Here is a 113,336-nt window from a genome sequence, read left to right on the forward strand (position 1 = left end):
GCCGACGTCATCGCCAAAGTGCCCGCCATCGAATCCGCCCTCGGCACCCGCCCCGGCGCCGTCCGCGTCGAACAAGACCCCGCCCACGCCGGCCGCTGCACCATGCGCGTGCTCGCCATCGACCCACACGCCGGCGCCATCCCCTGGCCCGGCCCCACCACACGAACCCTGGCCGACCCCATCGAACTCGGCGTCTTCGAAGACGCCACACCCGTCCGCATCCCACTGCTACGCCGACACGCCCTCATCGGCGGCACCACCGACTCCGGCAAGAGCGGCGTCCTCAACGTCATCCTCGGCAACCTCGCCGCCTGCGACGACGTCGTGCTCTGGGGCATCGACCTCAAAGGCGGCATGGAACTCCGACCCTGGGCACCCTGCCTCGCCAGACTCGCCACCACGCCCGACGAAGCGACTCAACTGCTCGCCGACGCCGTCAGCGTGCTCGACGCCCGCGCGCACGCCTCCAGCCACGACAACACCCGCGTCTGGGAGCCCAGCCCTAAAGCTCCCGCGCTAGTGATCGTCATCGACGAGTACGCCGAACTCGCCGACACTGCACCAGCCGCCATCAACCACGCCGAATCCATCGCCCGACGCGGACGAGCCGTCGCCGTCGACCTGCTCGCCGCCACCCAACGCCCGACGCAGAAGGCCATGGGCGGGGGAGCGCTGCGCTCCCAGATGAGCGTCCGCGTCTGCCTCCGTGTTCGTGAACGCCGCGACGTCGACCTCATCCTCGACAAAGGCATGCTCACCACCGGCTGGCACGCCCACACCCTCGACGCACCCGGCAAGTTCTACGTCCTCGCCGACGGACACAACCAACCCCGCCGCGCCCGCGCCTACCTCGTCACCGACAATGACGTACGCAAAACCGCAGCCCGCTACGCCGACCAACGCCCCGACCTCGACCCGCTATCACGGGCAGCAATCGGCCAACAGCCGCGCGCCCTGGAAGCGCCTACCCCGGCCGTCACCGACCCCGAAAAACTGCTCGTGACCGCGCTTGAACAAGCACCCGACGCCGGCGCCACCATCCGCGAACTCATCACCGCGACCGGCATGCGGCGCACCTGGATCTACGACCGCCTCCAAGCCCTCGCCGCCACCGGCCGCGCTCACCAAGTCACCCGCGGACGCTGGCGAACCTGACCCGATCCGTCCGCGCGGACGTCCGTCCGCTCGCGCGCGTCTGCGCAGATCAGCGCCCGGACGGACGAGCGGACGGACGATCAGGAGGTCAGCGGGTAGCGGCGGTAGCAGTCCTCGGGGCCGCCGAAGGTGAAGCCGTTCTCGTCGAGCGCGTTGTAGATCGTGAGCCAGGCAGGCGGTGCGTCCAGCCCGATGGCGACGCTGCCGTTGGCCATGTCAGCCGCTCCGCCGGCCCATTCGAGCAGTTCAACATGATCCAGCTTCCGACCAGCCAGTTCTGCGAGTTGCGGCGTGGGCTCAGGACGCCACGCCAGCGCGAAGAAGAAATCCTGGTCCCAGCCGTCATCCTCGATCGAGCGGGTGGGGTCGACAGCGTTCCAGGTGATGCAGAGATCGTCGAACTTCTGGTGGTCGATGCTGACCATCTCGTCACCGAAGTCCAGTAACACAGGAGCATCGGTGAACCACTCATCGGCGCTCAGATCCCAGACCACCCAAACATGCCGCAGAGTCCGGCCCGCCAACCGTGCGAGCCGCTCGCCATGAACAGCGGTGATGCTGTCCCGGCCGTTGAGCCAGTGCGGCTCGTAGTCCTGAATGCCGAAGCGAGTCATGATCCGAAGTCTGACGAGAGGAACGGTGGCAAGCACCCGGTTTATCAGCGCGTAGTGAGAGGAGGCCCAAACGATCACCATGCAGACAGCCAATGAAGAGGGGAGAAATCGCAGCATACGAACCTGCAAGACGATCGAAATCGAGAACGGGCAGCTCAAGACGTCCCTAGACGTCCCACTGTCGGAAGCGGCCGCAGATGTGCTGTGGCGCATCATCGACCGCGCCCGGCAGACTCGCCGACCATGAGGTTCGCCTTCTATGGACGAGTGTCGACCGAAGACCAACAGGATCCGCAAGCCTCCAAGGCGTGGCAGCTCTCCCGCGCCCGCAGCCTGATCGAACCGGCTGGCGGCGAGGTCGTCGCCGAGTTCTTCGACATCGGGCTTTCCCGCTCGCTGCCATGGAAGCGCCGCCCCGAAGCGCTCCGCCTCCTCGACGCGATCAAGGGCCCCGATCGAGATTTCGCCGCCGTCGTCATCGGCGAGCCGCAACGCGCCTTCTACGGCAGTCAGTTCGGCATGACCTTTCCCGTCTTCGTGCACTACGGCGTCGGTCTGTGGGTGCCCGAGGTCGGCGGCGCGATTGACCCCGGCTCCGACGCCCACGATCTCGTCATGGCGCTCTACGGTGGCATGAGCAAGGGCGAACGCAACCGCATCAAGATCCGCGTCCGGTCCGCCATGAAAGCGCAAACCGAGCTGGAAGGCCGCTACCTCGGCGGCCGGCCGCCCTACGGCTACCGCCTCGCCGACGCCGGCCCGCACCCCAACCCCGCCAAAGCCGCCGAAGGCAAACGACTCCACAAGCTCGACCCCGACCCGGTCACCGCGCCGGTCGTGAGGCGCATCTTCAGCGAATACCTGGCCGGGCGCGGCATAACGTCCATCGCGCGTGGTCTCACGCACGACGGCATCGCGTGCCCGTCCGCCTACGACCGCGCGCGTAACCCGCACCGCAACACGCAGGCCTGGGAGACCACCGCCGTCCGCGCCATCTTGCAGAACCCCCGCTACACCGGCCACCAGGTCTGGAACCGCGCACGCACCGACGAAGTCCTCCTCGACGTCGAGGACGTCGCTCTCGGTCACGAGAGCCGCCACCGCTGGAACGACCCCAGCCAGTGGGTGTGGTCGCAGACCGAGTCACACACGCCATTGATCAGCAGAGACGTCTACGAGCGTGCCCAGCAGACCGTCAAAGCGCGCGGCACCGTCGGCGACGCGGGCAAGGCGCGACGCCGCAGCCGCCACCCGTACCTCTTTCGCGGCCTGCTGCGGTGCGGCCTGTGCGGACGCGTCATGGACGGCAGCGTCAACCACGGGCGCATCTACTACCGGTGCAAGGCAACCCGCGACTACGTCCGCCAACACGGCATCGAGCACCCGCCGGTGCTCTACCTTCGGCAGGAGTCCATCGCTGAGCCGGTAGACCAATTCCTCAGCGAGGAACTCGGCCGGAGCAGACTCACCGAGACACTCCACCGGATCGCCGACGCCAGCCACCGCGCGGCACTCGCCGAACACCACCAGACTGACGATGTCCCAACACTCCAGAACACCATCGACGACTGCGACACCAAGATCGCTCGCTACCGTGCCACCCTCGACGCCGGAGGAGACCCGGCACTCGTCGCCAGCTGGATCACCGAGACGACGGCGATCAAGAAGGCTGCACAGGCACGGCTCGGCCTCACCGAAGCGCCGCCCGAGCGAATGAGCGAAGAACAGATCGCCGCGATCGTGGCCGCCCTCGGCGGACTCCTCGGCGTGCTGCGAAAGGCCAGCGAGCACGACCGCGCAGAGATCTACTCTCGGATCGGCCTGGAGATGACCTACCGCCCTGGCACTCAAACGGTGCTCGCGGAGGTGCGGTCGAAAGAGATCGACCGTGTACCTGTGTGGTGTCCGAGGGGGGACTTGAACCCCCACGCCCTATACGGGCACTAGCACCTCAAGCTAGCGCGTCTGCCATTCCGCCACCCGGACCTGCTCATACAGCCTACCGGAGCGTTCACGCCGCCCCGTACCGCCGTACAGACCAGAACTGTACACGCCCCCTTCACCCGCCCAAACCCGGGGTCAGCACCAGACATTCCACCCCATACACCCCACCCGAACTAGCGGCCGCACCCCGGAACCAGGCAGCATGGCGGGCGTGTCCGAACCCTCCCCGTTGACGCCCGCCCTGCAGCGTGCCCAGACCCTCATCGCCGCTGGTGATCTCGGGGGTGCGGTGGTGCTGCTGGAGCGGGCCGTCGAGCTGGGCCGGGAGAACCTGGGGGAGGACCACCATGACGTGCTCACCGCTCAGCGGGACCTGGCCGGTGTTCTCCTGCGGATCGATGAGCCGGTCAACGCGCGGCGGGCGCTCGAGGAGGCTTACGCGGCCGGGCATCTGCGGCTGGGTGACACCGATCCGCTGATGGTGCTGATCTCCCACGACCTGGGCCTGGTCGCCGATGAGCTGGGCAACCGGCATGAGGCGCGCAAGGCGTTCGGCCGAGTTGCGGAGCACGGGCCGGCGGCACTCGGGGTGCAACATCCGGCAGTCGCCCGGGCGCGGGCTTTTCTCGGTCAAGAGCAGTCAGATGTACGCGGAGAAGCACCCCCGCCGCAACCGGCCCAACCCACCACGCCGGCGCCGGTCGAGCAGCGCTGGGACCCGCCGACGAGGCCGGTCGAAGCCGACCCGATGAACGCACCCACCGCGCCGGTCGAGCAGCGCTGGGACCCGCCCACACCCGCCGCGCCGGTCGAGCCGACCTGGGACCCGCCGACGAAGCCCGTCGAAACCGACCCGATGAACGCACCCACCGGTGCCTTCCCCACCCTCCAGCCGACCGACCAGAGCCCGTGGAGCGCCCCTCCGGGCCAGGCCGTCCCCACCCAGACCCGCCGCAATCAGGAGCCGCCACCCCCACCCGGCAACCCCTGGACGGACCACGGCGCCACCGTCCAGCCCCCACCCCCCACGATGACCCCCTGGTCAGCCGACACCGTCGACGACGACCGCCACAGCCGCAACACCCCCGGCGGCGTCACCATCTGGAACGGCGCACCACCGCCCGCCGCGCCCCCGCCCAGCATCATCCCGGCAGCGAGCGTCGCTCACGCGTACCCCGTCGATAAAGCCCCGGAGAGCGGGCGCCGCCGCGGCATGGCCCTCTTCGCCGTGATCGCGGCGACCCTCAGTGCTGTTGTCGCGGTGGCGGCGCTGGTGTTCGTCCTGGCGGATCGGACCGGGACGCCCGGGACCGCACCAGCGGGTGAGACCGATGTGCCAACTCAGGAGGCGATCCCGCCGGGTGACATCAGCCTCACCGACGAGGGGACAGCCGTCGAGGTGCGGTGGACCGACCCCGCCGGCGGCACGGTTCCGTTCATGGTCACGATGGCGCGGCCGGGGGAGACGCTGAGGCCGGTTTCCTCGGTCGGACCTGGGGAGACGTCGTTCCGGATGGGTGGGCTCAGCAAGCGGCTGGACTACTGCTTCGCCGTGGTGGCCGTGTATGCCACGGACAACTTCAAGACGTCGGATCAAGTCTGCACCGAGCGAGGGTGACGCGGGACGGCCGGGTATCGACGTATGCCTCCCTTTCCCTATGATGGCTCGGTTCCTGGCGGGGTGTGACGAGAGGATCACGGTAGTGAGCAGCTCAGACGGCACCAAGACGCGCCGTGGTCACCTGGTCACTCTCGGCGTGGTTCTCGTGCTGGCGGCCGGGCTCGGGCTGACGGTGCGGGGGCTCGGGGCGGCCGATGAGGCGCTCGCGAGTTTCGACGCCGCGTCCTGGGTGTGGAGCCGGGAGAAGGGTGAGATCGCCCGGCTCAACGGCGTCGCGGCCAAGGTCGACACGCGGGTGGACGTGGGGCCGGCGCGCGGGCACGAGCTGGAGGTCAGCCAGAGCGACCGGTTCGTGCTGCTGCGCGACGTGCACACCGGCGCGATCGGCACCATGGACCTCGCCGACCTGCAGGCGTTCTGGAACGCGCAGTCCGAGCCGGGCCGGGGGATCAGCGTGGCGCTGCACGAGGCCGCCGCGTTCATCGTGGACGCGGTGCGCGGCAAGGTGCAGCAGGTCGACCCGAAGACGCTGACCTCACTCGGTGAGCCGCTCAGCTTCCCGCCCGGCATCACCGGCGGCACCTTCGACGGCAAGGGGCGGCTGTGGGTCGCCTCGCCGAGCGAGGGCACCGCCACCGCGATCGCCCCGGCGGCGCCGGCCGCGGACGGTGGGGCGCAGAGCGCGCCGCAGCGCGAGCGCACCGAGTCGGTCGCGGAGCCCAGCCACGACCTGGCCCTGACCACTCTGGACGACGGCGCCGCCGTGCTGGACCGCACCACGAACATGTTCACCCGCCTCGGCGCGAGCCGGAGCACCATCGAGCTTCCGCTCTCCGGCCCGGGGATCCTGCCGCCGCACACCGACGGCCGGACCGTCGCGGTGACCGTCCCGGGGGACCGCAAGGTCTACGCGGTCGACGAGACCGGTGTGCGCACCGAGGTGACCGTGCCCGGCGACACCGAGCTTCCGGCCGCCGTGGCCTGGGAGGGCTATCTCTACGTCGCCGACGGCGACCGGGTGCACGTCTTCGACCGCACCGGCAAGGCCCAGGAGCAGATCGGCATCGCGCGGCCGGGCGGCTCCCTGGAGCTGGAGGTGCGGGAGAACTACCTGTTCATCAACGCACCCGGCGCGCAGACCGCGCGGGTCGTCGACAACACCCACACCGTTCGGGTCGTCGACAAGTACGCCAACGACGTCCTCGGCGGCGACCCGCCGGCCACCGAGAACACGCCGCCCCCGCCGCCGAAGCGCAAGCCGCCGAAGCCGCAGGTCAAGGAGCCCGGCGCGCCCCGCAACGTGCGCGCCGCAGCCGGTAACGCCGAGGCGCGCGTCACCTGGCAGGCGGCTGCCGACAACGGTGCCGCGATCTCGAAGTACGTGGTGTCCGGCGCGGGGCGCACCTTCCAGGTCGGCGCCGAGCAGCGGTCGCTCGTGGTGGACGGGCTGACCAACGGCGAGACGTACGAGTTCGCCGTACACGCCGTCAACCGCAAGGGCGACGGGCCGGCCAAGTCCAGCAACCCGGTCCGGCCCACCTCCGAGGTCCCGGACGCGCCCGCCGCGCCGGTCGCCGAGGCCAAGCCGGACGGCACCGTGACGGTCACCTGGCCGGCGGCGAACGGGCAGGGCCACGACATCACCCGCTACACCGTCACCGCGGTCTCCGAGGGCGGCGCCGCACCGATCGGCGACGCCACCGAGACGTCGCTGACCATCGCGGACGGCAAGTTGGAGTACGGCAAGCAGTACGCGTTCACCGTCGTGGCCGTCAACGACATCGGTGCCGGCTCGCAGGCGTCCCCGGTCAGCAACAGCGTGGTGCCGTTCGCCAAGCCGGGCCGCCCGGACAGCGTCGCCGCCGAGACCGTGCAGAACCAGGCCGGTGCCGTCCAGGTCACCTGGACCGCCGCCGCCGACAACGGCCGGCCCGTCACGAAGTACGTGGTGACCGCCGCCGGCAAGGCCACCGACGTCACCGACGGAACCGCTGTCGTGCTGACCGGCCTCGGCAACGGCGCGAGCGTGCCCGTCGAGGTCGCGGCGGTCAACGAGGCCGGCACCGGCGAGGCGGCCACCGCGACAGCGCGGACCGTGGCGGCACCGACCGTTACCGTCACCGCGGTGAACCCGACGTTCAACACGGCGACCGTCACGTTCGCGGTGGGCAACGGCGGCGGCGAGACCACCTGCACCCTGGCGGTCTCCGACGGCGGCAAGGGCTCGTCCGGCAGCTGCAGCAGCCTCGGCGCGACCGGGCTCAAGCCGAGCACCAGCTACACGTTCACGGTCAGCGCCAAGAACGCGGCGGGCACCACCACGAAGACGTCGACCAAGACGACCGACGCCCTCTACGGGACCGCCACCTGCATCAACGGCTCCACCGGCGACCAGCGGACGTACTGCAACGCCGACGTCGACGGCCGCAACGGCAACGAGATCTTCAAGGTCACCCGGCAGGTCGACGCCCAGCAGGCCGGCTGGGTCAAGAACGGGACGAAGCTGAAGGCGTTCTGCAAGGCGAGCGGCGACGAGGTCTACGCGTTCGTCTACAACAACGACAAGCGCAGCACGACGTGGATCCAGGTGGACTACGAGGGTAAGACCTACATCCCGTGGGCCTGGTTCAACCTGGACGGCGGCGACGACCTGGGAGATCTGCCGGCGTGCTGAACCCCGCACACGTACAGGGCTTCGCCCAGGTCACCGAGAAGCTCGCGTCCCGGATCGGCTCGGTCGTGCTCGGCAAGCCCGAGGTGATCCGGCTCGCGCTCACCGCCATGTTCGCCGAGGGGCACGTGCTGCTCGAGGACGTGCCCGGCGTCGGCAAGACCACCCTGGCGCGGGCGATCGCCGCGTCGATCCACGGGCAGTGGCGGCGCATCCAGTTCACCCCGGACCTGCTGCCCTCCGACGTCTCCGGCGTGACCATCTTCAACCAGGCCAGCCGGGGCTTCGAGTTCCACCCCGGGCCGGTCTTCGCGAACATCGTGATCGCCGACGAGATCAACCGGGCCTCGCCGAAGACCCAGTCGGCGCTGCTGGAGGTGATGGAGGAGCGGCGGGTCACCGTCGACGGCGTGCCGCACCCGGTCCCGCAGCCGTTCCTGGTCGTCGCCACCCAGAACCCGGTCGAGATGGACGGCACCTACCGCCTGCCCGAGGCACAGCTGGACCGGTTCCTGGTCAAGCTGTCCGTGGGATACCCGGACGAGCAGGTGGAGATCGAGGTGCTGCGCGGGGCCGCCGGGCGGTCGCCGGACACCCTCGAGCCGGTCACCGACACGGCCACGATCGGTGAGATGGTGCGGATGGCGCAGGCCGTGCACGTCGCGGACCCGCTCTACACGTACGCCGTCCGGCTCGCCGCCGCCACCCGCAACCACCCGCAGGTACGCGTCGGCGTCAGCCCCCGTGGCGTGATCGCGCTGACCCGGGCGGCCGGCGCGTACGCGCTGATCCACGGCCGTGGCTACGTGCTTCCGGAGGACTTCAAGGACCTGATCACGCCGGTGTTCGCGCACCGCGTGCTGCTCTCGGCGGACGCGCAACTGCGAGGTGTGACACCGGCGGACGTCCTCGCCGATGCGGTGCGGTCGGTTCCCGTACCCTTGCCTGCGACGCCGTGACCGCGCGCGGCATCGCCCTGCTTGCCGCCGGCGTGGTCCTGCTCGTCACCGGTTTCCGCTTCGGCTATCCCGACCTGGCACTTCTCGGTGCCGCAGCCGGTCTCGCCGTCGCTGTCGCCGCCGGATTCGCCGCCTGGCGCCCCCGCCTCGGCGTCGAACGCGTCGCCGAGCCGGACCGGGTCGCCCGCGGCGAACCGGCCGCCATCACCCTCACCATCCGCAACAGCAGCCGCGTGCGGGCCGCCACCCTGATCGCCGTCGACCGCTGCGGAGGCTCAACCGTCGACGTGCCGCTGCTCAGGCTGCGTCCCGGCCGCGACACCAGCACCGAGTACCCGGTGCCCACCCACCGCCGCGGCCTGGTCCCGATCGGCCCGCTCGGCGTCACCCGCCGCGACCCGCTCGGGCTGCTGACGATGACCCGCACCTACGGCGGCACCACGATCGTCCGCGTGCACCCGCGCGTGCACCTGCTGCGCGCCGTCCCGGCCGGGCTAACCCGCAGCCTCGACGGCGGCGCGGACAAGGTCCCGCACGGCACGATCACGTTCGACTCGCTGCGCGACTACGTCCCCGGCGACGAGCTGCGGCGCATCCACTGGCGCAGCAGCGCCAAGGTCGGTGAGCTGATGGTCCGCGAACAGCTGGACACCGCCGAACCGACGCTGCTCGTGCTGCTCGACGACCGGGCCGTGGCGCATCCCGGCGACGGTGAGACGTTCGAGCACGCCTGCGAGGCGGCGGCATCGATCGTGACCGCGGCCGCCCGGGAGGCGCTGCCGGTCAGCCTGCACCTGGTCTCGGCTGTCTCCGAGGGCCCGTTCCTCGACGTCCTCACCGAGGTCACGCTCGGGGAGGGCGATCTGGAGGCGACGCTGCGGCGGCTGCGGTCGCAGCGGCTCGGCGACACGCTGATCTTCCTGACCGGGCCGGGCGGGCGGGACGACATCGGCGCGGTCAGTGCGCTGCGCGGTGCGTACCCGATCGTCATCGCCGGTCTCTTCGGCGACCGCGACGCCGCGCCGGAGTCCAGCGCCGACCGCATCATCGTCATCGAGGCGGCCGACGGCAGCGAGTTCGCCGCGGCCTGGGACGGGGTCCGGGGATGGTGACCCGTCTCCGGGCGGCTGTCGTACCCCTCGCCCTCACCGGTCTCCTGCTGCTGGCCGGCGTCGTGCTCGGCCGGATCTACTCCGACGACATGCTCCTGCGGCTGGTCGCGGGCGCCGCCGCCGGTTCGGTCGGTGCCGGCGTCGCGACCCGCCGCCTGCCGTCCTGGACCGCCGCCCCGATCAGCGCGCTCCTGCTCGCCGGCTGGACCCTGCTCGCCCTGCACCTCGCCGCACCCGCCGGCCTCACCGCCGCCGTTCTGCGCGACGCCCTCGCCAACGGCATCCCCCGCCTGCTCACCGCCATGATCCCGGTCGAGTCCACCCCCGACACGGTGGTCGCGCCGGTCGTCGCGGTCTGGCTCACCGGTCTCGCCGCCACCGAGGTCGCCGTGCGCAGCCGCCGCGTCCTGCTCGGCTGCCTGCCGCCGGTCCTGCTCTACGCCGCCGCGCTCTACGTCGTCGGTCCCAACGCTTCGTCCGCGACCGTGCCGACGCTCGCCTTCGCCGCGCTGGTGATGGCGGCGCTTCTCGCGGGTTCTCCGGCCTCGCCTGCGGCTTCGGCACTGCCGGCCAAGGTCCGGGTCCATGCGCTGGGTGCGGCCGCCGCCGGCATGGTGGCCCTTCTCGGCGTGGTGGCACTGGCCGGGCCGTGGGTCGGGAGCCAGGTCTCCGCGACGCCGGTCGACCCCAGACGGTACGTGGAACCGCCGCGCGTCGACAGCCTCGACGAGAGTCCCCTGAACCGGATCTCCGGATGGGCGCTGGCACCCGAACAGCCGCTTCTGGAGTACCGGCCCGGCGCGGGACCCGCCAAGGGCGTCCGGCTGCGCCTCGCGGTCCTTCCCGACTACGACGGGGTCACCTGGCGGGTCGGCGGCGTCTACCGCAACGCCGGCCGGGTCCTGCCCTCGCCACCGGAGCTGCCCGGAGCGGCCGTCACCTCGCAACAGCAGGACATCACGATCACCGGGCTGACGGGGCGGCTGCTGCCCGCGATCCCGGCGCCGTCCACCGTGTCCGGCGCGCGGGTCGCCTACGACGCGGACACCGGCACGCTGATCCGTCCCGAAGGGCTCAGCTCCGGGCTGCGCTACACGGCCACGTCCCGGGTGCAGACACCCGATCTCAACCTGCTGCCCACCGCGGACGCGCCGTCCGGCGACACGGTGGTGCGTTTCCTGACGGTCGGCCCCGGCGTACCGGAACAGATCCAGCGCCTCGCCGAACACCTCTCCGACGGCAACGGCGGCGCCTACGACCGGGCGATCGCGATCGAGGAGTTCCTGGCGGAGCACTACAAGACGGTGGCGGACGCGCCGAGCGGTCACGCCTATCCGAACATCGCCCACTTCCTGTTCGGCCGGACCGAGCAGGGCGGGCGGGTGGGCACGTCGGAGCAGTTCGCGGCCGCGTACGCCCTCCTCGCCCGCCTCACCGGCCTGCCCAGCCGTATCGTCGTCGGCTTCACCGCACCCGCCGGGGGCGGCGCCGTCACCGGCCGCGACGCCCTCGCCTGGCCCGAGGTCCTCTTCGACGGCCTCGGCTGGGTCGCCTTCGACCCGATGCCCAAGAGCGACGACCCCCGGCCGGTGGAGGAGGACTTCGCCCCCAAACCGACCACCCCACCGCCGGCGCCGTCCGAGCCGCCCCCGACCGCCGACGCCCCGTCGGCCGGGCCGTCGTCGACGGCCCTCGCCGCGCCGCCTGCCGAAGGGCCGTCCGGTGTCGTCGTCGCCGGCGGGGTCTCGGGTTCGGTGGTGCTGCTGGGAGCGGCCGGGGCTCTTGTGGTGGTCTCCCTGCGCCGGGGGCAGCGCCGCCGGAGGCTTTCCGCGGGCACGCCGGGGGAGCGGGTCACCGGGGCGTGGCGGGAGCTGACCGACGCGCTGCGCCTTGCCGGCCGTCCCGTGCCGGCGCATCTGTCGGCGACGGAGGCCGCGGAACATGCCCTCACGCCGCCCTCGGCACCGCCTCGCCGCGCCGGTCTGCTGAGGCGGGCCGCGCCGGCCGGGCTCTCCTCGCGCGTCGCCACGTCTGCCCCCGGTGGTGCCTCGTCTGGGCCGCCGCCCGGCGCGGCCCAGCCTTCCTCCTCCACACCGCCGGACACCGAACCGCTGCTGCCGGACTCCGCATCACCGCGGCCGGACACTGAATCACCGCTGCGGGACGCTGAATCACCGCTGCGGGACGCTGAACCACCGCTGCCGCCGCTGGACGGCCTGGTTGCCGCGATCAACACCGCTGGGTTCGCGCCCGGCGCCGTCACCCCTGACGAGGCCGCCCGCGCCGCCGCCCAGGTGATCGCCTACTCCTCGGCCCTGCGCCGGCGGCGCTCACGCCTCGCTCGCCTGTGGTGGAGCATCCGTCCCGGCCCTCTGCGCTGGCACAATTGAGGTGTTGATCTGACTTTCTACAGTGGACTCGTGCAGCCGTACCCGCCCCAGCCGCCGGAGCCCTCCTTCTTCGAGCAGGAGATCGCCGGCATTCCGGTCTACGTCCATCTCATCGCCGTGGTCGTGACGGGTGGTCTCTACCTCGTCTTCATGCCTTTCGTCCTCCTCTTCAGCTGGATCGGGGACCAGACCGACCGGGCTGTCAGCCGGGTTGTCGACCCGTTGCTGGACCGGGTCCTCAAGGCGGCGCTGGTCATCCTCGCCGTGCCGGCCTACCTCGTCTTCCAGCTCGTGAAATTGATCTACCGCCGCTACGCCGGGCGGGCGAGCCGATCCGGCGGTCGCTGATCAGGCGGGCACGTCGACCAGGACCTTGCCGACCGCGCCGTTCTCCACCGCCGCGTGAGCCTCAGCGGTGCGCTCGAGCGGGAACCGCACCAGCGGCAACCCGTGCTCCTCGCCGACCGGCAGCGCGCCCGCCGCCACCGCCGCGGCCACGTCCTCGGCGGCTGCGGCGAGCGCGTCCGCACCGACCGTGTAGAGAACCAGGAACTGGAAGCGGGTGTTCAGCATCATGTTCTGGCGGACGTCGAGGGCGACCGGTTTGCCGCCGTCGTTCGCGTACGTCGAAATGGTTCCTCTGGTGCGAAGCACCGCCAGGTCAAGAGCGAGATTGGCACCCAGCGCGACCTCGGCGACGATGTCGGTGCCGTCCGGGGCGATCGCACGGATCGACGCCGCCGGATCCCCCTCCCGATAGTTGATCACGTGGTGGGCGCCCGCGGCTGTCGCGAGCCGGGCCTTCGACGGGCCGCTGATCGTGGTGATCACCGTGGCGCCCGCCCACCGCGCGAGCTGGATCGCCGCGTGCCCGACCGCTCCGGCGCCGCCCGCGACCAGCACGATCCTGCCGTCGAGGGCGCCCGGCCGCAGCCGCCGGGGCCCGTCCTCCGCGACCGTGAGCGCCCGGTGCGCGGTGAGCGCGGGCACCCCGAGTGAGGCGCCCAGGTCGAAGCTCGCCGCGTCGGGCAGCGGCACGGCCTGCGCGGCCGGCACGACGGTGAACTCGGCGGCCGTCCCGGTCGGGCGCCCGGCCGCCGCCATGAACACCCAGACGCGCTGACCGACCCGGCCCGAATCGACGCCCTCGCCGACCGCGTCGATCGTGCCCGCGCCGTCGAGATGCGGGACGACCTCGGCGAACTGCTTCGGGTTGGTGGCGCCCGACCGGGTCTTCCAGTCCGTGGGGTTGACGCCGGACACGGCGACGCGGACGCGGACCTCGCCCTGACCGGGAGCCGGCACCGCACGGTCGGCGAGTTCGAGAACGTCGGTGCCGCCGGTGTCGCGGTAGATGATGGCCTTCATCCTTCGCACGGTAGCCCCGTCAGCTCTTCGTCTCGATCTCGGCGCGCATGTCGGGAAAGTCGCCCTTCACATCAACCGTGGTCTCGTAGAAGTACAGGAACATACCGACACTGCCCTCGTCGGCCCAGCCGCAGATCGCCACGTCCTCCTTGCCGACGACGGTGTCGCCGCACTGCGCCACCCCGCCGAGCGATCCGGTGCTGGCGGGGGAGACGCCGGTGAGCTGGCTCTCGCCGCTGAACGACTGGAACACCGTGTCGAGCATCCGCTGCGGGTCGTCGATGTCGACCTCGGCGGCGAGCGCGGCGATCATCTTCTTGTCCTCCAGGGACCCGTAGACGGCCCCGAACGCGTTCGCCGCCCCGGGATAGCCCTCCAGCTCCTTCTCCAGGTCCGTGGTGAGCGACTCCAGCTCCTTGGCCTCGATCTTGTCGTGGCCGTTCAGGGTGGTGGGCTCGCTGACAGTGATCCGGTCCCTGGCATCCTGCTCGTTCTCGCCGATCAGGTAGAGGACGGTCCCGCCGCCGATGAGCACGACCAGCGCGATCGCCACCGACAGCAGCGTGATCGCCACGGTCCGCGAATGATTGGGCGGCGGCGGGGGCGGCGGATAGAACGGCTGCGTGTACTGCGGCGTCTGATAAGGATCGACGGGCGGCGGAAGGTAGGACATCGACGCTCCAGTGATCGAACTGTCGACGGATACTACCTACCGCCTATGACATCGCCGCCCGCCAGCGTGTCAGCTCCTCCCGGGTGGCACGCGTATCGGGATGATCCGTACTCAGCACCCGCAACTGGTCGGCGAGCAGGTCCTCCAGCTCCGCCACGGCCTTCTCCGGGTCGCCGGCCGCGCCCCGCCACTGTGCCAGGAACCGCCGCGTGGTCATCGTGTCCAGGCTGTCCGGCGCCTGCACGAGCAGCCAGTCCGCCAGCAGCTCCGCATAGGCGGCGACCGCACCCGCCGGGTCACCGGCGACGCCCACCCAGTGCGCCAGTTCCTGCCGTATCGCCAGCACCCGCCGGTGGTGCGGGCCGAGCACCGGCGTCTTCTCGGCGAGCAGCTTCTCCAGGTCGGCGACGGCTGCGGCGGCCTTCCCGTCTCGGCCACGCCAGTGCGCAAGCTGGACACGGACATGCATGTCCATCTGTGCGGCCTCATCCGCCGGCAGGCGTTTGCTGTCAAAAAGCAATTTTTCGTACGCGACGACAGCACCGCCGCTGTCACCGAGCTCACCCCGCAGGTGTGCCAGCTGATGCACGTTGTAGAGAGTGAACTGCTTGTAGCGCCCAAGACCCACCGCGCTGTCGGCGACCAGGCTCTCCATCTCCGTCGCCGCCTCCTCGACCCGCCCCGCCTTGTACCAGGCGGTCGCCAGGTTGTGCCGGATGGAGAGCATGTCCTGCCACCCCACGCCGGCCGACCGCATCGCGTCCGCGTACGCCGCCTCGATCACGGCCACCGCCCCCGCCTGGTCCCCGGCCCGGCCGAGCGCCGCCGACAGAGTCTGGCGGATGGCCAGCGTGTACAGGTGCTCCGGCCCGAGACGCCGTCCCGCCTCGGCCGCCAGCTCCGTCAGGTAGTCGGCCGCCGCCCGCGCCTGCCCGACCCCCAACAGGATGTCCGCGGCGACCACCAGAACGGCATGCGGTCCCTTCGCGCCGGACCACAGTTCCTCCGGAGCGGCCTCGGTCAGCGCCCGGATGTTCGCGAAGAACGCCTGCCCGACCACGGGCACCTGCCGGGCGCTCTCCCACGCCTCGGCCAGCGCGTCGGCGGCGACACGCACCACCTGAGCCAGTTCCCCGGACGGTACGCCCTCCCGGGTCGCCCGCTGGACCAGCGCGTGCACGCGTACGGTGTGGCCGTCCGGATCGTGCGCGGCGAGGCTGAGCAGATGCAGACGGCGCGTCGTGTCACGGGTCGCCGCCGCGGTGACCGGCTCGGCCGCGAGCCGCCGGATCGTCCACCGGGTGATGCGCCGATTGATCCGTGCCATGAGTCGCTGGGACCGCGTCATGGGTTCGCGCGTATTGAGCCACAGGGCTTGGCGCAGCGCGTCGGAGCCGAGCCCGAAGCCGCTGTCCACGAGTCGCTCCGCGGTCAGCCAGCTGGTTACCATCGGCGTCTGCAGCAGTTCCTCGGGGACGCCGTTCGAGTCCAGGACGCTGGCCAGCGTCAGCACGCGCCGGGCGACTCCGGGGTGCGGCGTACGGTCGGCCAGCTCCACCGACAGCGACCAGGTCGCCGCGAGTGCCCGGTCCTGGTCGTCCGGCAGCGTCGCCGGCCGTAGATCGTCCAGGCGCACCTCGCGGTCGGCCAGCAGTGCCCGATAGGCGCCGCAGCTGATCTCCTGGTCGAGCAGGAACGCGGCGGCCTGCGCGAGTGCGAGCGGCAGATGACCCAGGGCGCCGGCCAGCCCGGCGGCGTCGTCGGCCAGGACCGGGCGGGCGGTCAGGCGCTCAGTGAGGTACGCGACGGACTGCTCCGCCGTGAACAGCCCGACATCGACCACCGTCCGCCCGGCTCCGGTGAGCGCGTCGTCCAGCCGCCGCGTGGTGACGACCGTGCGGCCGCCGCCCGCCTGCCGTGGCTCGTCACCCGGTCGTGGTGGCGTGCTGCCCGGTCGTGGTGGCGTGTTGCCCGGTCGTGGTGGCGTGTTGGCTGTTTGTGGTGGCCACAGCCCTCGCAGGTCCGCCGGGTCGGTGACGTCGTCGAGCACCACCAGCCAGCGCCGCTCGGTCGAGGCCAGCCACGCCAGCAGCCGGCCGGCCGCCTGATCCTGGTCGGTCACGTCGATGTGCAGGACCTCGGCGGCGGCCTGCGCGTACCCGGCCAGCACCGCCTGCCGGGACGACGCGCTCACCCAGACGAGCAGGTCGATCCGGCCCTGCGACCAGGCCCGCTCGGCGAGCTCGGTGGCGAGCTGGGTCTTGCCCGTACCGCCCAGCCCGGACAGCACCAGAGCCGGCCCGTCCGGCAGCGGACGGTCCTGGTAGCAGTCGACCCTCAGTGGCACCACACCGACCCGGTGCGGCCAGGTGACGACCGGCGGCGCGCTGACGTGCACGGGCCCGTGGAACGTGCCCCGCAGGCCGAGATTGACACCGGGAGACGGGTCGGTGGTTCCGCCGCGGACGACCGACCCTGGTCCGTCCCCGGTCAGGAAGGGGGGAGCGGCGCCTGGAACGTCACCGGCGCGTGGAACTCGCCGACCGCCCCGTGGTTGGTACCGACGACGAACGTGCTGCCGGTCCCGGCCCCGATCCCGGTCGCGCCCCCGGTCCCGGTGCCGGTCGCGGGCCCGAGCAGGGCCAGCAGCCGGCGGGCCGCGTCGAGCACCTGCTCGTCGGCGACCGCGCCGGACTCGACGAGGTCCGCACCGACCTCCTCGGCGATCGCGGCCGGATCGGCGCCCGATTCCAGCTCCTGCAGGGCTTCCTCGGCGTTCCGCCCGGCCAGCAGCGCCGTGAGCCGCTCCCGCAGGGCCCCGTACGCATCTCGGATCGCCGCGCTGGTCGTGTCTGTGAGCCCAGCCGTCGCCCCGGCAGCCAGCGCCGCCGTGATCAGCTCGATACCGTCCACTGCCGTCCGATCTCTCGTCGAGGACCGCCCATTGTGGTGGATCGACGCTCCCGCGCCCAACCCCCGCCAGGGAGACCCGCTCTGGCGGATTCCCGACACCGCGCGCATCGCTCTCAAACGAGAGCACTGCTCTTGACGACATGGACCGCAGTGATGTTCACTGTTCTCAAGCGAGAGCACTGCTCACATTTCCGGAGGAGAGACGATGCGTTACCTGGCTCCCAAGCGCACCACCAACGCGTTCAACGAGGCCGCGAAGTGGCTCACCGCCCGCGGTATCAGCCTGCTGGGCAGCCGGGTCCTGGCGGTCCGCGGCCGCACGAGCGGCGAGGTCCGCACAACGGTCGTCAACCTCTTCACGTACGAGGGCGAGCGCTACCTCCTCGCCCCTCGCGGCCACACCCAGTGGGTCCGCAACCTGCGCGCCGCGGGCGAGGGCGAGCTGCGCCTCGGCCGCCGCACCGAGCCGTTCACCGCCATCGAGATGCCGGACGCCGTCAAGGAGCCCCTGATCCGTCTCTACCTGCGCAAATGGGCCTGGGAAACCGGCGCGTTCTTCGACGGCCTCAAAGCCGACTCCCCCCGAGCCGACATCATGGACGCCGCCCCCGGCCTACCCGTCTTCCGCATCGCCCCACACCCAGCCTGACGTCTCGATTGTGTGTGGATTTCGGGTGCGGAGCGGGGCTGAAGTTCACACACGGGTCACCTCCCGGAGCCGCGCGGTCAGGAAGCGGCGTTCCGGCTCACCGGGCGCCACCTCGATCGCCCGCCGGTAGTCCGCCGCCGCCTCCGCACGCCGGCCGACCCGGCGCAGCAGATCCGCCCGCGTCGCGTGCAGCAGGTGATAACCCTCCAGCCGCCCGTCCGCCACGATCTCCTCCACCAACGGCAACGCCGCCTCCGGCCCCGACGCCATGCTCACCGCCACCGCCCGGTTCAACTCCACGACCGGCCCCGGCGCCACCCGCACCAGATGCCCGTAGAGCCCGACGATCTCCGCCCAATCCGTGGACGAAGCCGTATGACACGCCGCGATCGCCGCCTGCAACTGAAACGGTCCCGCCCGGCCCCGGCGCAGCGCACGCTCACACAACTCCGACCCTTCAGCGATCAGCGAAAGATCCCACAGCGACCGATCCTGATCCTCCAGAACCACCAGGTCACCCGACGCGTCGAAGCGGCTCGCCCGGCGCGCGTCCTGCAGCAGCATCAGCGCCAGTAGGCCCACCGCCTCCGGCTCGTCCGGCATGAGGGCCACGACCAACCGTCCGAGACGGATCGCCTCCCGGCATAGCATGGCCTTCTCCGGCGCGCCGTATCCGGAGTTGAAGACCAGGTACAGCACGTGCAGCAGCGCCGGCACCCGCTCCGGCAGCAGGTGCGCGGCCGGGACCCGGAACGGGATGCCCGCGTTCTTGATGCGCTGCTTGGCACGGAACAGCCGCTGGCCCATGGTCTTCTCCGGCACCAGGAACGCCCGTGCGATCTCCGCGGTGTCAAGACCAGCGAGGGTACGCAGAATCAGCGCGACCTGCGCCTCCGTGCTGAGCGCCGGGTGGCAGCAGGTGAACATCAGCTCGAGGCGCTCGTCCGGGATCTCGCTGTCCGACACGTACGGCACCGGCTCCACGCCGATCAACTCCCGCAGCTTCGCCTGCTCGGCCGTCGCCCGGCGGATCCGGTCGATCGCGCGGTTCCGCGCCGCCGTGGTCAGCCAGGCGAGCGGCTGGTCGGGCACGCCGGACTCCGGCCACTTGCGGACCGCCGCCGCGAAGGCGTCCTGCGCGCACTCCTCGGCGAGGTCCCAGTCCCGGGTGAACCGGATCATCGCGGCGACGATCCGGCTCCACCCCTGCGCGTACACCTCCGCGAGGACCTCGCTGACCTGGGAACTCACTCCTGGTCGAACGGCCAGAACGGGCGCAGCTCGATCACGCCGCCCCACGCCATCGGGTGCCGCGACGCCACCTCGATCGCCTCGTCCAGGTCCGCGCACTCGAGCACGTCGAAGCCGGCGATCACGTCCTTGGTCTCCACGTACGGCCCGTCGGTCAGCAGCACCTCGCCCCCGCGCACCCGCACCGTCGTGGCGTCGGCCGCGGGCCGCACCCGATCACCGATCAGCCGGATCCCCTTGCCGTCGGTCTCCGCGACCCAGTCCTCGACGTTCGGCGCGCCCTCGTCCTGCCCGGGCGTGAAGTCGGGGTCCGTGCAGACCAGCATCAGATAACGCATGTGAAGGGCTCCCATCTCGGTTCGTCGATCATCTTCGCAGTCATGACGAACGGGGATCCGCCTCTACTACCGCCGCGGAGAAAGAAATTTCAGATCGCCATCGCGGGGGGATGCGGGGCGTGGCTGGGCCGCGACTCGTACTCCCGCCATGCCGCGGTCATCCTCCGGACCGCCTCGGTGAGGTCGGCGGGGGAGGCGAGGAAGTGCAGGCGCAGGTGGCTGTCGCAGGTGCGGTCCGGTGCCAGGCCCGCGCCGGGCAGCACCGCGACACCGTGCCGGAGAGCCTGCTGGGCGTAGGACTGGGCGTCGCCGTGCGGCAGGCGCACCCACAGCGTCTGGCCGCCGGGGACCGCGGGCACCTCCCAGGACGGCAGGTGGCGGGCCAGTTCCGCGCGCAGGTGGTCGTGCCGGGCCAGGCGTTCGGCGGCGCCGCGGCGCAGGAGCGGGTCGAGGTGGGGGAGCAGTTCGGCGGCGGCCAGCTGGGCGGGGATGTTGCCGCCGAGGTCGAGCACGGTGCGCATGCGGGCCAGGCGGGCGACCAGCGGCGCCGGCGCGCGGAGCCAGCCGACCCGCAGACCGCCCCACACGAGCTTGCTCAGCGAGCCGATGGTGATCACCGAGTCGTCGTGCAGGGCGAGCGGCGGCGGCGCGGGCTGACCGGGAAAGCCCAGGTCGGCTAGGACCTCGTCGTCGATCAGCGGCACGCCTGCCTGAGTGGCTGTGGTGACGAGGCGCTGCCTGGCTGAGCCGGGGAGCACGGTTCCGGTCGGATTGTGAAAACTGCTTATAGCGTACGCAAGAACTGCTCTTTCCTTGGCAATCGCTCTCGCGAACCCACTGAGGGTGACCGGCACCGTGCGCAGCACCGCTCCCTCCTCGCGGAACGCCTCCAGCGCGCCGAAGTATGTCGGCGCCTGCACGAGCACCCGGTCGCCGGGCCGGATCAACGCTCTGGCCAGCAAAGTCAGAGCCTGCTGGCCGCCCGTCGTGATCAGGATCCGATCGGGGGCGGTGGGTAGTCCGCGCGCCGTGTACCGCTCCGCGACAGCCTCACGCAGCGTGACATGGCCCATGGGGTGATAGCCGATGTCGCCGGTGATGCCCGCCAGCCGCGGCAGTGCGCCGGCGTAGGCCTCCACGAGCTCCGGCGGCGGCGCGTCCGGCGCGGCACACGCCAGCATGATCACGCCGTCCCGGGGTTCGAGCAGGTGAAGAAACGCCGGAACCTCCGTCGTCGTCCGCGAGGACGCGGGTGGCGGCCCTGCGACGCGGGTGCCGCTGCCCTGGCGCCGCACGATCCGGCCCTCACCGCAGAGCATGTCGTAGGCGGCGACCACCGTGCTCCGGCCGACCGCGAGTGCGGCGGCGAGCGCCCGATCCGGCGGCAGGGGCGCGCCCGGCGGCAGCTCGCCCTCGTCGATCAGCGTGCGGATCCGTCCCGCGAGCAGCAGATACAGCGCGCCGCGCCCGGACGACCAGCGTCCCAGGCGCTCGACAAGACCGATTGGCTCCATCGGCAGACCAATCTAGCGGCATTGGACCTGCCCCGCGAGAGGTCCCGGGCGCACGATGAGGCATGACCGATTTCGCGCCGAGTGCCATGACGGCCCTGATCGACGAGCACGCCCGGTACGACCTCGCGGAGAGCACCTGCCCGCCGGTCTCCCTCAGCGACCTCGCGGATCCGGCCGAGCTGGCCGGGCTGCGACTCGGGTACGGAACCACCCGCGGCGGCGCCTCGCTGCGGGAGACGATCGCCACCGGTGTGGGAGTGGCCGCCGACCAGGTACTCGTCACGGTCGGCGGTATCGCGGGGATGTTCCTGCTCGCCCAGGCAGTCTGCGGTCCCGGCGACCGCGTGGTGCTGGTGACCCCGTGTTTCCCGCCGGCCCTGACCGTTCCTGAGGGGCTCGGCGCGAGGATCGACGTGGTGCGCGCGTCCTTCGACGACGGTTACCGCCTGCCGCTGGAGGGAATCGTGGCGGCGCTCGGCCCCCGTACCCGTCTGGTCTCCCTCGCCTCGCCGCAGAACCCCTCCGGAGTGCGCTACACCGAGGCTGAACTGCGCGAACTTCTCGCCGCGATGCACCAGCGCGCACCGCAGGCGGTGATCCTGGTGGACGAGACATACCGGGAGTCGACCTATGGCGACGCCGCACTCCCCGCGTCGGCAGCCCCGCTGTCACCGAACGTGGTGACATGCTCGTCGGTGTCGAAGGCTCACGGCGCGCCCGGCCTGCGCCTCGGATGGCTCACCGTGACCGATCCCGCCCTCTACACGCGACTCCGTGAGGCGAAGTTCGTCACCACGATCGCCTGCTCGAATGTGGACGAATTCCTCGCCGAACGGGTCCTGCGCCGCAGCTCGGCACTGCTCCCGCCGCGCGCCGCCTTCCTCGCGGACCGGCTGGCCGAGCTGCGCGAATGGGCTTCCGGGCAGGCGGTCGATCTCGTGGTGCCGGACGGCGGGCCGCTGTGCTGTGTGCGGTTGCGGCCCGAGGTCGACGTGGAGGCCTTTTACGCGAGGCTGGCGGCGGCCGAGACGCGTGTCGCGCCCGGGCCGTGGTTCGGTGAGACAGAACGAACGTTCCGTCTCGGCCTCGGCCACCTGCCGGCGGCCGAGTTCGCCGAGGCCTTGGAGCGGCTGGCGAGCGCGATCGTGCCGCGGCGGGTGCGGGTCGGTCTCGGGCCGTGAGACGGATCTCCGCGTAGGGTTGAGGCGCGTCCACGCAGGACCGCCGACCCGGAGGGCATCATCGACGACCTGCCGGGCAGCGAGATGGCGCGGGCCGGGCGCGAGGGCGAGACCCTGGAGATCGTGGCTAGGTCGGCGCGTGGCGAGGAGCTCACGTTCCAGCGGACGCTTTCCGACGAGGCGACCAGGAATGCGTACGATGACCGGCTCGTCGCCCTTGAGGCAGAGTGCCGTGGAGTGTTCCTCAGATGATCACGGCGAGTAGCGCGAGCAGTGCCGGGACCGTCTGCACGAACAGGATCCGCCGGCTCGCCGTCGCCGCCCCGTAGGCACCCGCGACCGCCACGCAGACCAGGAAGAACACCTTCACCCCGAGGTCGTCGGCGAACAGCCCCCAGAACAGGCCCGCCGCCAGGAAACCGTTGTAGAGCCCCTGGTTCGCGGCGAGCACCTTCGTCTGCTCGGCGAACTCCGGCGAGAGGCCGAACGCGGCACGCCCCCGCGGCGACGTCCACAGGAACATCTCCAGCACCAGGATGTAGACGTGGATCAGCGCGACGAGCGCGACCAGGGCGTTCCCGAGGAAGATCACCGCGACAGGTTAGCGCTTGAGGTCGTGCTTGCGGTGCGTGACCTTCTCCACGACCGTTGCCGGGACCAGTCGGCGCAGGGCGAAGACGAACGGGGCGTTGCTGCCCACCGCGTACCGTTGCCGTGGTTTTTCGGCCCCGATCGCCGTGACGATGGTGGCGGCGACCCGCTCGGCGCTCACCCCGGCCTTCTCGTTGCGGTCCAGAGCCGCCAGCATCCGCTCGAACTCGGGGCGGTGCGGCGAGTCCGGCGCGATGTACTTGGTGCGCCGCTCGCTGATCCCCGTGCTGATCGAGCCGGGTTCGACCGTGGTGAGCCACACCCCGTAGGGCGAATACTCGTGCCGGGCGCCGTTGCTGAACCCTTTCAGCGCGGCTTTCGAGGCCACATAGGACGATCGGTACGCCAGCGGGAACGACGCGAGCATCGAGCCGATCATCACGACCCTGCCGTACCCGCGCTCCCGCATCCCCGGCAGCGCCAGCTGAGCGAGCCGGACCGCGCCGAAGACGTTGACCTGGAACAGCCGCCGCAGCGCCTCCGCCGGCAGCTCCTCGAACGGCCCCGACTGGCTCTCGCCGGCGTTGTTGACCAGGATGTCGACGTGTTGCAGGGTGCTGCCCAGGTCCTCGATCGACGCGTCGTCGGCGAGGTCGAGCGGCAGGAACTCCACCCCCGGCACCTGCTGCCCCTCGGGTCTGCGGCTCGTGCCCAGAACCCGGTAACCCCGGGCGACCAGCGCCGTCGCGGTCGCCTTGCCGATGCCGGACGAGGCCCCGGTGACCAGGGCGGTGCGCTTCATCGCAGCACCATACCGATCATCGCCGGCGGCGAACCAGCCGAACGCCCTGATTGATCAGCACGCCCACGCCGGTGTTGACGACGGCCAGCAACGCCGCCCCCAGCATCCCGAACCCGAGGTCCATGACCCCGGTGACCCAGAGAATCAGCGGCCACCCGACGGCAGCACCGACCAGCGCACGCCGCCACCAGTAACCCGCCAGCATGCCGAAGACGATCAGGATCGGAATCATCAGGAGCCCCCCAACGCTCCCGCGAATTGTATGCACCCGCTCGCGTGAATTTCCAAGGTCCTCATCGAAGGGCGCGACCTGCGCAAACGTGGGCACTACGCCGTTGCGGAGGGGACGTTGTTCCGAATTGTGTTGAACCGGGCGGCGCCCGCGGCCCGTATCGAACCCCGACCGGGCACATCGACGTTCGACGACGAGGAGTGAGCATGAGGGCGCGTTCCTACCGGCGCAACCAGAGTGGCAGCAGTCGGCGGAAGACGATCGGCGCGGTGGCGATCGCGGGTGTCTTGCTGGCGACCGGTATCACCGGCGTGCAGCTGGCGTCGGCCGGCACCGAGGCCAAGGCCCAGGATGTGATCAACGTCGACGGGCAGCAGTTCGACGTCTCCCAGTGCGCGGACCTCCAGATCAACGGCGGCGCCGTGATCTGTGACGGCGAGGAGCTCGCACCGGTCGAGGAGCAGGCGCCGGGCGACGCGGCGGCGGCCTCGGCGCAGGCACTGGAACTGGCGTGCGACCAGTTCGCGGCGGACATCGCCGCTGCCGAGGGCGGCGCGGGCGAGGAGGCCGGCCAGGAGGAGGAGGCCGGCGCCGAGGAGGGCGCGGCCGGTGAAGAGGGCGCCGCTGGTGAAGAGGGCGCTGCTGGTGAGGAAGGCGCCGCCGGCGAGAAGCAGAGCCCGGCTGAGAAGAAGGCGGCGCGCAAGGCCCTCGCCAAGAAGTGGGCCAAGACGCTGAAGAAGGCCGAGAAGGCCGAGAAGCCCGGTAAGGGCGAGGGCGCGGCCGGCGAGGAAGGCGCGGCCGAGGAGGAGGCCGGTGCGGGTGAGGAAGGTGCCGCCGGTGCCGCTGACGCCGCCGCGGCCGCTGTGATCTCCGCGCAGACCAGCCTGCTCCAGTCCTGCCTGGCCCTGGCCGACGCCAAGGCCGCCCTGGCCGCGGCCGGCGGCGACGCCGGTGCCGGCGAGGACGCGGGCGCTGGTGAAGAGGCCGGCGCTGGTGAGGATGCGGGTGCCGAGGAGGCCGGCCAGGAGGAAGAGGCCGGCGCCGAGGAAGCCGCCACCACCCGGAAGTAACCGTCGCGAGCCGGGTGCCAGGCAAGGGAACGCCGGGCACCCGGCCCGACGGCTACCGGAATGCGGTCTGGACACGTCGACGACCATGGCGATCGGTGGCGCTGCCGGCGTCCGCCTGTGTTCTCCCGTTCTACGTGCCTGAGGTCGGCCAGCCTGTAGTCCGGCCCCGGGCATGTCGCGCCGCACCGCGGAATCTGGCTGCTGCCCTGACCGCCGTGAGTCTCCGCGTTCACGTGGCTGTGGGGCCACCCACGACCGGGACGTGAAACTCAACGACCGCGTAGCGCAGGTAAGACCGGGACTCATCCAGGCCCCGCGCGGCGAAGCGGCAACCACCCAGACGCTGTGTGTGTTCCACACGCGGTGTGGAGGGATTCAGGGCGGAGAGGATGTCAGAGCGCGGCCAGGATTGCGGAGGCCGGCAGCAGCCTGACCCCGATCGCGGCCATGTCGGCCAGCCTCTCCGGAGTCGCCTGGGACACCGCGTCCTCGGCCAGCACCGCCCGGAAGTCCCGCTCGCTGGCGTCGAACAGAGTCGCCCGCGGACAGTTCGGCAGGTTGCACCCCGCGACCACCACGGTGTCCACCCCGCGTTCGCGCAGCCAGTCCTCCAGCCCGGTGCGGAAGAACGCTGACCACCGCGGCTTGAAGAGCACGATCTCGTCTTTCCCGATCTCCTGCGGCACACCGCTGAGAAGCAGGCCGGCGTCGAGCTCCAGTGGCTCGCCCGCATCGGTGGCCAGCCCGGCGATCACTGCCGAGCCCGGTGTTCCCGGTGCGACCGCCTGGCCGCCGGCCTCCACGAAGGCCCGCCGTGGCGGATCCACGTCGGCCGAGCCGGGCTGGTACAGCCGCACGATGTGCACGATTGGCCGCCTCGCCGCGCGGAACCCCTCGGCCAGCCGCGCCACTCCCGGTACGACCTCGTCGGTCCCCGGCACCGGCAGCGCCCCGCCACCGGTGAAGTCGACCTGCATGTCGATGACCACCAGGGCGGACGCCGCCCAGTGCGGTTCGGTGTAATCCGCGGCAGACATGTGCCCATCATGCCCGGCGGGCATTGCTCACGTCGTCCGTGTCCGTCCGCTCCGACGGCGCAGCCGCCGGATCATCGTGAAGGGAGTCGCTGCGCGAGCCCTCCCCCGGCGCCGCATGGCGAGGGCGGTGGCCCCGGTTCGTCCAGCGCCGCCGTACCCTGTCAGCCCATTGTCGCGACTCCCAGGTGATCTGCTGCCGCCTCCGGCGACGCAGCGGGCCCAGGCCCTTGAACAGCCAACGCAGGGCGATCGGGCCCAGAACGGTGAGCGCCAGCACCGGCCCCAGGGGGGTGAGACCGATTTCCGCGATGCCTTCGAACACGACGAGGGCGGCGATGACGGTCGCCAGTCTGCTCAGTGAGTAGCTGCCGAACCGCCGCCACCGCGACCACGACGATGACGGGGGCGGCTTGGTGCCGTTGAGAAGCGCTCGGAAGACGCGCCCCGAGAAGGCCGTGATGACCGCGAGACACAGAGGGAGCGCCACCAGTGCGATCAGCGCGGCGAACGCGGCCGGCCGGTCACCGACCTCGCCGAGCACGTCCGGGGCGAACCACTCCGTCACCCGGAACGTCAGGTAGAGCTCGGCGAATTCGGTGCCGAGGACGACGAACGGCAAACCGATCAGTTGCCATTGGACAAGCCGACGGTCTCCGCGCCTCATGACGGTCAGTGTCGATGCCGTGTGCAACCTGTTGACCTGTCCGGCTACAGTGGATCTCATGGACGACAACAAGGACGCCCAGCTCGTGGAACTCGCCTCACCCAGCGAGGTCGGTCTGTTCGCCCTGGCTCTCGGCGCTGTCGTCGCCTGGGGCCGCAAGGTGTTCAGGCGGGGCTAACGGACGCCGGTAACGAATTTCGGTCATCGCGGCGCCCCGGGTCTCGTCGACCCGGGCCCCGCCGTCCACCGTCCAGCCGCCGGCTTCGTAAAAGCGCCGCGCCCGCTCGTTGGTGTCCAGCGTCCACAGGACGGCCTCGGTGAAACCGGCCGCCGTCAGATGGTCCAGCGCGAACGCCATCAGTTCCCGCCCGAGGCCCTGACCCCAGCGCTCCGGTGCCAGGTAGATCGCATGGATCTCACCGACGTCGTCGTGACCGGACATGGTGAGGAAGCCGGCCAGGCCGCCGTCGTCCAGCACCCAGATCCCGGCGGGTGGCCGCAGGTCGCGGATCCACTCGCGCCAGCCGGGCACCCGCTGCGCCGGGTCCAGCCCGTCCAGGTATTCCTGTGGCATGAGCCCGCGGTAGGCCGCCTGCCACGTGCGGACGTGCAGGGCCGCCAGCGCCGGGGCGTCGGCGTCAGTCGCGGGGCGGATCATGCCGGTAGACCGAGACGTGTGAACGCGACGACGCCGTGAACGGTGCACCGCTCCAGTCCGCGTGCCGCGATTCGAGGGTGAAGCCCGCCAGCTGTCCCATCAGGTCCAGTTCGGCCGGCCAGATGTAGCGGTGCGGACTCCGGAACAGCTGCGCCGTGGACCCGGATCCGAAGTGGAAGTGATGGGACACGACATGCTGCTGAAGCGTGTCGTAGGTGTCCAGCGCGATGTATCCCGGCGAGTTCTCCCACACCGTTGCCGACCGGCCCGGCGGCAGCTGGCGCAGCTCCGGCACCCACAACTCGATCACGAAGCACCCGCCGGGGGAGAGGTGCCGCGCCGCGTTCCGGAAGCATTCCACCTGCTCCGCCTGCGTCTGCAGGTTCGAAATCGTGTTGTACACCAGGTACACCAGAGAGAACGTTCGTTCTACAAGAGCCGTCGACATGTCCCCCACGACGACCGGGATCCGCTCCGGCCCCGCCTTGGTCCGCAACTGCTCGATCATCGGCCCGCTCAGCTCGATCCCGCTGACCGGCACCCCGCGTTCACTGAGCGGCACCGCCACCCGTCCCGTCCCGATCGCGAACTCGAGCGCCCGGCCCCCGTCCGCGAGCTCGGCCAGTCTGGCGACGGCCGGCTCCAGCACCTCCGGCGCGAACATCCCGGTGCCGGGAGTGTCGTACCTCTGTGCGGTGTCCCTGTCCCAGATCTCCTCCTGGCGCATGCCCTCCAACCTGGTCGCCCGCCGGGGTGACGTCCACTGATTTATCAGCGAACCGGCAGCATTCATACAGGTCAGGCTGGACAGTGCCGCGTACCGTTGAATTCCGCAGGTTCAGCAGAGCAAGGAGATCGCGTGAGCGGCTTCATGAAGCGCATGGTTCTCTCGATGGTCGCGTCGAAGCTTTCCCGCATGTCGCAGAAGCGCCACAACCCGGCCGTCGACGGCCTTCTCCGCGAGGTCAACCACCGGATCGCCCGCAGCCAGGGCTACGGCCACCACCCCGGCGCCTACGGGCATCCCGGCGCTTACGGCCACCCCGGCGCCTACGGCCACCACGGTCATTACCGGCACCACGGCCACTACCGCCATCACGGTCACTACCGCCGCCGGTGGTTCTGACCTGAGGCGTCCCCACCTCACTGGCGCTCCAGGCGCAGACTAGGGGTGAGTGAGGGGGGACGATCGATGACCGCGATTGCGATCTCCGGCCTGACCAAGACCTTCGGCCGGACCACAGCACTGGACGGGCTCGACCTGACCGTCGAGGAGGGGGAGGTCCACGGCTTCCTCGGTCCCAACGGCAGCGGCAAGACGACCACCATCCGGGTCCTGCTCGGGCTGCTGCGCGCCGACGCGGGCAAGGTCGAGCTGCTCGGTGGTGATCCCTGGGCGGACGCGGTGGCACTGCACCGCCGTTTGGCGTACGTGCCGGGCGACGTGATCCTCTGGCCCGGTGTCACCGGCGGCGAGGTGATCGACGTGCTGGGCCGGCTGCGCGGTGGCCTGGATCGCAAGCGCCGCGACGAGCTGCTCGAACGGTTCGATCTGGACCCGTCGAAGAAGGCCCGCGCCTATTCGAAGGGCAACCGGCAGAAGGTCGCGCTGATCGCCGCACTCGCCTCCGACGCCGAGCTGCTGCTGCTCGACGAGCCGACCAGCGGTCTCGACCCGCTGATGGAGTCGGAGTTCCAGCGGTGCGTGCAGCAGCTCAAGCGGGACGGCCGGACGGTGCTGCTGTCCAGCCACATCCTGGCCGAGGTGGAGGCGCTCTGTGACCGGGTGAGCATCATCCGGCTGGGCCGCACTGTCGAGTCGGGGACGCTCACCGAGCTGCGGCACCTGACGCGGACCTCGATCTCGGTGGAGACCGCCGCCCCGGTGACCGGCATCGACGGCCTGCCCGGCGTGCACGATGCCGTCCTCAACGAGCACCACGCCCGGTTCGACGTGGACAGTCAGGGCCTGGAGCCGGTCATGAAGCGGCTGGCGGCTCTCGGCGTGCGCAGCATCACCAGCACGCCGCCGACGCTGGAGGAGATGTTCCTGCGGCACTACGGCGACGAGTCATGATCGGGACCCTGCTCCGGTTCAGCCTGCGCCGGGAGCGGATCGGGCTGCCGCTGTGGATCGGCGGGGCTGCTCTGCTTTTCCTTGTCCAATCAACACAGAGCCAGAATTTGTACGGTGACCCGGAGCAGCTCGCGAAACTCCGCGCCACGCTCGGCGGCAACACCGCTGTCGTCGCGATGAGCGGCCCCCTGGAGTTGCTCGACACCATCGGCGGCGAGATCGTGTTCGAGATCTTCGCGTTCATCGCGATCGTGATCGCCCTGATGAACATGTTCCTGGTCGGGCGGCACACCCGCGGCGACGAGGAGGCCGGCCGTGCCGAGCTGATCCGGTCCGCCCGGGTCGGCCGCCGCGAGCCCGTCTACTCGGCTCTGGCCCTGGCCGCGCTCGCCGACCTCGTGGTCGCCGCGGTGATCTTCGCGGTCGCCGCCGGCACCGGGCTGCCGGTCACCGGATCGCTGCTGGTCGCCACCGCGCTGTTCGGGATCGGGCTGCTGTTCGCGGCGCTCACCGCGGTCGCCGCGCAGGTCTTCGAGCATGTCCGCGGCGTCTACGGCGCGGTCGGCCTGGTGATCGGCGCGGCGTACATGCTGCGGGCCGCCGGCGACGCCGGCACCACGGCCTTGAGCTGGGCGTCGCCGATCGGGTGGGGCCAGCGCACTTTTCCGTACGTGCAGGACCGCTGGTGGCCGGTGCTGCTCATGCTCGGCGCCGCCGTCCTGGCGACCGTGGTCGCGCTCGTGGCCCTCGACCGCCGCGACTTCGGTGCCGGCCTGGTCCGCTCCCGTCCCGGCAGCCCGGTCGCGTCCCGCCTGCTCGGCACGCCGGTCGGGCTGGCCTGGCGACTGCAGCGCGGCGCGGTGTTCGGCTGGACCCTCGGTGTCGGCATGCTCGGCGCGGCGTACGGCTCCCTCGGCGACAGCATCGAGCAGTACATCGTCGACAACCCCGAGGTCGCCGAGTTCCTCCCCGGCGGAGCGTCCGACATCGTCGACTCCTACCTCGCGCTCACGCTGACCATGGGCGCCCTGCTCGCCGCCGCCTTCGGGGTCGCCTCGGTCCTGCGAGCCCGCTCCGAGGAGACCGCCGGCCGCGCCGAACCGATCCTGGCCACCGGCGTCCACCGCGACGCCTACCTCGGCAGCCACCTCAACGTCGCCCTGGCCGGCAGCGCCCTCGTCCTGCTCGCCGCCGGCTTCTTCGAGGGCCTGTCGTACGGCCTGACCGTCGGCGACCCCGGCCAGGCCCTCCGGATGCTCGGCGTCGCCCTCGTCTACCTGCCCGCGGTCTGGGCCGTCGTGTCCGTGGCCGTGCTGGCCATCGGCTGGTGGGCCCGCGCCGCCGCGATCGCCGGGTGGGCCGCCCTCGGCTACTGCGCGGTGGTCGAACTGTTCGCCGACTCGTTCAACCTCCCCGACTGGTCCCAGCAGCTCTCACCCTTCGTCCACCTGCCCGCCGCCCCGCTCGAAACAGTCACCGCCGCACCCCTCGCCACGGTCGGCGCCGTGGTCCTCGCCCTGGTCCTGACAGGTTTCGCCGGCTTCCGCCGCCGAGACCTGGGCTACTGACCGCGCTCGCGCGACAACCGGCTGGAGGCGATCGTCACTGTCGTGAAATCGGTGGGTTAGGCTTGGCTCGTCGCGGCATCCGCGTTGAAGATCTGCGGTAATTAGTCCGGTTTGAAAGAGCACGAGGAGAAACCGATGACCGAGGCCGCCGGCGCTGCCGATCCCGCCGCCGACACCGAGGCGGAGTCCGAGGAGCAGCCTCAGCCCTTCCAGAACCGGGCGGCTCGCCGGTCCAAGGGCAAGGGGACAGCCACTCACACCGGGGGTTCCGCGGGCCGCATTCAGGGCCGTTCCGGCACGGTGCAGAGCCCTCGCCAGTACGGCAACCGCCGAAGCGGCTGAGAGCCTCGACGCGCTCCCCGGCAGCCCGCGTTGACTGCCGGGGATGGCGAACTCGTCAGCGGCCGGCGGGCAGCTCGGCGCCGTCCTTGGCGTAGGCCGTGAGATCGGTCAGCTCAGCCGGAGGCCGGCCCTGGGCGAAATCGAACCAGAAGATCTGCGCCTTGTCCGACTTGCCGAACCCGGTCCATGCAGAACGACGCGCTTCGACGATCTCGCCGTTGGCGGCGTCGCGAGCGGTGATCCTGGCAGCGTCACCGACGTAGTAACCGAACGTGGGTGTGGTGCGGCCCTGTTGCACCCGTCCCGCTCGCACAGCGTGGAAGCCGGGCGCCATCCGGCCGGAGCCCGAATCGCTGCTCACGATCTCGGCGGTGAAATCGTCGATGGTGCCGCTCCTCGTGTGCCCGAGGACCAGGCTGAACGTTTTGTCCAGGTCATCCGGGTCGGTCGTCTCGACGTACAGAATCCATTGCCGGCCGTCGAGCCGCTGGCCGGTCTCGACGACTGCGCCGAGGACTCCGGGGGCCGACGAATTGCCGGTCGACGGCACCGGCATGGACGGGCCCGCCACCGGGGTTCCGGCATAGGAGCCGCCCGGACCCGCCAGCTGGCTGCCGCCGGCGAGCAGGGCGGCCACCGCCAGGGTGGAGGCGCTGACGACCGCGAACCTGCGACGGCGGCGCATCCGCGCGCCGCCGGCCATCACGATCGCGAGGTCCACCGGTACGGGCTCGAAGTCCGGCGGCGAGTGCATGGCGTCCTTGAGATCTTCCAGGTGCGTCACAGTGCTACCCCTGCTTCCGTTTCGGTTCGCATCGGCGGGACGACGCCGGCCGTGATGCGTAATTTCGCCAGAGCCCGGGAGTTGAGGCTCTTCACCGTGCCCGCTGACAGGTTGAGTTCGCGGGCCACCTCGGCCTCACTGGCGTCGAAGAAGTGCCGCAGCACGATCACCGCCCGTTCGCGCGGTGACAGAGCCTGCAGCGCGCCGATCAGCCAGCGCCGCTTCGCCACGACGTCCGCGACGTCCTGCGGCACCTGCTGCTCCGGCATGATCTCCGTCGCGTACTCCCGCATCGGGCGGCGCCACTGATCAGTGACCAGGTTCGTGAGCACCGTACGGGCGTACGCATAGGGATCCTGGTGCCTGACCCGGCCCCAAGCGGCGTACACCCGCACCAGGGCGGCCTGAGCAGCCTCTTCGGCCTGATGCCGATCGCCGGTCAGCAGGTACGCCGCACGTTGCAGACGAGGCGAACTCGCCTGGGCGAACGCGATGAACTCCTCGTCACCGCGCGCCATTCGAAGCCTCTCTCCGTTTCATGAGCACGAAGACGAGTGAACACCCGGTTTGGTTGCACCGCTCCCGGCCGTATGGCCTCACCCGAGTCATCTCAGGGGCAGACCGGGTCCTTCAGTCACGAGTCTGACAGCGGCCGGCGCAGGAACCCGTGCGAGTCTCAACTATGGCGACCCGAGCCTTGCGTAGCCGGCGAGCAGACAGGTTGCCGCGCCTCGGCCGAGCGGCACGTCGCGGCTCCGGACGCAACGAGATGCCCCACGGCTGGGAGGTGCGATATCCGGCGTTGATGACGCTGATCGCCTCGTTGCTCGGCGCCGTCGTCGGCGGCGCGGCGACCGCGTTGACGTCCTACCAGGCCACGTCGACGAGTCGGCACCTTCAAGAAGCGGATTTTGAACAGAGGCGCCTGGACGAGCAAAGGGTGAAGAGAACGGAGGCGTATCAGGCGTACCTCAAGTCCGCAGACGAAGAAATTGCGGAGATCCAGACCATTTTGTCGTGCATGGGGCCTTGCGCATTCCATCTCCAAACCGAACAACAGATCGCCGCACTTGCACCGGAATGTGGTAGACGTTCCTCCGCCAGGCTCATCAGCCTCGGAAGAAATCTGTCAAGGTCTACTGACGCCCTGTTCATCTATGGCAGTCCAGCGGCCCAGGTGTTCTCAAGAACCCTGAATGCGAATCTCGGCACCATCGAGGCGTGGGCAATCGGTCTCACGCCGGCCGACATCGCGTTGGAGCGATTCGGCGACATCGGAACCATGTTCGCACAGGTTGGAAAAGCGATAGAAAAGGCTCGTGACAACTTCCGAAAGACGATGTGCGAAGAACTCAATCCAGTTGAGAAGGCCGGTTGTTAGAGCGCGGTGATCCGAGAGCTCGTGGGCACCGGCGACACGCGTCAGCGCGCGAGCAGGGCCTCCACGCGGCCGGAGATGCCGCGCAGATGCGGGCGGCGCACGCCGTCGACCAGCGCGTTGGCGGAGCAGGGGCCGTGGCGCAGCAGCATCTCCGCGTACCGGGACTCCGGGTCGACCCGGTCTCCCCGGGGACCGGTTGTCTGGTCGGCGTAGGTGAGGGCGTCGGCCATCAGGCTTCGCTCGTCCGGGAAGAGGGCCAGTTCGGCGGCGAAGCCCTTGACCTCGGCCACGAACTTGGCGCCCGAGTGGTTCGCGACCAGGCCGGCGATGCGGGACGGCCAGCCTTCGTCCACGACGTGGACTGCGCCGTCCAGGGGATGGAAGCCGGTCAGGGCGATCGGCGCCGCGTAGCCGATGTCGTGCAGCCAGGCCGCGGAGACCAGGACGTCCGGGTCGAGGCCCAGGCGGCCGGCGAGGCGGGCGGCCTGTTCGGCGACGCCGATCGTGTGCTTCCACCGGTCGCCCATGTCGGCCAGCAGGGATTCGGCGATCGTCTGCGCGGCGTCGGCGCGGGTGGTCAGCAGGCCGGTCATGGGCGAAATCATGTGCCGACCGGGTGAACAGCGGGCTAACGAAGAGTGGCAGCAGCGCGAACTCGGTCGAGGGCGAAACCGGTGACGGCCAGCCAGAGGCCGGCGGCGGCCAGGATCACTCCGGTCCAGGACGGAGCGAGGTACCCGTACCCCATCGAAATGACCAGACCTCCGAGCGCCGCACCCAGGCTGTTGGCCACGTTCATCGCGGACTGGTTGACCGCGGCGCCCATGAGCTGGGCCTCGGGTGCCACCGTGATCAGCCGGGCCTGCAGCGCGGGGCCGAGGAAGATGCTGGTCGCGCCGACCAGGAAAGCTCCGGCGAACAGGCCGGGCACGGTGCTCGCGGTCATCGCGAACAGCACGCAGGAGACGATCATGCCGGCGAAGCCGAACACGGTGGCGCGGCGCAGGTCGCGGTCGGCGAAGGCGCCGCCGAGGGCGTTGCCGACGGTCATGCCGAGGCCGAAGACGGCGAGGACCCACGGTACGGCGCCGGAGGACAGGCCGGTCACCTCGGTTGTCACCGGCGCGATGTAGCTGTTGACGGCGAAGAAGCCGGCGAAACCGACCGCGGCGGTGGCGGCCACGAGCCACACCTGGGGGCGGCGCAGGGCGCGCAGCTCGGCCATGGGTGAGCCGCCCTCGGCGGCGGGCGCGTCCGGCACCGACACGGCGACCGCGAGGAGGGTGAGCACGAAGGCGCCGGCGATGACCAGGTAAGCGACGCGCCAGCCGGCGGTCTGCCCGAGGTGGGTGATCAGTGGGACGCCGGCGACGTTGGAGAGCGTCAGCCCGCCCAGCACCACGGCGTAGCCGCGCGCCTCGCGTCCCGGTCCCATCAGGGAGGCGGCGAGCAGGCCGGCCGCGCCGAAGTAGGCGCCGTGCGGCAGCGCCGCGACGAACCGGCCGGCCACGACGAGGCCGAAGGTGGGTGCCAGCGCGGAGGCGACGGTGCCGCCCGCGAAGAGCACCAGCAGCCAGAGGACCAGCCGCTTGCGCGGCATCCGGGCGGAGACCACGGCGATCAGGGGCGCGCCTGCGACAACACCGAGAGCGTACGCGGTGATCAGCCAACCGGCCTGAGCGACGGTGTCCTCGGGTGATCGGGCCCAGCCGAGTGGCAGCAGATCGCGGGCCATGTCCGGCAGCAGTCCCATCGCCACGAACTCGGTCAGGCCGATCGCCACACCGCCCAGGGCCAGGGAGAACAGGGCGACCCAGCGCTGCCGCGACGTCAGATGATCCACTTCTGGAAATCTACCGGCTGCCCGTTCGGCTGATCAGTATCGGCTGAACGGCCCTGGCCGCGCTCCCACACTTTTGCTTCCCTCGATGGGCTCCCAATGCCTTAAGAGGTCTGAATATGAATGCAACGCCCAAGACCGGGCGTCACCGGCTCCACCCCCGCCGGCTCTTCAGATATCGGAAACGGCTACTCGGAGCGCTCGTCGTGGCACTCTGCGTCGCCCCGCTCGCCCTGGTGAACGGGAACGCGACGGCCGCCACCGCTCTGCCGCCGCAGCCCGGCAACTTCAAGGGGTACGCCTTCGACGCCTGCACCGCGCCTTCCAGCGCGACCATGCAGGCGTGGCTCCAGTCGCCGTTCCGGGCCGTCGGCATCTACTTCGGTGGCATCGGCCGCGGCTGCACCCAGGCCAACCTGACGGCCGACTGGGTCAAGGAGCAGATCGGCCGCGGCTGGCGGCTCGTCCCGATCTACGTGGGACCGCAGGCGACCTGCACGACGACCACGAAGAAGCACCTGATCGACAATGCCAACGCGGCCGCGCAGGGCCGGGCAACCGCCGACGACGCGGTGACCCAGGCCAAGAAGCTGGGCCTGTCGCCGGAGAGCGTGCTGATCTACGACATGGAGGCGTACCGCACCGACGACGCCACCTGCCGCAACGGCGTGCTGAACTTCATGAGTGCGTGGAGCGCGCGGCTGCACGACCACGGTTACTTCTCCGGCTACTACAGCAGCGTCTCCTCCGGCATCGCTGACCAGGTGGCGGTCTACAACAAGGCCGGCTACGTGCGGCCGGACTACGTGGACTTCGCCCGCTGGGACGAGGTGGTCACGCTCGACGACAAGGTGATCCCGGCCGGGTACTGGGCGCCGCAGCGCCGGATGAAGCAGTACATGGGCGCGCACAAGGAGACCTGGGGCGGGGCGACGATCAACATCGACAGCAACTACGTCGATTTCGTACGGCTGCCGGGCGCCAAGCTCGCCGACTGGAACCGCAACGGGTGGTCGGACGTGCTGGCGCGTACCAAGAGCACCGGCAACGTCTTCTCGTACCCGGGCAACGGCACGACGATCTCGGAGGCCGGCCGCAGCAAGGTCACGGGCTATTTCGCGGGTATGAACGCGATCGTGCGGATGGACCTCAACCGGGACGGCTTCACCGACGTGATCGCCCGGACCACCGGCGGGAAGGTCTACTTCTACCCCGGCAAGAGCAACGGGACGCTGGGCGCGCGCAAGGTGCTCTACAACAACTTCAAGCACATGCGGGAGCTGACCGCGATCGGCGACTTCAACAAGGACGGCTACCCGGACCTGCTGGCGTCGCAGACGAACAACGGCAACGTCTATCTGTATCCCGGAAAGGCCGGTGCGAAGTTCGGCGCCCGCAAGGCGCTCGCCTACGGCAACTGGAACGGCCGCAGCGAGTTCACCGGCGCCGGCGACTACAACCGGGACGGGTTCCAGGACCTGGTCATCAAGATCAACAGCTCCGGGAACATGTACCTGTACCCCGGCAAGTCCGGCGGCTTCAAGTCCCCGATCAAGCTGATCAACGGCAAGGGCCTGCGGGACTGGACCGGGATCGGCGACTTCGACCGGGACGGGTACACGGATCTGGTCGCGGTACAGGCGTCGACCGGTTACCTGATGCTGTTCAAGGGCACGGGCAAGGCGCTGAAGGCGGGCGTCCGGGTCGCGTCGGGCTACGCCGGGCGTACACCTCTGTTCTGATCCTCGTTCTGAGGCCCGCCGTCGCTCAGCCGACGGCGGGCCTCGTCGAGAGTCCTGGCGGCATTGCGGTAGCGCCCCGCGTAGGTGTCCGGTGCGGCGGCGGCGAGTTCGCCGAAGTAGCGCACCCCCTCCTCGGCCGCCGCGACGACCTCCTCGGTGACCAGCCCGGTCATCATCGCCACGTGACCGGCGCTCCACAGAGCCACAGCGAGCTCCGGCAGGTGGGCGGTCCGGTCGATCTCGACCAGTTCTCGGTGCAGGCCGATCGCCCGCCGGCTGGCGGCGAGCGCCTCGTCCCGCAGACCGTTCCCGGCCAGGACCGCCGCGTGGGCGTTCATCGTGCCCGCCAGTTCGGACAGGTAACCGTCCCGCCCGCCCTCGACCACCTCCTCCCACAGGCCGACGGCCTCCTGGCTGAAGGTCAGCGCCTCGGCCCACCGCGGCTGCCCCGCCAGAAGCACGGCGTGCCTGCGCAACGCAGCGGCCAGATAGACGAGATGGGCTTCCCTGTCGTGTTCGGCCAACTCTCGGTACTGCCGCACCAGATCCTCACTGACCGGCAGAGCCTCGCTCGCCCGGGACTCCTCCACCAGCCGGTAGGTATGGACGGAGGACCAGAGGGCGCGGACGCCGGGCGGCGCGTCGCCGGGCAGGCCATCAATGATGCGGGTCGTCAGTGCCAGGCCGAGCGCCCCGAACTCGGCCGATGGATAAGGCACCCGCCCGTACATCTTTCGCGCCCACTCGTCGTCGATGTCAGCGCTGCCGAACAGCCGCACCGCGACCGGAGTGAAGACTCCTGGGAACTGCAGGCCCACCTCGACCACCGTCTCGACCATCCGGGGCAGGTCGGCGCGCATCGCGGTCTCGATCAGCGCGTCAGCGCCCGGCTCGTGCACCCGCGCCCGGCCGAGCAAGGTCAGCACCCGCACGGCCTGCCCGGCGCTCAGCCCGGTGAGTACCCGCGTCTGATCCTCTGCCGAGAGGGAGACCAGAACCCGCACCGCCAGCGCCTCGGCCAGCAGGTCGGGCTGCACCACTCCCAGCGCCGAGCCCGGTGCGGCCGGATACAGGCCGGACAGCCACCGCGCGAACTCGTCGAGCCGCGACGCGGGCGCGTCCCGCAACGACGGCGCCCGCCGCACGATCTGCGCGATCTCCGCAGTGGTGTCCGCACCGGTCAGCGTGGCGATCCCGACGACCTGCCGCAGTGTCTCACCGCCGGTCAGTCCCGCGGTCCTCGCGGTGTGTGACCAGTACCGTCGTTCGTGGCCCAGCACCTCGCCGAGCACGTCGTAGTCGCCCTGCCGGTGCGCCCCGTCGAGCACCGCGACCAGCGCGTCGGCGTGCAGTCGCAGCACGGGCGTCTCCGGTGGCCACTCGCGGGCCGCCTCGACGACCGGGACCGGCCGGCCGAGTCTCGCCGCGAAGGCGGCCGCCGCCTCGGCCACGACGGCGCGTGCGTCGTGAACGTCGTCGACCTTCGCCGGAACCTCGACCACCGCGTCCGGCGCGGAGGTCAGCGCGTCGACCAGGTGGGCCTGGCGAGGGTACGCGTCCGACAGCGACTCCCACCAGGATCCGGCCGCCCTGGCCAGCAGAAGCACCCGCACGTGGTCCGCCTGCTGTGCGGCGCACAGAAGCTCGGCGAGCGCGGCCCGGTCGCGCGCCTCGGCGTAGTCGAGGATCAGCAGTGAGCGGGGCACGATCAGTGCCGCTGTCTCGGCCTCCGACTGCAGGCTGATCCACTCGCAGCGCACGTCCTGTGGCAGGCGTGACACGAGCTCCTGGGCCAGCCGGGTCTTGCCGATCCCGCCGGCGCCCACGAGCATTCGCACGGGCCGGGCCCTCGGGTCGTTGAACCACGACTCCAGGCTGATCAGCAGCCAGCCCCGCCCGAAGAACGGGACGACCTGGCGGTCCGGCCGCAGCAGCCATGTCACCGACTCCGGGAGTTCGGCCACCCGTACCCTCGAAAGCCTGCCCGCCTGGGCCTGCCGCCGCTCCCAGGCCTGGGCCAACCGCTCGGTCGCGGTCGGCCCGAACGCACCCACCGCACCGGCGACCGCGGCCGCGACCACCGTCCAGCCCTGTTTGTCGTCCGCCAGGGCCGCCCACGCCGCCAAACCGGCGACCAGAGTGGGCACGCCGACCCACAGCCCGTAGCGGCGCACCTCCATGCTCCACACCGTAGCGCTGGGACGGTGGGAGTTCCGGGCGCGATCCGCGCCCGGAACCCACTCAGCGTGCGGCGCGGAGGGTGTCGCGCAGGGTGAAGTAGGCGGGCTTGCGGGTGAAGTCCTCCCACATGATCGTGGCCGCGCCCTCGGCCGGGAAGAACACCGGCACCCAGCTGTACTTGTCGGTGGCTCCCCAGACGGTGAACGAGTTGCAGTCGTCGACGGACAGGCACGCGTCCAGGACCGTCTTGTAGTACCGGGCCTGCGTCTGCAGCTGCTCGGCGGTGGGCACGCCACTCTCCGGCAGGTCCATCCGCACGTCGAGCTCGGTGATCGCCGTCTTGAGCCCGAGGTCGTCGAAGCGCTGCAGGACCGCGCCGAGCTGGTCCGGAGCGCCGTAACGCATGCTCAGGTGGGCCTGGGAGGCGAAGCCGTGCAGCGGCACCCGGGCGGCCAGCAGTTCCTTGGCGAGCGCCTCGTACGCGTCCACCTTGGCACCCGGCCAGTCCACGCCGTAGTCGTTGAGGAACAGCTGCGCCCTCGGGTCGGCCTGGTGCGCCCAGCGGAACGCGTCGGCGACGATGCCCGGCCCGAGCTCACGGATGAAGATGTTCTCCTGCCGGTACGCGCCGTTGCCGTCCAGGATCTCGTTCGCCACGTCCCACTGGTGGATCTTTCCGCGGTAGTGGCCGACCACGGTGAGGATGTGGCTCTTCAGGATCTGGCGCAGCTCGGCCTTGGTGAACGTGCCCTCGTTGAGCCAGGCCGGGTTCTGGCTGTGCCACAGCAGCGTGTGCCCGCGCACGACCTGGCCGTTGCGCTGGGCGAACTTCACGATGTCGTCGGCCGGGCCGAAGTTGTAGCGGTGGCGCTCGGGGTGGATGAACTCCCACTTCATCTGGTTCTCCGGCGACAGTGAGCTGAACTCGCGCGCCAGGACCTTCCGGTACGGCTTGTCGTTGGGGAACGGGTCGGGATAGGGCTGGTCGACGTGGTGACCACCGCCGGCGACCGCGGAGCCGATCCGCAAGTCTCGGGGTCCGGCGTTGCGGAGCGAGTAGTCGTGGCCACCATGGGCCTGGGCCGGTGGTGGCGCTATCGCGAGAAAACTGAGGGTGGCGAGGACGGCCACGGTTTTTCGCACGGTGAACTCCTTCGAGGGTTTCGTGCGTAACTTTCGAACTCCCATCGTAAGTTATGGGCACCGACTGACAACCGTCAATGGCAGCCGTCGGGCAAAGTGAAAACCACCGCGGTGCCGCCGCCCGGGTTGTCCTCGATGCGGATCGTCCCGCCGTGCCGGTCGACGATGCGCAGGCAGCTGGACAGGCCGATGCCGTGCCCGGCGGCCGGCGCGTCGTCGAGCCGGGTGAACATGTCGAAGACCCGCTGCCGCTGCTCGGCCGGGATGCCCACGCCGTTGTCGGCGACCGTCACGGCCCAGCACGTCCCCTCGGGCACCGCGGTCACGGTGATCCGGCACGGCCGGTCCGGGTGCCGGTACTTGACCGCGTTCGCGATCAGGTTCTGCAGCAGCTGCCGGGTCAGCACCGGGTCACAGGAGACCGCCGGCAGCGGTGCCGGCACCGCCACCTCGGCCTTCGCGTTCTCGATCGCCGCGTGCAGGTCGGCCAGGACCTGCTCGGCGATGTCGTTGAGGTCGGCCGGGACCAGGCGTACCGGGGCGCTGCCGGCCTGTGCGTACCCGAGCAGCGACCGGATCAGGTCCCGCATCCGGGTCACCGCGCGGTTCGCGGCGTCCACCCACCGGCGGGTCTCGTCGGTGGCCACGTCCTCGATCAGCTCCAGGTAGCCGCCGACCGCGCCGAGCGGCGCGACCAGGTCGTGGCTCACCGCGCCGGCGAAGTTCGCCAGGTCCGCGTTGGAGCGCCGCAGATCCTCGTTGGCGGCGGCCAGCTCACGCCGGGCCCGCTCGATGGCCCGCTGCTGGGCCCGGTCGACGGTGACGTCGGTCATCGCCACCACCGCGCCCATGCAGCGGCCGTCCGGGCCGATCAGCGCACGGCCGCTGCAGCTGACGTGCACCTGCTCGCCGCCGGGCCGCTTGATGATGATCTCGACGTCGCTGACCGAGCCCTCGTGCAGGGCGCGCAACAGCGGGATCCGGTCGGTGGCCAGCGGGGTCCGGCCGTCGGTCTCGAACAGGGAGTAGTGGCTCGAGAAGTCCCGCGGGTCGACCGTCGGGTCCGCGTTCAGGCCGTGCCAGTCCCGGGCGGCCCGGTTGAACAGGGTGAGCCGCCCGTCCTCGTCGGCCGCCACCACGCCGACGTCGATCGTCTCGAGAAGGGTGTCGGTCCACTGCTGGCGTGCCTCGGACACCGCGGCGATCTCCCGGTTGAGCCGGGCCTGCCGCCGCCGCTCGAACAGCGCCAGGATGATCTCGGCCAGGTCCTTGAGCCGGGCGATCTGGTCCTCGTCGAGGGTGCCCGGCAGGCTGTGGAAGACGCAGAGCGAGCCCAGCGCGTGCCCGTCCGGGGTGATCAGCGGCGCCGAGGCGTAGAACCGCACGTCGGCGAGCAACCCGGTGACCCACGGGTTGTCGCGGTAGACCGGGTCGAGGCTGGCGTCCGGCACCCAGGTGAACTCGCCGGTCTCGAAGCGGATCGCGCACATCGAGTCGGAGCGGGCCGAGTCGCCGCCCTCGAAACCCACGGTGGTGAGCTGGCACTGCCGGTTCTCGTCGATCAGGTTCAGCGTGGCGGTGGGCACGCCGGCGACGGCCGCGGCCACCCGGACCACAGCCTCCAGCTCGTCGCCGGCGGGCGAGTCGAGCAGGCGGTACTCGTGCAGGGCGGCAAGCCGCAGCCGTTCGTGCTCCCTCACCGACTCGACGAGATCCACCCCTGACCTATCGGCAGCGTCACCCGTCATCTGACCCGCCCGGGCGGGGCAGCGTGAAGACGACAGTCACGCCCCCGTCCGCGTTCTCCTCCATCCGGATCGCGCCGCCGTGCCGCTCGACGATGCGCACGCAGCTGGACAGGCCGATACCCGGCCCCTTCCCCAGGCGCGGGTCACGCTGGGTGAACATCTCGAACACCCGGTCCCGCTCGGCGGCGGGCACACCGACGCCGTTGTCCGCGATCCGCACGGTGTCGCCGTCGGCGGTCACGGTGATCAGGCACGGCCGGGTCGCGCACCGGAACTTCACCGAGTTCGCGATCAGACTCTGCAGCAGCTGGCGGACCAGCACCGGGTCACACCACAGCTCCGGCAGGGCGGAGGGCACGCTGACGCGCGCACCCGCGGTCTCGATCTCCGTGCGCAGGTCCAGCACGACGTGGTCGATCAAAGACTTCAGGGGTACGCGCATGCGCACCACCGGTGCACTGCCGGCGCGGGCGTAGCCGAGCAGCGCGTCGATCAGGTCCCGCATCCTGGTGACCGCGCGACCGGCCGCGTCGACCCACTGCACCGGGCCGTCGCCGTCCAGGTCCTCGACGATGAACTCCAGATAGCCGCTCACCGCCGCGAGCGGGGCGACCAGGTCGTGGCTGACCGCGCCGGCGAAGTTGGTGAGGTCGGTGTTCGAGCGCAGCAACTCGGTGTTCGCGGCGGCCAGTCGCTCCCTGGCCTCCTCGATGAGCCGCCGCCGGGTGTAGTCGCTGGTGACGTCGTGCAGGGCCACGACCGCGCCGAGAACGGCGCCGTCGGGGCTGTGCAGGGCGCGGGCGTTGGCGCGCAGGCGTACCGGCTCGCGGCCGGGTGGCCGGACCACCACCTCGCGGCCGATCACCGGCTCACCGCCGCGCAGGACCAGGTTGAGCGGGACGTCGTCCTCCGGGACGGGGGTAAGGCCGTCGCGCTCGTACAGCCGGTAGCGGGCGGACACGTTCTCGGCGGGCGCGGCCTGATCGATTCCCGGGTCGTGGCGTTCCCGGGCGGCCCGGTTGTACATGGTGAGGTGGCCGGAGGCGTCCACGGCGATCACGGCGACGTCGAGGGTCTCCAGGACCGTCTCGGTCCATTCCTTGCGGGCCCGGACCTCGGCGGCCAGTTCGGCGGTGAGCCGGGCATGGCGGCGGCGCTCGAAGAACGCGATCACGATCCGGGCCAGGTCCTCGAGGCGGCTCATCTGCTCGGCGCTCAGCTCCCGCGGCACCGAGTCGTAGACGCAGAGGGTGCCGAGCACGTACCCACCGGGCGTGATCAGCGGGGCGGAGGCGTAGAAGACGACGTGACCGAGCACGCCGGTGACCCACGGGTTGGCCCGGTAGTCCGGATCGAGGCGGGCGTCGGGCAGGTGGACGAACCGGCCCTCGTCGAGGCGGACCGCGCACATCGCGTCGGACCGGTCGCAGTCCCGGCCGGGGAAGCCGACCGTGGTGAGCTGGCACTGGCGGTTCGCGTCGATCAGGTTGAGCGAGGCCGTGCGCACCCCGGCGACGGCGGCCGCGATCCGGACCACCGCCTGCAGTTCCGCCTGCGGCGGGGTGTCGAGAACCTGGTACGCGTGCAGCACGGCAAGCCGCCGCTGCTCGTGCTCCACCGTGGTCCTCACCTGGTACCCATCGGCAACCGGGCCGCACCCCTTACTCCCCGCGGGGCCGGATCACCTGTCCGGCCGCCGCGATGATGCGGAAGGTGCCGGTGGGGCTGCCGCCCCCGTATCCGGCAGCCCCGGCCGCCCCCCGCCTGATCGACGCTAGGGCACCGGGGGCGGTGGCGGGAGCACATTCGGCGTGGGCCGAATAGCTACTGTGGATTCATGCTGCGCTATGCGCTGGAACCCGCGGATCTGCTGGCCGTGCGCTTCGAGTCGCGCCCCGGCCCGCTGGACGACGCGAGCGGGGCGAGCCGGGCCCTGCGGCAGCGCCCGTCGGTCCTGCTGGCGCAGTGGCGCCGGGAGGTGCTGCCGCGCCTGCCCCAGTCGGCGGCTGTCGCGCTGATGCTGACGCCACCGGCCGGTGTCACGTTCGGCTTCGGCGCGCCGCTCGGCCACCACCTCGAGGACGGCCTGGAGGCGGTGCTGGCCACCCCGCGTGAGCAGCTCCTCGACGAGTCCCGCCACTTCGTCGCCTCGCACGGCGCCCTTCCGGGCGCGCTCCGCCGGCTCCCGGACGGCGATCCGGAGACGTTGCGGCAGGTGACGACGGGACTGCGGGCGATGTACGAGGCAGCCATCGCACCGTACGAGTCCTGCCTCAACCTGATCCGCGACGCCGACGTGGCCCTGCGCGCCCTGCACGCCGCCCGCGAGGGCCTGCGGTCGGCGATCGGCCACCTGCACCGCACGGTCCGCCTCAACGGCATGGTCCTCGAGATCGACCGCCCGTTCGAGCAGACGGTCCGCTCGTCCGGCCTCGGCATCGTGCTCATCCCGTCCCCGTGGGTGTACGACGAGGTCCGCTTCGTGGCCGACCCGTCGTCCCCGCTGACCGTGGTGTACCCGACCCGGCTGCCGGTGCGGATCGACCCCGGCCCGGAGCGGTCGCTGGGCCGCCTCCTCGGCGGGACGAGGGCGCGGCTGCTGGCGGCACTGTCGGACGAGTCCGGGCCGGGTACCCAGGAGCTGGCCCGGGAGCTCGGGATCAGTTCGGCGACGGCGTCAGAGCACCTGGGCATCCTCCGCGCCGCGCGGCTGATCTCCACGCACCGGGGACGCAACGGCGCCGTGCACCGGCTGACCGCCACAGGCAAACAGCTCCTGGGACTGAACCTCTGACCACTCCAGGCGGAGGCTGAGAGAAACCTGGACGGCTTGGTTACCCCGAGTTGACGCGCTCATCGGTATCAATCTCGCATGACACGACGCACAGGAATTGCCGCCGGGATCGGGGCGCTCGTCATGGCGGCCGGGGCAGGGCTCATCGCTCTTCCTCTGCCCGCTGCGGCCGGAGCGAGCGCGGCGCCGGTAACGGTGACGTGGAGCGACTGCGTGGCCTACTCGGACGAGACCCTCGAAGCGATGGGCGTCTCTCCGGAAGAGCTACCCAGGATCCGGGCGTTGCTCGCCCGGACCGACTGCGGCACCGTGCGGGTGCCGCTCGATTACCATCGCCCCAACGGGACGAAGATCACGGTCGCGATCAGCCGGATCAGGGCCGCCGACCAGCAGCACAAGCGGGGCAGCGTGGCGGTCAACCCGGGTGGGCCGGGCGGCAGCGGTTATCTGATGCCGCACGACCTGGTGATGAGCAGCCCGCAGTTCGAGGCGCTCGCCGAGACCTACGACCTGATCGGGTTCGACCCGCGCGGTGTCGGCTACAGCACCCGGGCATCGTGCCCGCGTCCGGGTGACGACGTCCGGCCGCCCGAGATTCCGGCCGGGCCGCTCACCGAGCAGACCGCCAAGAAGATCTACGACTTCCAGGTTCTGCAGAATCAGACCTGCTGGCAGAGCGACCCGGCCTTCCTGGGGCAGCTCACGACCGCCAACGTCGCCCGCGACCTGGAGCAGGTGCGCAAGGCGCTCGGAGAGCGGAAACTCAGCTACTTCGGTGTCTCATGGGGCACGATCCTCGGCCAGGTCTACCGCAGCCTCTACCCGCAGTCGGTGGGCCGGATGTGGCTGGACAGCGTGGTCGGCCCGACCGCGAACCGGCTCGACTCGCGCTTCCACGACGTGACCGCCGCCGATGAGGGCAAGATTCCGCGCTGGGCGGCCTGGGCCGCGCAGCGGGACGCCGCGTACCATCTCGGCGACACCGTCAAAGAGGTGGTCGCCCTGGTCAAGCAGCTGAAGGCGAAGCTGGACGCGGCGCCGATCGTGTTCAGCGACCTCGACCAGCCGATCGACGGGAACCTGGCCGCCTTCCTGGCCGTCGCGCCCAGCCCGCTGTGGGCGGAGTCCACGCCCGGGCTGGCGGCACTGACGACGGCGAAGACCGGCGAACCCGTGCCGGACGCGCTCCGCCCGATCCTCATCGGCGGCGACGGGCCGCAGGAGCCCACCGAACCGCCCGCGGACCTTCCCGAGCGCTTCAACGACGTCGCCGGCCGGGCGATCCTGTGCAACGACGACACCAGCCCGCACGACTTCCCCACCTTCTGGAAAACGTACGGGAGCCGGCAGCGCGAGTTCCCGATCACCGCGAGCCTGGCACCCTTCACCCAGATGTGCGCCGGCTGGCCGATCCCCACGAGGGAACCGTTCCAGCTGCGCAAGTCGAACGGCTCACTGCAACTGTCCGGCCACCGGTGGGAGAGCCCGACGCCGTTCGCGTGGATCGCTCAGGCGCAGGCGAAGGTCGGCGGCACCGCGTTCACGGTCGAGGACGACATCCACGGCTCGGTCGCGCGGGTGCCGGAGTGCACCGAGCACCTCGAGGCGTACTTCCTGACCGGCCGCCCCGACTCCGGCGGCTGCACCGGCGTGACGCCGCCCACCGATCTCACGTCGACCACCACACTCACCACCGAACCGGCGCCGGCCGGCACCGCCTGGGCACCCTCCGGCACCCGCTGGACCTGGCCCAGGAACTGATCCGTCCCGCCGCGGTCGCCGCCCGTCTCCGGGCGGCCACCGCGGCCTGTGCTCAGCACCCGGACGTCAGCCGCTGCACCGCGTCCATCACTCTGTTCACCACCGTGTCCACCGGCTCGGACGCGTCGATGATCACGGCTCCGCAGCCTTCGAGGATCGCGGCCATCCGGGGATTCCAGTCCAGGGCCGCCGCCAGCTCCTCAGGATGCTGCCCGAAAGTATTCGTCGTACGGGTCGCGAGCCGGTGCCGGAGCGTGTCGTCGTCGATCACCAGGCCCACTGTCACATCGAGGAGATCGCGGATCTCCGCCTCGTTCTCCGCCGACCCGCACAGGAACGCGATCCCCGGACGCGACTCCTCGGCGAGAGCCTCCACGCGCTCCCGGTCGATGACCCACCCGTACCGATGCAGCCACCCTTCCGGAACCGGATCCGGGGGATTCGCCACGGCCTCGCCACCGACTCGGTCGATCCAGTGGCAGAAGCCGTCCTCGTCAGCGTCCACCGCGACGTGCCCGGAAGCCCGCAACATCGCGCACACCGTCGACTTGCCGGTCCCGGAGTTGCCCGTCAGCCACACCAGCGTCACGTGGTCAGCCCCGGTCCTTCCAGGCGAGCAGATTGACGACCAACCGCGTCGAATCCCTTTCCACAACATCGATGTACGCGACACTCCGGTCCGACAGGAGGCAGGCGGCCGTCGTGATCGGGACGGTGGCCTGCGCGTGGGTCGTGGAGCGGAACGGGCCGCGGCAGGTCTCGTAGGACGTGTATTTCGACGAGCCGCCGTCGCCCGCCTTCCGTGTGGAGATGCCGTCGCCGACGGTGAGCCCCTCGTCGGTGAACATCACGTCGGTGAAGGTGCCTCCACTACCCGCTTCGCAGGCTGCCAGGTCGACGCCCATGCCGGCGCTGAGGGCGAACCGGATGTCAGCGCACTCCCGCACCACGGGCCTCGGAGTGGGCGAGGGCGACGAGACGGACTTCTCCGCCGTGGAAGCCGTGGAACCCTTGGAAGCCTTGGCGGCCTTGGCTCTCGGTGCCGGGGCGACGGCCGGGGGAGTAGCGGCCGGGACGCCGGCGTGTGTGCTCGCGGCCGCGCCCGGCACCGGATTCAGGGGCGCGACGGATTCCGCGGTGGAGGCGGCCTGCGGCTGCCGCCAGACCTGCCAGGTCAGGACCAGAAGGGCCGCTCCGGCGGCGTACGCAAGAAATCGCCACGCCCCCTCGCGCTTGTTGTTCTCGACATTGACCTCGATGGCGCTGCTGTTGGCGACGCCGCCTGTGGCGGCCTCGGCGTTGCCGGAGTGAGAGACAGACGGCCCGGATGCGTTCGTCACCGTTGCGCCTCGAATCGGACGCTGCTGCTGGCGATCGAGCCACGCCCCTCAGCCCTGGCGTTGCCGGACCGCGCAATGTGCACCCCCGCGCTGTCCCCGGCGATCCGGATGCTGCTGCCGGCCTCGCCGCCCCGGGTCGCAGTGGCGTCACCAGAGCCTTCCACCCGCCTCTCCGCCGCACCTGCGGGCCGCGCAAACAGATAGGGCGCCCCCAGTGCCGCCAGCGCGAGAACGGCCGCGATGCTGCTCGCCCGCTTGTCCGCCTCCTCGATCCCGACCGCGGCGAGATAGGCCGCCAACCCGGCGACGATCAGACCGAAGGCGCCACGCCCGGCCCAGATCCGCCGCCCGTTCCTGCTTGACATCGCTGTTGCACCCTTCGCGACGAGAATTGACGGTCGCGGGCGTCGCTGCTGACTCAGAGTGTTCAACCAGCGCCCGCCGCTCCGGTTTTTGATTACGGAGCGTTGCGGGGGTAAGCATGGGGGCACCAGCTCATGATCGGAACACCCACGTGAGTGTCTTTCGAGGACAAGAATCCGACAGCGCTCCGGTTGAACCCTGTGGGTTCGTCGACTCGACATTCGTCCGGATCGGTCGGCGCGGGATGGTCTTTGCGTGCGGGGCGCTGCCAGGCACGGTTTTATGTTCTTAGGCCACAGTCGAAGGACAGGGGGAGCCTTGAACCGACGGTTCATATGGATATATGGCATCATTTCCGTCCTGGTGTCTGCGGCCATCGGAGTGGTCACGAATGAGATCACCGAAGAATTCACCTGGTCACTCGCCGGCGCCTTCGTCGTCCTCCTGCTCGGTGCCATCGCGGCAAGCGTGTGGAACGGCATCGCCTCGCAAGGCGCGAACCGACCCGAATCTCCGCAGCCGGCACGGCCTGGGCCGCAGCGCGGGAGCCCCACAGATGCCCGGGACTTTCCGGCGGCCGTTGATGAACATGACATCGAGCTGATCAGCGAGGCGCCGCCTCCGGTGCCCAGGTTGAGTAACCCTGCGCCCCGAGCCGGCCTCTTCGACGTCGTTCTGACGTCAATCGCACAAAACGATAGAAAGACGGCCGTCGGTGTGGTTCGGGATGTTACGGGCCTGGGCGGCATGGAGGCTTTCCAGATCACCAAGCGGCTACCGACCACATTGGCTCGCGGGCTGGACGGCGACACCGCTGACAAAATGGTGGACCTACTACATGGCCTCAGTCTCGAGGCGCACGAACTGCCGTCATCTCTCGACGCTGACGAAAGGCACCTCGCGGATGACGGACGGCTGTACGACGTAGTGCTGCATCAAGCCGACCGGAAGAAAATCACCAGCCTGCAGTTGGTGGCGAAGGCGGGCAGGCTGGACGCGGCCGCAGCCACGGACGTCCTGAACAATCTGCCGCAGATAATTCAACTGAACGTGGATCGTTCGACTGCCGAAAGAACGATCATGGAATTTCTTTCGGTCGGCGCCGAAGTTCAACTTGTGCTTGCCCGGACATGGGCAGAAGCGAGAATTATCCGACCCGCGCAGCCCCGGTGAATCGGCTACATGATGCCCGCTCACTCCGGCGAAACTGTGCCCGTCGTCCGGGCGTGGATACGACGCCGGAGCCGCTGCCCGTGCGGCGGCCTTTGAGCGTGTCTTCACCGAGGCAGGACACCGACGTCGTTACTGTGCCCTGGTGGGTATGTCCTCGCACCTGGCCGGCCTCCGGGCCCGAATCGGCCACGAACTGATCCTGCTGCCGTCCGTGTCGGTCATCGTCACCGACGACGACGCGCGCCTCATGCTCGTGCGTCACGCCGGCTCCGAGGACGGGTGGGCGATCCCCGGCGGCGCGGTGGAGATCGGCGAGTCCCCGGCCGACGCGGCCGTGCGGGAGATCCGGGAGGAGACCGGAGGCCAGATCGATCAGCTGCGCCTGCTGGACGTTCTCGGCGGCGCCGACTTCGAGGTGACCTACCCCAACGGTGACCAGGTCGCCTACGTCACCGCCGTCTATCAGGCGAGACTCGCCGGCGGGACGCCGGCTCCCGATCAGGAGGAGATCAGCGAACTGGGCTGGTTCGCTCCGTCGGCGCTCCCCGATCTCAACCGATTCACCCGGGCCACCCTGAACAGGATCAGAGCAGTGCGTATTCAACCATCGACGCCGCGGTAGCAGCCGCCTGCCAGGCGAGCAACGTGGCCACGGCGGCGGCTACGACGATGACGAGCCTCTTGACGGTACGCATGTCCGGCCTCCCTCGACATCAGCGGCATCACCAGCCGCCCGTCCACCCATCCTGGCCGCTCGTCGAGCCCGCCACAATGGACGGTTCGGAAACTGTCATACCCCTCTGGCACTCTCCGAGCCATGACCGAGCGACGTGTGGCAGTGGTGACCGGTGCGAGCCGAGGCGTCGGCAAGGGCATCGCGCTGGCACTCGGTGCCGCCGGCCACGTCGTCTATGTGACCGGCCGCTCCACCGGCGATCACGTCACCTTCCCGGCCGTCGGTGGCACCGTCGAGCAGACCGCTCAGGCGGTGACCGCGGCCGGCGGCGTCGGCGTGGCGGTGCCCTGCGACCACACCGACGACGACCAGACCGCGGCGCTAATCGAACGGGTGCGGACCGAGCAGGGCGGCCTGGACCTGCTGGTCAACAACGTCTGGGGCGGCTATGCCGCCTACCATGAAGATCGCCACGCGGACATGGAGGGCTCGTTCTGGGAGCAGCCGTTGCGCGTGTGGGACGACATGTTCACTTCGGGGGTACGCGCTCACTACGCAACCACCGCCCTAGCCGTCCCGATCCTCCGCCCCGGCGCCCTGGTCGTGACCGTCTCGTTCTTCCCCGGCAGCTACCTCAACGGCGCCGACCAGGTCGCCTACAGCGTCGCCAAGGCAGCCGACGACCGCATGGTCGCGGTGACCGCCGCCCAGCTGGCCCAACGCGACATCACCGCCGTGGCGCTCTATCCCGGCCTCGTCCGCACCGAGGGCGTCATGCGAGCGGCTGACTTCTTCGACCTGTCCAACTCGGAGTCCCCACAGTTCGCCGGCCGAGCCGTCGCCGCCCTCGCCGCCGACCCCCACGTGCGCCGCCACACCGGCCGCTGCCTGGTCGCCGCCGAGCTGGCCTCCGAATACGACTTCACCGACATCGACGGCTCCCGCCCCTCCTCGATCCGCCCCGAGTTCGCCGCGGCGAGCACGCCCGACGGGCTGGCGGCGAGCCCGCCCGATGTTGCGGCGCCCGGTGTTGCGGCGGCGAGCGCGCCCGATGTTGCGGCGGTGAGCGCGCCCGGTGTTGCGGCACCCGGTGTTGCGGCGCCCGTGCGCGCGGGGGCCGATGGGATGCCGGGCGCTGGAGGCGGGCGATGAAGTGTCACGGGACGGCGGACAGAGGAGCGTGCGCCTGGATGCCATGATCGATAGACTCGACCCCGCCTGACCCCGGACAGGACGACGACATGGCCGCATGGAACCGCCTCGGAAAGGCCGGGATCGCCGTGGCCATGGTCCTGGTGCTTGTCGTGATCGGACTGGTGGGCTTCTCGGTCACCCGCGACCGGGCGGATTCGCTGCCGCCCCTCCCGGCCGTGCCGTCCGCGACGCCCCGGGACCTGAGCACCCCGATCTCGGTGCAGGTGATCAAGCGAATCGGCGAATCTGCGTGCAAACCCGGTGACGGCGGCGTGCCCGGCCCCGGCAACGGCGGCGACTGGTGCTACTTCCTCGACGAGGGCTTCGTGGTGACCCGGGCCAACCTCGTCGACCTCTACGAGGACATGGACGGCGAACTCGCCGTGACAGTCCGGCTCCAGCCCGCGGACCGCGAACCCTTCGCCGCGTGGTCCGCCCAGGCCGTCGGCAACCAGATCGCCATCCGAGTCGCGGACCGCGTCCTGGAGGCGCCGCACGTGGAGACCCCTCTCAGCGGCGACTCCGTCGACTTCTCCACCCTCAGCGAAGCCGAGACCCGGGATCTGTACCGCCAGTTGTGGGAGTAACGGCGCCAAGCGAGACCAGCTGTGCGAGAGCGGCGCCGAGCGAGACCCGCTGTGGCAGAGCGGCGCCGAGCGAGACCAGCTGTGGGAGAGCGGCGCCAGGCGAGACCCGGGGCCGGCCAACGGCGAGGGCGCTGCTCACCCCGCGGTGAGCGACCTGAGGAACCCGGTCAGCGCGTCGTGATAGGGCCGCAAGGTTCGCAGGTCGACGTACTCCTTGGGTCCGTGCTGCCCGTCCCCGCCCGGCCCGAAGATCACCGCGTTGACGCCACGCGCGGAGTAGAACCGGCCGTCCGCCGAGCCGTGCTTGCGCAGCAGTGACCCGTCGAAGCCCACCGACTCGGCGGCCTCCTGCAGAAGTCGCACCTCCCGGCACGACGGGTCGGCGTGGTGCGGCGCCCCCATCGCGTCGAGGTGGACCGACACGCCCGGCCCCGCGATCTCACCGAGCCGATCGAACAGGTCGGCGTCGGAGGGGACGAACCGGATGTCGAGCCAGGCGGTCGCCGACGACGGCACCACGTTGAAGGCGGTGTTCCCCGTCTCGATCTTCGCCACGTTGACCGTTGTCGACCACACCTCCTCGGACGGCACCGGGAACCGCTCCATCAGACGCCGGACCGCTTCCAGGATCGTGAGCAGCGCGTTCGAGCCCAGCCACGGATATGCCGCATGCGCCGTGCGCCCCGTCGCGGTCAGCCGGACCTGCATGATCCCCTTGGACTCCGCCACGACCCGCAGGTTGCTCTGCTCGCCGATGACGACGAAGTCCGCGGTGACGCCCTGAGCGACCTGGTGCCCGGTCCCGTCGAAGCCGCCCACCTCCTCGTCGGTGACCAGCTGCAGCGCGAGAGGGTAGGGCAGCTTCGGCGCGAGGGAGCGGAACACCGCGGCCATGACCAGGGCGGCGCATTTCATGTCGTGGGCACCCCGGCCGTAGAGCAGGTCACCCTCGCGCCGGGCGGCGAACTGCGACGCCTCACCCGGCACCACGTCCAGGTGCGCGTTGAGGACGACCCGCGGCGACGGAGGGCCGATCAGCACGCTGGGCTTGCCGCCCGACGAGAACCGGCGCACCGGGAACCCCGGCCCCACCAGCCCGACCACGAGATCCAGGGCCCGCTGCAGATCGTCCGGGCGATCCGCGGTGGAACGAATCCCGATCAGCTCCACCGCCGCATCGACAAGTTCCTCCATCGGACCGAAGCTACAGCGGTTTCTTCTCTCCCGCCTCGACCGCGACCGGCAGCCGATTCCCGGCCGGCGGCAGCGGGCACGTCGCGAACTCCGTGTACGCGCACGGCAGGTTCGTGGCCCGGTTGAAGTCCAGCACCACGGCTCCGTCCGGAGCCGGGGGTGCGATGAACAGGCTGCGGTTCGCCGCGTACGTCGTCAGCCCCGACGTCTCGTCCGTGAACAGCACGAACAGCGACCCCGGCGCCCCGCCGTTGAACGCGATCAGCGAGTGCTCCTGCCCGCCGACCTCGAAGACCACCCGCCCCGGCGACTCGTAGACGTGCTCGATCCCCTCCGCCACCGACCCCACCGGCGTAGGCACCGGAACATCAAAAGCTACGAAATATCCGGAAACAACCCACTTTTCGGTGGCGGCATATGCGGGCGTCCCAGGGTAGGCCGCAAGCACCGGACTGGACGGATCCCGCGGCCGAACAACGTCATACCCGCCCCGCCGCGCGATCTCGATCTTCGTGCGAGAGCCGGCGTCCACGGTGATGTCACCACGCTCAGGAATCGGCGGGAACTGATGGGTGCCGGTGACCACCACCCCGTCGGCAACGAGCTGCTCACCGGAACCGAGCGCAACCGTCACCCGGTCGTCGACACTGCTCCACAACCCGGGCGCCCCGTCGAAACGCCGCGGCGAGGCATCCAGCCAATGCAGTCCGGTGATCGAGAGGAACCCGTGCGGGGAAGCGCGCCGCTGCTCGTGGCCGGCGTGCCACTCCTCCCACTCTTCCTGGAACCGAGAAGTCATGATCTCGACGATAAACCCTACTTGTTGCATGGGAAATACGGCTCTGCTACTGTCCTGGCTCAGGTCATGAGTGCCAGCACACAGCCCCGGCTTGCTGGCCGGCAACCCTTCCGTCTCGCGATGGGGTGCCCCGGGTGAGGACCGGGCCGTGTCGACCGACGCGGCAAGCGCGAGCACCGGAGACGCCATGAATCTCGACATCGTCGGCGACGATCTGAAGGTCACCCTCTCGCACGGTGAGGTCGTCCGTTTCGCCCACCTCGACTACGCGGCGTCGGCGCCGTGCGTGCGTGCCGCGGCGGACGCGGTCCAAGACTTGCTGCCGCGCTACGGCTCCGTTCATCGGGGCACAGGGGTACGAGCAAACGCCTCCACCCTCGCCTACGAGCTCGCTCGCGACGTGGTGGCCGAGTTCGTGGGTGCCGGTGAGGAACACGAGATCGTCTTCACCCGCAACACCACCGACGCGCTCAACCTGCTCGCCCGCTCCCTGCCGCCGGGCACCACCACGATCCTGTTCGACGGCGAGCACCACGCCAACCTGCTGCCCTGGCCGAACCAGCTGCGTCTGCCGACCCCGTCGTCGCCGCAGGAGGCGATCGCGGCACTCCACCAGGCGCTGAAAACGACGCGGCAGGCGGTCGTCACGATCACCGGCGCGAGCAACGTCACCGGCGAGGTCTGGCCGATCCGCGAGCTGGCCGACGTCGCGCACGCTTACGGCGTACGCATGATTGTCGATGCCGCTCAGCTGGCGCCGCACCACCCGGTCTCCCTCACCGAGCTGGGCGCCGACTACCTGGCCTTTTCCGGTCACAAGCTGTACGCCCCGTTCGGTGCCGGTGTCCTCGCCGGTCGCGCCGACTGGCTGGACGCCGCACCGCCCCACCTGGCCGGAGGCGGCGCCAGTGCCGTCGTCGGTGACCGCCCCGGCGAGATCACCTGGGCCACCGGACCGGCCCGTCACGAGGGCGGCACCCCCAACCTGCTCGGCGCCGTCGCCCTCGCCGCCGTCTGCGAGGCGCTCGCCACCGCCGACCGCGACGCCCTGCTCGCACACGAGGAGACCCTGCTCGCCCGGCTCCGCGACGGCCTGGCCACGGTTCCGGGCGCGACCGAGGTGAGCGTTTTCGGACCCGGCCACCCGCGCGTCGGCATCGTCTCGATCGCTCTGGACGGGCGCGACCCGGCGGAGATCGCCGGCGTCCTCGGCCGTGATCACGGCGTGGGAGTGCGGGCCGGCCAGTTCTGCGCCCACCCCCTGGTTCGCCGGCTGACCGATTCCGCCCAGACCGGGACGTGCGGTGCGGGAACGCCCGGCCTGCTGCGCGCCAGCTTCGGCCTCGGCAGCACCGCGGACGACGTGGACCGGCTGCTCGCCGGGCTGCGCGCGGCACTTCGCACCTGAGCCGCTACCCGGGAGATCCTGACCCGATCGGGCCGCGGGCCGATCCTGCTGGACGTGGTGACGTGGATGGCACGGCTCCGCGACCGGCTACCGGCCGGCGGCGGGCTGCGTGACGAGGACTGGGCGGGCCGGCATCGGCTGCTGACGGTGCTTCTCGCCGTGGTCATGGTCATCCTGACCGTCTTCGGGGCGTTGCAGGGCGACGAGGCGGCGTACGCGCTGCTGCTGACCGACGGCCTGGTGCTGCCGGCCCTGGCGGCCGCGGTCCGGCTGCGCAACCGGCGGCTGCGCTCGGTGAGCGTGGCCCTCGGGTTCACCGTGGCCTGCGGCGGCTTCGTCGCGCTCTGCGGCGGCCTCACCGAGTCGCACTTCAGCTTCTTCATCGTGGTGGCCGCGCTCGCGCTCTACCGCGACTGGGCCCCGTTCGGCGCGTTCCTGGTCGCCACCACCCTGCACCACGGCGTCTTCGGCACGCTGGTCAGCGACCACACCTACGACCACAACTCGGCCATGGCCCACCCGCTGGTCTGGGCCCTGCTGCACGGCGCCGCGGTGCTGTTCGCCGCCGGTTTCCAGGTGATCCAGTGGGGCCTCACCGAGGCCGAGGAGAAGCGCGCGCAGGAGAACCTGCAGGAGAGCCAGGCCCAGCTCAGCGTCGCCTTCGACGAGACGCCGGTGCCGATGGCCATGATCGCCCCGGACGGTCTGCTGCTGCGCACCAACGCCGCCTACCGGGAGTGGCTGGGGCTGCCGCACGAGCTGCCGGCCGGCTTCACGGTCCAGCAGCTGCCGATCGTCCCGGTCGACAACGAGGGCGCGGACCTGCTGCACACGCTCACCGAGTACACCGAGCCGGTCACGCTGACCCGCCAGTACCGGCGCGCCGCCGACGGCTCGCTCATGTGGGTGCAGATCCACAGCACCGGCCTCTACGACCGGCGCGGCCGCCTCCAGCTGATCTTCGTGCACTGCCTGGACGTCACGGCGACCCGTGACCACGAGGCCGAACTGCGCCGCCAGGTGCGCCACGACTCGCTCACCGGGCTGCTGTCGCGCAAGGCCTTCGAGAACGACCTGGCGCTGCTGCTGTCGGAGAACCCGGAGCCGGTCAGCGTCATCTACCTGGACGTCGACCGGTTCAAGTCGATCAACGACGGTTCGGGGCACACCACCGGGGACGACGTGTTGCGCGCGCTCGCCGTACGCCTGACCCAGGTCGTCCCGGCCGGCGCCCTGATCGCCCGGCTCGGCGGCGACGAGTTCGTCGTCGCCCTGCCCGGCCCGGCCGGCACCGGCCTGCGGGTCGGCAACAGCATCCTCGCCGCCCTGGCCGAGCCCCTGCGTTTCGGCGACGGTGAGCTGCCCGTCTCCGTCAGCCTCGGTGTCACCACCGCGTTCGGCGACGCCTCCACGGACGACGTCGTGCTCGCCGCCGACACCGCCATGTACGCCGCCAAGCGCGGCGGCGGCAACCGCCTGCAGGTCTTCACCGACGACCTGCGGGTGCCGGTGCAGGAGCGGATCGCCGCCGAGGCCCGCCTGCGCCGCGCGCTCGCCGACGACCCGCGCCGCAGCCTGCCGCTCTGGTTCCAGCCGGTGGTCTCCACCGTCACCGGCCAGATCGTCGGCGCCGAGGCCCTGGTCCGGATGCGTTCCCCCGAGGGCGACATCCTTGGCCCCGGCCAGTTCATCGGCGCCGCCGAGGAGACCGGCCTGATCGTCCCGCTCGGCGAGCACGTGCTGCGCTCCGCCGTCGACCACCTGCTGCACTGGTCGGACCGGCTCGGCTACGTCTCGGTCAACGTCAGCCCCCGCCAGCTCGCCGAGCCGGAGTTCGTGCCGATGGTGGCCGGGATCCTCGCCGCCCTGCCGTACTTCGACCCGTCCCGCCTGGTCCTGGAGATCACCGAGACCGCGCTGCTGTCGTCCACGGTCGACGTCAGCGAGCGGCTCGCCGCGCTCAAGCAACTCGGCGTACGGATCGCCCTCGACGACTTCGGCACCGGATACAGCTCGCTGACCTGGCTCAAGTCGCTGCCCGCCGACATCGTGAAGCTGGACCGCTCGTTCGTGGCCGGTCTCGCCGACGACCCGCGCAAGTCCTCGATCATCTCGGCGGTGCTGTGGCTGGCCCGCTCACTGGGCATGTCCACGATCGCCGAGGGCGTCGAGGAGTTCGCCGACTGGTCAGCGCTGCAGGCGGCCGGCTGCCCGGCCGTGCAGGGCTACTTCTTCAGCAAGCCGCTGCCCGGCGCGGAGTTCGACCGGATGCTGCGCGACGGCAAGATGATCATCTCCTCCGGGGGAGTTCACCTGAACGAAACCACCGGGACGGTCCTGGCCGGTTAGAGTCCGGCCATCCTCGAAAACGTTGATCCCTTCATCGGCACCGCGGCAACCGATCTCCCCAGAGCTCACGGTCTCGCCGCCACCTGGTGGTGGCCGAAGCCTCAGGTGGGCAACACCCACCCGGGCGCCACCTCGCCCCTCGGCATGGTCTCCGCCTGTGCGTACTCGGGTGCCTATCCGACCGGTTACGGCCGGTACGCCAAGAACACCGAGGGTGTGCCGGAGGAGATGTTCCCCCGGCTGCAGGCCTCCGGGTTCACCCACTTCCAGCAGTCCGGCACGGGCGCGATCCGCAAGTACTACAACTATGTGCGGGTCACCCCGATGGTGCAGCCCCTCGACGACCTCGGGCAGTCATGGCCGCTCGAGGACGAGCGGGCCGAGGCCGGCTACTACGCGGCCAACCTGGACACCGGGGTGCGCTGCGAGATCACCGTGGGGGAGAAGGTCGCGGTGCACCGCTTCACCTTCCCCGACCACCAGAGCGCCCGGGTCGTGATCGACCTGTCCTGCGGCGGCCTCGGCATCGACCTGGGCCGGACCGTCCCGCTGCGCGCCCAGGCCGAGAGCATGGGGCACGGCCGGGCGCAGGGCACGGTGGTCATGGAGGGCGTACCGCTCTCGGTCTACCTCGAGGTGGACAGCCCGAACTGGCGGCAGATGCTCTGGTACGACCGGCGGCTGATCCCCGGCGGTACCCGGCTCGACTTCGACAGCATCCGGAACACCACGCTGCGCCCGTTCGGCATGATCTTCATGGGCCCGGTGCGGGCCGGGGAGACCATCGAGGTCCGGCTCGGCTTCTCGCTGCGCGGCTGCGACCAGGCCCGGGCGAACCTGGAACGCGAGTGCGGCGTCGGGCAGGGGACCGCGTTCGAGCACGTACGCGGGCGCACCCAGTCCCGCTGGCGCGACTACCTGAGCCGGGTCCAGGTGGACGGCGGCACCCCCGCGCGACGCACGGTCATGGCGACCGCGATGTACCACTCGCTGATCAAGCCGTGCATCGCCGACGACGAGAGCCCGTTCTGGCCCAACTCCGGCCCGTACGCCTTCGACATCTGCACCATGTGGGACATCTACAAGACGCAGTTGCCGCTGCTCTCGGCGATCGCGCCGGGCCGTTTCGGCGACCTGCTCGAATCGCTGATCCGGGTGTGCGAGGAGGAGGGCAACTTCCCGATCGGCTACCGGATGGCCCGCGGCGCCGACCGGTTCTTCCGCCAGGCCAGCGCGCTCGCGCACACCGCACTCGCCGACGCGCACGCGCTGAACCGGCCGGGCATCGACTGGACCTGGGCGCTCGTGCACATGGTGGACGATCTGCGCCGCCTGTACGGCGAGGACTTCTGGGAGCACGGCGTCGTGCATCCGATCACGCACACGCTGGATCTCGCGTACGCGCACCACTGCACCGCCCAGCTGGCCCGCGCCCTCAACGACCACCGCCTCGCCGCCGATCTGGAACGCCGCAGCCGCGACTGGGTGAACGCGTTCGACCCGGCCACCGGACTGCTGCGAGACTCGGAGTTCTACGAGGGCGGCAAGTGGAACTACTCGTTCCGGCTGCTGCACGACATGGCCTCCCGGATCGACCTGGCCGGAGGCGACGACGCGTTCCTCGGCCGGCTCGACCGGTTCTTCGGCTACGGCGCCGAACCGGTGAAGCAGCCCGGCCGGTGCCCGCAGCCCGAGGAGATGGCCGCCGGGTACGCCCTCAACCGTTTCGAAGGCCTGAACAACGAACCCGACATGGAGGCACCCTGGGCATACCACTACGCGGGACGTCCCGACCGTACGGCCGAGGTCGTGCACGCCGCACTGACCTGGCAGTTCGGCACGGGGCCGGGCGGGCTCCCGGGCAACGACGACTCCGGCGGGCTCAGCGCCTGGTACGTGTGGGCGTCGCTCGGCCTGTTCCCGGTCGCCGGGCAGAACCTGTTCCTGGTCAATGCGCCGGCCTTCGCCAACGCGTCGCTGCAGGTCGAGGGCGGTGAGTTCATCATCGAGACCAGCGGCCACCGGGAGACCCCGATCGGCGTCGACGGCGTCGACCGTACGCCGGCCCCCCAGTACGTTCAGTCCGCCACCCTCAACGGCAGGCCGCTGAACACCACACACCTCAACGCGGCCGACGTCCATAACGGCGGGCGGCTGCATCTGCGGCTCGGTCCCGAACCCTCCACCTGGGGTCACACCTCCCGGCCGCCTTCCCTCTCACACCCCCACCCGAAGGAAGTCCGATGAGCCGACCGACCCGCCGTCTCGTCATCGCGGTACGCGCCGACCCGGTCATCTGCGGTCATTCCGGTGAGGCCCGCAACCTCGCCGAGGTGGCGCTGACCCGGGGCTTCGACGATGTCCGGTTGCTCACCTGGCCGATTCCCGCCCTGCAGGCCGCCGGCCTGCCGCTCAAACCCCTCGACCGGCTGCTCCCGTACAGCCCCGGCATCACCGTGGAGCGGCCCGAGGCGGTCGGCGACTACCGGGTCCCGGACGGCCGTCACCTGGCCGGGCTCACCGGCCGCCTGGTCGAGCTGCTCGCCGAGCCGGTGCCCACCGTCTGCCTCTCCATGTACCTGGTGCCGCACACCCAGGTGATCAACGACGCGGTCACCGCGGCCCGCGCCGCCGGATTCGCACCGCAGGTGCGCACGATCGCCAAGGCGGTCGGCTCGGACGTCACCAACGTGATCCGCTCCTGCCTGCGCGAGGGCCGCTTCGGCGCCGCGACCGTGCTGCTCACGACGTTCCTCGCCAGTGACGAGGTGGTCGCGGTCTCCGAGTACACCCGCGACGAGATCATCGCCTCGGCTCTCGAGGTGGACGCGAACTGCGGCACCAGTTTCGCCGAGGAGTGCCGGCGCCGGGTCACCGTCAGTTACCCGCCGATCGACTCGTCGGCGTTCCTCGATCTCGACCCCGCCGCGGTGGACGCCGCCCTGGCCAAGCGTGGCCTGGAACGCGACAAGTACATCCTGTTCCTCTCGCGGGTGGCCCGGGCCAAGGGGATCTACGACCTGGTCATCGCGTACGGGCAGATGCGCTGCCGGGACGACGTGAAGCTGGTGGTCGCCGGCACCGGCCCGGCCCTTGAACACGTGCGGGCGATGGCCAAGGAGGACGACCGGATCGTCTTCCTCAGCGATGTGGACGACGACGAGAAGCCGCTGCTCATGGCGGGCTGTGCGGCGTACGCCCTGCCCACCAAGCCGGAGCCGGACTTCGTGGAGACCTTCGGCATCGCGCTCGCCGAGAAGGCGCTGGCCGGGGGAGGGCCGATCATCACCACGCTGACCGGCGGCACCGGCGAGGCGGTGGGCGACGCCGCGGTCATCGTCGAGGCGGGCGACATCGGCGCCCTGGCCGACGCGATCGACCGGGTGGTCCTGGACATGAGCGGCGAGGAGCGCAAGGACCTGGAGAAACGCGCGCGGGCGCATGCGATGGCTTTCGACCGCGGCGCGGTCTTCGACCAACTTCTGCCTTCATAGCGTACGGGAGAAGCGGCCGCCCCCGGGTCCTCCGAGGACGGCCGCCTCACCCCCGTCAGATCTTGCCGTCGTCGACGAGCTTCTGCAGGCTCGCGTAACCCTCGTTGACGCCGACCTCCATGCCGCTCTTCAGCCACGCGTCGCGCCCCTCGAAGCTGTTGGTGAGCGACTCGGCGTGCAGCCGGGTCCGGCCGTCGCCGAGGTCCTCGAACCAGATCGTCTCCAGCGAGACACCCTCGGGCATGCCCTCCCAGGTGAACGTCTGCACGATCTTGTTCTCGCCGACCTCGTGGAAGCAGCCGTGGAACGCGAACTCGTCGCCACCGCGCGCCGCGATGTAGCGCCAGCTCCCACCGGTCCGCGCGTCCCAATAATCGATCTTGTTCTCGAGCGAGTCCGGCCCGATCCACAGCTTGAACAGGTCGGGATCGGTGTGTGCCCGCATGAGCTGTTCCGGGGTCGCGGTGAAGTCGCGGGTGATCCGGATGGCCGGCACCTTGGGGTCGGCGGCAATGGTGGCTTCGGTGATCTCGGTCATTTCGGCTGCTCTCCTCGTTCGTCGTTGCGCTTCTTCTCGTCGTCTCTCATGCCGGCCAGCAAGGCGTCCAAGCGGGTGTACCGCTCCTCGGCCCGGCGCCGGTAGCGCTCGATCCACGCGTCCATCTCGTCGAAGACCTCCGTCTCCAGGTGGACCCGACGCGGCTGCGGTCCGGGCGGGCGGCTCACGACGCCGGCCTCCTCCAGCACCTTGAGATGCTTGTAGACCGCCTGCAGGGACATCCGATACGGCTCGGCCAACTGGTTTACCGTCGCGTCCCCCTCGGCGAGCCTCGCCACCATGTCGCGGCGGGTCGGATCGGCGAGTGCGGAGAAGACTCGTGTCAACGTGTCCGCCGGCATCGGCCCCTCATTTCAACTTTTCGGTTGAAAGCCACTCTATGGCGTCGGTCAACCGGCTGTCAACCACAAAGTTGAAAGTGCTGGTGGTGGCCCGATTGTGGCAGGTTGATCATCTGTCGTTGAGGATGCGGACACATCCGGCCGGTAGACCGGAACCATGGAAGAAGTGCGTTGTGTGATCAGCCGTGAGACCGACCGGGTGGTGCGGCTGCGCGTCATCGGCCGGCTCGACCGGGCCGCCCACGCCGAACTGCGCCGGTCCCTGCGCCGGGCGTTCGACCGCGCGCGCAACTCCCGCGTCGTGGTTGACCTGACCGAGGTGGACGCCATCGGCAGCGAGTGCATCGAGGTGCTTCTCGTCGGATACACCCGCGCGCTGCGGGGCGGCCACGGCTTCGAGGTGTCCGGCGCCACCGGAGGCGTACGCCAGGCCCTGGAGGTCACCGGACTGTGCGAGCGCAGCGCCCTCTATCTGCCCGCCGTGGACGACTCCCTCGACGCGCTGCTCGCCTCCACTGCCCACGATCACCAAAGGTAAACATCCGATTTACCCTAAGTTACCGAATGGCCCGCCCGGACCACTTCCGCGCCTTACGCTCGACCTCGGTTCACCGTTCCCGAAGCACGGAGGGTCCGACCGTGCACGACGAGATGCTCTTGCTGTTCGACGACTGCATTTCCCGGCTCCTGCACCTGCGAAGCCGCCTGGCCGCCACCCGCCGCGTCCATCCGGGCGAACGCCACGCCACAGTCCTGGCCGCCATAGCCGAAGCCGAACACTTCGCCACCACAGCGACCGCGACCGTCTCCCCGCGCACCGCCTCGCTGCTCTGAGGCGGTGCCACCGAGCGCCTAGAGTGCGCGGCATGTCTCTTCCCGCTGCGGTGATGGATCTCGGCAAGGAACTGGCGGACCTGGGCTGGGTGAGCGATCTCCTGGTGGCGGGCTCCCTGGCCACCGGCGACTACCGCCCCGGCGTCAGCGACATCGACCTCGTGGCGATCACCGACGGCCCACCCGGCCAGGAGACCCTCACCGCGCTGCACCGGCGGCTCGACGACGGCGTGGCCCGCGGCCAGGACCTGGGTTGCGTCTATGTGGACGGCTCCCGCCTGAACGACCCGTCCGCCGAACACCCGACCTGGACGCACGGCCGGCTCGTCCAGCGCATCCTCTCCGGCGTGACCCGCGCCGAACTGGTGCGCTACGGCTACGCCGTCTTCGGCCGCCCACCCGGCCAGATCCTGCCCCCGATGACCCCCGGCGACGTACGCGAGGCGGCCCGCGCCGAACTCACCGGCTACTGGGCGTGGGCGGCCCGGCGCCCCTGGATCTGGCTCGACCCGGTCATCGCCGACCTGGGCCTGTCGTCGATGGCGCGGGGGAGACACGCCCTGACCACCGGCGACCTGCTCACCAAGACCGCGGCCGTGGAGGCCGCCGCCGCCCCGCCCTGGCTGATCACCCAGCTGCGCTCCCGCCGCGCCGGCGAGCACGTGCCCTCACCCCGCCTCCGCACCGCCTGGATCGCCTGGCTCGACGCCCGCCGTACGGTGTCCCTGGCCCGGCGCCCTGGTCCGTCCTCAGGTTGAGTGAGCGGGCCGGTTCAGGCGGCGGGCTCCGGCGGTCGCCAGGGTGGTGAGGAGGCTGCGTTCGGCCGGGGACGGGGCGTGCGGTGTGCGGTAGTGGACCGACATCACTCCCAGCAGCGTGCCGCCGTCGCCGATCAGCGGGATCGAGCGGACGGCCCGGACGCCCGCTTCGAGCACCGCGTCACGACTCGGGCCGGCCGGGAACGCCTCGCTCTGCTCGACGTCGTGGACGTGGACCGCACGCGACTCGGCGAGCGCCACACCGCATGCTGAGTCGCGGCCGCGTACAAAAGCGAAGTGTTCCAAAAAATCGGCGTCGAACCCGTGCTGGGCCGCGATCCGCAGGCCGTCCTCCGCCGCCAGCTGGACGTTCCCCATCGGCGCGCGGGTGAGCGCGAGCGCCGCCGACAGCAGGGCCGCGCTGATCGCATCCGGATCGCTGACCTGGCAGAAGTCGGCGTCGAACAGCGACAGACCCGGCTTGGTGGCCCCTGCGGTGATCGCCTCGGCCCGGCGCTGCACGTCCTGCCAGCGTGCCTGCAGGTCAGCCTCGAAGCGGCGCCGCCACCGTTCGGCGGCCTCGTGCTTGCGGGCGGCCTCCACGCCGATGCGACGGGCCTCGGCGTACCGGCGGCGGGCCCGTGCGGCGAGCTCTTCGGCATCCGGACCCATCACTCAGTGGTACCACCTGGGGCCGTGGGAGGGTATCGGGCATGCGAATCTCGATCTGGCCCGGCGCCTCCCAGCCGTACGGTGATGTGCTCGAAACGGCCCGGCACGCGGCGGAGACCGGCTGGGACGGCGTGTGGTTCGCCGACCACTTCATGCCCAACTCGGCGGAGCTGGAGCGCCCGGTCCTGGAGTGCGGCTCGGTGCTGGCCGCGATCGGCGCGGCGGTCCCACGCGTGCGGGTCGGCAGCCTGGTCTACGGCAACACGTACCGTCACCCCGCCGTCGTCGCGAACATGGCGGCCACCGTCGACCAGATCACCGGGGGCCGCTTCACCCTGGGCGTCGGCGCGGGCTGGCAGATCAACGAGCATGAACAGTACGGAATAGAGCTCCCGCCGATCGGCGTGCGCATCGACCGGTTCGTGGAGGCCCTGCAGGTCATCCGCGGTCTGCTGCGGGAGCCCCGCACCACCGTGCACGGCAAGTACTACACGGTCACCGACGCCGTCAGCGAACCCAAACCGGTCCAGACCCCCCTACCCGTCATGATCGGCGCCAAGGGCGAAAAACGCATGCTCCGCGTCGTAGCCGAGTACGCCGACATGTGGAACACCTGGGGCACCCCCGACGTGATCGCCCACAAGTCCGCGGTCCTGGACCGCCACTGCGCCGAGATCGGCCGCAACCCCCGCGAAATCCTCCGCACCGCCCAGGCCCTGACGGTCGTGGACGGCCCGCTCCCGGATCTCCCCATGCCCGTGATCGGCGGCTCCAAGGCCGAACTCGCCGAGGCCGTGGACGCCTACCGCGAGGCCGGCGTCGACGAATGGATCGTCCCCGACGTCTTCCTCGGCAAGGGCGCCGACCGCTTCCACGCGATGGACGTCGTCCTGAGCCTGGTCCGCCCCTGAGAATCGGCGGCCCGGTGGCGTCAGCCGCGGGCGGTCACCTGGTCGAGCACGTCGTCGGCCGGGCAGCGGCCGCGCGAGACGTAGCGTTCGATGTGCTCGGCTGTGGCGTCCCGCAGCTCGCGGGACACGCCCAGCCGGGCCAGCGCCGCGTAGGCGATCAGGAAACAGTCGCGCGCCGCAGCCGCCAGCACCGGGTCGGTGAGCGCGCCGCGCGCCGCCCGCTCCCACAGCCCCGCCTCGCCGGCGAGTGGCGCGGTGACCTGCCAGGCGTCCTCGGCAGCGCGCGGGTCGTCCATCAGGACGGCGGTCACCGCGGCCGGAAGCCGCCAGCCGTCGCCCGGCTGACGGTCAGCCACGTCGAGCTCGAGATGCCCCCGCGCGGCCACCGGCGGCCGCAGCCCCGCCATGTGCCGCTCCAGGTCGGCGACGGTGGGCCGCCCGCCGGCCCGAATCCGCTGCCGCAGACTGCGCCCGCTCTGCTCCGGCGTGTCCATGACATAGGCGACCCACATGTCCCGCGGGTCCTTCGCCAACCGGTCCTTCGCCAACCGGTCGTTCGCCAACCGGTCGTTCGCCAACCGGTCGTTCGGCAACCGGTCGTTCGGCAACCGGTCGTTCGCCAACCGGTCCTTCGCTGGCTGGCCGGGGAGCACGGGGAGGTCGCGGCGCAGCGCCTGGCGGATGCTGCGCCAGCCAGTTGGCCGGCCGTGGCGTAGCGGTGCGTTCGCGAAAGCGGCAGCCATCACCGGCGCGAGCGTGTGCGCCAGAGCCCACCGCCGCCGCAACCCGAGCGGCCCACCACCCTCGAGCCCCGCCTCTAGCCCGACCCGCACACCGGCCGTAGCGGTGCCGAGCGCGTGAACCGGCCCTTCCGGGTGAACCGTCTCGGTGGCCCGCGGCAGAACGGTGAGCCGATGCTGCTCGGCGATGCGACCGGCGGCGTTCAGATCGTCGGACATCCGGCGCAGCGCAACCTCGAGCCCCGGCGACGGCGGCCCGCTGACCACCATCACCCGAGGCGACCGCGCATCAAGAAACCCGTGCCGCAGCGGCCGCCGCCCAGCAGGCGCACCGGCCGGATCCAGCAACAGATCCACCGCGATCCCCACAAACCCCGGCAACCCAGGCGCAAACGCGCCCGCAGCGATGAATTCCTCGGCGGCCTGTTCACTCAGGGTGGTCATCGCGCAGCCTCTCGTCCCCTTGAAGGGACGACTATAGCATTCCTATCTGTCTAATAGGAAAAGCCACCCCTCGCCCTCGTGATCGTCCTGGTAAATACCGGTAAATCCGGTTTAACCCTTGCATACTGGCGACCGTGAAACTGGCTGTCCCCGCCCTACTGATCCTGACGCTCACCCTCCCCGCGACCCCATCGCCACCCGCAACCGCGGCCCTTCCCGCCTCCGCGCCGCGCGCCGCCCTCCCAGCCGCGGTCGCCCTGACCGCCGGTGCCCACCTCCCGGTCGCTGCCGCACCCCGCGCTGCCGCACCCCGCGCTGCCGCACCTCGCGCTGCCGCACCTCGCGCTGCCGCGCCCCGGGCTGCCGCGCCCCGCGCTGCCGCACCTCGCGCCGCCCGCCAATGGACGACCTCCGGCGCTACCCCCATCGGCCGCCCGATCGCGGTGGGCGGGGTAGCTGTCGGCTACGCGCTTCGGGCCCAGCGCCTCTACGCCCGCGCCCTCACCCCGGCCACCGGCGCCGTTCGCTGGGAGCACGAGATCAGCCCGAGTGCCCAGCCCGCTACGGCCGAGCTCGCGCCGGTCCGGGCGGGGGAGGACGTGGTGCTTCTGCAGCCCGAGCCCGCGTTCAGCCCGCAGCACGCCCGGCTGTCTGTTGTCGACCCGGCGACGGGCCGGGAGGTGCAGCGGAGTCCGGCGATGCTGTTCAGTACGGCACCGGAGAGCTGCTTCGCCGGCCGCTCAGTCTGCGCTCTCGCGACTCCGGAAGCCGGGGAGCCCGTGCTCGGCTATCGGCTCAACCTGGACAGTGGGGCCTTCAGCCCGTACGCCCAGGATGCCCCGCAAGGGGCCCGAGGTCTCGCCGCACCGGGTCTCGTCGCCCTCGGTGCCGCGCCCACCGAGCAGATCGCGCAGCTCCGCGACGGTGCCCAGCGCTGGCGGCAACCTCTCACCGCGATCTTCCCCCGCGTGCCCGCAGCCACCGGCACCACCTGGAACCTGCACGCCACCGAGGCCGTCTACGTCGGCTCGGGTTACGCACGCGCCCTCCGCGGCACGACCGCAACCACCCTCGACCTCGCCACCGACCCGATCTCCGCCGCCCTCGACGAGACCACCGGCCGCCTGCTCTGGCGCCAACCCGGCACGGTGACCGATTGCGCCGGCCGCATCTCCCTCACCAGGCGCGGCGTCCGGTGCCGCTACAGCGGCAAAATCATGACATCGTACGCAAATCGCGCCACCACCTCCTCCCATCTCCAGGTCGCGCTTGAGGGCTTCGACCCACGAACCGGGGCCACCCGCTGGTCAACCCCTCTCGGCGCCGCCACGAAGCTCGCGATCGGCGAGTCCCGGCTCCCCGTCGCCGACGAGAACACGATCGCGGTGAACGGCCTCCTCATCGACCTCCGCACCGGAAGCCGAGCCGAACCCGCCGCCGGTCAGGTGATGTGGTGCCCCAAGCGGGTCCGCTTCGACCTCGCGGGCACCAAGCGGCTCGGCGGCGAAGTCGTCAGCCCCTGCGACGCCCTCGGGCGCCCAATCGCCACGTCACCGGCGCCGGTTCCGGCCGGCGGCAACGACGGTGACCTTCCGGCCGGCGGCAACGACGGTGACCTTCCGGCCGGCGGCAACGACGGTGACCTGCCGCCCGCGACCCTGGCGGTGGGCGCTGTGGCCGGCGGATTCGCGATCGTCGCCACCGCGACCGGCTATTCGGGCACCGCGATTCCCGCCGCTCCCGGAATCGGAGGTCGGAAGTCAACAGGATAGGTTCCTAGGAAGCCTTAGGGGGTGTGGAGTGGACAGCTAGGGGGAGCGCCAGGGAAACCGCCGGTACTCCTGACTCCACCGTCGGCCCTACGGTCACCACATGTCATCGAACAGCGTCACCGTCCGCCGGGCCGCGACGGATGCGCCGATCCTGATGCTGGTCTACGGGATCCTGCGTCTCGTCGACGGCTTCGACGGGCACCGCGGTCCGGGCCTCGCCTGGAACCTGGGGCACGTCGCCTTCTTCGCCGCCATGGTCCTGTTCGGCGTCCTGGCCCTCGCACTTGCCGAAAGCCGCGGTGCCGAAAGCCGCAGTGCCGGAGGCCGCAGTGCCGGAAGCCGCAAACTCGCCGCGATCGCCGCGGGGGCGACCGTCTTCGGCGTGGCCTGCTTCCTCTGGGTGATCGCCGGGGACCTGTCGGCCGGCTTCCGCGAGTCGATGCCGCTGCCCGAACCGCTTCAGGCAGCCGGCCCGATGGCCTTCACCCTGGGCATGCTCACGCTACTGGGACTGCAGGTGGCCGCCCGGCGCGCCCCGTTCTGGAGCCCACTGCTGTTCGGCGCCGCGATCGCCGCCATCACCGTCAACCTGGACCTGCTGCCCCTGGCCGCGCTCCTGCTCGTCGCCGCGTGCGCACCCCTGGCCAAGTCGAATCGACAAGACCGACAAATCGGAAATGTCCAGACTGCCCGCGCGCTCCACTGACCACCAAACAAATATCGGGGGATAGACAGTGGCCGGGTGAAAACCCGGCCACTGTCATTTTATAGGCCGCCCGTGGGCCCCGAGCCGAACAGTTCCATGAGTGAACCGTGTTCGATAAACAGAAGCGCTCAACCCATAATGAGCACGGAACCGGCGAGCGAAATAATTCTGATCCGGCCACCCCACATCCTGCGCGATCTGCGTGATCGGCTCATCCGTGTGCAGCAGCAGATTCGCTGCCGTCTCCACCCGGTGCCGTGACAGGTACGCCACCGGCGGCAACCCGGTCGCCGCCTTGAACAGCCGCACCAGATAGCCCGCGCTCAATCCCAGGACCGACGCCAGTTCCCCCAGCGTCCACCGCCGGGCGAGATCGTCCTCCATCAACCGCATCGCGTGCGTGACCGCCGGATGCGTCGGCACCACCGCCTGTTCCCCCGCCACCGCCCGGGACAGCACCGACAGGAACAGCGTCAGCCGCCCGATCAGATCCCCGCGATGCTGCTCCACCGGCGACGCCCGCAACCTGTCCAGCGCGTCGAGGTGCTCGATGCAGTCCGACAGCTCACCGGGCGACAGCGACGCCCGCAGCATCCCCCGGCGCTGCATCGCGTACGGCCCGGTGAACAGCAGATATCCGAGGAGCGGGTCCTCACGGGTCCACGCCATCTCCCGGTGCAGCAGATCGACCGAGAAGCAGCAGTTGTACAGGTCGAGCGACTCGCACCCCTCATACCCGTGCCACACCCCCGGCCGCAGGAGCAGCACGTCCCCGACCGACAACCGCTCGCTGCCGAGCATCGACCGGTGGCGCCCGTCCCCGCCCACCACGACCGCGATCTCCACGAAGCTGTGCGTGTGGTCCGGGTGGGTGCCCTGGTGCATGTAGTGCCCGGCGTACGCCAGCGAGCCGTCCGCGAAGTACAGCAGGCCGCGGCCGTGGTCGTGTTCGACGGGTGGGTCGCTCATCGGCACACCCAACCACGCGAGGTCAATATCGTGCTAGCCCAGGTGCAGCTTGGCCTATCCGCGGCAGGGTCGCGGACGAACGATGGAGCTGCGCCCGCAACAAGGTGTTAACCAGCCGGTCACGCCGCGGGCAGGGTCACATTGTCCTGCTGACGAGGAGCCTCATGCCACGCCCGGCCGCCGTCAAGATTGAGCACGGAACGGAAACAACCAGCACACCGACGCCGCGACTGTCCTGGATCGTCGAGGAGGCGGATCCGGATTACGTGCAGCGCGCCTACGAGATCGCCGTCGGCGACGACACCTACCAGGTCGAGTCCGGTGAGCAGGTGTTCGTCCCGTGGCCCGCGCCGCCACTGTCGAGCCGAGAGACGAGAACGGTCCGGGTCCGGGTACGCGGCGACGGCGACTGGGGTGAGTGGAGCCCGCCGCAGACGGTCGAAGCGGGCCTTTTCGAACCCGGCGACTGGACCGCGCGCTTCATCAGCCCCGGGGATGACGACAACGCGCTCCTCAGGGAGTTCACTGTCAGCGGCGAAGTCAGGCAGGCGCGTCTCTACACCACCGCACACGGGCTTTATCGCGCGGAGATCAACGGTGTCCGGGTCGGTGACCAGGAGCTGGCGCCCGGCTGGACGAGCTATTCGCGCCGCCTGCGTTACCAGGTCTACGACGTCACCGAGCTGCTGCGGGAGGGCGGCAACGACCTTCGGGTGCTGCTCGGCAACGGCTGGTTCCGCGGGCGGCTCGGATTCGCCCAGGGCCGGGCACTCTACGGCGACCGGCTCGCGCTTCTCGCGCAGCTCGAGCTGACGCTCGCCGACGGCACGATCCAGTCGGTGGTCACGGACGGGACGTGGTCCAGCGCTTCGAGCGAGATCAAAAGCGATGATTTGTACGATGGACAGCGCACCGATCTTCGCCCCGGGCAGGACTCGCGTCACCCCGTCGAGGAGGTGGACGCGGATCTGAGCCGTCTGGTCGGCGCCGACGGCCCGCCGGTGCGCGTGACCGAGGTGCTGCCGGCCGTGTCGGTGACCGGGAATCTGATCGACTTCGGGCAGAACCTGGTCGGCTGGGTGCGGTTGCGGGTCCGCGGGCTCGGCGAGGGCCACGAGGTCCGGGTCCGGCACGCGGAGGTGCTGGAGAACGGCGAGCTGGGGGTTCGCCCGTTGCGGACCGCCGCGGCCACCGACACCTATGTGCTGGCCGGGCCGGACGAGGTGGTCCTGGAGCCGGTCTTCACTTTCCACGGTTTCCGCTATGCCGAGGTCACCGGTGTGGAAGGGTTGCGTCCCGAGGACGTCGAGGCGGTCGTGGTCGGTTCCGACCTGCGGCGTACCGGCTGGTTCGACAGTTCGCACGAGCTGCTGAACCGGTTCCACGAGAACGTGGTGTGGGGGATGCGCGGCAACTTCCTGGACGTGCCGACCGACTGCCCGCAGCGTGACGAGCGGCTGGGCTGGACCGGTGACATCCAGGTGTTCGCGCCGACGGCGGCGTTCCTGTTCGACACCGGCGGGTTCCTGACGTCGTGGCTGGCCGATCTGGCGGCCGAGCAGTACAAGGACGGTTCGGTGCCGTTCGTGGTGCCGGACGTCATCCACGGGGTGTCACCGTCGGCGGCGGCGTGGGGCGACGCGGCGGTCCTGGTGCCGTGGACGCAGTACCGGCGTACCGGGGACCGGCAGATCCTGGCCCGGCAGCTGCCGAGCATGCGCGCCTGGGTGGACCGGCTCGCCGATCTGGCCGGTGACGACATGCTGTGGACCGGCGGGTTCCAGTTCGGTGACTGGCTGGACCCGGCCGCGCCGCCGGAGAACCCGTTCCAGGCGCGCACCGACGCGGACGTGATCGCCACGGCGCATCTGGCCAGGTCGGCGCAGGTGCTGTCGGAGGCGGCCGAGGTGCTGGGCGAGACGTCGCTGGCCCGGCGGTACGCGTACCTGGCGGTCCGGGTGCGCGCCGCGTTCGCCGCAGAGTACGTGACCGACGGCGGCCGGGTCCTCGGCGATGCCGAGACGGCGTACGCGATGGCCCTGCAATGGGCCCTGCTGCCGCATGCGCGGCAGCGTGAACGAGCCGGACGCCGCCTCGCGGATCTCGTGCGGACCTCGGGTTTCCGGATCGCGACCGGCTTCGTCGGCACCCCACTGATCGCCGACGCGCTGACCGACGCGGGTGAGCCGGCCGTCGCCCACCGGCTGCTGCTGCAGACCGGCTGCCCGTCGTGGCTGTACGCGGTGACGATGGGTGCGACCACCGTGTGGGAGCGGTGGGACAGCATGCTGCCGGACGGGTCGATCAATCCGGGTGAGATGACCTCGTTCAACCACTACGCGCTGGGCGCGGTCGCGGACTGGCTGCACCGCCGGGTGGCGGGTCTGGCACCGGCCGCGCCCGGTTACCGGGAGATCCACGTGGAGCCGGTGCCGGGAGCCGGGCTGTCCTCGGCGTCGGCGAGGCACCTCACCCCGTACGGTATGGCGGAGGTCTCCTGGCAGCGAGCCGGCGGCGAACTGCGCCTTGATCTGCGGGTGCCGGTGGGTGTGACCGCGACTGTGCGGCTGCCCGGCGCCGAAGCGGTCAGGGTGACCCACGGCAGTCACTCGTGGACCGTGCCGGACCCGATCACCGAAACCCCCCTGGCGACCGTGCGCGACGTCTTCGACCGGGAGCCGCTGTGGCGCGCGGTGGTGACGGCCGCGGTGGAGGCCGGCGCCGCGGCGGACGAGCCGGCGGTGGGCGCGCGGCTCAGCCGTTACCTGGACGCCCCGGTCGACCAGCTCATCGATGCCCTCACCGCGGGCGGTTTCGTGCCGAACGCCGCGGCCCTGCGCACCCGACTCGCCGAGCTGCTGCCCGGCGCGTGATTCGCCCTTCCCCTCGGAGGTAAGAAATGAACCGGAAAATAGTCCTGGCCGCCTTCGCGGCCGTCACCCTCGGCCTGACCGGCTGCAGTGCCGGCAGCCTCGGATCCAGCGACGACGAGGGCGGTGGCGGCAACGTCACGCTGTCGTTCCTGGTGGACAACTCGGACACCAACAGCAAGATGGCGGAGGGCCTGGCGAAGGAGTTCAACGCCAAGAACCCCGGCATCACGGTGAAGGTGGAGACCCGGCCGCAGGGCACCGAGGGCGACAACCTCGTCAAGACGCGGCTGTCCACCGGCGACATGACCGATGTGTTCCAGTACAACTCGGGTTCGCTGCTGCAGGCCCTGGCCCCGACGAAGAACCTGGTCGCTGTGGACGACCAGCCGTGGGCGGCGCAGGTCGACGAGAATTTCAAGATCTCGGTGACCAGCGAGGGGAAGGTGTTCGGCGCGCCGTTCGGCACCTACAACGCCGGGGCGATCCTCTACAACCGGACCGTCTTCGAGAAGCTCGGCCTGCAGGTTCCGAAGACCTGGGACGACTTCATGGCGAACAACGCCAAGATCAAGGCGGCGAACATCGCCCCGGTCATCCAGTCGTACGGTGAGACCTGGACGTCGCAGCTGTTCGTGCTCGGCGACTTCCACAACGTCAGCGCCGCGCAGCCCGACTTCGCCGAGAAGTACACCGCCAACCAGGCCAAGTACGCGACCACCCCGGCCGCCCTGGCCGGTTTTGAGCACCTGCAGCAGGTGCACGACGCCGGGTATGTGAACAAGGACTTCGCCTCGGCCAAGCTCAACGACGCCGTCGAGCAACTGGCCAAGGGCACCGGGGCGCAGTACCCGATCCTGTCCGGCATCATCAGCCAGCTGCTGGGCACGTTCCCGGAGCAGGCTGACAAGATCGGGCTGTTCCCGATCCCGGGCAACGACGCTGCCAAGAACGGCCTGACCGTCTGGGCGCCCGGCGGGGCCTACATCCCGGCCAGCACGACCGGGGCCAAGCTGGACGCCGCCAAGAAGTTCCTGGCGTTCATCTCCAGCGCTGACGGCTGTGCCGCGCAGGCCGCCGCCACCGTGATCAACGGCCCGTTCGCGGTGCAGGGCTGCACGCTGCCGGACGACGTGCCGCAGGTGGTCAAGGACATGCAGACCTACATCAGCGCACCGGGCCAGTCCGGTCTGGCACTGGAGTTCGTCTCACCGGTGAAGGGCCCGGCCCTCGAGCAGATCTGCGTGGAGGTCGGCTCCGGGATCCGCAAGGCGGCCGACGGCGCGAAGCTGTACGACGAGGACGTCAAGAAGCAGGCCCAGCAGCTCGGCCTGCCGGGATGGTCATGAGCTTGCTCGTCGAGGCTCGCGACGGGACGGCCCGGGTCACCGGGTCGTCCCCCGCGCGGGCGCGCAGCCCCTACCCGACCTGGTTCTACCTGCCGGCGGCGATCGTCTACGGCGTGCTGTTCCTGGTGCCGACGATCGCGTCGTTCTACTTCAGCCTGACCCGGTGGACGCTGTTCGAGTCGCACTTCGTCGGCCTGGACAACTTCGTCACGTTCTTCGGAGAACCCGCGCTGGTCAAGGGCTTCGTCAACACGCTGATCTACGGCGTGGTCACGTCCGGGGCCAAGGTGGTGCTGGGGCTGCTGCTGGCGGTGCTGCTGACCTCGCGGATCGTGGCGCGCGGCTACCTGCGGTCGGTGGTGTTCTTCCCGGTGCTGGTCAGCACGATCGGCGTCGGCCTGACCTTCACCGTGCTGATGGACCCGGAGCAGGGCCTGGTCAACCAGACCCTGGCCCGGGTCGGCGTGGAGGGCCCGGGCTGGCTCACCGATCCGTCGTACGCGCTGCTGTCGGTCGCGCTGGTCGACATCTGGAAGGGCGTCGGCCTGGCCACACTGATCTACATCGCCGGGATCGTGTCGATTCCGCAGGAGTACTTCGAGGCGGCCCGGGTCGACGGCGCGAGCGGCTGGGCGAGTTTCCGCCACCTGATCCTGCCGCTCGCCCGCCCGGCCACGGTCACCGTGATCATCCTGTCGCTGATCGGGGGGCTGCGCTCGTTCGACCTGATCTGGGCGATGACCCGCGGCGGGCCCGGCTTCACCTCCGACGTCATCGCCTCGGTGATCTACAAGCAGTACCAGGCCGGTTTCTACGGGCTGTCCACCGCCGGGAACGTGGTGCTGTTCGTGGTGGTCACGGCGATCGTGCTGCCGCTGTCGCGGTTCCTCAACCGTAAGGAGGTCGAGCTGTGAGGCTTCGTCCGTGGGCGATCGGCGTCTCGGCGATCGTGGTCTCCGGCGTGTTCTTCCTGGTGCCGTTCGCGTTCATCCTGCTGACCGCGTCGAAGAACGCCCGGGAGGCGGCGCGGCTGGACTTCTCCTGGCCGGCGCAGTTCCAGTTCGTGCCGAACCTGATCGAGGTGCTGAAGGCGCGCGACTACATGCTGATCATCGCGTACATCAACAGCACGATCCTGACCGTCTCCAGCGTGGCGATCATGGTGGTGCTGGCGGCGATGGTGGCGTTCGTGCTGCAGCGCCGCGCCTCCCGGTGGAACGGCTTGATCAACTTCCTGGTGCTGTGCGGGCTGATCATCCCGCCGGCGGTGGTGCCGACGATCTGGGTCCTGGACTCGCTCGGCCTGTTCGGCACCATGCCGGGGCTGATCGCGATCGAGGTGGCGTTCGGGCTCAGCTTCTGCGTGCTGCTGTTCCGGGCGTTCATCGCGACGATCCCGCGGGAGCTGGACGAGGCTGCCACGATCGACGGTGCCGGGCCGCTGCGGCTGTTCTTCCGGGTGATTTTCCCGCTGCTGCGGTCGGTCATCATCACGGCCGTGGTGGTGCAGTCGGTGACGGTGTTCAATGACTTCGTCAATCCGCTGTACTTCCTGCCCGGCTCCCAAAACGCCACCGTGCAGACCACGGTCTACAACTTCGCCGGTCAGTTCAGCACCCAGTATCACCTGTTGTTCATGGACATCCTGCTGGTCACGGTCCCGCCGCTGATCATGTTCCTGTTCTTCAACCGGCGCATCGTCGCGGGCATGACCTCAGGGGCCGTAAAAGGATGAACCGGGTCTATCCTTTGTCGATCATTCTGATCGATGGGGGCAGAGATCATGGTCGAACCTCTGGACACCGGGCGGCCACATCCCGCCCGGGTGTACGACTACCTGCTCGGCGGGACGAACAACTTCGCCGCCGACCGGGCGGCCGCCGAGGAAGGGCTCAGGGTGAACCCGGACGCGGCGACCGCGCCCCGGCAGAACCGTGCCTTCATGCGCCGGACCGTGCGGTTCCTCGCCGCCGAGGCCGGCATCCGGCAGTTCGTCGACCTCGGCACCGGGCTGCCCACCGCCCCGACGGTGCACCAGGTGGCGCAGGAGGTCGACCCGGCCGCCCGGGTCGTCTACTCCGACAACGACCCGCTCGTGCTGGCGCAGGCGCGGACCCTGCTCACCGGGGCCGGCAACGCCACCTACCTGCACGCCGACCTGCGTGAACCCGAGCGCATCCTGCACTCGCCGGAGGTGCGCGAGACCATCGACCTGGACCAGCCGGTCGCCCTGCTGCTCTACGCGGTGCTGCACTTCCTGCCGGACCCGGCCGACCCGTACGGGATCGTCGCCCGGCTGATGGCCGACCTGCCGCACGGCAGCTACCTGGTGATCTCGCACATCACCGCGGATCACGACCCGGAGAAGTGGGCCCGGTTCAGCGAGGTCATGCAGCGGCAGGGGATCCCGACCCGGCTGCGCAGCCGCGAGGAGGTGGCCCGGTTCTTCCCCGGCATGGAGATGGCCGACCCGGGTGTGGTGCCGATCCTGCGGTGGCGGCCCGACGAGGAGGTCCCGTTCACCGACGCGCAGGTCGCCCTCTACGGCGCGGTGGCCCGCAAACCCTGACGGATTCGCGTCACCGCCCATCCGCGGCGCCTGCTCCCGCGAAGGGGATGCGAGTACTCGCATCCTGGGGGCAGACATGGAGTACCGGGTTCTCGGGCCGGTCGAGGCCCTGTCCGCGGGCCGGCCCGCGGCCGTCGGCGAACCACGGCAGCGGGCGGTGCTCGCCGTGCTGCTGCTGGAGGCGGGCCGGCCGGTCAGCCGGGACACGCTGATCGACCGGGTGTGGGGCGACGACGCGCCCGCACAGGCCCGCCGGTCCCTGTACGCGTACATCGCCCGGCTGCGCCGCGCCTTCGAGGAGGCCGGCGCCGTGGACCAGCCGCTGATCCGTACGGCCGGCGGGTACCTGCTCGACGCCGACACCGACCAGGTCGACGTCCTGCGGTTCCGTGACCTGCTGGCCCGGGGCCGCCAGGCGGCCCTGCCCGGCGAGGCCCGCGCCGGTGTGCTGCGGGCCGCACTGGACCTGTGGCGCGGTGATCCGCTGGCCGGGGTGGGCGGCGCGTGGGCCCAGCGCATGCGGGAGACGCTGTGGCAGGACCACACGCAGGCGGTGATCGCGTGGGCGCGGGCGGAGACGGAGCTGGGGCGCGCCAATGCGGCCGTGGTCCCGCTGACCGAGCTGGCGGGGGAGCGGCCACTGCTGGAACCGGCGGCGGCGACGCTCATGCTGGCGCTGCACGCGGTGGGGCGTACGGCGGACGCGCTGGACCGCTTCGACCGCACCCGCCGCCTGCTGCGCGACGAACTCGGGGTCCTGCCGGGCCCGGAGCTGCGGGCCGCCCATCAGGTGGTGCTGCGCTCCGAGCCGCCGCTGCCCGGTCCCGGCTCGGTGCCGGCGCTGTCCGGGACGGGCCCGGTGCCGGCGCTTTCCGGGCCGGGCCCGGTGCCGGCGCAGCTGCCGGCCGACGTCGCGGCCTTCACCGGGCGCGCGGCGGAGCTGGCCGAGTTCGACCGGCTGCTGGCCGAGTCGGCCGGTGCGGCGCCGCTGACGATCTGCGTCACCGGTACGGCCGGCGCGGGCAAGACCGCCCTCGCGGTGCACTGGGCGCACCGGGTACGCGACCGGTTCCCGGACGGCCAGCTCTACGTCGACCTGCGCGGATACGACCCGGACCAGCCGGTCAGCCCGCTCGACGCGCTCGGTGCGCTGCTGGCCTCGATCGGCGGGCCACCGGTGCCGGCCGGCGCCGACGAGCGGGCCCGCCAGTACCGGACCCGGCTCGCCGGGCGGCGCATGCTGATCGTGCTGGACAACGCGTCGACCGTCGACCAGCTGCGCCACCTGCTGCCCGGGGTGGCCGGCTGCGCGGTGCTGATCACCAGCCGCAACTCGCTGGCCGGGCTGGTCTCGGTCAACGGCGCCCAGCGGGTGGCGCTGGACCTGCTCCCGGCGCCCGAGGCGCGAGGTCTGCTGCGCCGGCTCGTCGGCGCGCGCGTCGACCGGGAACCGGAGGCGGCCGCGCTGCTGGCCGAGCAGTGCGCCCGGCTGCCGCTGGCGCTGCGGATCGCCGCGGAGCTGGCGGCGGCCCGGCCGGGCGCCGGGCTCGCCGCCCTGACCGGCGAACTCGCCGAGCAGCAGCGCCGCCTGGATCTGCTCAGCGACGGCGACGACCCGCGCTCCGCCGTCGGTGCGGTCTTCTCCTGGTCGCTGCGTCACCTGCGTGCACCCGAGGTGCGGCTGTTCGCGCTGCTCGGCCTGCATCCGGGACCGGACCTGGACGTCTACGCGGCGGCGGCGCTCGGCGGCGGCGCGCTGGGCGAGGCGCGGCGGTCACTGGCGGCGCTGATGCGCGCGCATCTGGTCCATCCGGTGGGGGAGGACCGCTTCGGCCTGCATGACCTGCTTCGCGCGTACGCCGCCCGCCTCGCCCGGGAAACCGCCGTGCCGGCGGCGATGGACGGCCTGCTGGACCACTATCTCGCGGCCGCGTCGGCGGCCATGCAGATCCTCTACCCCGGTGAGGCGGACCGCCGCCCGGCCGTGGACCGCCCGGCCACCCCGCTGCCGGACATGCCCGACGCCGTCGCCGCCCGCCGCTGGCTGCGCGCCGAACTGCCGAACCTCGCCGCCGCCACGGCACACGGCCGGCCGGCGCACGCGGTCCGGCTCTCCGCGATCCTCTACCGCTACCTCGACGGCGCCGAGCACAGCGCCGCCACCGCGATACACGGCGCCGCCCGGTCCGCCGCCCGGCTGCTCGGCGACACCGCCGCCGAGGCGTACGCGCTGAACGCCCTGGCACACCTGCACGCCTCGGCCGGGCACCCCGCCGCCGCGGTCCGGGATCTGCGCCGGGCCCGCCGGCTCGCCGAGCAGGCCGGCGACGAGCGGGGCCAGGCGCGTGCGCTGGGCAATCTCGCCGGCATCGACGAGCAGCAGGCGAGGTACGCCGAGGCCGCCGCCGGATACCGGGAGGCGATGATCCGCTACCGGAGTCTCGGCGACCTCACCGGCGAGGCGCACGCGCTCACGCGGCTGGCCTCCGTCGGCGCCCGCCTCGGCCGCGACAGCGAGTCGCGGGAACACGCCGCGCTCGCGCTCACCCTGCACCGCAAGGCCGGCCACCTGTTCGGCGAGGCGTGGGCCCACAACAGCCTCGGCGAGATCGAGGCCCGCTCCGGCCGGTTCTCGTCGTCCGCGGCCCGGCACCGGCGTGCCCTCGCCCTGTTCCGGGAGGTCGGCCACCGCAGCAGCGAGGCGGTGACCCTGGACAGCCTGGGTGCCTGCGAGACCCGGCTGGGCCGGTTCGAACGGGCCCAGCGCCATCACCGCGCCGCCCTGCGCCTGTTCGAGGACCTCGGAGACCGCCTCGGCCAGGCGTCGGCGCTCAACGGGCTCGGCGAGGCCCTGCACGCCGCCGGCCTGACCGCCGAGGCCACCGGCGTGCATCGCGAGGCTCTGGCCGTCGCGTCCGCGACCGGCGCCCGGGACCAGCAGGCGCGCGCCCGCAGCGGCCTCGCCGCCGCGGGCACCACCGGGGCCCGCAACCGGCGCCCGGCGTGACCGCGCCTGACAAAGGCCGCGCCCGAACGCGCCCGGCCTGCCCCCAGGCCGGGCGCGTCTCCGGGTCCCTGAGCGGGCAGGTCAGCAGGGCCGGATCGAGGAGGCTTCGTCCTGGGCGCGCTTGCCGACCCAGGACACCGCCTGGCCGGCCGGCATGACGCCCACGTAGCTGCCGAAGTTGATGTCGTAGTACCAGCAGTAGGACCAGGACGTGTTGTTCACCCACGCGCTCATCTGGTCGCCGAAGTTGCCGTCGCCGGCGCCGTGCTTGGGGCTGTCACAGCCGGCACAGGCGAAGGCGTGCAGGCTCGGGATCGAACCGCCGGCCGGGATCGTGAAGATGTGCCCGTTGAAGTCCTTGTCGTTGTAGAGGCACACGCTGTCGGCCGGGCACCCGGCGAGCGCGGCCTGCGCCGACGAGGGTCCCGCTGCCGCCGCCGGGGAGGCGGCGGCCAGCAGTCCGAGGATGCCCAGCGCCAGGGCGAGCAGCAGGCGAACGGTGGTCCGCCCCGATCGGGTGGATGCCGTCATGACGACCTCGCTTTCCGTAGGTTTCCGATGCGACCGACGGTCCCGCCCGCGGTCTGCGGAAAACTTGCGGAAAGGTTGCGGCGCTCCCGGTCAGCCCGCGGCGACCCGGGCGGTGAAGGCCGCCAGGTTCGTCATCGCCCGGTCGACGCGCTCGCCGAGGGTGAGCGTCTCCTCCCGGCGGATCAGGCGCATCTTCGGCTGTCGCTTGCCGCGCAGGTAGAGCGAGCAGGCCAGGTCGGCGCAGATGTACTCGCCGACGGTGTTGCCGTTGCGCCCGGCCGCCCCGGCCAGCGGCGCCACGAACAGCGCCACCCCCGACGCGGCGTGGTCGGTCAGGCAGATCCGGCACATGCTCGAGCGCAGCGCGCTGGACTTGCGCGCCTCCGGCCGGCGCAGCACCAGGCCGGTGGGCCCGTCCGCGCCGGGCACGACCAGCAGCGCCCGTAACGGGGCACCCGGGTCGGTCCAGCCGAGGAAGTCCAGGTCGGCCCAGGGCACACCGTCGCCGGCCAGCCCGGCGGGCATCCGGATGCGGCCGGCCTCGCCCTTGCTGCAGTTCACGAACGAGGCACGGATGGCCCGTTCATCGAGTGGTTCCATGGTCGCGAAGCTAACCCGGCCACCCGCTGCGGATCACCCGATTTTCAGTCGACGGGCAGCTCCCGCCGCAGTACCTTGCCGGTCGGGTTGCGCGGCAGCGACTCCAGGAAGACGACGTCGCGGGGCACCTTGTAGCGGGCCAGGTTCGCCTTCACATAGTCCTTGATCACCTGGGGGTCGCGGGCGGAGTCCGCGGTGGGCACCACGAACGCGCGCAGCCGCTTGCCGAACTCCGCGTCGTCGACGCCGACGACCACCGCCTCCACGATGTCCTCCCGGGCGACCAGGAGGTTCTCCACCTCGACCGGGTACACGTTCTCGCCGCCGGAGATGACCATGTCGTCGTCGCGGCCGTCGATGAACAGCAGGCCCTCGTCGTCGAAGTGCCCCTGGTCGCCGGTCGCCATGTAGCCGTCGATGATCTGCTTGTGCTGCCCGTCGGTGTATCCCTCGAACGGGATGCCGGTCTTCACGAACACCCGCCCGTGCACACGCGGTGACGTGATCCGCTTGTCCGAGGAGTCGAAGAGCGCCACGTGTACGGTCACCGGCGGTCTCCCGACGGTTCCGGGCGCGCGCCGCGACTCGGCCGGCTGGGCGACGGCGGCCACGGCGACCTCGGTGGACCCGTACACGTTGTAGACCACGTCGCCGAACACGTCGTGGAACCGGCTCGTCAGCTCGGGCGCCAGCGCGGACCCGGCCACGAAGACGGTACGCAGCGACGACGTGTCGTACTTGCCGATGACCTCCGGGCCGAGCGCCAGGATCCGGGTCAGCATGGTCGGTACCGCGACCAGCATCTGCGCCCGGTGCTCGGCGATCGCCTCGACGATCCGCTCGGCGTCGAAGCGGCGAAGCAGCACCGCGTGGTTCGCGAGGGACAACCCGACCGTCCACGCGCCGAACCCGGTGCTGTGGAACAGCGGCGACGCGATCACCGCCGCGCCCTGCCGGGGGAACGGGATGCGGTCCGCGATCAGCGCGCTGGCCAGCGGTGACACCTTGGTCCGCGGCGCGCCCTTGGGCAGCCCGGTGGTGCCGCTGGTCAGGATGATGAAACCACCCGGCCGGTCGGGCATCGGCAGCGGCGTCGACGGGTACGCGGCGATCAGCTCGTCGATCGACGGGTCGACGGTCGAACCCCACGTCGTGTAGCGAGGGATGTCCTCGGGCAGCCCGGCCACCAGGTCGGCGAACTCCTCGTCGTAGAGGATCACCCGTACCTTCTCGCGTGCCACCACCTCGGCGAACTGCTGCTTGGCCAGGCCGGTGTTCATCAGCGCCAGCCGCAGCGTGGCCCGCGCGACCCCGCTGATCGCCAGGACCAGGCCGCGGTGGTCGCGGGCGACGACACCGACGACCGAGCGGTCCGGCAGGCCGAGTTTCTTGAGGGCGTGGGCGAGACTGTTGGACTGCGCGTCCAGGTCCCGGTAGTTGATCGTGCCGCGTTCGTCCGTGACGGCGGGCAACTCCGGGTGCTCGGACGCCGCCTTCATGATCAGGGCGGCTTGCGGGCCGAGCCGGGCGTTGTTCTTGGCCGCGCGCAGCAGCCGGCCGGGACTGAGCAGGTTGACGATGCCGATCTGGTGCATCCGCTTGACGGCGCGCAGATGTTCGATCATGTCGGGCCCTTTGCTAAGAGGAGGAAGGCCGGTTCAGGGTGCGGGTGGTGCCGGTGATCGCGAAGCCGCCGGCGGTGACGGACAGTGGCAGGCCGAGCGGGTCCTCTGTCAGCAGCCGGTCGATCAGGGCGGGGTCGGTGACGCGGCGGATCACGCGGTCGCCGTCGTCGGTGAGCGCGGTGACGATGCCGGCCTCCGGTTCGCCGTCGCGGCCGTAGGTGACGGTCCAGGCCTCCAGCACGGCGGTCCCGGTCCAGCCGGTGCGTACCTTGCGGGCAGCGGGCCGTGAAAGGCCCAGGTCAGCGTCGATGTCGAGGTAGGTGCGCCGCGGCGGCCGCGCCGAGAAGACCCCCGCGGCGTGCTTGGTCAGATACCACCCGAGCGCGGTGGCCAGGCCGTAGGCCTCGGGGTCAGAACGAAGCAAGGGTACGAGACTCGCGATCGCGTGGCTCGTGTAGTTGTTGCCCGGCCCACCCGCGAAGGTGAGCCCGCCGGTGACGGTCAGTGGCCGCTGCGGGTCGTCGAGGGGCAGTCCCAGCTCCGCCGCCGCGATCTGGACCGCCGACGGGAAGCACGCGTACAGGTCGATGTGCCGGACGTCGTCCACGGTGATGCCGGCGTGGTCGAGCACGGCCGTCCCGGCGGCGCGGATCGCGGGGGAGGACGCCAGGTCGGCGCGCTCGGTGACGAACCATTCGTCGCCTGCGTGCGCGCCGGCGTGCGCGAACACCCAGCGGTCCTGGTCGATGCCGGCGCGCTGTGCCGCCTCGGCGCTGCACAGGATGAGGCCGGTAGCCTGGTTGACCTGCAGGTTCGCGGTGAGCAGCTTGGGGTAGGGCGCGGCGATCGGCCGGTTGCCGGCGGTCGGGGTGGCCAGGTCGGCGGCGGTGCGGTGCTCCGGTTGCCAGGCGTGCGGGTTGGCGGCGGCGACCGCGGAGAACCGCGACCACAATTCGGTGATCCGGGACAGGTGCTCGGCGGCGGTGAGGCCGAGTTTGCCGCGGATCGCGGACTCGATGAGGGCGTACGCGTAGACCGGTGCGACGAGCCCCGCCGCCACCTCGGCGTCGGTGTTGGGTGCGGTGTCCACGCCGACTGTGCGCGCGGGCACCGTACCCTCGGATTGCCCGGACCATCCCAGGTCTCGCGCCGCACGTTCCGCGACCGCGGCGGTGGCCGCGGCCTCGGCCCCGCCGACCAGGGCGACCGCGACCCGGCCCGCCGCGATCTCCGCCGCCATGTCGTTGATCAGCCGAAGCGAGCCGTCGCCGCCGAAGATGCTGGACTGCACCGTCTCGGCCGGCTCGGCACCGACCGCGGAGGCGATCAGCGCGGCACCGTCGAGATATTGCCAGGAGACGCTGGCGACGTAGCCCACCGAGTCGGCCGCCGCCAGCAGTTTCGCGCCGGCGCCGCTGTCGTCCGCGGCCAGCCGCAGGGCGCGGACGGCGAGGGAGACCGGATCGCCGCCGTTCGGGTCGGTGGAGCGCTCGCTGACCTGCCCGGCGCCGACGAGCACCGGCGTCCACGGATCAATTTCGGTCCCGGTGCGCTCGTGCAGGATCGGCGCCGTCTTCACGCGCTGTGTTCTCTCGGCGCGCGGCTTCTTCTCGTTCTTCTCCGCGGGCGGCTCTTTCCCGATGAAGAGGGCGGCGAGCCTGGTCAGGGACTTCTGCATGGCGTCGGCGAGGTTGCGGGCGACCATTCCGCCGAGCGGGCCGTCGGTGGTGCCGCCCTCGACGCCGCCGTCGATGCGCACGATCGTGCCGTTTGGACTGGTCACGACGGAGAGGTAGAGGCCGACGAGGATGCCCATCGGGCCGGTGCCGTCGAGCCAGACCGTGCGGGCGTCGGTGAGGCCGGTGACCGTCCAGCGGACCTCGGCCGGCATGCCCATGAGCTTGACGCGCTGCGTGAACCGGTCACCCTCGGTGATAGTGCCGGGTGGCTCGCCGGGCCAGCCGGTGTGCATTGTCAGCCAGTCGGCCATCCGGCCGGGCTCGGCCAGCACGGCGAAGACCCGCTGCGGCGAGGCGGGAATCTCGGCCGAGGCGGCGTACGGGTACGCGAACCGCCGCGGCGGATCGATCCCGGTCTCGGGCGCGGCCGGCCGCCGCCTCCAGAGCCGAACCATTGAGCCTCCTCTAACCGTCTGGCGTGACGGTAAATGAGTGAGCTGGGTCACGGCAAGGGCTGTCAGAGGTGGGTGCAGACAGAAGTTACCGTCACGTCGTACGGTAAATGCATGACCGCGGCGACCCGGCGCACCCAGGCACAGCGCAGCGAGGCGACCCGCGCCAAGATTTTGGACGCCACCGTGCAGTGCCTCGTCGAGCGCGGCTATGCCGAGACCACCACCGCCGAGGTCCTGGCCCGCGCCGACGTGCCCCGCGGCACCCTGCTGCACCACTTCCCGACCAAGGTGGACCTGCTCGCCGGCGCCGTCCAGCACGTCGCCCGCAAACGCCTGTCCGGCCTCGGCGCCGAACTGGCCGCCGTCCCCGACGGCACCGACCCGATCGACGCCGTGATCGACGTCGTCTGGCACCACTTCTCCTCGCCGCTGTTCTGGGCCGCCCTCGAACTGTGGAACGCGGCCCGCACCGACGCCGAGCTGCGCGACGCCCTGGTCCCGGTCGAGAAGGAACTCTTCGGTGTCCTGCACGAGCGCTCGCGGGCCCTGCTGGAGCAGGCCGCGCCGGGCGACCCGCGGCTGGGCACGGTCATCCAGCTCAGCTTCGAGGTGCTCACCGGCCTGGCCATGACCGGCATCGTCAGCGGCGACCTGGCCCACCGCGAACTGCTCATCCGCCGCTGGAAACGCGCTGCCGCCGTCCTGCTCGGCCGCCGTGCCCCGGACACCCTCGTCGAACGCGCCCCGCTGAGGAGAGCCGAATGACCTATTTCGATCCGTTCGCCACGCCCGAGCGGCTCGCTCTGGCCGACGCCATGCGCCAGTTCGCCGCCCGTGAGGTCCTGCCCCACCTGCCCGCCTGGGAACAGGCCGGCGAGATCCCCCGCGAGCTGCACGAGCGCGCCGCCAAGGCCGGCCTGTACGCGATCGGCTTCCCGCAGGAGTACGGCGGCGACGGTGGCGACACCGTCGACACGGTCGTGGCCACCGAGGCGTTCCTGGAGGCGGGCGGCTCGTCCGGCTGCCACGCGGCGCTGTTCACCCTCGGCATCGCGCTGCCGCACATGGTGGCCGTCGGCGACCCGGACCTGGTCGAGCGGTTCGTGCGGCCCACCCTGGCCGGGGAGAGGATCAGCGCGCTGGGCATCACCGAGCCGGACGCCGGCTCGGACGTGGCGTCGCTGCGGACCACCGCGGCACGCGACGGCGACGACTACGTCGTCAACGGCGCCAAGATGTTCATCACGTCCGGCGTACGCGCCGACTTCGTCACGACGGCGGTGCGCACCGGCGGCCCGGGCGCGGCCGGGGTCAGCCTGCTGGTGATCGAGAAGGGCACGCCGGGCTTCAGCGTGTCCCGCAAGCTCGACAAGATGGGCTGGCTGTGCTCGGACACCGCGGAGCTGTCGTTCGTGGACTGCCGGGTCCCGGCGGCGAACCTGATCGGCGGGGAGGGCGCCGGGTTCCTGCTGATCGGGCAGGTGTTCGTCCCTGAGCGGATCATCGCGGCGGTGCACGCGTACTCGGTCGCCCAGCGCTGCCTGGACCTGACCCTGGAGTACGCGAGACAGCGCCGCACGTTCGGCAAACCCCTGATCGCACGCCAGGTCGTGCAGCACAAGCTGATCCAGATGCGCCAGCGGATCGAGCTGGCCCGGGCGTACACCCGGCAGGTCGCCGTCCGCCACGCCGGCGGCGATCCGGTGATCGGTGAGGTCTGCCTGGCCAAGAACGCCGCCGTGGAGGCGTGCAAGTACGTGGTGGACGAGGCCGTGCAGCTGCACGGCGGGATGGGGTACATGCGCGAGTCCGAGGTCGAGCGGCATTACCGGGACACGCGGATCCTGGGCATCGGCGCGGGCGCGACCGAGGTGATGACCGACCTGGCGGCGAAGATGTTCGGGTATGGCCGCTGAACGCTCTAGGGTGGCGTTAGACATTGACGTCTAGCGATATCTGGGAGCCGCCGTGAAAGCTCGTCTGGCCGCCGTCCTCGCTCTGGTCCTCGGGCTCGGCGTCCTCGCCGCCCCCGTTCCTGCCGTCGCCGCCCCCGTTCCTGCCGTCGCCGCCCCCGTTCCTGCCGTCGCCGCCCCCGTTCCTGCCGTCGCTGCTGCCTTGGATGTCGGCCGCGCGCTTGAGCGGGTGGCCCATGCCAGCGACGGGCGGGTGCGGCTCGGGATCATCGGCCGCAGCAACGAGGGCCGGCCGCTGCGCCTGGCCACCGTCGGGACCGGCCCGGTGCGGCTGCTTCTCATCACCCAGCAGCACGGGGACGAGCCTCTGGGCACGCCGGCGGCGATCCGGGCGCTGTGGGCGCTCGGTGTGCCGGAGACGGCGTGGCACCGGGCGCTGCGCAAGAAGGTCACCGTCGACATCGTCGTCCAGGCCAACCCGGACGGGGCGGCGCGCAACCAGCGCTGGAACCACGACCTTCGCGCGACGGGGGAGTACTCGCAGCCGGGCGTCGGCTACGACATCAACCGGTTCCACAACCCGCTGACGCCGATCGCGGACAACCCGGTGCCGGAGTCGCGGGCGGTGCTGCGGTGGTGGCAGCGGACCCGGCCGAGGATCGTCGTCGACTACCACATGCAGGGCCGCTACCTGCAGCCCGACGGCCGGGAGACGACGGCGTCGGTGCTCTGGCCGACCAGTCCGCTGGTCTCGGCGGCGGCGGTCACGGCGGGCAAGCAGCTGGCCGTGCGCTCGTCCGCCTTTCCCGGTGCCTACGTGACCCGCTATCCGGGCGGGGACTACGAGGGGATCGCCCGCAACGCGTACGGGATCCTCGGCAGCGCGTCCCTGCTGGTCGAGCTCTCCGACCTGCCGGCGGAGCAGACCGAGCTGCAGATCCGGACCGCGTTCCTCTCGATGATCGCCACGGTCACCGGTGCTGCGGACGGCTCGCTGTGGCGCGTCGACCCGGCCCTGGCGGACCGGATCCCGGCCCGGGGACCTTCGCTGCCCGATGCCGCGCGCTCGGACGATTGCCTCGCGCCCACCGAGACGATAGACAGTTGTGGTTCTTGAACTGTCCATGGAGGAGGGTGCGCCGTGACGGGACCGAACGACTGGGTGCCGGCCGGGATCGACGTCAACCAGCCCAGCGCGGCCCGGGTGTACGACTACTTCCTCGGCGGTGCGCACAACTTCGCCGTCGACCGGGCCCTGGCCGAGCAGATCGCGGCGATGACGCCCAACATCGGCGAGACGATGCGCTCGAACCGGGTGTTCCTGCGCCGCGCGGTGCGCTACCTGGCCGCGCAGGGCGTACGCCAGTTCCTCGACATCGGCTCCGGCATCCCGACGGCCGGCAACGTGCACGAGATCGCGCTGGAGGCCGCGCCGGGCGCGACGGTCGTCTACGTCGACATCGACCCGGTGGCCGTCGAGCACAGCCGGGCGATCCTCGCCGGCACCCAGGGCACCGGTGTGATCTGCGCCGACGTCCGCGACGTGGACCGCGTACTGGCCGAGAGCGAGAAACTCGGCCTGATCGACTTCGACGAGCCGGTGGCAGTGCTGCTGGCCGGGGTGCTGCACTTCGTACCGGACGCGGACGGTCCGGCCTCGGTGGTGGCCGCCCTGCGCGACGCGGTGACGACGGGCAGCTACCTGCTGATCTCGCACGCCACGGCGGACGGCCAGCCCCCCGAGGTGATCGAGGCGCAGCGGCTCTCCGGCCGCACCGCCACCGAGATCGTGCTCCGAGGCGGCACCGAGATCGCGACATACTTCGAAGGCTTCGACCTGGTCGAGCCGGGCCTGGTGTTCATACCGCGGTGGCGCCCGGACCCCGAGGACCCGGTCGACGAACATCCCGAGCGAGTGGGGGCATACGCCGGCGTCGGCCGGAAGAACTGACCGCCGGATGCCGCCTTCTGACCGCCGGACACCGCAGTCTGACCGCCAGACGCCGCCTGACCGCCGGATGCCGCCGCCTTCCGATCGCCGGGCGCCGCCGCCTTCTGATCGCCTGACGCCGCCGCCTGATCGCCTGACGCCGCCGCCTGGTCGCCGGACGCCGCCTTCTGACCGCCAGACGCCGCCTGACCGCCGAATGCCGCCGCCTTCCGATCGCCGGATGCCGCCTTCTGACCGCCGGACACCGCCTGATCGCCGGACACCGCCCCAGGACGCCGCCGGGCCGGCGGTCTTTGCCCGCCGCTGGCGACGCCGGGTGTCCCGGGCCGGGTTCGTCCCGTTGGACGCGGCCGCGCTGGGCACCCTGCTGCGCCGCCTCACCGGCGGGCTGATCACCGCGCTGCGTTCCCCGCGGTTCGACCCCGGCCAGGCCGCGGCGGTGGGCGCGGCCCTGGTCGAAGCACACCTGACCGAACCAGCCGTACTCTCCGCGACGATCCAGGTCATCGGCGACCACCTGGCCGTCGACGCCGGCGCCGGCCCCGCACACCGCGAACGAGTGGTGCAGATCCAGGGCGCGGTCGCCTCCGGGTACGCCCACGCGCTCCGGCAGGCGACGATGGCGGAACAGGAGCGCCTCAGCAGCGCCGTCCTGGGCGCCCACGCAGCCGCCGAACGCGCGCTGCGCACCAGCGAGGAACGCCTGCGCGCGATCTTCCACAGCGCCGCCGTCGGCATCGGCGTCAGCACCATGGACGGCCAGATCGTCAGCGTCAACCAGGCCTTCGCCGACCTGCTCGGCTACACGGCCGACGAGATGTGCGCGCTCAACGTCCCCGAGCTGACCCACCCGAGCGACCCGCCGGACATGTGGAAGCTCTACGCGGAGATGATCCGGGGCGACCGCGACCACGTACGCCTGGAGAAGGCCTACTACCGCAAGGACGGCGGCGTCGTCTGGACCGACATGACAGCCTCACTGATCCGAGACGAGAACGGCGCCCCCGAACTCACCATCGCCATGGTCCAGGACATCACCGACCGCTTGAGCCTCCAGGACCGCCTCGAACACCAGGCCACCCACGACCCACTGACAGGCCTCCCCAACCGCGCGATGATCGCAGCCCACCTGGACCGCATCTTCACCGATCCGCTTCCGGGCGCCCGCGTAGGCCTCTGCTACCTCGACCTCGACGGCTTCAAACGCGTCAACGACACCCTGGGCCACCAGGTAGGCGACGAACTCCTGGCCGAAGTAGCCCACCGCCTGACCACATGCGTCACCACCTTCTCTCCCGCCGTCTCCTCACCTCCCACCTCCCCTTCCGCCTCCCCTTTCGCCTCTTCCTCTCCTGCCCCCTCTCCTTCTGCCGCTTCCCCTCCCGCTGCTTCCTCGCCTGCCGCTGCCTCCCCCTTTGCCGCCTCCTCGCCTGCCGCCGCTCCCGCCCCTGCCGGCTCCTCGCCTGCCGCTGTTCCCTCGCCTGCCGCCGCTTCCTTCGCCGGCCTTGATCCCTCTGCCGGCCCTGGTTTTGCCCGTGGCCCCGGCCCAGACCGCGCAGCCCGGCCCGTCTTCATCGCCGGCCGGATGAGCGGCGACGAGTTCGTGCTCCTCGCCGACAATCCCGCCGGCCCCGCCGAACTGACCGCCCTGGCCGAGCAAGCGCTTGCCGCCCTGTCCCGCCCCTACCAACTGGACCAGCACCGCATGCGGGTCACCGCCAGCATCGGCGTAGTCGAGAGCCCCGTCCACGCCACCACCCCCGCCGAACTCATGAAGGCCGCCGACCTCACCCTCTACGTCGCCAAGCAGGAGGGCCGCGGCCGCTTCGTCATGTACGACGCCGACCGCAACGCCCGCCAGGCCGCCCGCTACGAACTGGCCGCCGCCATGCCCGACGCCCTCGACCGCCACGAGTTCACCGTCGTCTACCAGCCCCTGGTCTCCCTGGCCGACGAACGCATCCACGGCGTCGAAGCCCTCGTCCGCTGGCAGCACCCGGTCCTGGGACTACTGAGCCCCGACGCCTTCATCCCCCTTGCCGAGGAGACCGGCGTGATCCTCCAACTGGGCCACTGGGTCCTGGAGACCGCCTGCACCCAGGCCGCCGAATGGTCCCGCCTCTTCCCTCACCTCCGCGTCTCCATGAGCGTCAACATGACCGTCTCGCAGACCCACGAGCCGTCGTTCCTCACCGAAGTCGAAGCCGTCCTGGCCCGCACCGCCCTCGACCCCGGCCGCCTGGTCCTCGAACTCACCGAAAGCGCCATCATGGACACCGACGGCGCCCCGCTACGAGCCCTGGACGGCCTCGCCCAGCGCGGCATCCGCATAGCCATCGACGACTTCGGAACCGGCTATTCCAATCTCGCCTACCTACGCCGCCTCCCCGTACACACCCTCAAACTGGCCGGCCCCTTCGTAGAAGGCCTCCGCTTCGCAGAAGGCCACCGCTCCGCAGAAGGCCTCCGCGGCTCCGCCGAAGTCGACGAGCAAATCGTCGAAACCGTCATCCGCCTGGCCCACGCCCTGGACATAACCGTCACCGCCGAAGCCGTCGAAACCCGCCACCAGGCCGACCGCCTCCGCGCCCTCGGCTGCGACACCGGCCAGGGCTGGCTCTTCGCCCGCCCCCTCCCCGCCGACGAGATAACCGAACTCCTCCGCAGCGAGTCGAAATCCCCCTCCTGACCCGGTCCCGGTACCTGCTCCTGACCGGGTCCCGCACCCCTCCTGACTCGGTCCCGCACCGGCTCCTGACTCGGTCCCGCACCGGCTCCTGACTCGGTCCCGCACCGGCTCCTGGCGTGGTCCCGCACCGGCTCCTGGCTCGGTCCCGGTACCTGCTCCTGGCTCGGTCCCGGTACCTGCTCCTGGTCGGCCCTGGTACCTGCCTCCTGACCTGTCCCGCACTTGCTCCAGACCCGGTCCTGCATGTGGCCGGCGGATCCGCCCGCTCACCCGGCCCGCGTTAAATCGACCGTGTTCGTCATGTGTTCTTCTCAACAAGGTCAATGTGTTGTAACGTGATTTGGGAGCGCTCCCAGGACTGCAAACCGGGCCTTGGCCCTGGGAGCGCCCAAAGACTCGAGCCGCTTCGTAGCCGACTCTCCGGCGCCGGGGCGGCTCGCCCCATTCCCGGCGGTGCGGCACCCCGGGAGCGCCGAGCCGTCTGCCCGGCCTTTCGCGCATTCCTCCTGTGCCACGGCGTCAGGATTCGGCCGGTGTTCCCACCTGGGTCAGCGCCGTAGCCCGACCGCCACCAGCACGGATCGTGCGGCCGCCGCTCCCGGGCGCCAGATCTCGTCGCGCACCCACCGCGAGGCCGGCATCACCGTAGCTCGCCAAACGATCACCACCCCCCGAAACAATGCGCCGAACGTGTACCGCCAAGCCCACCCCAGCGCGACCCCCACCGGCCGCAACAGGTACCGATAAATCCAAACGAGACCGATCCCGACCGGCCGCACCAGGAACCGGTAGACCTGTCTCCCCAGCCAAGCCGTTCCCTCCCATCCGGCCCGCAAGAACCACACGACCGCCCGTCCCGCCGGCCGCAGCGCCCACTCGTAGACGAACACCGCCGCCGGCACGATCATCCGCTCGACCACGAACGACGCCGCCACCAACACGGCCACGACCACCGGCCGCAGCACCCACCGGTAGACCCACCGCAGCACCGGGAGCACCACCTGCCGCCACAACCACACCGCGGGCACTCCGATCAGCACCCGCAGCGCCACCAGCACCCAGCCGCCGACCGCCCGCAATCCAGTCCAGATCACCCCGGCCAGCCAGCTCACCGGGATCACCACGAGGACCCGCCACAGCCAGGCGAGAGGCGCCAGCACGAACCGTTCCAGGAAGCGCCCGACCAGCTTGACGGCCTCCCAGAGCAACCGGAACGGCAGCACCACGACGATGGCGATCGCCCGAATCGGCCAGGTCAGCCACGATGGATGGGATTCCGGATCGGGGGTAGTCACGCGCACACCCTAGCGGACCTTCTCAACCAGCGAACGCCTCCTGTCCCACCACACGTAGCAGTTCCAGCCGCTCGGCGGTCTGGCTGCCCGGTGGCGCGGTCAACAGAACGAGACGCTGATCCTCGGCCGGGGTCGCCAGGATCTCGGTGTCGAGTTCCAGATCGCCCACGGCCGGGTGGTGCACGCGCAGGCGGCTGGTGCGGCGCACCGCGACCTCGTGCCTGTCCCACAGCGCGGCGAACTCTGCGCTGCCCGACCGCAGGTGCTCGATGAGCGCGGCAGCCGACGGGTCGTTGCCGCGCCGGCCAATCGCTGCCCGCAGGTCGGCCACGTGCAGGCGACTCCAGTACTCATGGTCGTCGGCCGGGAATGCTGACCGCAGCCGCGCGTCGTTGAACCAGCGCCAGACGATGTTGTGATCCCGCTCGTGGTCGTGCTGCCCGGGCGGGCAGATCCCGCCGAACATGGTCTCGGCCACCGTGTTCTGCGCGAGCACGTCACCGAGGTCACCGAGGATCTGCGCGGGCACCCCGGTGAGCTGGTCGAGCAGATAGAGCAGCCCGGGCCGGACGTGGTGACCGGCGAGCCGCCCTGCCGGCGGCCGGTGCCCGGAAAGCAGATAAAGGTGGTCGCGCTCGTCGTCACTGAGTCGCAGCGCGTGGGCCAGCGACCGCAGCAACTGCGTGGACGGCTGCGGGCTGCGGGCCTGCTCGAGGCGCATCAGGTAGTCGGCGGACATCCCGGCCAGAAGCGCGAGCTCTTCACGGCGCAAACCCGGCGTCCGCCTCCGCGGCCCCGCCGTCATCCCGACATCCTGTGGCCGCAGCCGCTCGCGGGAGCGGCGGATGAAGTCGGCGAGCTCGGTTCGGTCCATGCACACATCGTGGCCTGCTCGCCGATCGGCAGCCAGGGACTGATGATCCTAGCTAAAACGCTCCTCTCCACACCGCCGCCGAACCGCAGCAACCTGGCTCCAGGCAATCGACCCACAGAAGAGGTGGCAACGATGGAGGCAATCGTCTTCGACACGTTTGGCGGTCCCGAGGTGCTGCGGGCCGTGCAAGTGGAGCTCCCGAGTCCCGGGCTCGGTCAGATCCGGCTGCGGGTCCGGGCCGCCGGCGTCAACCAGCTCGACCACAAGATCCGCAACGGCTGGTTGGAGCAGGTGTTTCCGACCAGATTTCCGGCCATTCCCGGGGTCGAGGCCGCAGGCGTCGTCGACGCGCTCGGTCCCGGTGCCACCGGCGTGGTGCCCGGCGACGAGGTTCTCGGGTTCACCGACAGCGGTGCCTACGCCGAGTTCGCGCTGGCCACCGTGGTCGTCCGCAAGCCGGCCGGGCTCGGCTGGGCGGAGGCCGCCGCCCTGCCGGTCGCCGGTGAGACCGCCCATCGGGTGCTGGACCTGCTCATGGTCAAGGACGGCGAGACTCTGCTGATTCACGGCGCGGCCGGTGGCGTCGGCGGCCTGGCTGTCCAACTCGCCGCCGCCCGTGGCGTCACCGTCATCGGCACCGCGTCCCGTGCCAACCATGACTACTTGCGCGAGTTGGGCGCCATCCCGGTGGAATACGGTGACGGCCTCGTCGACCGCGTCCGTGTGGTCGCCCCGCACGGTGTCGACGCCGCCTTCGACGCGGCCGGCCACAACGTCCTGCCCGACTCGATCGAGCTCCGCGGCGGCACCCCGCACCGGATCATCACGATCGCCGACGCCTCAGGACCGCAGTTCGGCGTCCCGTTCTCCGCCAGCGGCGAACGCAGCCGCGACGTGCTCGCCGAACACGCCCGCCTGGCCGCGGCGGGCACCCTACGGGTCACCGTGGCACAGACGTTTCCCCTGGCCGAAGCGGCCAAGGCCCAGGAGCAAAGCGCCACCGGCCACACCCGCGGCAAGCTCATCCTGACCGTCTGAGGCACGGGCGGCGCCGCGTCGGCGATGGCACCCGGGACTTGGCCTGAAGGCGACGGGCCGGGCTCTCAGGGGCGATGGGGGTGCGCCCCACAGAGCCCTGGGATCCGGCCCAGCCGGGGCGATGCGGGCCCACGGCGGGAGTTGTCGCTGATCCGGGCGGAGGTGGCCCGGTCCCGGCCGAGGAGTGGAAGGGGCCGGCCCCGCGAGGAGTAGACGGCGTAGATGCTTGCTCGAGCGCGGTCGGCCGAACGTGAAAACGAGGCGGGCTGGCCAGTGTGGACGCCTCAAGCCAGGCGGGCTGGCCTGCGTGGACGTTCAGGCTGGGCGGGCTGGCCTGCGTGGACGTTCAGGCTGGGCGGGCTGGCCTGCGTGGACGTTCAGGCTGGGCCGGCTGGGCTGCGTGGACGGTTCAGTGCGAGGAGGGCTGACGGGAGCGGGCGCGGTGAGGTAAGAAGGAAGGGCCCATGAGGGCTGGACGATCCAGGTGCATAGGTCAGGCGCGGGCTACATAGACCCACGCCTTGTCGCCCGAGGCGAGTGGGGCCTCCACGCGGTGATAGTCGTCCACTTCGTAATCGTCGGCTCGGAGCAGGTCGTCCTCGGTCACTTCCAGGGCTGACCCGTCCACCCCGTCGCCCCGGTCACCGGTCGCGACCAGGATCGGGTGGTGGGTCAGGCCGCTGACCGCGAGGACGTGCGGGTCGGTGATCTCGATCTGGTCCAGGCGGAATCCGAGGATGCGGTCGTCGCGGCCTGCGAGTGCCCGGCCGAACGTCTCTTGCTGGACGGCCGGGTCACGCAGCGTTCCGTAGGAGAAGAGCAACGGCATGATCGAGACCTTATCGAGCCGGTGGGAGCCAGGTCGACGGGTCGTCACAGGAGGTGAAACGGGCATGTTCCACGATTCTCAGAAGGTCCGGCCGGGAGAGGCGCTCCCGGTCGAGGACATGGAAGTAGAAGACGCAGGTGCCGACTTCAACGGTCATGTCGGCGCCGGTGTCCGGGCCGGTCCAGACGGCGTTGGGGCGGGCGGCGTACCGGACGGTGTTGCCGTTGACGGTCACGGTGTCCGGCATCCCGTCCTTGATCATCGGCCAGTCCCGGTCGCCGACGCTCGACTGAGCGGTCACGGACAGAGCCACGTCTCTGCCGCTGACGGGGCCGAACCCGAAGGTGACCGCGGGGCCCATCGGGAGCTGGCGGACCCTGCTGACCGGGAGTCCTTCGGGCAGCCAGCCGAACTGGAAGGGGGCGCCGGCCTCGATCGGTTCGGCCAGGCGCACCTGGTTCCCGATCTCGATGAGGTGTTGTCTGGCGGTCTCCTCGGCTTCCACGTCGCCGACGGTCACCCAGGCGCCGCTCGGGTCCTGGAAACCGACCGCTGGGCCGGCGGCGGCGGGCAGGTCCAGCGGGACGATGACCACGCTCGGCAAGGACTCGACGTACCAGCCGGGGCGGCCGGCGACGGTGACGGGCTCGCCGCGCTGCAGGACGGCTGGGTCATAGGTGCCTGGATCGTGGACGATGACATCAGCACCCTCGTTGGCGCCGGGACGGCCGGGCCTTGCGGACTCGATGTCGACGGTGGCGCGGACGGTCGCCCACTGCGAGTCCTCGGTGCCGCCTCGCGTGGTGATCTGGAAGGCGGAGCCGGGGACGAGTTCGACACTCAGCTGGGCGGCGGATCGTGAAGGCGGGGCGGCCGGCGGCGACGGCGCCGGGGCGGGCTGCCGGAGGAACAGCGGAACGGCGACGGATACCAGGACGATGGCGAGCGCGGTTCCCGTACCCGTCAAGATGCGACGACGGCGCCGCAGCCGGACCGCATGCGTGCGGGCCCGCTCAATCAGGCCGAAGGCGTCCGGAGCGGCTGTGGCGTGGGTGTCCAGGGTGCGGCGAAGATCTTCAAGGGTGTTCACGAGAGCACTTCCCATCGGGCGGGCGCGGCGGGGGAATCGGTCAGTTCGATGCGCAGGGTCGCCAGCGCGCGGCTCGCGTAGCCGCGGACGGTGCCTGGCCGGCAGTGCAGCACCTCGGCGATCTCCTCATCGCCCAGTCCTTCGTAGTAGCGAAGGACGATCACCACGCGCTGCTGCCGCGGCAGCGTGGCCAGCAGTTGCCACAACTCGTCGTCCACCGGCGGCGTGTCCTGCGCGGAAGCGAGCGCGGTGTCCTCCGTGTCCAATGGCACGGTTCTCAGTCGGCGCCGGCGCAGCAGCGAGAGGTACTCGTTGGTCACCATCCGGCGGACGTAACCGTAGGGCTCGTCGAGCGGTTCGATCCGGTGCCACTTGAGGTACGCGCGGGCGAGTACCTCCTGCACGATGTCCCGGGCCTCTTCCCGGTCGCCGCTGAGAAGAACGGCATAGCGCAGCAGCGCCGGCAGCCGTGCCCCTGCGAACTCTTCGAATCGCATCAAGCCTCCCCGTGTCGGATCCGCCAGGAGAACGCGGTTCCGCGGAAATCTGTTGTGCCGGGCGCATGGCATCATCGCGATCATGACAACCGCGACCGTCTACGCCGAGTTCGCCGCGCGAGAGGCCGTGGGGGAGTCGCCGGCCTACGAAGCGCTGGCGGTGGCGGTCTCCCACGACGCTCGGCTGCTGTCTCTGCTGGACACGCTGCCGCCGGCCAAGCGCCAGCCCAACCTCCTCTTCGCAGTCGGCCAGTACCTCGATGGCCCGGTCACCGACCCGGCGGCGTTCCTGGAGTTCGCCGTCACCGAGTGGGCGCGAGTCAAGGAGCAGATCCTCGTCCGGGCCACGCAGACCAACGAACCGGGACGCTGCGCTCTGCTGTTGCCGGTGCTTGCCGCCTTGCCGCAACCACTTGCCCTGCTGGAAGTCGGTACCTCAGCGGGCCTGAATCTCTTTCCCGACCGCTACACCTACCGCTATGGCGATCAGGTGCTCGGCCACGGCGGGCCGATCCTCGACTGCGAGCTGACCGGGACGGCCCCTCCGGACCGTCTGCCCGAGGTGGTCTGGCGCGCGGGCCTGGATCTCAACCCGCTCGACCTGACCGATCCGGCGGACGCCGCCTGGCTCGAGGCGCTGATCTGGCCGGAGCACGATCACCGCCGGGCCCGGCAGCAGGCCGCGGCGCGCATCGTGGCGGCCGAGCCACCGCTGCTGGTGCGCGGAGACCTGGTGGACGATCTCCCCGCGCTGGTCGCGCATGCACCGGCGGGTGCGACGCTTGTCATCTTCCACACGTCGGTTCTCTATCAGGTGCCGGCTGAGCGCCGGGAGATCTTTCTTTCAGACGTACGCGGAAAGCCCGGCCACTGGATATCCGTCGAGAACCCGACCGTCATTGCCTACGACAATCTGCCCAGCCCACCCGACGAGACTCTGCACAACGTCCTCGCCCTGGACGGCAAGCCGCTCGCCTGGGCCAGGGCACATGGCGGGGGCCTCACCTGGTTCGGCTGAGGGCTGATGTCACGTGGGTTCCGTTGAGGGCCGGTGCCCACGTGGGTTCGGACCAGGGCGGTGTCGCCTGGTTTGGATGACGGCTGGTTCAGCGGTTGGCGGCTACGTCCTTTAGTAGGCGCAGGAACGCTTCGACCAGGGGTGTGAGGGTCGTGTCGGTCTGGGTCACCGCGTAAAGGCGGCGGTGCAGGTCGCTTGACTCGAGAGGGCGGTGTGTCGTGCCCGGCGTGTTGTTGAGGGCGAGCCGGGAGACCAGAGCGACGCCGATGCCGGTGCCGACGAGTGCCTGCGCCACGTCGTAGGAGGCGGTCTGGAAGCGGATGTCGGGGGTGAAACCGGCGGCGGACGTGGCGCGGTCGAACTGGGCGCGGGCTGCGTGCCCGGCAAGGATGACCACCCACGCGTCGGCGCTGAGGTGGTCGAGGCGGAGTGGTTGGTCAGCGGCCAACGAGAGAGCCAGGGGGTGATCGTCGGGGAGGACCACGACCATCGGGTCGTCGAGGATTGGGTGCAGGCGGATGTGGTCCGGTGCGGTGGGCGGGTCGTCCCAGGCGGCGATCACGGCCAGGTCCAGGTCGCCTGCCGCTACGGCTGGGACGCCGTTCTCGGACTGGATGTCGATCACCGAGAGGTCGGCGTCCGGGTGGCGGTGCCGCAGGGCGGTGAGCGCGGGTGGCAGCAGGTGCAGGGCGGCGGCATGGAACGCGCCGAGGCGCAGCCGCAATGACAGCTGGCCGAGGAGCCGGGCCAGACCGGCGGCGGCGATGGAGGTCTCGTGATCGACGGTTCGGCCGTGGGCTGCGAGGAGGGCGCCGGCGGCGGTGAGTGTCGCGCCCCGTGGGCCGCGCCGGACCAGGGGAGCTCCGCTGTCGCGTTCGGCGCGGGCTACCTGCTGGGTGACGGCGGCCGGGGTCAGACCGAGTGCCGAGGCGGCTGCGGCGAGGGAGCCGTTGCGGTCGATCAGCGCGAGGAGGCGGAGTTGTTCGGGGCCGATCGGCATTAAACGAGCTTAATGCTGAGAGGTGGAATGTTCACTTCTCTTGAGGAAGGGAGGCCGGGAGGCTGGGTTCATGCCCGTTCACATCGGTGTTTTCGTTGCTACTACCTGGATGCTCGCCATGTTGCCCGGCGCGGGGCAGGCGCTCGTGGTCCGGCAGACCCTGGAGGGTGGGCGGCGCCGGGCGTGGGCCGCGATCGCTGGTACTTGTTCCGGGCTGGTGATCTGGACTACCGCGGCGGCGGCCGGGCTTTCAGCGGTGCTGCTCGCCAACCCGAACGCCTACACGCTGCTGCGTATCGCTGGTGGGTTGTTGCTGGCCGGGCTCGGTGTGAGCACGCTGCGGTCGCTACGAGCGGATGGCCGGCGGCAGCGCATCGGAGGGGACACCCCCAGGCAGGACGAGGGGAGCCGGCTGTCGGAGGTTGACGACGAGGGGAACCGGCTGTCGGAGGTTGACGACGAGGGGAACCGGCTGTCGCAGGTTGAGGACGAGGGGAGCCGGCTGTCGCAGGTTGAAGGGGACAGGCTTGAAGGGGGCCGGCGTGAGTGGGAGGACGGCTGGCCGGCGCGGAGTGTGGGGGATGGGGTGAGGTGGGAGCGGGAGCGGCGGCGGGCTTATGTTGCGGGGCTTGCTACCAACCTCGGCAATCCGAAGGCTGGGGTGTTCGCGGTTTCGTTGTTGCCGCAGTTCGTCAGTGCTGACGGGCCGGTTCTGGTTTCCAGCGTCGCGTTGGGGGTGCTCTGGGCGGTGGTTACCGGGACGTGGTACGTGGTGTTCACCTGGCTCGTTGATCGGGGGCGGGCGTTGGTTGCTCGGCCGGCTACGCATCGGCGCCTTCAGGTGGTCACCGGGTGCACGTTGCTCTGTCTTGGTGCGGCTGTTGCGGCGGGGGTTTGAGGTTGGGGTGAATACAGTGCCTGGCATGGGAGAAGACGATCTCGAGGCCCTGCTTCTCGTGGCTGAGCGCCGGCTGCAGGAGGCGCAGAGGGCGGGGGATGTCGAGGAGCTGGACCGGCTTCTTGACGAACGCCTGATCGCGGTCGGGCCGGACGGGGCGCGGTATTCCAAGGAGGACGACCTCGAGGCGTACCGCAGTGGCACCTCTGTGGTGACGAGTCTTGTCGAGGAGGAGTTGGGGTCGCTGGTTGTCGGGAGTACCGGTGTCACCTTCCTCACCGGCACGGTGAGCGGCACTTTCGGTGGGGCGCCGATGAGTGCGCGGCTGCGGTACACGCGGACGTGGGCCTATGACGGCGGTTGGCGCATCGTGGCGGCACACATCGCTCCCGCCTAGTTCGCCTCGAGGTCTGCGGGGTTCGGGTGGGACCGGCTATGGCGTTTCTTCAGGAGGAGCGCGCGCGGGCGTGGGCTGGGTAGTGGCGCAGTTTTGGGTGGGCCCTCCTCGTGGCGAGCGGACAGGGCGGTCATCGGGCGGACAGAGCGGTCATCGGCGGGCTGGGTGGACTGGGCGGGCCGGGTGGACTGGGTGGGCCGGGTGGACTGGGGTGGACTGGGCGGGCCGGGTGGACCGGGTGGACCGGGCGGGTCGGGTGGACTGGGTGGGCAGGGTGGACCGGGTGGGCGGGCGGTCAGAGGGCGGGGTACTTCCGTTCCAGGAGGTGCTGGGCGAGTGTGATCACGGCGGTCAGTAGTAGGTACCAGAAGGCGGCGACGAGTAGCAGTTCGAGGTATTTGAAGTTGGTGTAGTAGATGCGGCTCACTGCCAGGAGGATTTCCGCGTAGCCGATCGCGTACGCTAGAGAGGTGTTTTTGATCATGAGAATGTATTGATTTCCGAGGGCCGGTAGGACGATTCGGAACGCCTGGACCAGCACGATCTGTTGCATGATCTTGCTGGATGGCATGCCGAGGGCTCGGGCGGCGTCGCGCTGGCCGGCGTCTACGCCCTGGATGCCGCTGCGGACCACCTCGGCCATGTAGCCGGCCTCGGCCAGGGTGAGCGCGAACAGTCCCGCGACGAACGGGGTGAAGATGTTGCTCGCCGGCTGGTAGGGGATCAGCACGATGTCGGTGCCGGGGACGTAGAGGCCGATGTGCCCGATTGCCCGGGGTACGGCGTAGAACCAGATCAGGAGCTGGACCAGCATCGGCGTGCCGCGGAAGACGAAGACGTATCCGGCGGCGGCGGTGCGCAGGACCGGGTTGGGGCTGATCCGCAGCAGCGCGATGCCGGTGCCGAGGACCAGGGCCAGAGCGGTGCTGAGGGTGGCCAGGGCGAGGGTGGCCTGGACGGCCTTGAGGATCGTGGGGGCGAACAGGTACTCGCCCACGGTCGCGAGGTCGAAGACGCCCGAGGTGAGCAGCGGGTGGAGGACGGCGAGGAGGGCGGCGACGGCTACGGCTGCCTGGAGCGTGTGGGTCCAGGGGCGCGGGTGGCGTACGACGTCGTCGGTCACGTCACGGCCTGCCGCTGAGGTCCCCGTTGTAGGCGGGCCGGGTCAGGGCGCCGGACTCGAGGTCCCACGCGGCCAGGATCCGCCCGTATGTCCCATCCTTGATCATGCCGTCGAGCGTCTCGTAGACGGCGTCGCGGAGGGTGCGGTTCCCCGCATTCCCTTTCCGGAACGTGAAGTTGATCAGGTAGTCGACCAGGTGGTAGCCGGTGGTCGCGAACTGGTCAGGGTTCTCCTCGACGATGTACCGCGCCTGGGCGAGGTCCGGCGCGTAGGCCGTGATCCGCTCGGAGAGCAGGCCCTGCAGTCCGAGTGGGGTCGAGGTGTAGTACTCGATCTCGATCGGCTTGCCACCGCACTTCTCGTTGAGGCCGGCGACCGCCTTCTCCAGAGTGGTCGAGCCCTCGATCATGCCCAAGCGGTGCCCGCACATCGACTCACCGGTCCCGAACCTGCCCTCGTCGGTTTTGCGTACCAGGAAGGTGGCCCCGGACTGGAAGTACCCGATCATGTCGACCTGCTCGGCCCGCACCGGGTTGTAGCTCATGCCGCCTGACCCCATGTCGAACCGCTGCGCCTCCAGGCCGGCGATCAGCGCTGAATAGTCGGACTGCACCCACTCCGGGGTGAGCCCGAGCCGCCCGGCGATCTCCTCAGCGATCTCCACACCGAAGCCGCGGAGTTCGTCCGACCCCTCCGCCCGGAACTCGCCCGGCACATAGGCCTGCTGCGACCCGATCTGCAGAGTGCCACTCCGGATGGTCATCTCCGCACCGGCGGCGGTCGACGCCGGCTTCCCGCAGCTTGAGGTAACAAGAGCCACGATCAGCAGCACAACCGGCAGCGTCCTCGGTGACATCCACGTCTCCCTGCTGCTCGTGCTCGCCGAGACCGTATTGGGGGGCGGTTCCAGTAGAAACGCCCCGGCCCAGGCAGACAGCACCTTCAACTTGCGCACCGCAATGTATACCGCGCGGTGTGGAGGCCCGTGCCGGTGGGGAAGCGCACGGACCGGCGCCGCCAGACGGCCGGGGGATGGGCGGACGGCCGGGAGTGGAGATGCAGGAGGCGGCGCCGCCGGACGGCCGGGTGGGGAAGCGGATGGGCGGACGGCCGGCAGTGGAGATGCAGGAGGCGGCGCCGCCGGACGGCCGGGTGGGGAAGCGGATGGGCGGACGGCCGGGAGTGGAGACGCAGGAGGCGGCGGCGGGGATGGCCGGGGTGGAAAAGCGCACGGCGGACGGCCGGGAGGGGAAGTGCAAGCGGCGGACGGCCGCGAGGGGAAGTGCAGGAGCCGGCGGCGAGGGACGGCCGGGAGGGGAAGCGCATGGGCCGGCGCCGTGGGACGGCCCGGTGGGAGCGCCTGGCGGCCCGCCACGGGCGAAGGGGACTGTGTTGATCGGGCGTACCAAATAAGCCCTAAATAATCCCTAACGCCGCCCGAATGATGCGCCCGGTGTTGCCCACATGCTCTCTCGCGATTTTCGCCGCGGTCTCCCCGTCGCCGGCGCGCAGGGCCGCGACCAGCTCCCGATGCTGGGTGTTGACGATCTCGTCGTCGGCGGGGGTGAACACCACCGGCTGATTGAGGTTCCAGTAATGGATCTTCGTGCGGCGATGGAGTTGCGCGACCACCGCATTGCCGCAGCTCTCGGTCACGATGTCGTGGAAGACGTTGTTGAGCTCGTTGAGCCGCAGGCGGGAGATCGAGTCGTCCTCCATCGTGACGATCAGGGCCTCCATGCGGGCCAGCTGGTCGTCCGTCACGCGCTGTGCGGCGAGGTAGGCGGCGTGGGCCTCGACTCCGGCTCGGGCCTCGATGATCTCGAGAATCTCGGCCGGGGTGTGATCGCGGACCACCCAACCCTTACGCTGGACCACCAGGCCCTCCTGCACGAGGCGGAACAGTGCCTCGCGCACCGGGGTCCGGCTCACCTCGAGCCAGTCCGCGATCTCGTTCTCGACCAGGCGATGGTTGGGGCGCAGCTCGGCCGAGAGGATGGCGTCACGCAAGCGCTCGTGCACCACGTCGGCGCGGTCGACGGTGCGAGGCGGTGACGGCGGTGTACTCATGGGGTAAGGGTATACACCTCAGTACACTGAGTGAGCATCCTACCGATCTTGAAATGTTTCACACCCTAGAGTTCCTGTTTAGACGCTGCTTTCGCTATATTCAGTTTGAAGAAAAGCCGGAGTTTCAAAAGCCTGGGGGAAGACACCGGTGAGTCAACAGCCTCGCAACGGCCGTGCTCCATCGGTCAAGGACGTCGCCGCGGCCGCGGGTGTCTCGCTGGGCACGGTCTCCAACGTGCTCAACCGTCCCTCGGTGGTCAGCGCCACCACCCGTGAGCGGGTCGAGCGTGCGATGGCCGAGCTGGGCTTCGTGCGCAACGAGTCGGCCCGCCAGCTGCGCGCCGGCACCAGCCGGGCGCTCGCCTACGTGATGCTCGACGGCGGCAACCCGTTCTTCCACGACGTCGCCGAGGGCATCGAGACGGCCGCGGAGGCCGCCGACCTCTCGCTGTTCGTGTGCAACAGCAACAGCCGGGTCGATCGCGAGGCCAAGCACCTCGACCGGCTCGTCCAGCAGCGGGTGCAGGGCATCCTGATCACGCCGGTCGACCCGGACGCGCCGCACCTGCAGGAGATCGGCCGGCGCGGCATCCCGTTCGTCATGGTGGACCGGCTGAGCAGCGGCGGCGACCACTGCTCGGTCGCGGTCGACGACGTGCTCGGCGGGCGCATCGCCGTGGAGCATCTGATCGACCGCGGTCATGAGCGGGTCGCGTTCGTCGGCGGGCCGTCCAGCATCGGCCAGGTCCGCGAGCGCCTGCAGGGTGCCCGGGAGGTGTGGTCCGAGCTGGGCATGCCCGAGGAGGACCTGATCCACCTGCCCACCGAGGCGCTCACCGTGAACGAGGGGCGCTCCGCCGGGGAGCGCCTGGCCGGCCTGCCCAGCCGCCGCCGCCCGACCGCCGCGTTCTGCGCCAACGACCTGCTCGCCCTCGGTCTGCTGCAGCACGCGGTGAGCGCCGGCCTGCGCGTTCCCGACGACCTGGCGATCGTCGGTTTCGACGACATCGACTTCGCGGCGGCCGCGGCGGTCCCGCTGACCTCGGTGCGCCAGCCGCGCCAGGAGCTGGGGCGCACCGCGGCCCGGCTCGTCCTGGACGAGGCGACCAACCCGGACCACGAGCACGAGCAGGCGACGTTCGTGCCCGCGCTGGTCGCCCGCGCCTCCACCGGTACTGTCAGGCGGTGAATCTGCACGTCGGCTGCGCGATGTGGAACCTGAAGTCCTGGCAGGGGCGGTTCCTGCCGCAGTCGCCGGACCGGCTCCGCTTCTACGCCGGGTGGTGCAACGCGGTCGAGGGCAACACGACGTTCTATGCGACGCCCGCGCGCGAGACCGTGTCCGGCTGGGCCGCGCAGACGCCGAGTGAATTCCGGTTCGTGCTCAAGCTGCCGAAAACGGTCACGCACGAGCGCCGGCTGGGCGACGCGGCCGAGCCGTTGCGCGCCTTCTTCGACGCGATCGAGCCCCTCGGCCCGCGGGTTCACGCACTCTGGGTGCAACTGCCGGGATCCTTCGGACCCGGCGACCTGACGGTTCTGTCGCGCTTTCTGCGGAGCATGCCCACTTCTTTCCGGTACGCGGTGGAAGTGCGCGATCCCGCCTTCTTCTCCTCGCCGCAGCGCCTGGAGGAGGTGCTCGCCGAGTCCGGTTCGGAGTGGATCCCGTTCGACACGACAACGTTCTTCGCCACGCCGCCGACCAGCGACGAGGAGCGCGACGCCTGGATGAAGAAGCCCCGCATGCCGTTGCGGACGCGGGCGCTGACGGATCGGCCGATCATCCGCTACCTGGGGCGCGACGACACCGCGCGGACCGTCGAGGGCTGGCAGCGCTGGGTGGAGGTGGTGGCGGGCTGGCTGCGGGAGGGCCGCTCGCCGACGGTCTTCGTCCACACGCCGGACAACGCGGACGCTCCGGAGCTGTGCCGCCGGTTCCACGACGAGGTCCGGGAGCTGGTGCCGTCGCTGGCACCGCTGCCGTCACCCGCACCCCTGCCGGAAAGTGGTCCCCTGACCCTATTCTGATCGGTCATGGGCGTCCTCTACGACTACTTCCGGGCTGCCGACGCGGCCACCGTCGTGCGGTTGATGGCGGAGAACGACGGCGGGTCACCCGATGAGGTCGAGCTCGTCGACGCCAAGGGCATCGATCCCGTCGTCTCCCTGGGCAAGCTGATCGGCTTCATCGTGGACGAGCCGTGGTCGGTCGATCTGGTTCGGTCGTCGCTGGTGTGGCCGTCCGGCGACGAGCTCGAGGAGCACGAGGGCCCGTGGGTGGAGGAACTCGGTGACCGGACCCGGGACGCCCTGGCCGGTCTCGACCCCGCCCGCATTCCGGAGCTCGCCACCCGGTGGGCCGGGATCGAGGAGTTCAGCGGCTACGCCGACAACGAATTGCTGGCGTCCGGCATCACCGAGATGGCCGCCCTGGCGCGCAACGCCCGGGACGCCGGGGAACACCTCTACTGCTGGAGCAGCCTGTGATCTCCGGCGTCGCCGAGCGCAGCCTCGGCAGCCGCGTGCTCGTGTGGGGCCAGTGGGTGCTGCTGGCAGCCTTCCTGCTCGGCAGCTTCGGTGTGCTGATCATGGCGGTGGTGCAGACCGGTGACGCGGGTGCGCTGTTCGACCCGCGCCTGGAGCGGCTCGACGACCCGAAGGCCTCGATGCCGGACTCGGTGTGGAACCCGTTCGCCTGGATCGTGGGGATCGCCCGGCTGGTCGCGATGCTGGTCTTCGTGGCCGGGATCGCCGGCGTGATCCTGGGAGTCGTGGCGATCGCCCGGTCCCGTCACGTCGGGGACCGGGCGGGTTACCGGTGGAGTCTGGCCGGCACGGTTGCCTGGATCCTGGTGCTGATCCTCATGCTGACGCCGTACGGGCGAGCACTCCACAGCTGGTTGCTGGACTGATCAGGCGTGCGGGCAGGTGGCCCGGTACTCCTGGATCGCCGTGCCGGAGGGCGCCGGGCACAGGAACTGGTCGTAACGGGTGTCGTTGTCGATGAACCGCTTGAGCCAGGACAGGCTGTACTTCGCGACCGTCACGTTGCCACCGGACGTGGGCGCCGAGTGGCTCGCGTTGTTCAACTCCAGGTACGCCTTGTCCGGCGCTGACGTGAGGCTCGTGTAGAACGGCTCGGAGTGCGACGAGACCGGCGCCACGGTGTCGTTCTCCGCCCCGATGATCATCGTGGGTACGCGTACGGTCGTCCACGACTTGGTGCCGTGCCACGGGGTCATCGGCACGGCCGCCTGCAGTGCGGGGCGGGTGCGCGACGCGGCGAGACTGCCGCCGCCGCCCATCGAGTGGCCCATCACGCCGAGCCGGGTGGCGTCGATGCGCGTGCGCACCGAGCTGGTGTTCGTCAGGTAGTCGAGGGCCGCCAGCAGCTGCGTGCCGCGGCTGTCCGGCTGGTCGAGCGTGCTCAGCGTGTCGATCGTGACGACGACGAAGCCCTGTGAGGCGAGCCGCGGTCCCAGCCAGGCGACGCTGGACTGCGAGGCGGTGAAGCCGGGGGAGATGGCGACCGCGCCGAACGTGCCGGAGGCCGTGGAGGTCGGGTAGTACACGGTGCCGCCGCCGAAGCCGCTGACGCTGGAGCGCGCCACGGTGACCTGCGAGATCGCGAACGATCCGCGGCTGGCCTCGATGCTGGCGTTGGTGGGTGCGGGGCCGCGCTCGTACGGGTTCGCCGCGGCGGCGGGTGCTGCGGGCGCCAGCAGGATCGCGGCGGCGGCAACGGTGAGAGAGGCGAGGAGGCTGACCTTCCGGTGACGGGACATGTTGAACTCCCAGGGGTAGGGGGAGATGGATCAACATCGATGGATGTAAATAAGCTAACTCGCCGGTAACAAAGTGGTAATCCCAGCCGCTACCTGCCTCCGGTGTTATGTAGTTGGCGGGGTGCCAAGAAGTAATTCGGTTGCCGGACCTCGGCGTTTCTTCTGAAATCAACGTTCGTGTCCGCAAACGTCACCGTCTTCGCGCAGCCCGGCAGCTGGATCGAGTCCACCGCCGTGGACCAGTGCCACCAGGTCGCCGCCCTCGACGGCATGATCAATGTGGCCGGCATGCCCGACCTGCACCCCGGCAAGGGCGCCCCGATCGGCGCCGCCATGACCTCGTCGGTTCTCTATCCGCTGCTCGTCGGCTCGGACATCGGCTGCGGCATCGCGGTCTTCCCGCTGCGCCTCAAGCGCGCCGACCCGCAGCGGATCGCCGCCCGCTTCCCGGATCTCGACGTGCCGGTCGACCCGGCCGGTCTCGACGTCCCGGGCGGGTACACCGACAGCCTCGGCACCGTCGGGCGCGGCAACCACTTCGTCGAGCTGGCCCGCGTCGACGAGGTGTTCGGCGCCGATCAGGATCTTTCCCAGGGAGACCTGGTCCTGATTGTGCACAGCGGCTCGCGCGGGTTCGGGGAGCGGATCCTGCGCTCGCACACCGAGGTGTACGGAGCCGGGCCGGCCGCCGACTCCGGGGCGTACCTGGCCGCGCACGACGACGCGGTGCGCTGGGGTCATCTGAACCGGCGGCTGATGGCCGAGCGGGTCGCTGCGGCGATCGGCGCGGGCCTCGGCGAGCCGGTCACCGACGTCTGCCACAACTCGGTGGAGATCCGCGACGGGCTCTACCTGCACCGCAAGGGCGCGGCCCCGGGTGACGGGCGGGACGTGCTGATCGCCGGGACGCGCGGCACGCGGTCGTTCCTGGTGGCCACCCACTCGAGCCCGGAGGCGGGCTGGTCGGTGGCGCACGGTGCCGGGCGCAAGATGTCGCGCGCTGACGCGCTGCGCCGCGGCAGGGCCAAGCACACGGTCGAGGAACTGCGGCGTACGCCGGTCGGCTCCCTGGTCGTCTGCGGTGACCGGCAGCTGCTGTTCGAGGAGGCGCCCACCGCGTACAAGCGGATCGAGCAGGTGATCGCGGATCTGACCGGTTTCGGGCTGGCCACACCGGTGGTAAGTACGGTTCCGTTGGTTACCTACAAGACGGCGGAGGTCAAGAGTGGTCGCATTCCGGGACGTGTCGACGATCGTGTACGTCGAGGACATGGAGGCCGCTCTCGCGTTCTACCGTGACCTGCTCGGGTTCGGCGTGACCTTCCGTTTCCCCGACGAGGGCCCACCCGCGTTCGTCGCGCTGGAGCAGGGGATCTCCCTCGCGCTGGTGGTCGACGGGCAGATCGGCGCACACGGGCAGCCGATGCGGCTGCGGGAGAGCCGGCAGTTCGAACTGTGCGTGTACACCGACGACGTCGACAAGGCGGTCGGTGAACTGCGCGCTCACGGGGTAACGGTGCTCGCCGAGCCGGCCGACCAGCCCTGGGGGGAGCGGATGGCGTACGTGACCGACCCGCAGGGCAACCCCGTCATGCTGTGTGCGCCGCTGTGAGCGCCGACCTGTTCGCGGGGATCTCGGTCAGTGATCGCGGGGTCGCCCTCGACTTCTACGAGCGGCTGCTCGGCAAGGAGCCGGCGTTCTTCCCGAACGACGTGGAGGCGGTGTGGGAGGTCGGCGAGCACCGGTACCTCTACTTCGAGGTGCGGCCGGAGCACGCCGGGCACGGGCTGGTCACGCTCTTCGTCACCGACCTCGACGAGTGGGTGGCGGGGATCAGCGCGCGGGGGATCGAGCCGGTGAAGCGGGAGACGTACGACAACGGGGTCCGGAAGATCACGTACGCGGATCCGGACGGCAACGAGATCGGCATCGGTGGCTGACACGGGGCGGTGGCGGCCCCACGCCGCCACCGCACCCCGTACCCGTGCCGCAGGGCCGCAGAAAGCCCTCGTAGTTCGGACGCTCAGGAGCCCTTGAAACGTTGCGCGCGTAACACAGAATTTACAATCGAGCGGATCTCGTCCTCGGGTACGGGCGTGGTCGCGAGCACCTTGTGGATCACGAGACCCTCGATCAGCGCGTCGACGCCGCGCGCGGCGGCCGGGTCGACGAACCGCTCCAGCACCCCCCGGCTCGTGCGCATCCAGGTCTCGGTGACCTCGCGGAGCACGGGGTTGCGCAGCGCCGCCAGGTACAGCTCGTAGGCGATCGCCCAGTCGTCGGAGTCGGCGCCGGCGTCACCCTGGATCAGCGCGATCACGGCCTCGATGAGCTGGTCACGGGTGTGCACGCCGTCGAAGTGGGCGGCGTAGACGGCGGACATGCGCTCCGCGTACCGGCGGAAGGCATGCGTGCGCAGGTCGTCGAGACCGGTGAAGTGATAGGTCAGGGAGCCGAGGGGTACGTCGGCCTCGGCCGCGATCAGCCGGTGCGTGGTCCCCGCGACGCCGTGCTCGGCGATCACCCGGATCGTCGCGTCGACGATCCGGTCCTTGCGTTCGGGGTCGTGCCGCCTGGCCCGCCGCTCCGGGCCCGCACTGCCCGGAGGGGCACTGCCCGGAGGAGCACTGCCCGGCGGGGCTGCCTGGGCGGGGACGGTGTTCACAGTTCGCGGATGACGCGGGCCGGGGAGCCCACCGCCACCACGTTCGCCGGCAGGTCGCGGACCACCACCGCGCCGGCGCCGACCACCGTGTTCTCCCCGATCGTGACGCCCGGGCAGACGATGACGCCGCCGCCGAGCCAGACGTTGTCGCCGATCACGATCGGCTGCGCGGCCTCCCACTTGTCCCGGCGCGGTCCCGGCTCCAGGGGATGCGTGGCCGTGAGGATCTGCACGTTCGGCCCGATCTGCACGTCCTCGCCGATCGTCACCGTGGCCACGTCCAGGATCACCAGCCCGAAGTTGGCGAACGACCGGGCACCGAACGTCGTCTGATACCCGTAGTCGACCTGCAGCGGCGGCCGGATCTCGGCGCCCTCCCCGTAGCCACCGAGCAACTCGGAGAGCAACTCCCGGCGCCGGTCGTAGTCGGTCGGATCGATCGTGTTGATCTGATGAGTGAGCCGCTGGGCGCGGGCGATGTCCCGCGCGATCTCGGGGTCGTCGGCTATGTACAGCTCGCCGGCAAGCATCCGCTCGCGCATGCTCTTCTCGCTGACGGTCATGTGTACAAACGTACGCGGATCGCGCCACCGGCAAGTGCCCTTGACCACACCAGGAGCGCGTGCGTAATCTGTCCGTAACTCTGAAACGTTTCACGCTCGCTGGACAGGACTGTCATGACCAACCCCGTAGTCTCCGAGCTGATCGCCCGCTCGAACCGTCTCGGTGCGGATCCGCGCACGACCAACTACGCCGGCGGGAACACGTCCGCCAAGGGCACCGGCACCGATCCGGTCACCGGAGGGCCGGTCGACCTGGTCTGGGTCAAGGGCTCCGGCGGCGACCTCGGCACGCTCACCGAGGCCGGTCTCGCCGTGCTGCGCCTGGACCGGCTGCGGTCGATGCCGAGCGTCTACCCGGGTCTCGAGCGCGAGGACGAGATGGTCGCCGCGTTCGACTACTGCCTGCACGGTCGCGGTGGTGCCGCGCCGAGCATCGACACGGCCATGCACGGGCTGGTGGACGTCCCCCACGTGGATCATCTGCACCCGGACGCCGGCATCGCGATCGCGACCGCCGCGGACGGGCCGGCGCTGACCAAGGAGATCTTCGGCGACCGGGTGCTCTGGGTGGACTGGCGCCGTCCCGGCTTCCAGCTGGGTCTCGACATCGCCGCCGCGCAGCGGGCGAATCCGCAGGCCGTCGGCGTCATCCTGGGCGGGCACGGCATCACCGCGTGGGGTGCGACCAGCGACGAGTGCGAGGCCAACTCCAACGAGATCATCTCAACTGCCGCGGCCTATCTGGCGGAGCACGGCCGCAGCGCGCCCTTCGGCGAGCTGGTCCATCCGGCTCTTACCGAAGATGTACGGCGTAAGCGCGCTGCCGCCCTCTTCCCCGTGATCCGCGGTCTCGCCTCCACCGATCGCCCGCAGGTCGGCCACTACAACGACAGTGACGTGGTGCTCGACTTCGCCGGCCGCGAGCGGATGCCCGAGCTGGCCGCCCTCGGCACGTCCTGCCCGGACCACTTCCTGCGCACCAAGGTGAAGCCCCTGGTCGTCGACACCGCGCCGGACGCACCGCTGGAGGAGGTCGTCGAGCGGCTCAAGGAGCTGCACGCCGCCTACCGCGAGGACTACCGCGCCTACTACGACCGCCACGCCACCCCGGACAGCCCGGCGATCCGCGGCGCCGACCCGGCGATCGTGCTGGTCCCCGGCGTCGGCATGTTCTCGTTCGGCGCCAACAAGCAGACCGCCCGGGTCGCCGGCGAGTTCTACGTCAACGCGATCAACGTGATGCACGGCGCCGAGTCGGTCTCCCGGTACGCCCCGATAGACGAGTCGGAGAAGTTCCGCATCGAGTACTGGGCACTGGAAGAGGCCAAGCTGCAGCGCATGCCCAAGCCGAAGCCCCTGGCCACCCGCGTCGCGTTCGTGACCGGCGGCGGCTCCGGCATCGGACGCGCCATCGCCCTGCGCCTGGCCGCCGAGGGCGCCTGTGTCGTGGTCGCCGACCGCGACCCGGCGACCGCCGAGTCCGTGGCCCGCGAGATCGGCGGCACCGACGCGGCCGTCGCGGTCACCGCCGACGTCACCGACGCGGCCGCGATCGAGTCCGCCCTGGACGAGGCCGTGCTCGCCTTCGGCGGCGTCGACCTGGTCGTCAACAACGCCGGCCTGTCCATCTCCAAGCCGCTCCTGGAAACCACCGAGCAGGACTGGGACATCCAGCACGACGTGATGGCCAAGGGCTCGTTCCTGGTCGCCAAGGCCGCCGCCGGCATCCTGATCGCGCAGGGCCTGGGTGGCGACATCGTCTACATCTCCAGCAAGAACTCGCTGTTCGCGGGCCCGAACAACGTCGCGTACGGCGCGGCCAAGGCCGACCAGGCACACCAGGTCCGGCTGCTCGCCGCCGAGCTCGGCGCGTACGGCGTACGCGTCAACGGCATCAACCCCGACGGCGTGGTCCGCGGCTCCGGAATCTTCGCCGGCGGCTGGGGCGCGAAGCGCGCCGCCGTCTACGGCGTGCCGGAGGAGAAGCTCGGCGAGTACTACGCCCAGCGCACCCTGCTCAAGCGCGAGGTGCTGCCGGAGCACGTGGCCAACGCGGTCTTCGTGCTCACCGCCGGCGACCTGTCGCACACCACCGGCCTGCACATCCCGGTCGACGCGGGCGTAGCCGCCGCGTTCCTGCGATGAGCGAGGCTTTCGCCGCTGTCGACCTCGGCGCGTCCAGCGGGCGCGTCGTGGTCGGCCGGCTCGGCGGGGGCGAGCTGACTCTCGACGTGGTGCACCGGTTCCCGAACGAGCCGGTGCGCACCGGCGGCACCCTGCACTGGGACATCCTGTCGCTGCACCGGGGCATGGTCGACGGGCTGCGCGCGGCCGGGCCGGTCACCAGCATCGGGATCGACTCCTGGGCGGTCGACTACGGGCTGATCGACGAGACCGGCGCGCTGCTCGGCAACCCGGTGCACTACCGGGACTCGCGGACCGACGGGATCGCGGCCCGCACCGGCGACCTGTATCCGGTGAACGGCCTGCAGACCCTGCCGTTCAACACGGTCTACCAGCTTCTCGCGGCGGCCGGCACACCCCAGTATCAGCTCGCCCGGCACGTGCTGCTCATCCCTGACCTGCTCGCGTACTGGCTGACCGGGGAGATCGGGGCGGAGTACACGAACGCGTCGACCACGGGACTGCTCGACGTCGCGACCCGCGACTGGTCCGCCTCGCTCGTCGCCGAGCTGGGGCTGCGGGCGGACCTGCTGCCGCCGATCCGGCACCCGGGCGAGGTGATCGGGCACTACGAGGGGACACCGGTCGTGGCGGTCGGCTCGCACGACACGGCGTCGGCCGTCGTGGGGGTGCCGGCGAGCGGTAGCGATTTCGCGTACATCTCCTGTGGCACCTGGTCCCTGGTAGGCATGGAGCTCGACCACCCGGTGCTCGGCCGCG

General features: G+C 70.7%; 105 protein-coding genes, 1 tRNA gene and 1 riboswitch (1 of these 107 running past the window's edge). Of the genes, 57 read left to right on the top strand and 49 right to left on the bottom strand.

All coding sequences use genetic code 11. The annotated features are described in order from the left end of the window. Both AB0M02_RS24955 and AB0M02_RS24960 read left to right on the top strand, forming a co-directional pair. The coding region (locus tag AB0M02_RS24955) for an FtsK/SpoIIIE domain-containing protein (RefSeq protein WP_364230571.1) at positions 1–1,155 on the top strand (1,155 nt) is incomplete at its 5' end. 857 nt (positions 1,156–2,012) lie between these two features. Further along, positions 2,013–3,716, top strand: coding sequence for a recombinase family protein (locus AB0M02_RS24960; RefSeq protein ID WP_364231072.1), 1,704 nt, complete (start codon positions 2,013–2,015; stop codon positions 3,714–3,716). Here AB0M02_RS24960 and AB0M02_RS24965 read toward each other — a convergent pair. After that, positions 3,669–3,755, bottom strand: a tRNA-Leu gene (locus tag AB0M02_RS24965). The genes AB0M02_RS24960 and AB0M02_RS24965 overlap by 48 nt on opposite strands. A gap of 169 nt (positions 3,756–3,924) precedes the next feature. Here AB0M02_RS24965 and AB0M02_RS24970 point away from each other — a divergent pair. From AB0M02_RS24970 to AB0M02_RS24995, 6 genes are read left to right on the top strand one after another with little or no spacing between them, the layout of a single operon-like run. After that, the gene (locus AB0M02_RS24970; protein WP_364230574.1) at positions 3,925–5,331 is read left to right on the top strand and encodes a tetratricopeptide repeat protein; all 1,407 of its coding nucleotides are present in this window, start codon (positions 3,925–3,927) and stop codon (positions 5,329–5,331) included. Between the two features lie 43 nt (positions 5,332–5,374). After that, positions 5,375–8,008, top strand: coding sequence for a fibronectin type III domain-containing protein (locus AB0M02_RS24975; RefSeq protein ID WP_364231075.1), 2,634 nt, complete (start codon positions 5,375–5,377; stop codon positions 8,006–8,008). Beyond that, the gene (locus tag AB0M02_RS24980; protein ID WP_364230576.1) at positions 8,002–8,964 is read left to right on the top strand and encodes a MoxR family ATPase; all 963 of its coding nucleotides are present in this window, start codon (positions 8,002–8,004) and stop codon (positions 8,962–8,964) included. The genes AB0M02_RS24975 and AB0M02_RS24980 overlap by 7 nt, the downstream gene beginning before the upstream one ends. Then, positions 8,961–10,076 carry a DUF58 domain-containing protein gene (locus AB0M02_RS24985; protein WP_364230579.1) on the top strand — a complete coding sequence of 372 codons (1,116 nt, stop codon included), beginning with the start codon at positions 8,961–8,963 and terminating at the stop codon, positions 10,074–10,076. Before AB0M02_RS24980 ends, AB0M02_RS24985 begins: the two co-directional genes overlap by 4 nt. After that, a complete protein-coding gene (locus tag AB0M02_RS24990; protein ID WP_364230582.1) occupies positions 10,070–12,466 on the top strand; it encodes a transglutaminaseTgpA domain-containing protein in 2,397 nt (798 codons plus the stop codon). Before AB0M02_RS24985 ends, AB0M02_RS24990 begins: the two co-directional genes overlap by 7 nt. Before the next feature lie 30 nt (positions 12,467–12,496). Next, positions 12,497–12,814 carry a hypothetical protein gene (locus AB0M02_RS24995; protein ID WP_364230585.1) on the top strand — a complete coding sequence of 106 codons (318 nt, stop codon included), beginning with the start codon at positions 12,497–12,499 and terminating at the stop codon, positions 12,812–12,814. Here AB0M02_RS24995 and AB0M02_RS25000 read toward each other — a convergent pair whose 3' ends face one another. The 4 genes from AB0M02_RS25000 to AB0M02_RS25015 all read right to left on the bottom strand — a co-directional run bounded on the left by AB0M02_RS25000 (position 12,815) and on the right by AB0M02_RS25015 (position 17,420). Then, positions 12,815–13,834 (bottom strand): NADPH:quinone reductase, encoded by a 1,020-nt coding sequence (locus tag AB0M02_RS25000; protein WP_364230587.1) that lies wholly within the window; start codon positions 13,832–13,834, stop codon positions 12,815–12,817. Between the two features lie 19 nt (positions 13,835–13,853). After that, positions 13,854–14,507, bottom strand: a complete 654-nt coding sequence (locus AB0M02_RS25005) for a hypothetical protein (RefSeq protein WP_364230590.1) — start codon at positions 14,505–14,507, stop codon at positions 13,854–13,856. Between the two features lie 43 nt (positions 14,508–14,550). Next, positions 14,551–16,905 (bottom strand): NB-ARC domain-containing protein, encoded by a 2,355-nt coding sequence (locus AB0M02_RS25010; protein WP_364230593.1) that lies wholly within the window; start codon positions 16,903–16,905, stop codon positions 14,551–14,553. A gap of 92 nt (positions 16,906–16,997) precedes the next feature. Next, positions 16,998–17,420 (bottom strand): hypothetical protein, encoded by a 423-nt coding sequence (locus AB0M02_RS25015; protein ID WP_364230596.1) that lies wholly within the window; start codon positions 17,418–17,420, stop codon positions 16,998–17,000. Positions 17,421–17,625: 205 nt separating this feature from the next. Here AB0M02_RS25015 and AB0M02_RS25020 point away from each other — a divergent pair, with 205 nt between their 5' ends. Then, positions 17,626–18,069, top strand: coding sequence for a nitroreductase/quinone reductase family protein (locus AB0M02_RS25020; protein ID WP_364230598.1), 444 nt, complete (start codon positions 17,626–17,628; stop codon positions 18,067–18,069). A gap of 45 nt (positions 18,070–18,114) precedes the next feature. Here AB0M02_RS25020 and AB0M02_RS25025 read toward each other — a convergent pair whose 3' ends face one another. From AB0M02_RS25025 to AB0M02_RS25035, 3 genes are all read right to left on the bottom strand, one after another. Further along, positions 18,115–19,320, bottom strand: coding sequence for an RNA polymerase sigma factor (locus AB0M02_RS25025; protein WP_364230601.1), 1,206 nt, complete (start codon positions 19,318–19,320; stop codon positions 18,115–18,117). Then, positions 19,317–19,658: a YciI family protein gene (locus AB0M02_RS25030; protein WP_364230603.1), complete on the bottom strand. Its 342-nt coding sequence runs from the start codon at positions 19,656–19,658 to the stop codon at positions 19,317–19,319. The genes AB0M02_RS25025 and AB0M02_RS25030 overlap by 4 nt, the downstream gene beginning before the upstream one ends. 89 nt (positions 19,659–19,747) lie before the next feature. Continuing rightward, positions 19,748–21,172, bottom strand: a complete 1,425-nt coding sequence (locus tag AB0M02_RS25035) for a PLP-dependent aminotransferase family protein (protein ID WP_364230605.1) — start codon at positions 21,170–21,172, stop codon at positions 19,748–19,750. 62 nt (positions 21,173–21,234) lie between these two features. On the opposite strand from AB0M02_RS25035, the gene AB0M02_RS25040 reads away from it, so the two are divergent. Next, positions 21,235–22,353 carry a pyridoxal phosphate-dependent aminotransferase gene (locus tag AB0M02_RS25040; protein WP_364230607.1) on the top strand — a complete coding sequence of 373 codons (1,119 nt, stop codon included), beginning with the start codon at positions 21,235–21,237 and terminating at the stop codon, positions 22,351–22,353. A gap of 244 nt (positions 22,354–22,597) precedes the next feature. Here the strand turns inward: AB0M02_RS25040 and AB0M02_RS25045 are convergent, their stop codons facing one another. Genes AB0M02_RS25045 through AB0M02_RS25055 form a run of 3 tightly spaced genes read right to left on the bottom strand, consistent with a single transcriptional unit; the run spans position 22,598 to position 23,978 of the window. Continuing rightward, complete coding sequence (locus AB0M02_RS25045; protein ID WP_364230610.1) at positions 22,598–22,945, bottom strand: DUF1304 domain-containing protein; 348 nt, start codon at positions 22,943–22,945, stop codon at positions 22,598–22,600. A gap of 9 nt (positions 22,946–22,954) precedes the next feature. Further along, positions 22,955–23,746: an SDR family oxidoreductase gene (locus tag AB0M02_RS25050; RefSeq protein ID WP_364230611.1), complete on the bottom strand. Its 792-nt coding sequence runs from the start codon at positions 23,744–23,746 to the stop codon at positions 22,955–22,957. Between the two features lie 16 nt (positions 23,747–23,762). Beyond that, positions 23,763–23,978, bottom strand: a complete 216-nt coding sequence (locus AB0M02_RS25055) for a hypothetical protein (RefSeq protein ID WP_364230613.1) — start codon at positions 23,976–23,978, stop codon at positions 23,763–23,765. Between the two features lie 206 nt (positions 23,979–24,184). On the opposite strand from AB0M02_RS25055, the gene AB0M02_RS25060 reads away from it, so the two are divergent. After that, complete coding sequence (locus AB0M02_RS25060) at positions 24,185–25,048, top strand: hypothetical protein (protein WP_364230616.1); 864 nt, start codon at positions 24,185–24,187, stop codon at positions 25,046–25,048. Positions 25,049–25,440: 392 nt separating this feature from the next. Here the strand turns inward: AB0M02_RS25060 and AB0M02_RS25065 are convergent, their stop codons facing one another. The 4 genes from AB0M02_RS25065 to AB0M02_RS25080 form a co-directional block, all read right to left on the bottom strand. Next, a complete protein-coding gene (locus AB0M02_RS25065; RefSeq protein ID WP_364230618.1) occupies positions 25,441–26,085 on the bottom strand; it encodes an isochorismatase family cysteine hydrolase in 645 nt (214 codons plus the stop codon). Positions 26,086–26,092: 7 nt separating this feature from the next. Then, the gene (locus AB0M02_RS25070) at positions 26,093–26,776 is read right to left on the bottom strand and encodes a hypothetical protein (RefSeq protein ID WP_364230620.1); all 684 of its coding nucleotides are present in this window, start codon (positions 26,774–26,776) and stop codon (positions 26,093–26,095) included. Positions 26,777–26,846: 70 nt separating this feature from the next. Continuing rightward, the gene (locus AB0M02_RS25075; protein ID WP_364230621.1) at positions 26,847–27,407 is read right to left on the bottom strand and encodes a GNAT family N-acetyltransferase; all 561 of its coding nucleotides are present in this window, start codon (positions 27,405–27,407) and stop codon (positions 26,847–26,849) included. Beyond that, positions 27,388–28,200 (bottom strand): class I SAM-dependent methyltransferase, encoded by an 813-nt coding sequence (locus AB0M02_RS25080; RefSeq protein WP_364230623.1) that lies wholly within the window; start codon positions 28,198–28,200, stop codon positions 27,388–27,390. Before AB0M02_RS25080 ends, AB0M02_RS25075 begins: the two co-directional genes overlap by 20 nt. A gap of 66 nt (positions 28,201–28,266) precedes the next feature. On the opposite strand from AB0M02_RS25080, the gene AB0M02_RS25085 reads away from it, so the two are divergent. The 4 genes from AB0M02_RS25085 (at position 28,267) to AB0M02_RS25100 (ending at position 31,394) form a co-directional block, all read left to right on the top strand. Next, positions 28,267–28,533 (top strand): hypothetical protein, encoded by a 267-nt coding sequence (locus AB0M02_RS25085; protein WP_364230626.1) that lies wholly within the window; start codon positions 28,267–28,269, stop codon positions 28,531–28,533. 66 nt (positions 28,534–28,599) lie between these two features. Further along, a complete protein-coding gene (locus AB0M02_RS25090) occupies positions 28,600–29,484 on the top strand; it encodes an ABC transporter ATP-binding protein (RefSeq protein ID WP_364230628.1) in 885 nt (294 codons plus the stop codon). Then, positions 29,481–31,052 (top strand): ABC transporter permease, encoded by a 1,572-nt coding sequence (locus tag AB0M02_RS25095; RefSeq protein WP_364230630.1) that lies wholly within the window; start codon positions 29,481–29,483, stop codon positions 31,050–31,052. The genes AB0M02_RS25090 and AB0M02_RS25095 overlap by 4 nt, the downstream gene beginning before the upstream one ends. A gap of 135 nt (positions 31,053–31,187) precedes the next feature. Next, positions 31,188–31,394 (top strand): hypothetical protein, encoded by a 207-nt coding sequence (locus tag AB0M02_RS25100; RefSeq protein ID WP_364230632.1) that lies wholly within the window; start codon positions 31,188–31,190, stop codon positions 31,392–31,394. 55 nt (positions 31,395–31,449) lie between these two features. Here the strand turns inward: AB0M02_RS25100 and AB0M02_RS25105 are convergent, their stop codons facing one another. Continuing rightward, entirely contained in the window at positions 31,450–32,178 is a 729-nt protein-coding gene (locus tag AB0M02_RS25105) for a hypothetical protein (RefSeq protein WP_364230634.1), read from the bottom strand. After that, positions 32,175–32,696 (bottom strand): SigE family RNA polymerase sigma factor, encoded by a 522-nt coding sequence (locus AB0M02_RS25110; RefSeq protein ID WP_364230636.1) that lies wholly within the window; start codon positions 32,694–32,696, stop codon positions 32,175–32,177. The genes AB0M02_RS25105 and AB0M02_RS25110 overlap by 4 nt, the downstream gene beginning before the upstream one ends. A 287-nt stretch (positions 32,697–32,983) precedes the next feature. On the opposite strand from AB0M02_RS25110, the gene AB0M02_RS25115 reads away from it, so the two are divergent. Further along, complete coding sequence (locus AB0M02_RS25115) at positions 32,984–33,559, top strand: hypothetical protein (protein ID WP_364230638.1); 576 nt, start codon at positions 32,984–32,986, stop codon at positions 33,557–33,559. A 41-nt stretch (positions 33,560–33,600) separates the two neighbouring features. Here AB0M02_RS25115 and AB0M02_RS25120 read toward each other — a convergent pair whose 3' ends face one another. Further along, complete coding sequence (locus AB0M02_RS25120; protein ID WP_364230639.1) at positions 33,601–34,152, bottom strand: HD domain-containing protein; 552 nt, start codon at positions 34,150–34,152, stop codon at positions 33,601–33,603. A gap of 35 nt (positions 34,153–34,187) precedes the next feature. Beyond that, positions 34,188–35,402, bottom strand: a complete 1,215-nt coding sequence (locus AB0M02_RS25125; protein WP_364230641.1) for an MFS transporter — start codon at positions 35,400–35,402, stop codon at positions 34,188–34,190. A 203-nt stretch (positions 35,403–35,605) separates the two neighbouring features. Between AB0M02_RS25125 and AB0M02_RS25130 the strand changes: the two genes are divergently transcribed. Beyond that, positions 35,606–37,141, top strand: a complete 1,536-nt coding sequence (locus tag AB0M02_RS25130; protein ID WP_364230643.1) for a glycoside hydrolase domain-containing protein — start codon at positions 35,606–35,608, stop codon at positions 37,139–37,141. Here the strand turns inward: AB0M02_RS25130 and AB0M02_RS25135 are convergent. The 4 genes from AB0M02_RS25135 to AB0M02_RS25150 form a co-directional block, all read right to left on the bottom strand. Further along, the gene (locus AB0M02_RS25135; protein WP_364230645.1) at positions 37,114–39,321 is read right to left on the bottom strand and encodes a tetratricopeptide repeat protein; all 2,208 of its coding nucleotides are present in this window, start codon (positions 39,319–39,321) and stop codon (positions 37,114–37,116) included. The genes AB0M02_RS25130 and AB0M02_RS25135 overlap by 28 nt on opposite strands. A 61-nt stretch (positions 39,322–39,382) precedes the next feature. Beyond that, complete coding sequence (locus tag AB0M02_RS25140; protein ID WP_364230647.1) at positions 39,383–40,465, bottom strand: endo-1,4-beta-xylanase; 1,083 nt, start codon at positions 40,463–40,465, stop codon at positions 39,383–39,385. 74 nt (positions 40,466–40,539) lie between these two features. Then, positions 40,540–42,165 (bottom strand): ATP-binding protein, encoded by a 1,626-nt coding sequence (locus tag AB0M02_RS25145; protein ID WP_364230649.1) that lies wholly within the window; start codon positions 42,163–42,165, stop codon positions 40,540–40,542. Positions 42,166–42,202: 37 nt separating this feature from the next. Beyond that, entirely contained in the window at positions 42,203–43,843 is a 1,641-nt protein-coding gene (locus AB0M02_RS25150) for an ATP-binding protein (RefSeq protein WP_364230652.1), read from the bottom strand. Positions 43,844–44,050: 207 nt separating this feature from the next. Between AB0M02_RS25150 and AB0M02_RS25155 the strand changes: the two genes are divergently transcribed. Both AB0M02_RS25155 and AB0M02_RS25160 read left to right on the top strand, forming a co-directional pair. Continuing rightward, entirely contained in the window at positions 44,051–45,007 is a 957-nt protein-coding gene (locus AB0M02_RS25155) for a winged helix-turn-helix domain-containing protein (RefSeq protein WP_364230655.1), read from the top strand. A gap of 78 nt (positions 45,008–45,085) precedes the next feature. Beyond that, the gene (locus tag AB0M02_RS25160; RefSeq protein WP_364230657.1) at positions 45,086–46,768 is read left to right on the top strand and encodes an alpha/beta fold hydrolase; all 1,683 of its coding nucleotides are present in this window, start codon (positions 45,086–45,088) and stop codon (positions 46,766–46,768) included. A gap of 52 nt (positions 46,769–46,820) precedes the next feature. On the opposite strand, the gene AB0M02_RS25165 is transcribed toward AB0M02_RS25160, so the two are convergent. From AB0M02_RS25165 to AB0M02_RS25175, 3 genes are read right to left on the bottom strand one after another with little or no spacing between them, the layout of a single operon-like run. Further along, complete coding sequence (locus AB0M02_RS25165) at positions 46,821–47,357, bottom strand: hypothetical protein (protein WP_364230658.1); 537 nt, start codon at positions 47,355–47,357, stop codon at positions 46,821–46,823. A 4-nt stretch (positions 47,358–47,361) separates the two neighbouring features. After that, positions 47,362–48,108, bottom strand: a complete 747-nt coding sequence (locus tag AB0M02_RS25170; RefSeq protein ID WP_364230659.1) for a hypothetical protein — start codon at positions 48,106–48,108, stop codon at positions 47,362–47,364. Then, positions 48,105–48,473 (bottom strand): hypothetical protein, encoded by a 369-nt coding sequence (locus AB0M02_RS25175; RefSeq protein WP_364230660.1) that lies wholly within the window; start codon positions 48,471–48,473, stop codon positions 48,105–48,107. The genes AB0M02_RS25170 and AB0M02_RS25175 overlap by 4 nt, the downstream gene beginning before the upstream one ends. A gap of 361 nt (positions 48,474–48,834) precedes the next feature. Between AB0M02_RS25175 and AB0M02_RS25180 the strand changes: the two genes are divergently transcribed. The 4 genes from AB0M02_RS25180 (at position 48,835) to AB0M02_RS25195 (ending at position 52,101) form a co-directional block, all read left to right on the top strand. Beyond that, a complete protein-coding gene (locus AB0M02_RS25180; RefSeq protein ID WP_364230663.1) occupies positions 48,835–49,644 on the top strand; it encodes a ribosomal protein L7/L12 in 810 nt (269 codons plus the stop codon). Between the two features lie 148 nt (positions 49,645–49,792). Beyond that, complete coding sequence (locus tag AB0M02_RS25185) at positions 49,793–50,266, top strand: NUDIX domain-containing protein (RefSeq protein WP_364231077.1); 474 nt, start codon at positions 49,793–49,795, stop codon at positions 50,264–50,266. A 195-nt stretch (positions 50,267–50,461) separates the two neighbouring features. Further along, complete coding sequence (locus AB0M02_RS25190) at positions 50,462–51,472, top strand: SDR family NAD(P)-dependent oxidoreductase (protein ID WP_364230666.1); 1,011 nt, start codon at positions 50,462–50,464, stop codon at positions 51,470–51,472. Between the two features lie 89 nt (positions 51,473–51,561). Beyond that, the gene (locus tag AB0M02_RS25195) at positions 51,562–52,101 is read left to right on the top strand and encodes a hypothetical protein (RefSeq protein WP_364230667.1); all 540 of its coding nucleotides are present in this window, start codon (positions 51,562–51,564) and stop codon (positions 52,099–52,101) included. Positions 52,102–52,236: 135 nt separating this feature from the next. Here the strand turns inward: AB0M02_RS25195 and AB0M02_RS25200 are convergent, their stop codons facing one another. Both AB0M02_RS25200 and AB0M02_RS25205 read right to left on the bottom strand, forming a co-directional pair. Next, positions 52,237–53,295, bottom strand: coding sequence for a M20/M25/M40 family metallo-hydrolase (locus AB0M02_RS25200; RefSeq protein ID WP_364230669.1), 1,059 nt, complete (start codon positions 53,293–53,295; stop codon positions 52,237–52,239). 10 nt (positions 53,296–53,305) lie between these two features. Next, positions 53,306–54,094 (bottom strand): DUF1684 domain-containing protein, encoded by a 789-nt coding sequence (locus tag AB0M02_RS25205; protein ID WP_364230670.1) that lies wholly within the window; start codon positions 54,092–54,094, stop codon positions 53,306–53,308. A 62-nt stretch (positions 54,095–54,156) separates the two neighbouring features. Next, positions 54,157–54,270, top strand: a riboswitch (SAM riboswitch). A gap of 11 nt (positions 54,271–54,281) precedes the next feature. Here AB0M02_RS25205 and AB0M02_RS25210 point away from each other — a divergent pair. The 4 genes from AB0M02_RS25210 (at position 54,282) to AB0M02_RS25225 (ending at position 61,345) form a co-directional block, all read left to right on the top strand. After that, positions 54,282–55,502, top strand: coding sequence for an aminotransferase class V-fold PLP-dependent enzyme (locus AB0M02_RS25210; protein ID WP_364230671.1), 1,221 nt, complete (start codon positions 54,282–54,284; stop codon positions 55,500–55,502). Between the two features lie 66 nt (positions 55,503–55,568). Further along, positions 55,569–57,851 (top strand): EAL domain-containing protein, encoded by a 2,283-nt coding sequence (locus tag AB0M02_RS25215; RefSeq protein WP_364230672.1) that lies wholly within the window; start codon positions 55,569–55,571, stop codon positions 57,849–57,851. Between the two features lie 33 nt (positions 57,852–57,884). Continuing rightward, positions 57,885–60,098, top strand: a complete 2,214-nt coding sequence (locus tag AB0M02_RS25220) for a glycoside hydrolase domain-containing protein (protein ID WP_364231079.1) — start codon at positions 57,885–57,887, stop codon at positions 60,096–60,098. Beyond that, on the top strand, positions 60,095–61,345 hold the full coding sequence (locus AB0M02_RS25225; protein ID WP_364230673.1) for a glycosyltransferase: 1,251 nt from the start codon (positions 60,095–60,097) through the stop codon (positions 61,343–61,345). Before AB0M02_RS25220 ends, AB0M02_RS25225 begins: the two co-directional genes overlap by 4 nt. A gap of 55 nt (positions 61,346–61,400) precedes the next feature. Here the strand turns inward: AB0M02_RS25225 and AB0M02_RS25230 are convergent, their stop codons facing one another. Together AB0M02_RS25230 and AB0M02_RS25235 are read right to left on the bottom strand one after the other, a co-directional pair. Next, complete coding sequence (locus tag AB0M02_RS25230) at positions 61,401–61,883, bottom strand: SRPBCC domain-containing protein (RefSeq protein ID WP_364230675.1); 483 nt, start codon at positions 61,881–61,883, stop codon at positions 61,401–61,403. Continuing rightward, positions 61,880–62,245, bottom strand: a complete 366-nt coding sequence (locus tag AB0M02_RS25235) for a metalloregulator ArsR/SmtB family transcription factor (protein ID WP_364230676.1) — start codon at positions 62,243–62,245, stop codon at positions 61,880–61,882. Before AB0M02_RS25235 ends, AB0M02_RS25230 begins: the two co-directional genes overlap by 4 nt. A 175-nt stretch (positions 62,246–62,420) precedes the next feature. On the opposite strand from AB0M02_RS25235, the gene AB0M02_RS25240 reads away from it, so the two are divergent. The 3 genes from AB0M02_RS25240 to AB0M02_RS25250 all read left to right on the top strand — a co-directional run bounded on the left by AB0M02_RS25240 (position 62,421) and on the right by AB0M02_RS25250 (position 63,837). Further along, positions 62,421–62,783 (top strand): STAS domain-containing protein, encoded by a 363-nt coding sequence (locus AB0M02_RS25240; RefSeq protein WP_364230678.1) that lies wholly within the window; start codon positions 62,421–62,423, stop codon positions 62,781–62,783. Positions 62,784–62,884: 101 nt separating this feature from the next. Further along, the gene (locus tag AB0M02_RS25245) at positions 62,885–63,079 is read left to right on the top strand and encodes a hypothetical protein (RefSeq protein ID WP_364230680.1); all 195 of its coding nucleotides are present in this window, start codon (positions 62,885–62,887) and stop codon (positions 63,077–63,079) included. A 32-nt stretch (positions 63,080–63,111) separates the two neighbouring features. Continuing rightward, positions 63,112–63,837: a nucleotidyltransferase domain-containing protein gene (locus AB0M02_RS25250; protein ID WP_364230683.1), complete on the top strand. Its 726-nt coding sequence runs from the start codon at positions 63,112–63,114 to the stop codon at positions 63,835–63,837. Here AB0M02_RS25250 and AB0M02_RS25255 read toward each other — a convergent pair. Next, positions 63,829–64,509: a GAF domain-containing protein gene (locus AB0M02_RS25255; RefSeq protein WP_364230685.1), complete on the bottom strand. Its 681-nt coding sequence runs from the start codon at positions 64,507–64,509 to the stop codon at positions 63,829–63,831. The genes AB0M02_RS25250 and AB0M02_RS25255 overlap by 9 nt on opposite strands. 41 nt (positions 64,510–64,550) lie before the next feature. Between AB0M02_RS25255 and AB0M02_RS25260 the strand changes: the two genes are divergently transcribed. Continuing rightward, a complete protein-coding gene (locus AB0M02_RS25260; protein WP_364230686.1) occupies positions 64,551–65,420 on the top strand; it encodes an LLM class flavin-dependent oxidoreductase in 870 nt (289 codons plus the stop codon). Positions 65,421–65,440: 20 nt separating this feature from the next. On the opposite strand, the gene AB0M02_RS25265 is transcribed toward AB0M02_RS25260, so the two are convergent. Next, positions 65,441–66,517, bottom strand: coding sequence for a glutamate-cysteine ligase family protein (locus AB0M02_RS25265; RefSeq protein WP_364230688.1), 1,077 nt, complete (start codon positions 66,515–66,517; stop codon positions 65,441–65,443). 221 nt (positions 66,518–66,738) lie between these two features. Here AB0M02_RS25265 and AB0M02_RS25270 point away from each other — a divergent pair, with 221 nt between their 5' ends. Next, positions 66,739–68,376 carry a PQQ-binding-like beta-propeller repeat protein gene (locus AB0M02_RS25270; RefSeq protein WP_364230690.1) on the top strand — a complete coding sequence of 546 codons (1,638 nt, stop codon included), beginning with the start codon at positions 66,739–66,741 and terminating at the stop codon, positions 68,374–68,376. A 100-nt stretch (positions 68,377–68,476) separates the two neighbouring features. Next, on the top strand, positions 68,477–69,082 hold the full coding sequence (locus AB0M02_RS25275; RefSeq protein ID WP_364230693.1) for a hypothetical protein: 606 nt from the start codon (positions 68,477–68,479) through the stop codon (positions 69,080–69,082). Positions 69,083–69,136: 54 nt separating this feature from the next. Here AB0M02_RS25275 and AB0M02_RS25280 read toward each other — a convergent pair whose 3' ends face one another. After that, positions 69,137–70,051 (bottom strand): AraC family transcriptional regulator, encoded by a 915-nt coding sequence (locus tag AB0M02_RS25280; RefSeq protein ID WP_364230694.1) that lies wholly within the window; start codon positions 70,049–70,051, stop codon positions 69,137–69,139. A 164-nt stretch (positions 70,052–70,215) separates the two neighbouring features. On the opposite strand from AB0M02_RS25280, the gene AB0M02_RS25285 reads away from it, so the two are divergent. The 6 genes from AB0M02_RS25285 to AB0M02_RS25310 all read left to right on the top strand — a co-directional run bounded on the left by AB0M02_RS25285 (position 70,216) and on the right by AB0M02_RS25310 (position 79,846). Then, complete coding sequence (locus AB0M02_RS25285) at positions 70,216–72,924, top strand: glycoside hydrolase family 78 protein (RefSeq protein WP_364230696.1); 2,709 nt, start codon at positions 70,216–70,218, stop codon at positions 72,922–72,924. Positions 72,925–72,950: 26 nt separating this feature from the next. Beyond that, positions 72,951–74,270: an extracellular solute-binding protein gene (locus AB0M02_RS25290; RefSeq protein ID WP_364230697.1), complete on the top strand. Its 1,320-nt coding sequence runs from the start codon at positions 72,951–72,953 to the stop codon at positions 74,268–74,270. After that, complete coding sequence (locus AB0M02_RS25295; RefSeq protein WP_364230700.1) at positions 74,267–75,184, top strand: sugar ABC transporter permease; 918 nt, start codon at positions 74,267–74,269, stop codon at positions 75,182–75,184. Before AB0M02_RS25290 ends, AB0M02_RS25295 begins: the two co-directional genes overlap by 4 nt. Then, positions 75,181–76,005, top strand: a complete 825-nt coding sequence (locus AB0M02_RS25300) for a carbohydrate ABC transporter permease (RefSeq protein ID WP_364230701.1) — start codon at positions 75,181–75,183, stop codon at positions 76,003–76,005. The genes AB0M02_RS25295 and AB0M02_RS25300 overlap by 4 nt, the downstream gene beginning before the upstream one ends. A 33-nt stretch (positions 76,006–76,038) precedes the next feature. Next, positions 76,039–76,839, top strand: a complete 801-nt coding sequence (locus AB0M02_RS25305) for an SAM-dependent methyltransferase (RefSeq protein WP_364230703.1) — start codon at positions 76,039–76,041, stop codon at positions 76,837–76,839. Between the two features lie 76 nt (positions 76,840–76,915). Further along, positions 76,916–79,846 carry a BTAD domain-containing putative transcriptional regulator gene (locus tag AB0M02_RS25310; RefSeq protein ID WP_364230704.1) on the top strand — a complete coding sequence of 977 codons (2,931 nt, stop codon included), beginning with the start codon at positions 76,916–76,918 and terminating at the stop codon, positions 79,844–79,846. Positions 79,847–79,927: 81 nt separating this feature from the next. On the opposite strand, the gene AB0M02_RS25315 is transcribed toward AB0M02_RS25310, so the two are convergent. From AB0M02_RS25315 to AB0M02_RS25330, 4 genes are all read right to left on the bottom strand, one after another. Continuing rightward, positions 79,928–80,377 carry a peptidase inhibitor family I36 protein gene (locus AB0M02_RS25315; RefSeq protein ID WP_364230706.1) on the bottom strand — a complete coding sequence of 150 codons (450 nt, stop codon included), beginning with the start codon at positions 80,375–80,377 and terminating at the stop codon, positions 79,928–79,930. Positions 80,378–80,467: 90 nt separating this feature from the next. Continuing rightward, the gene (locus AB0M02_RS25320) at positions 80,468–80,977 is read right to left on the bottom strand and encodes an FBP domain-containing protein (RefSeq protein ID WP_364230707.1); all 510 of its coding nucleotides are present in this window, start codon (positions 80,975–80,977) and stop codon (positions 80,468–80,470) included. Between the two features lie 44 nt (positions 80,978–81,021). Beyond that, positions 81,022–82,602 carry an AMP-binding protein gene (locus AB0M02_RS25325; protein ID WP_364230709.1) on the bottom strand — a complete coding sequence of 527 codons (1,581 nt, stop codon included), beginning with the start codon at positions 82,600–82,602 and terminating at the stop codon, positions 81,022–81,024. Between the two features lie 13 nt (positions 82,603–82,615). Beyond that, positions 82,616–84,736 (bottom strand): SRPBCC family protein, encoded by a 2,121-nt coding sequence (locus AB0M02_RS25330; protein WP_364230710.1) that lies wholly within the window; start codon positions 84,734–84,736, stop codon positions 82,616–82,618. Between the two features lie 111 nt (positions 84,737–84,847). Here AB0M02_RS25330 and AB0M02_RS25335 point away from each other — a divergent pair, with 111 nt between their 5' ends. The 5 genes from AB0M02_RS25335 to AB0M02_RS25355 all read left to right on the top strand — a co-directional run bounded on the left by AB0M02_RS25335 (position 84,848) and on the right by AB0M02_RS25355 (position 91,289). Continuing rightward, entirely contained in the window at positions 84,848–85,501 is a 654-nt protein-coding gene (locus AB0M02_RS25335; RefSeq protein WP_364230712.1) for a TetR/AcrR family transcriptional regulator, read from the top strand. Then, positions 85,498–86,652, top strand: coding sequence for an acyl-CoA dehydrogenase family protein (locus AB0M02_RS25340; protein WP_364230713.1), 1,155 nt, complete (start codon positions 85,498–85,500; stop codon positions 86,650–86,652). Before AB0M02_RS25335 ends, AB0M02_RS25340 begins: the two co-directional genes overlap by 4 nt. Positions 86,653–86,704: 52 nt before the next feature. Further along, complete coding sequence (locus AB0M02_RS25345) at positions 86,705–87,766, top strand: M14 family zinc carboxypeptidase (RefSeq protein WP_364230715.1); 1,062 nt, start codon at positions 86,705–86,707, stop codon at positions 87,764–87,766. Positions 87,767–87,790: 24 nt separating this feature from the next. After that, complete coding sequence (locus tag AB0M02_RS25350; RefSeq protein WP_364230717.1) at positions 87,791–88,600, top strand: SAM-dependent methyltransferase; 810 nt, start codon at positions 87,791–87,793, stop codon at positions 88,598–88,600. A gap of 220 nt (positions 88,601–88,820) precedes the next feature. Beyond that, complete coding sequence (locus AB0M02_RS25355; protein WP_364230719.1) at positions 88,821–91,289, top strand: EAL domain-containing protein; 2,469 nt, start codon at positions 88,821–88,823, stop codon at positions 91,287–91,289. A 548-nt stretch (positions 91,290–91,837) separates the two neighbouring features. Here the strand turns inward: AB0M02_RS25355 and AB0M02_RS25360 are convergent. Both AB0M02_RS25360 and AB0M02_RS25365 read right to left on the bottom strand, forming a co-directional pair. Further along, positions 91,838–92,584: a hypothetical protein gene (locus AB0M02_RS25360; protein ID WP_364230720.1), complete on the bottom strand. Its 747-nt coding sequence runs from the start codon at positions 92,582–92,584 to the stop codon at positions 91,838–91,840. A 22-nt stretch (positions 92,585–92,606) separates the two neighbouring features. Next, on the bottom strand, positions 92,607–93,458 hold the full coding sequence (locus AB0M02_RS25365; RefSeq protein ID WP_364230723.1) for a helix-turn-helix transcriptional regulator: 852 nt from the start codon (positions 93,456–93,458) through the stop codon (positions 92,607–92,609). A gap of 132 nt (positions 93,459–93,590) precedes the next feature. Here AB0M02_RS25365 and AB0M02_RS25370 point away from each other — a divergent pair, with 132 nt between their 5' ends. Further along, positions 93,591–94,496, top strand: coding sequence for an NADP-dependent oxidoreductase (locus tag AB0M02_RS25370; protein WP_364230724.1), 906 nt, complete (start codon positions 93,591–93,593; stop codon positions 94,494–94,496). 493 nt (positions 94,497–94,989) lie between these two features. Here the strand turns inward: AB0M02_RS25370 and AB0M02_RS25375 are convergent, their stop codons facing one another. From AB0M02_RS25375 to AB0M02_RS25385, 3 genes are read right to left on the bottom strand one after another with little or no spacing between them, the layout of a single operon-like run. Then, positions 94,990–95,325, bottom strand: coding sequence for a gamma-glutamylcyclotransferase family protein (locus AB0M02_RS25375; RefSeq protein WP_364230727.1), 336 nt, complete (start codon positions 95,323–95,325; stop codon positions 94,990–94,992). A 10-nt stretch (positions 95,326–95,335) separates the two neighbouring features. Continuing rightward, entirely contained in the window at positions 95,336–96,415 is a 1,080-nt protein-coding gene (locus tag AB0M02_RS25380; RefSeq protein WP_364230729.1) for a hypothetical protein, read from the bottom strand. Beyond that, a complete protein-coding gene (locus AB0M02_RS25385) occupies positions 96,412–96,912 on the bottom strand; it encodes a SigE family RNA polymerase sigma factor (protein ID WP_364230732.1) in 501 nt (166 codons plus the stop codon). The genes AB0M02_RS25380 and AB0M02_RS25385 overlap by 4 nt, the downstream gene beginning before the upstream one ends. 82 nt (positions 96,913–96,994) lie before the next feature. Here AB0M02_RS25385 and AB0M02_RS25390 point away from each other — a divergent pair, with 82 nt between their 5' ends. Then, the gene (locus AB0M02_RS25390; RefSeq protein WP_364230733.1) at positions 96,995–97,930 is read left to right on the top strand and encodes a DUF2332 domain-containing protein; all 936 of its coding nucleotides are present in this window, start codon (positions 96,995–96,997) and stop codon (positions 97,928–97,930) included. Positions 97,931–98,018: 88 nt separating this feature from the next. On the opposite strand, the gene AB0M02_RS25395 is transcribed toward AB0M02_RS25390, so the two are convergent. Further along, entirely contained in the window at positions 98,019–98,930 is a 912-nt protein-coding gene (locus AB0M02_RS25395) for a LysR substrate-binding domain-containing protein (RefSeq protein ID WP_364230736.1), read from the bottom strand. A 70-nt stretch (positions 98,931–99,000) separates the two neighbouring features. Here AB0M02_RS25395 and AB0M02_RS25400 point away from each other — a divergent pair, with 70 nt between their 5' ends. After that, the gene (locus AB0M02_RS25400; RefSeq protein WP_364230739.1) at positions 99,001–99,828 is read left to right on the top strand and encodes a LysE family translocator; all 828 of its coding nucleotides are present in this window, start codon (positions 99,001–99,003) and stop codon (positions 99,826–99,828) included. Between the two features lie 25 nt (positions 99,829–99,853). Further along, complete coding sequence (locus AB0M02_RS25405; RefSeq protein ID WP_364230740.1) at positions 99,854–100,225, top strand: nuclear transport factor 2 family protein; 372 nt, start codon at positions 99,854–99,856, stop codon at positions 100,223–100,225. 295 nt (positions 100,226–100,520) lie between these two features. On the opposite strand, the gene AB0M02_RS25410 is transcribed toward AB0M02_RS25405, so the two are convergent. The 3 genes from AB0M02_RS25410 to AB0M02_RS25420 form a co-directional block, all read right to left on the bottom strand. Further along, the gene (locus AB0M02_RS25410) at positions 100,521–101,348 is read right to left on the bottom strand and encodes an amino acid ABC transporter permease (RefSeq protein WP_364230742.1); all 828 of its coding nucleotides are present in this window, start codon (positions 101,346–101,348) and stop codon (positions 100,521–100,523) included. A gap of 1 nt (position 101,349) precedes the next feature. Next, positions 101,350–102,204 carry a transporter substrate-binding domain-containing protein gene (locus AB0M02_RS25415; protein ID WP_364230745.1) on the bottom strand — a complete coding sequence of 285 codons (855 nt, stop codon included), beginning with the start codon at positions 102,202–102,204 and terminating at the stop codon, positions 101,350–101,352. A gap of 560 nt (positions 102,205–102,764) precedes the next feature. Next, positions 102,765–103,418, bottom strand: a complete 654-nt coding sequence (locus AB0M02_RS25420; protein ID WP_364230747.1) for a GntR family transcriptional regulator — start codon at positions 103,416–103,418, stop codon at positions 102,765–102,767. Between the two features lie 148 nt (positions 103,419–103,566). On the opposite strand from AB0M02_RS25420, the gene AB0M02_RS25425 reads away from it, so the two are divergent. From AB0M02_RS25425 to AB0M02_RS25440, 4 genes are read left to right on the top strand one after another with little or no spacing between them, the layout of a single operon-like run. Next, positions 103,567–104,607: a LacI family DNA-binding transcriptional regulator gene (locus AB0M02_RS25425; RefSeq protein WP_364230749.1), complete on the top strand. Its 1,041-nt coding sequence runs from the start codon at positions 103,567–103,569 to the stop codon at positions 104,605–104,607. Beyond that, complete coding sequence (locus AB0M02_RS25430; RefSeq protein ID WP_364230752.1) at positions 104,604–105,446, top strand: DUF72 domain-containing protein; 843 nt, start codon at positions 104,604–104,606, stop codon at positions 105,444–105,446. The genes AB0M02_RS25425 and AB0M02_RS25430 overlap by 4 nt, the downstream gene beginning before the upstream one ends. 6 nt (positions 105,447–105,452) lie before the next feature. Continuing rightward, positions 105,453–105,905, top strand: coding sequence for a hypothetical protein (locus AB0M02_RS25435; RefSeq protein ID WP_364230754.1), 453 nt, complete (start codon positions 105,453–105,455; stop codon positions 105,903–105,905). Continuing rightward, a complete protein-coding gene (locus AB0M02_RS25440; RefSeq protein WP_364230755.1) occupies positions 105,902–106,330 on the top strand; it encodes a hypothetical protein in 429 nt (142 codons plus the stop codon). Before AB0M02_RS25435 ends, AB0M02_RS25440 begins: the two co-directional genes overlap by 4 nt. On the opposite strand, the gene AB0M02_RS25445 is transcribed toward AB0M02_RS25440, so the two are convergent. Continuing rightward, complete coding sequence (locus AB0M02_RS25445) at positions 106,331–107,203, bottom strand: dienelactone hydrolase family protein (RefSeq protein WP_364230756.1); 873 nt, start codon at positions 107,201–107,203, stop codon at positions 106,331–106,333. It lies immediately after the preceding gene. Positions 107,204–107,380: 177 nt separating this feature from the next. On the opposite strand from AB0M02_RS25445, the gene AB0M02_RS25450 reads away from it, so the two are divergent. The 3 genes from AB0M02_RS25450 to AB0M02_RS25460 are packed head-to-tail and all read left to right on the top strand — an operon-like array spanning position 107,381 to position 109,144. Then, entirely contained in the window at positions 107,381–108,502 is a 1,122-nt protein-coding gene (locus tag AB0M02_RS25450; protein ID WP_364230757.1) for an RNA ligase RtcB family protein, read from the top strand. Then, positions 108,447–108,815, top strand: coding sequence for a VOC family protein (locus tag AB0M02_RS25455; protein WP_364230759.1), 369 nt, complete (start codon positions 108,447–108,449; stop codon positions 108,813–108,815). The genes AB0M02_RS25450 and AB0M02_RS25455 overlap by 56 nt, the downstream gene beginning before the upstream one ends. Further along, positions 108,812–109,144: a VOC family protein gene (locus AB0M02_RS25460; protein ID WP_364230761.1), complete on the top strand. Its 333-nt coding sequence runs from the start codon at positions 108,812–108,814 to the stop codon at positions 109,142–109,144. The genes AB0M02_RS25455 and AB0M02_RS25460 overlap by 4 nt, the downstream gene beginning before the upstream one ends. 83 nt (positions 109,145–109,227) lie before the next feature. On the opposite strand, the gene AB0M02_RS25465 is transcribed toward AB0M02_RS25460, so the two are convergent. Both AB0M02_RS25465 and AB0M02_RS25470 read right to left on the bottom strand, forming a co-directional pair. Then, positions 109,228–109,869 carry a TetR family transcriptional regulator gene (locus tag AB0M02_RS25465; RefSeq protein WP_364230762.1) on the bottom strand — a complete coding sequence of 214 codons (642 nt, stop codon included), beginning with the start codon at positions 109,867–109,869 and terminating at the stop codon, positions 109,228–109,230. Then, entirely contained in the window at positions 109,866–110,432 is a 567-nt protein-coding gene (locus AB0M02_RS25470) for a sugar O-acetyltransferase (protein WP_364230763.1), read from the bottom strand. Before AB0M02_RS25470 ends, AB0M02_RS25465 begins: the two co-directional genes overlap by 4 nt. 114 nt (positions 110,433–110,546) lie before the next feature. On the opposite strand from AB0M02_RS25470, the gene AB0M02_RS25475 reads away from it, so the two are divergent. Together AB0M02_RS25475 and AB0M02_RS25480 are read left to right on the top strand one after the other, a co-directional pair. Further along, positions 110,547–112,577 (top strand): bifunctional aldolase/short-chain dehydrogenase, encoded by a 2,031-nt coding sequence (locus AB0M02_RS25475; protein WP_364230766.1) that lies wholly within the window; start codon positions 110,547–110,549, stop codon positions 112,575–112,577. Further along, positions 112,574–113,336, top strand: partial view of a rhamnulokinase family protein gene (locus AB0M02_RS25480; RefSeq protein WP_364230767.1) — the 5' portion only. Its footprint extends 617 nt past the window's final position; only the first 763 of its 1,380 coding nucleotides appear in the window; the start codon lies at positions 112,574–112,576; its stop codon lies beyond the right edge, outside the window. The genes AB0M02_RS25475 and AB0M02_RS25480 overlap by 4 nt, the downstream gene beginning before the upstream one ends.

Origin of the sequence: Actinoplanes sp. NPDC051861 (assembly GCF_040681145.1) — a bacterium.
Classification (GTDB): domain Bacteria; phylum Actinomycetota; class Actinomycetes; order Mycobacteriales; family Micromonosporaceae; genus Actinoplanes.

Bases quoted from the DNA above. Each gene is read 5' to 3' on its own strand.
- AB0M02_RS25120 (WP_364230639.1), bottom strand. From the start codon at position 34,152: ATGACCGGCCTGCTGACCACCCGCGCCGACGCCGCGCAGACGATCGCC.
- AB0M02_RS25400 (WP_364230739.1), top strand. From the start codon at position 99,001: ATGCCCGTTCACATCGGTGTTTTCGTTGCTACTACCTGGATGCTCGCC.
- AB0M02_RS25415 (WP_364230745.1), bottom strand. From the start codon at position 102,204: ATGTCACCGAGGACGCTGCCGGTTGTGCTGCTGATCGTGGCTCTTGTT.
- AB0M02_RS25160 (WP_364230657.1), top strand. From the start codon at position 45,086: ATGACACGACGCACAGGAATTGCCGCCGGGATCGGGGCGCTCGTCATG.
- AB0M02_RS25225 (WP_364230673.1), top strand. From the start codon at position 60,095: ATGAGCCGACCGACCCGCCGTCTCGTCATCGCGGTACGCGCCGACCCG.
- AB0M02_RS25195 (WP_364230667.1), top strand. From the start codon at position 51,562: ATGGCCGCATGGAACCGCCTCGGAAAGGCCGGGATCGCCGTGGCCATG.
- AB0M02_RS25060 (WP_364230616.1), top strand. From the start codon at position 24,185: ATGAGGGCGCGTTCCTACCGGCGCAACCAGAGTGGCAGCAGTCGGCGG.
- AB0M02_RS25065 (WP_364230618.1), bottom strand. From the start codon at position 26,085: ATGTCTGCCGCGGATTACACCGAACCGCACTGGGCGGCGTCCGCCCTG.
- AB0M02_RS25325 (WP_364230709.1), bottom strand. From the start codon at position 82,602: ATGATCGAACATCTGCGCGCCGTCAAGCGGATGCACCAGATCGGCATC.
- AB0M02_RS25100 (WP_364230632.1), top strand. From the start codon at position 31,188: ATGACCGAGGCCGCCGGCGCTGCCGATCCCGCCGCCGACACCGAGGCG.
- AB0M02_RS25320 (WP_364230707.1), bottom strand. From the start codon at position 80,977: ATGGAACCACTCGATGAACGGGCCATCCGTGCCTCGTTCGTGAACTGC.
- AB0M02_RS25375 (WP_364230727.1), bottom strand. From the start codon at position 95,325: ATGCCGTTGCTCTTCTCCTACGGAACGCTGCGTGACCCGGCCGTCCAG.
- AB0M02_RS25190 (WP_364230666.1), top strand. From the start codon at position 50,462: ATGACCGAGCGACGTGTGGCAGTGGTGACCGGTGCGAGCCGAGGCGTC.
- AB0M02_RS25280 (WP_364230694.1), bottom strand. From the start codon at position 70,051: ATGAGCGACCCACCCGTCGAACACGACCACGGCCGCGGCCTGCTGTAC.
- AB0M02_RS25355 (WP_364230719.1), top strand. From the start codon at position 88,821: ATGCCGCCTTCTGACCGCCGGACACCGCCTGATCGCCGGACACCGCCC.
- AB0M02_RS25050 (WP_364230611.1), bottom strand. From the start codon at position 23,746: ATGAAGCGCACCGCCCTGGTCACCGGGGCCTCGTCCGGCATCGGCAAG.
- AB0M02_RS25290 (WP_364230697.1), top strand. From the start codon at position 72,951: ATGAACCGGAAAATAGTCCTGGCCGCCTTCGCGGCCGTCACCCTCGGC.
- AB0M02_RS25030 (WP_364230603.1), bottom strand. From the start codon at position 19,658: ATGCGTTATCTGATGCTGGTCTGCACGGACCCCGACTTCACGCCCGGG.
- AB0M02_RS25340 (WP_364230713.1), top strand. From the start codon at position 85,498: ATGACCTATTTCGATCCGTTCGCCACGCCCGAGCGGCTCGCTCTGGCC.
- AB0M02_RS25335 (WP_364230712.1), top strand. From the start codon at position 84,848: ATGACCGCGGCGACCCGGCGCACCCAGGCACAGCGCAGCGAGGCGACC.
- AB0M02_RS24990 (WP_364230582.1), top strand. From the start codon at position 10,070: ATGGTGACCCGTCTCCGGGCGGCTGTCGTACCCCTCGCCCTCACCGGT.
- AB0M02_RS25035 (WP_364230605.1), bottom strand. From the start codon at position 21,172: ATGGAGCCAATCGGTCTTGTCGAGCGCCTGGGACGCTGGTCGTCCGGG.
- AB0M02_RS25080 (WP_364230623.1), bottom strand. From the start codon at position 28,200: ATGAATGCTGCCGGTTCGCTGATAAATCAGTGGACGTCACCCCGGCGG.
- AB0M02_RS25175 (WP_364230660.1), bottom strand. From the start codon at position 48,473: ATGTCAAGCAGGAACGGGCGGCGGATCTGGGCCGGGCGTGGCGCCTTC.
- AB0M02_RS25095 (WP_364230630.1), top strand. From the start codon at position 29,481: ATGATCGGGACCCTGCTCCGGTTCAGCCTGCGCCGGGAGCGGATCGGG.
- AB0M02_RS25405 (WP_364230740.1), top strand. From the start codon at position 99,854: ATGGGAGAAGACGATCTCGAGGCCCTGCTTCTCGTGGCTGAGCGCCGG.
- AB0M02_RS25435 (WP_364230754.1), top strand. From the start codon at position 105,453: ATGGGCGTCCTCTACGACTACTTCCGGGCTGCCGACGCGGCCACCGTC.
- AB0M02_RS25305 (WP_364230703.1), top strand. From the start codon at position 76,039: ATGGGGGCAGAGATCATGGTCGAACCTCTGGACACCGGGCGGCCACAT.
- AB0M02_RS25315 (WP_364230706.1), bottom strand. From the start codon at position 80,377: ATGACGGCATCCACCCGATCGGGGCGGACCACCGTTCGCCTGCTGCTC.
- AB0M02_RS25295 (WP_364230700.1), top strand. From the start codon at position 74,267: ATGAGCTTGCTCGTCGAGGCTCGCGACGGGACGGCCCGGGTCACCGGG.
- AB0M02_RS25040 (WP_364230607.1), top strand. From the start codon at position 21,235: ATGACCGATTTCGCGCCGAGTGCCATGACGGCCCTGATCGACGAGCAC.
- AB0M02_RS25215 (WP_364230672.1), top strand. From the start codon at position 55,569: ATGGCACGGCTCCGCGACCGGCTACCGGCCGGCGGCGGGCTGCGTGAC.
- AB0M02_RS25020 (WP_364230598.1), top strand. From the start codon at position 17,626: ATGCGTTACCTGGCTCCCAAGCGCACCACCAACGCGTTCAACGAGGCC.
- AB0M02_RS25445 (WP_364230756.1), bottom strand. From the start codon at position 107,203: ATGTCCCGTCACCGGAAGGTCAGCCTCCTCGCCTCTCTCACCGTTGCC.
- AB0M02_RS25475 (WP_364230766.1), top strand. From the start codon at position 110,547: ATGACCAACCCCGTAGTCTCCGAGCTGATCGCCCGCTCGAACCGTCTC.
- AB0M02_RS24975 (WP_364231075.1), top strand. From the start codon at position 5,375: ATGGCTCGGTTCCTGGCGGGGTGTGACGAGAGGATCACGGTAGTGAGC.
- AB0M02_RS25205 (WP_364230670.1), bottom strand. From the start codon at position 54,094: ATGACTTCTCGGTTCCAGGAAGAGTGGGAGGAGTGGCACGCCGGCCAC.
- AB0M02_RS25200 (WP_364230669.1), bottom strand. From the start codon at position 53,295: ATGGAGGAACTTGTCGATGCGGCGGTGGAGCTGATCGGGATTCGTTCC.
- AB0M02_RS25470 (WP_364230763.1), bottom strand. From the start codon at position 110,432: ATGACCGTCAGCGAGAAGAGCATGCGCGAGCGGATGCTTGCCGGCGAG.
- AB0M02_RS25090 (WP_364230628.1), top strand. From the start codon at position 28,600: ATGACCGCGATTGCGATCTCCGGCCTGACCAAGACCTTCGGCCGGACC.
- AB0M02_RS25285 (WP_364230696.1), top strand. From the start codon at position 70,216: ATGCCACGCCCGGCCGCCGTCAAGATTGAGCACGGAACGGAAACAACC.
- AB0M02_RS25255 (WP_364230685.1), bottom strand. From the start codon at position 64,509: ATGGGTCCGGATGCCGAAGAGCTCGCCGCACGGGCCCGCCGCCGGTAC.
- AB0M02_RS25135 (WP_364230645.1), bottom strand. From the start codon at position 39,321: ATGGAGGTGCGCCGCTACGGGCTGTGGGTCGGCGTGCCCACTCTGGTC.
- AB0M02_RS25185 (WP_364231077.1), top strand. From the start codon at position 49,793: ATGTCCTCGCACCTGGCCGGCCTCCGGGCCCGAATCGGCCACGAACTG.
- AB0M02_RS25420 (WP_364230747.1), bottom strand. From the start codon at position 103,418: ATGAGTACACCGCCGTCACCGCCTCGCACCGTCGACCGCGCCGACGTG.
- AB0M02_RS25385 (WP_364230732.1), bottom strand. From the start codon at position 96,912: ATGCGATTCGAAGAGTTCGCAGGGGCACGGCTGCCGGCGCTGCTGCGC.
- AB0M02_RS25210 (WP_364230671.1), top strand. From the start codon at position 54,282: ATGAATCTCGACATCGTCGGCGACGATCTGAAGGTCACCCTCTCGCAC.
- AB0M02_RS25250 (WP_364230683.1), top strand. From the start codon at position 63,112: ATGTCTCTTCCCGCTGCGGTGATGGATCTCGGCAAGGAACTGGCGGAC.
- AB0M02_RS25235 (WP_364230676.1), bottom strand. From the start codon at position 62,245: ATGCCGGCGGACACGTTGACACGAGTCTTCTCCGCACTCGCCGATCCG.
- AB0M02_RS25275 (WP_364230693.1), top strand. From the start codon at position 68,477: ATGTCATCGAACAGCGTCACCGTCCGCCGGGCCGCGACGGATGCGCCG.
- AB0M02_RS25390 (WP_364230733.1), top strand. From the start codon at position 96,995: ATGACAACCGCGACCGTCTACGCCGAGTTCGCCGCGCGAGAGGCCGTG.
- AB0M02_RS25310 (WP_364230704.1), top strand. From the start codon at position 76,916: ATGGAGTACCGGGTTCTCGGGCCGGTCGAGGCCCTGTCCGCGGGCCGG.
- AB0M02_RS25155 (WP_364230655.1), top strand. From the start codon at position 44,051: ATGCTGCGCTATGCGCTGGAACCCGCGGATCTGCTGGCCGTGCGCTTC.
- AB0M02_RS25330 (WP_364230710.1), bottom strand. From the start codon at position 84,736: ATGGTTCGGCTCTGGAGGCGGCGGCCGGCCGCGCCCGAGACCGGGATC.
- AB0M02_RS25230 (WP_364230675.1), bottom strand. From the start codon at position 61,883: ATGACCGAGATCACCGAAGCCACCATTGCCGCCGACCCCAAGGTGCCG.
- AB0M02_RS25075 (WP_364230621.1), bottom strand. From the start codon at position 27,407: ATGATCCGCCCCGCGACTGACGCCGACGCCCCGGCGCTGGCGGCCCTG.
- AB0M02_RS25115 (WP_364230638.1), top strand. From the start codon at position 32,984: ATGACGCTGATCGCCTCGTTGCTCGGCGCCGTCGTCGGCGGCGCGGCG.
- AB0M02_RS25000 (WP_364230587.1), bottom strand. From the start codon at position 13,834: ATGAAGGCCATCATCTACCGCGACACCGGCGGCACCGACGTTCTCGAA.
- AB0M02_RS25365 (WP_364230723.1), bottom strand. From the start codon at position 93,458: ATGGACCGAACCGAGCTCGCCGACTTCATCCGCCGCTCCCGCGAGCGG.
- AB0M02_RS25260 (WP_364230686.1), top strand. From the start codon at position 64,551: ATGCGAATCTCGATCTGGCCCGGCGCCTCCCAGCCGTACGGTGATGTG.
- AB0M02_RS25005 (WP_364230590.1), bottom strand. From the start codon at position 14,507: ATGTCCTACCTTCCGCCGCCCGTCGATCCTTATCAGACGCCGCAGTAC.
- AB0M02_RS25370 (WP_364230724.1), top strand. From the start codon at position 93,591: ATGGAGGCAATCGTCTTCGACACGTTTGGCGGTCCCGAGGTGCTGCGG.
- AB0M02_RS25110 (WP_364230636.1), bottom strand. From the start codon at position 32,696: ATGGCGCGCGGTGACGAGGAGTTCATCGCGTTCGCCCAGGCGAGTTCG.
- AB0M02_RS24960 (WP_364231072.1), top strand. From the start codon at position 2,013: ATGAGGTTCGCCTTCTATGGACGAGTGTCGACCGAAGACCAACAGGAT.
- AB0M02_RS25395 (WP_364230736.1), bottom strand. From the start codon at position 98,930: ATGCCGATCGGCCCCGAACAACTCCGCCTCCTCGCGCTGATCGACCGC.
- AB0M02_RS25055 (WP_364230613.1), bottom strand. From the start codon at position 23,978: ATGATTCCGATCCTGATCGTCTTCGGCATGCTGGCGGGTTACTGGTGG.